This window comes from Brevibacillus sp. HD3.3A, from assembly GCF_013284375.2.
Classification (GTDB): Bacteria; Bacillota; Bacilli; order Brevibacillales; family Brevibacillaceae; genus Brevibacillus; species Brevibacillus parabrevis.
The window spans coordinates 2999417-3114759 of sequence record NZ_CP085874.1 but is presented as its reverse complement, the minus strand read 5'-3'; the positions used below and the strand labels follow the sequence as shown (position 1 = coordinate 3114759).

The 115343-nt window shown below is 51.3% G+C and carries 89 protein-coding genes, 3 pseudogenes and 1 riboswitch (1 of these 93 cut by a window edge); of the genes and pseudogenes, 19 read left to right on the top strand and 73 right to left on the bottom strand.

Annotated elements, in window-relative coordinates; genetic code table 11:
* Positions 1-158: 158 nt before the first annotated feature.
* From HP435_RS14920 to HP435_RS14900, 5 genes are all read right to left on the bottom strand, one after another.
* The gene (locus tag HP435_RS14920) at positions 159-1382 is read right to left on the bottom strand and encodes a D-alanyl-D-alanine carboxypeptidase family protein (RefSeq protein ID WP_122966510.1); all 1224 of its coding nucleotides are present in this window, start codon (positions 1380-1382) and stop codon (positions 159-161) included.
* Between the two features lie 83 nt (positions 1383-1465).
* The gene (locus HP435_RS14915; protein ID WP_122966511.1) at positions 1466-2281 is read right to left on the bottom strand and encodes a GTP pyrophosphokinase; all 816 of its coding nucleotides are present in this window, start codon (positions 2279-2281) and stop codon (positions 1466-1468) included.
* Positions 2282-2296: 15 nt separating this feature from the next.
* On the bottom strand, positions 2297-3172 hold the full coding sequence (locus HP435_RS14910; protein ID WP_122966512.1) for a M23 family metallopeptidase: 876 nt from the start codon (positions 3170-3172) through the stop codon (positions 2297-2299).
* A gap of 101 nt (positions 3173-3273) precedes the next feature.
* Positions 3274-3531 (bottom strand): hypothetical protein, encoded by a 258-nt coding sequence (locus HP435_RS14905; protein WP_063231451.1) that lies wholly within the window; start codon positions 3529-3531, stop codon positions 3274-3276.
* A 190-nt stretch (positions 3532-3721) separates the two neighbouring features.
* On the bottom strand, positions 3722-3922 hold the full coding sequence (locus HP435_RS14900) for an alpha/beta-type small acid-soluble spore protein (RefSeq protein WP_005836264.1): 201 nt from the start codon (positions 3920-3922) through the stop codon (positions 3722-3724).
* 248 nt (positions 3923-4170) lie between these two features.
* Here HP435_RS14900 and HP435_RS14895 point away from each other — a divergent pair, with 248 nt between their 5' ends.
* Positions 4171-5049 (top strand): 5'-3' exonuclease, encoded by an 879-nt coding sequence (locus tag HP435_RS14895; RefSeq protein ID WP_122966513.1) that lies wholly within the window; start codon positions 4171-4173, stop codon positions 5047-5049.
* A gap of 106 nt (positions 5050-5155) precedes the next feature.
* Here HP435_RS14895 and HP435_RS14890 read toward each other — a convergent pair whose 3' ends face one another.
* On the bottom strand, positions 5156-6919 hold the full coding sequence (locus HP435_RS14890; protein ID WP_173599355.1) for a VWA domain-containing protein: 1764 nt from the start codon (positions 6917-6919) through the stop codon (positions 5156-5158).
* A 12-nt stretch (positions 6920-6931) separates the two neighbouring features.
* Positions 6932-8233, bottom strand: coding sequence for an AAA family ATPase (locus tag HP435_RS14885; protein ID WP_122966527.1), 1302 nt, complete (start codon positions 8231-8233; stop codon positions 6932-6934).
* A gap of 263 nt (positions 8234-8496) precedes the next feature.
* On the opposite strand from HP435_RS14885, the gene HP435_RS14880 reads away from it, so the two are divergent.
* On the top strand, positions 8497-9894 hold the full coding sequence (locus tag HP435_RS14880; RefSeq protein ID WP_173599354.1) for a hypothetical protein: 1398 nt from the start codon (positions 8497-8499) through the stop codon (positions 9892-9894).
* 132 nt (positions 9895-10026) lie between these two features.
* Positions 10027-11061 carry a YkvI family membrane protein gene (locus HP435_RS14875; RefSeq protein ID WP_173599353.1) on the top strand — a complete coding sequence of 345 codons (1035 nt, stop codon included), beginning with the start codon at positions 10027-10029 and terminating at the stop codon, positions 11059-11061.
* A gap of 70 nt (positions 11062-11131) precedes the next feature.
* On the opposite strand, the gene HP435_RS14870 is transcribed toward HP435_RS14875, so the two are convergent.
* From HP435_RS14870 to HP435_RS14860, 3 genes are all read right to left on the bottom strand, one after another.
* Positions 11132-11629 carry a hypothetical protein gene (locus HP435_RS14870; protein WP_122966517.1) on the bottom strand — a complete coding sequence of 166 codons (498 nt, stop codon included), beginning with the start codon at positions 11627-11629 and terminating at the stop codon, positions 11132-11134.
* 13 nt (positions 11630-11642) lie between these two features.
* A complete protein-coding gene (locus HP435_RS14865; protein WP_229049678.1) occupies positions 11643-13190 on the bottom strand; it encodes an SMI1/KNR4 family protein in 1548 nt (515 codons plus the stop codon).
* A 244-nt stretch (positions 13191-13434) separates the two neighbouring features.
* Positions 13435-14904, bottom strand: coding sequence for a protein adenylyltransferase SelO (locus HP435_RS14860; protein WP_122966819.1), 1470 nt, complete (start codon positions 14902-14904; stop codon positions 13435-13437).
* 206 nt (positions 14905-15110) lie between these two features.
* Here HP435_RS14860 and HP435_RS14855 point away from each other — a divergent pair, with 206 nt between their 5' ends.
* Complete coding sequence (locus HP435_RS14855; protein ID WP_173599352.1) at positions 15111-18956, top strand: reverse transcriptase domain-containing protein; 3846 nt, start codon at positions 15111-15113, stop codon at positions 18954-18956.
* A 74-nt stretch (positions 18957-19030) separates the two neighbouring features.
* On the opposite strand, the gene HP435_RS14850 is transcribed toward HP435_RS14855, so the two are convergent.
* The 11 genes from HP435_RS14850 to HP435_RS14800 all read right to left on the bottom strand — a co-directional run bounded on the left by HP435_RS14850 (position 19031) and on the right by HP435_RS14800 (position 35433).
* Entirely contained in the window at positions 19031-21007 is a 1977-nt protein-coding gene (locus tag HP435_RS14850) for an AraC family transcriptional regulator (RefSeq protein ID WP_173599351.1), read from the bottom strand.
* Between the two features lie 279 nt (positions 21008-21286).
* Complete coding sequence (locus HP435_RS14845) at positions 21287-22657, bottom strand: catalase (RefSeq protein ID WP_173599350.1); 1371 nt, start codon at positions 22655-22657, stop codon at positions 21287-21289.
* 403 nt (positions 22658-23060) lie between these two features.
* On the bottom strand, positions 23061-24764 hold the full coding sequence (locus HP435_RS14840) for a DUF6138 family protein (RefSeq protein WP_370641074.1): 1704 nt from the start codon (positions 24762-24764) through the stop codon (positions 23061-23063).
* A 299-nt stretch (positions 24765-25063) separates the two neighbouring features.
* Entirely contained in the window at positions 25064-26071 is a 1008-nt protein-coding gene (locus HP435_RS14835; protein ID WP_229049677.1) for a helix-turn-helix transcriptional regulator, read from the bottom strand.
* A gap of 80 nt (positions 26072-26151) precedes the next feature.
* Entirely contained in the window at positions 26152-27891 is a 1740-nt protein-coding gene (locus HP435_RS14830) for an ABC transporter ATP-binding protein (RefSeq protein WP_173599349.1), read from the bottom strand.
* Positions 27872-29722, bottom strand: coding sequence for an ABC transporter ATP-binding protein (locus HP435_RS14825; protein ID WP_217365742.1), 1851 nt, complete (start codon positions 29720-29722; stop codon positions 27872-27874). The genes HP435_RS14830 and HP435_RS14825 overlap by 20 nt, the downstream gene beginning before the upstream one ends.
* A gap of 125 nt (positions 29723-29847) precedes the next feature.
* A complete protein-coding gene (locus HP435_RS14820; protein WP_122966825.1) occupies positions 29848-31056 on the bottom strand; it encodes an MFS transporter in 1209 nt (402 codons plus the stop codon).
* A gap of 198 nt (positions 31057-31254) precedes the next feature.
* On the bottom strand, positions 31255-32208 hold the full coding sequence (locus tag HP435_RS14815) for an ABC transporter substrate-binding protein (RefSeq protein ID WP_122966826.1): 954 nt from the start codon (positions 32206-32208) through the stop codon (positions 31255-31257).
* Between the two features lie 205 nt (positions 32209-32413).
* On the bottom strand, positions 32414-33346 hold the full coding sequence (locus tag HP435_RS14810) for a CsxC family protein (RefSeq protein WP_229049676.1): 933 nt from the start codon (positions 33344-33346) through the stop codon (positions 32414-32416).
* A gap of 294 nt (positions 33347-33640) precedes the next feature.
* Positions 33641-34627: a hypothetical protein gene (locus tag HP435_RS14805; protein ID WP_173599348.1), complete on the bottom strand. Its 987-nt coding sequence runs from the start codon at positions 34625-34627 to the stop codon at positions 33641-33643.
* Positions 34628-34791: 164 nt separating this feature from the next.
* Entirely contained in the window at positions 34792-35433 is a 642-nt protein-coding gene (locus HP435_RS14800; RefSeq protein ID WP_173597399.1) for a helix-turn-helix transcriptional regulator, read from the bottom strand.
* A 351-nt stretch (positions 35434-35784) separates the two neighbouring features.
* On the opposite strand from HP435_RS14800, the gene HP435_RS14795 reads away from it, so the two are divergent.
* Positions 35785-36528, top strand: coding sequence for an EAL domain-containing protein (locus HP435_RS14795; protein ID WP_173599347.1), 744 nt, complete (start codon positions 35785-35787; stop codon positions 36526-36528).
* A 68-nt stretch (positions 36529-36596) separates the two neighbouring features.
* On the opposite strand, the gene HP435_RS14790 is transcribed toward HP435_RS14795, so the two are convergent.
* From HP435_RS14790 to HP435_RS14765, 6 genes and pseudogenes are all read right to left on the bottom strand, one after another.
* The gene (locus tag HP435_RS14790; RefSeq protein WP_173597359.1) at positions 36597-37169 is read right to left on the bottom strand and encodes a hypothetical protein; all 573 of its coding nucleotides are present in this window, start codon (positions 37167-37169) and stop codon (positions 36597-36599) included.
* A gap of 129 nt (positions 37170-37298) precedes the next feature.
* Entirely contained in the window at positions 37299-37706 is a 408-nt protein-coding gene (locus HP435_RS14785; RefSeq protein WP_173599346.1) for a hypothetical protein, read from the bottom strand.
* 117 nt (positions 37707-37823) lie between these two features.
* A complete protein-coding gene (locus HP435_RS14780; protein ID WP_173599345.1) occupies positions 37824-38807 on the bottom strand; it encodes an ABC transporter substrate-binding protein in 984 nt (327 codons plus the stop codon).
* A gap of 113 nt (positions 38808-38920) precedes the next feature.
* Entirely contained in the window at positions 38921-40555 is a 1635-nt protein-coding gene (locus HP435_RS14775) for a helix-turn-helix domain-containing protein (RefSeq protein ID WP_173599344.1), read from the bottom strand.
* A 126-nt stretch (positions 40556-40681) separates the two neighbouring features.
* Positions 40682-42634: an AraC family transcriptional regulator gene (locus HP435_RS14770; protein WP_173599343.1), complete on the bottom strand. Its 1953-nt coding sequence runs from the start codon at positions 42632-42634 to the stop codon at positions 40682-40684.
* A gap of 210 nt (positions 42635-42844) precedes the next feature.
* Positions 42845-42964 (bottom strand): annotated as a pseudogene (locus HP435_RS14765) (small, acid-soluble spore protein, alpha/beta type); the annotation flags it as partial.
* A gap of 160 nt (positions 42965-43124) precedes the next feature.
* Here HP435_RS14765 and HP435_RS14760 point away from each other — a divergent pair.
* Positions 43125-43550 carry a VOC family protein gene (locus HP435_RS14760; protein WP_173599342.1) on the top strand — a complete coding sequence of 142 codons (426 nt, stop codon included), beginning with the start codon at positions 43125-43127 and terminating at the stop codon, positions 43548-43550.
* A gap of 8 nt (positions 43551-43558) precedes the next feature.
* On the opposite strand, the gene HP435_RS14755 is transcribed toward HP435_RS14760, so the two are convergent.
* The 4 genes from HP435_RS14755 to HP435_RS14740 form a co-directional block, all read right to left on the bottom strand.
* The gene (locus HP435_RS14755) at positions 43559-43846 is read right to left on the bottom strand and encodes a hypothetical protein (RefSeq protein WP_122966836.1); all 288 of its coding nucleotides are present in this window, start codon (positions 43844-43846) and stop codon (positions 43559-43561) included.
* Between the two features lie 13 nt (positions 43847-43859).
* Positions 43860-44393, bottom strand: coding sequence for a hypothetical protein (locus HP435_RS14750; protein ID WP_173599341.1), 534 nt, complete (start codon positions 44391-44393; stop codon positions 43860-43862).
* A gap of 115 nt (positions 44394-44508) precedes the next feature.
* The gene (locus HP435_RS14745; protein WP_173599340.1) at positions 44509-44967 is read right to left on the bottom strand and encodes a GreA/GreB family elongation factor; all 459 of its coding nucleotides are present in this window, start codon (positions 44965-44967) and stop codon (positions 44509-44511) included.
* Between the two features lie 166 nt (positions 44968-45133).
* Complete coding sequence (locus HP435_RS14740) at positions 45134-46909, bottom strand: putative bifunctional diguanylate cyclase/phosphodiesterase (RefSeq protein ID WP_229049951.1); 1776 nt, start codon at positions 46907-46909, stop codon at positions 45134-45136.
* 493 nt (positions 46910-47402) lie between these two features.
* Here HP435_RS14740 and HP435_RS14735 point away from each other — a divergent pair, with 493 nt between their 5' ends.
* Together HP435_RS14735 and HP435_RS14730 are read left to right on the top strand one after the other, a co-directional pair.
* Complete coding sequence (locus HP435_RS14735) at positions 47403-48317, top strand: tetratricopeptide repeat protein (protein WP_173599339.1); 915 nt, start codon at positions 47403-47405, stop codon at positions 48315-48317.
* A gap of 196 nt (positions 48318-48513) precedes the next feature.
* On the top strand, positions 48514-49071 hold the full coding sequence (locus HP435_RS14730) for a GNAT family N-acetyltransferase (RefSeq protein WP_173599338.1): 558 nt from the start codon (positions 48514-48516) through the stop codon (positions 49069-49071).
* Positions 49072-49185: 114 nt separating this feature from the next.
* On the opposite strand, the gene HP435_RS14725 is transcribed toward HP435_RS14730, so the two are convergent.
* On the bottom strand, positions 49186-49584 hold the full coding sequence (locus HP435_RS14725; protein WP_173599337.1) for a BlaI/MecI/CopY family transcriptional regulator: 399 nt from the start codon (positions 49582-49584) through the stop codon (positions 49186-49188).
* Positions 49585-49852: 268 nt separating this feature from the next.
* Between HP435_RS14725 and HP435_RS14720 the strand changes: the two genes are divergently transcribed.
* Positions 49853-50263: a YjdF family protein gene (locus HP435_RS14720; protein WP_173597367.1), complete on the top strand. Its 411-nt coding sequence runs from the start codon at positions 49853-49855 to the stop codon at positions 50261-50263.
* Positions 50264-50312: 49 nt separating this feature from the next.
* On the opposite strand, the gene HP435_RS14715 is transcribed toward HP435_RS14720, so the two are convergent.
* From HP435_RS14715 to HP435_RS14705, 3 genes are all read right to left on the bottom strand, one after another.
* Positions 50313-52439: an RCC1 domain-containing protein gene (locus tag HP435_RS14715; RefSeq protein ID WP_173599336.1), complete on the bottom strand. Its 2127-nt coding sequence runs from the start codon at positions 52437-52439 to the stop codon at positions 50313-50315.
* A gap of 160 nt (positions 52440-52599) precedes the next feature.
* A complete protein-coding gene (locus tag HP435_RS14710) occupies positions 52600-54195 on the bottom strand; it encodes a catalase (RefSeq protein WP_173599335.1) in 1596 nt (531 codons plus the stop codon).
* A 62-nt stretch (positions 54196-54257) separates the two neighbouring features.
* Positions 54258-54743, bottom strand: a complete 486-nt coding sequence (locus HP435_RS14705) for a 2-phosphosulfolactate phosphatase (protein ID WP_229049923.1) — start codon at positions 54741-54743, stop codon at positions 54258-54260.
* Between the two features lie 121 nt (positions 54744-54864).
* On the opposite strand from HP435_RS14705, the gene HP435_RS14700 reads away from it, so the two are divergent.
* On the top strand, positions 54865-55308 hold the full coding sequence (locus tag HP435_RS14700) for a hypothetical protein (RefSeq protein ID WP_122966843.1): 444 nt from the start codon (positions 54865-54867) through the stop codon (positions 55306-55308).
* A gap of 49 nt (positions 55309-55357) precedes the next feature.
* On the opposite strand, the gene HP435_RS14695 is transcribed toward HP435_RS14700, so the two are convergent.
* From HP435_RS14695 to HP435_RS14685, 3 genes and pseudogenes are all read right to left on the bottom strand, one after another.
* The gene (locus HP435_RS14695; protein WP_173599334.1) at positions 55358-56287 is read right to left on the bottom strand and encodes a phosphotransferase family protein; all 930 of its coding nucleotides are present in this window, start codon (positions 56285-56287) and stop codon (positions 55358-55360) included.
* Between the two features lie 123 nt (positions 56288-56410).
* Positions 56411-56940, bottom strand: a pseudogene (locus tag HP435_RS14690) (SDR family oxidoreductase).
* A 168-nt stretch (positions 56941-57108) separates the two neighbouring features.
* Positions 57109-57312: a cold-shock protein gene (locus HP435_RS14685; RefSeq protein ID WP_063231283.1), complete on the bottom strand. Its 204-nt coding sequence runs from the start codon at positions 57310-57312 to the stop codon at positions 57109-57111.
* A gap of 428 nt (positions 57313-57740) precedes the next feature.
* Between HP435_RS14685 and HP435_RS14680 the strand changes: the two genes are divergently transcribed.
* A complete protein-coding gene (locus tag HP435_RS14680) occupies positions 57741-58088 on the top strand; it encodes a rhodanese-like domain-containing protein (protein ID WP_173597371.1) in 348 nt (115 codons plus the stop codon).
* 84 nt (positions 58089-58172) lie between these two features.
* Positions 58173-58331: riboswitch (cyclic di-AMP (ydaO/yuaA leader) on the top strand.
* A 7-nt stretch (positions 58332-58338) separates the two neighbouring features.
* Positions 58339-59058 carry a CAP domain-containing protein gene (locus tag HP435_RS14675; RefSeq protein WP_173597372.1) on the top strand — a complete coding sequence of 240 codons (720 nt, stop codon included), beginning with the start codon at positions 58339-58341 and terminating at the stop codon, positions 59056-59058.
* A gap of 67 nt (positions 59059-59125) precedes the next feature.
* Here HP435_RS14675 and HP435_RS14670 read toward each other — a convergent pair whose 3' ends face one another.
* The 3 genes from HP435_RS14670 to def form a co-directional block, all read right to left on the bottom strand.
* Positions 59126-59284 (bottom strand): hypothetical protein, encoded by a 159-nt coding sequence (locus HP435_RS14670; protein ID WP_167470398.1) that lies wholly within the window; start codon positions 59282-59284, stop codon positions 59126-59128.
* Positions 59285-59423: 139 nt separating this feature from the next.
* Positions 59424-60434: a homoserine dehydrogenase gene (locus HP435_RS14665; RefSeq protein ID WP_173599333.1), complete on the bottom strand. Its 1011-nt coding sequence runs from the start codon at positions 60432-60434 to the stop codon at positions 59424-59426.
* Positions 60435-60473: 39 nt separating this feature from the next.
* Positions 60474-61004: a peptide deformylase gene (def, locus tag HP435_RS14660; RefSeq protein WP_173599332.1), complete on the bottom strand. Its 531-nt coding sequence runs from the start codon at positions 61002-61004 to the stop codon at positions 60474-60476.
* Positions 61005-61183: 179 nt separating this feature from the next.
* Between def and HP435_RS14655 the strand changes: the two genes are divergently transcribed.
* Positions 61184-62491 carry an aminotransferase class I/II-fold pyridoxal phosphate-dependent enzyme gene (locus HP435_RS14655; RefSeq protein WP_122966849.1) on the top strand — a complete coding sequence of 436 codons (1308 nt, stop codon included), beginning with the start codon at positions 61184-61186 and terminating at the stop codon, positions 62489-62491.
* 221 nt (positions 62492-62712) lie between these two features.
* On the opposite strand, the gene HP435_RS14650 is transcribed toward HP435_RS14655, so the two are convergent.
* The 11 genes and pseudogenes from HP435_RS14650 to brnQ all read right to left on the bottom strand — a co-directional run bounded on the left by HP435_RS14650 (position 62713) and on the right by brnQ (position 75235).
* Positions 62713-63612, bottom strand: a complete 900-nt coding sequence (locus HP435_RS14650; protein ID WP_122966850.1) for a DMT family transporter — start codon at positions 63610-63612, stop codon at positions 62713-62715.
* A 67-nt stretch (positions 63613-63679) separates the two neighbouring features.
* Positions 63680-64852 carry an acyltransferase gene (locus tag HP435_RS14645; protein WP_173599331.1) on the bottom strand — a complete coding sequence of 391 codons (1173 nt, stop codon included), beginning with the start codon at positions 64850-64852 and terminating at the stop codon, positions 63680-63682.
* Positions 64853-65047: 195 nt separating this feature from the next.
* Positions 65048-66217 carry a Ger(x)C family spore germination protein gene (locus HP435_RS14640; protein WP_173599330.1) on the bottom strand — a complete coding sequence of 390 codons (1170 nt, stop codon included), beginning with the start codon at positions 66215-66217 and terminating at the stop codon, positions 65048-65050.
* Positions 66214-66981 (bottom strand): YqjF family protein, encoded by a 768-nt coding sequence (locus HP435_RS14635; protein WP_173599329.1) that lies wholly within the window; start codon positions 66979-66981, stop codon positions 66214-66216. The genes HP435_RS14640 and HP435_RS14635 overlap by 4 nt, the downstream gene beginning before the upstream one ends.
* Before the next feature lie 32 nt (positions 66982-67013).
* Positions 67014-68441: an FMN-binding glutamate synthase family protein gene (locus HP435_RS14630; protein WP_173599328.1), complete on the bottom strand. Its 1428-nt coding sequence runs from the start codon at positions 68439-68441 to the stop codon at positions 67014-67016.
* 51 nt (positions 68442-68492) lie between these two features.
* Positions 68493-69677: a Ger(x)C family spore germination protein gene (locus HP435_RS14625; protein WP_173599327.1), complete on the bottom strand. Its 1185-nt coding sequence runs from the start codon at positions 69675-69677 to the stop codon at positions 68493-68495.
* Complete coding sequence (locus tag HP435_RS14620) at positions 69674-70564, bottom strand: GerAB/ArcD/ProY family transporter (RefSeq protein WP_173599326.1); 891 nt, start codon at positions 70562-70564, stop codon at positions 69674-69676. The genes HP435_RS14625 and HP435_RS14620 overlap by 4 nt, the downstream gene beginning before the upstream one ends.
* Positions 70565-70570: 6 nt before the next feature.
* Positions 70571-71731 carry a GerAB/ArcD/ProY family transporter gene (locus HP435_RS14615; protein ID WP_122966856.1) on the bottom strand — a complete coding sequence of 387 codons (1161 nt, stop codon included), beginning with the start codon at positions 71729-71731 and terminating at the stop codon, positions 70571-70573.
* Between the two features lie 6 nt (positions 71732-71737).
* On the bottom strand, positions 71738-71956 hold the full coding sequence (locus HP435_RS14610; RefSeq protein ID WP_122966857.1) for a hypothetical protein: 219 nt from the start codon (positions 71954-71956) through the stop codon (positions 71738-71740).
* A pseudogene (locus tag HP435_RS14605) lies at positions 71953-73504 on the bottom strand (spore germination protein). Before HP435_RS14605 ends, HP435_RS14610 begins: the two are co-directional and overlap by 4 nt.
* Positions 73505-73894: 390 nt before the next feature.
* Complete coding sequence (gene brnQ / locus HP435_RS14600) at positions 73895-75235, bottom strand: branched-chain amino acid transport system II carrier protein (protein ID WP_173597381.1); 1341 nt, start codon at positions 75233-75235, stop codon at positions 73895-73897.
* 281 nt (positions 75236-75516) lie between these two features.
* Here brnQ and HP435_RS14595 point away from each other — a divergent pair, with 281 nt between their 5' ends.
* Positions 75517-76362 carry an SDR family NAD(P)-dependent oxidoreductase gene (locus HP435_RS14595; RefSeq protein ID WP_229049922.1) on the top strand — a complete coding sequence of 282 codons (846 nt, stop codon included), beginning with the start codon at positions 75517-75519 and terminating at the stop codon, positions 76360-76362.
* Between the two features lie 156 nt (positions 76363-76518).
* Here the strand turns inward: HP435_RS14595 and HP435_RS14590 are convergent, their stop codons facing one another.
* The 4 genes from HP435_RS14590 to dacB form a co-directional block, all read right to left on the bottom strand.
* Positions 76519-77253 carry a YheC/YheD family protein gene (locus HP435_RS14590; RefSeq protein ID WP_255679260.1) on the bottom strand — a complete coding sequence of 245 codons (735 nt, stop codon included), beginning with the start codon at positions 77251-77253 and terminating at the stop codon, positions 76519-76521.
* Positions 77250-77642 (bottom strand): aspartate 1-decarboxylase, encoded by a 393-nt coding sequence (gene panD, locus HP435_RS14585; RefSeq protein ID WP_122966861.1) that lies wholly within the window; start codon positions 77640-77642, stop codon positions 77250-77252. The genes HP435_RS14590 and panD overlap by 4 nt, the downstream gene beginning before the upstream one ends.
* An 85-nt stretch (positions 77643-77727) precedes the next feature.
* Positions 77728-78792: an Ldh family oxidoreductase gene (locus tag HP435_RS14580; RefSeq protein WP_173599325.1), complete on the bottom strand. Its 1065-nt coding sequence runs from the start codon at positions 78790-78792 to the stop codon at positions 77728-77730.
* Between the two features lie 185 nt (positions 78793-78977).
* On the bottom strand, positions 78978-81875 hold the full coding sequence (gene dacB / locus HP435_RS14575; RefSeq protein ID WP_173599324.1) for a D-alanyl-D-alanine carboxypeptidase/D-alanyl-D-alanine endopeptidase: 2898 nt from the start codon (positions 81873-81875) through the stop codon (positions 78978-78980).
* Positions 81876-82050: 175 nt separating this feature from the next.
* On the opposite strand from dacB, the gene HP435_RS14570 reads away from it, so the two are divergent.
* The 3 genes from HP435_RS14570 (at position 82051) to HP435_RS14560 (ending at position 84043) form a co-directional block, all read left to right on the top strand.
* Positions 82051-82596, top strand: coding sequence for a hypothetical protein (locus HP435_RS14570; protein ID WP_122966864.1), 546 nt, complete (start codon positions 82051-82053; stop codon positions 82594-82596).
* 365 nt (positions 82597-82961) lie between these two features.
* Positions 82962-83504, top strand: coding sequence for a hypothetical protein (locus tag HP435_RS14565; protein ID WP_122966865.1), 543 nt, complete (start codon positions 82962-82964; stop codon positions 83502-83504).
* A gap of 302 nt (positions 83505-83806) precedes the next feature.
* Positions 83807-84043, top strand: a complete 237-nt coding sequence (locus HP435_RS14560) for a hypothetical protein (RefSeq protein WP_063231262.1) — start codon at positions 83807-83809, stop codon at positions 84041-84043.
* A 317-nt stretch (positions 84044-84360) separates the two neighbouring features.
* On the opposite strand, the gene HP435_RS14555 is transcribed toward HP435_RS14560, so the two are convergent.
* From HP435_RS14555 to HP435_RS29075, 3 genes are all read right to left on the bottom strand, one after another.
* A complete protein-coding gene (locus HP435_RS14555; RefSeq protein ID WP_173597387.1) occupies positions 84361-86283 on the bottom strand; it encodes a copper amine oxidase N-terminal domain-containing protein in 1923 nt (640 codons plus the stop codon).
* A 21-nt stretch (positions 86284-86304) separates the two neighbouring features.
* The gene (locus tag HP435_RS14550; protein WP_229049921.1) at positions 86305-87369 is read right to left on the bottom strand and encodes a S1C family serine protease; all 1065 of its coding nucleotides are present in this window, start codon (positions 87367-87369) and stop codon (positions 86305-86307) included.
* Positions 87370-87981: 612 nt separating this feature from the next.
* Positions 87982-88113 (bottom strand): hypothetical protein, encoded by a 132-nt coding sequence (locus HP435_RS29075; protein WP_255679252.1) that lies wholly within the window; start codon positions 88111-88113, stop codon positions 87982-87984.
* Positions 88114-88962: 849 nt separating this feature from the next.
* Here HP435_RS29075 and HP435_RS14545 point away from each other — a divergent pair.
* Both HP435_RS14545 and HP435_RS14540 read left to right on the top strand, forming a co-directional pair.
* Entirely contained in the window at positions 88963-89169 is a 207-nt protein-coding gene (locus HP435_RS14545) for a helix-turn-helix domain-containing protein (protein WP_047071214.1), read from the top strand.
* A 108-nt stretch (positions 89170-89277) separates the two neighbouring features.
* Positions 89278-90495 carry an IS256 family transposase gene (locus HP435_RS14540; protein ID WP_173600261.1) on the top strand — a complete coding sequence of 406 codons (1218 nt, stop codon included), beginning with the start codon at positions 89278-89280 and terminating at the stop codon, positions 90493-90495.
* A gap of 422 nt (positions 90496-90917) precedes the next feature.
* Here HP435_RS14540 and HP435_RS14535 read toward each other — a convergent pair whose 3' ends face one another.
* The 14 genes from HP435_RS14535 to HP435_RS14470 form a co-directional block, all read right to left on the bottom strand.
* Positions 90918-91832, bottom strand: a complete 915-nt coding sequence (locus tag HP435_RS14535; RefSeq protein ID WP_173600231.1) for a phage/plasmid replication domain-containing protein — start codon at positions 91830-91832, stop codon at positions 90918-90920.
* Between the two features lie 163 nt (positions 91833-91995).
* Positions 91996-92952: a phage lytic cycle repressor MrpR family protein gene (locus tag HP435_RS14530; RefSeq protein ID WP_173600230.1), complete on the bottom strand. Its 957-nt coding sequence runs from the start codon at positions 92950-92952 to the stop codon at positions 91996-91998.
* Between the two features lie 170 nt (positions 92953-93122).
* Positions 93123-93428, bottom strand: coding sequence for a barstar family protein (locus tag HP435_RS14525; RefSeq protein WP_063228452.1), 306 nt, complete (start codon positions 93426-93428; stop codon positions 93123-93125).
* A gap of 14 nt (positions 93429-93442) precedes the next feature.
* On the bottom strand, positions 93443-94156 hold the full coding sequence (locus HP435_RS14520) for a ribonuclease domain-containing protein (protein WP_229049920.1): 714 nt from the start codon (positions 94154-94156) through the stop codon (positions 93443-93445).
* Positions 94135-96108, bottom strand: coding sequence for an RHS repeat domain-containing protein (locus HP435_RS14515; RefSeq protein ID WP_229049919.1), 1974 nt, complete (start codon positions 96106-96108; stop codon positions 94135-94137). Before HP435_RS14515 ends, HP435_RS14520 begins: the two co-directional genes overlap by 22 nt.
* 323 nt (positions 96109-96431) lie before the next feature.
* Entirely contained in the window at positions 96432-96818 is a 387-nt protein-coding gene (locus HP435_RS14510) for a hypothetical protein (protein WP_141254296.1), read from the bottom strand.
* 505 nt (positions 96819-97323) lie between these two features.
* Complete coding sequence (locus HP435_RS14505) at positions 97324-97644, bottom strand: immunity protein TriTu family protein (protein ID WP_122966888.1); 321 nt, start codon at positions 97642-97644, stop codon at positions 97324-97326.
* A gap of 140 nt (positions 97645-97784) precedes the next feature.
* A protein-coding gene (locus HP435_RS14500; RefSeq protein WP_229049918.1) for an IS3 family transposase occupies positions 97785-98908 on the bottom strand; the annotation gives its coding sequence in 2 pieces (ribosomal slippage) (positions 97785-98659 and positions 98659-98908; 1125 coding nt in all).
* 236 nt (positions 98909-99144) lie between these two features.
* Positions 99145-99477, bottom strand: coding sequence for an epimerase (locus tag HP435_RS14495; protein ID WP_229049917.1), 333 nt, complete (start codon positions 99475-99477; stop codon positions 99145-99147).
* Positions 99478-99540: 63 nt separating this feature from the next.
* The gene (locus HP435_RS14490) at positions 99541-103755 is read right to left on the bottom strand and encodes an RHS repeat domain-containing protein (protein WP_229049916.1); all 4215 of its coding nucleotides are present in this window, start codon (positions 103753-103755) and stop codon (positions 99541-99543) included.
* A gap of 58 nt (positions 103756-103813) precedes the next feature.
* Positions 103814-104122, bottom strand: a complete 309-nt coding sequence (locus tag HP435_RS14485; protein WP_229049915.1) for a barstar family protein — start codon at positions 104120-104122, stop codon at positions 103814-103816.
* A 19-nt stretch (positions 104123-104141) separates the two neighbouring features.
* Complete coding sequence (locus HP435_RS14480) at positions 104142-109577, bottom strand: RHS repeat-associated core domain-containing protein (RefSeq protein WP_229049914.1); 5436 nt, start codon at positions 109575-109577, stop codon at positions 104142-104144.
* A gap of 57 nt (positions 109578-109634) precedes the next feature.
* Positions 109635-110615: an RCC1 domain-containing protein gene (locus tag HP435_RS14475; protein WP_122966898.1), complete on the bottom strand. Its 981-nt coding sequence runs from the start codon at positions 110613-110615 to the stop codon at positions 109635-109637.
* Positions 110616-110631: 16 nt separating this feature from the next.
* Positions 110632-115343, bottom strand: the final stretch of a protein-coding gene (locus HP435_RS14470; RefSeq protein WP_229049913.1) for an Ig-like domain-containing protein. It continues 7159 nt past the right edge of the window; only the last 4712 of its 11871 coding nucleotides appear in the window; the start codon falls outside the window, past its right edge; it ends in the stop codon at positions 110632-110634.

Genomic DNA, 115343 nt, shown 5'->3' with positions numbered 1-115343 from the left:
GAAATGTAAGGCTTTACCCATATTGTACGTTTCCCGGCAACAATAGGACACGGCTGCTATCCCCGCGCGTTCTATCCAAATCCGCATGCAAAAAAGCAGGACGATGGAAGCGTTGTCCGTCGCCCTGCTTTTGATTGCTTGCTTTGCGTTCCCTTTTGTCAATTTACGCGGCGCTGCCAATCGCGCTGCCGGACTCGACGCGCTTTGCGCGAGCGGGCGATGGCACAGCCGATCAAGAACAAATTCATCCCCAACCAGGCGATCAGCACGCTGTACCGCGCCACGGGAGGGCTGTCGTCCAATGCTAACGCCGAAGCGATTACTGTCGGTTTCGGTTGCACAGGTGGATCGTGGCGCTCTAGCGGGTAGGAAACCGCAAGTGCCCCGGCCGTGACGGAGAGCTGTCCGTCTGAAGCGAGCTGGACGAGCGGCTCCGTGCCTTTTGGAACAGTCGCGTACAAATCATCCTTTGCCGAGTAAGTCACTTGGCTGTCACTGCCCGGTGACGACACCTCTGTGTAACGCTCTCCTTTGGCGGCAATTTGCTTCGTCTCATAGCCGTTCAACCCGAAATCAAGCAGCTTGACTACGTCTTTGTACGCATAGTTGCTTGAAGCCGCTTTCATCGTGACAGCGATCATCTCCGTATCGCCGCGTTTGGCAGAGCCAACCAATGTATGCATCGCCTGATCGGTAAAACCATTCTTGATCCCGGTTGCCCCGGGATAATCGCGCAGCAGCTTGTTGTGATTGATCAGCTCCGATTTCCATTCCTTCCCGTCCCATGGCAGGCGGTTTGTGCCGACGATTTGCCGGAAAATCGGATTTTTCATCGCGTACTGGGCGATTTTGGCCATGTCGGCGGCTGTCGTGTAATGATTCGGATCGTGCAAGCCGTGTGCGTTGGCAAAATGAGTTTCTGTTACGCCCACTTTTTCAGCCAAGTAAGCGTTCAGTTCCTGGGCGAACTGCTCGGTAGTGCCGCTCATATGCTCCGCGATCGCAGTCGCAGCGTCATTTCCCGAGTGCATCAGCAAGCCGTATTCCAGTTTGCGCAGCGAAACTTGCTCGCCTTCTCCCAGGTAAACCCGCGTTCCTTCTTCAAATCTGGCTTTTTTGGAAACCGTGACGGTATCATCCGGATTTCCTTTTTCGATGGCGTAAATGCCGGTAGCGATTTTCGTTATGCTGGCAGGGTATAGCCTGACATGAGGGTTCTTTTCAAACAGGACTTGTCCCGTTGTCGCATCGATGAGGATGGCCGATTCGCCAAACAGTTGGTCTGGTGCAATCGCAGGCGCTCCCTCAGCAAAAGCCACAGGCACGTCGAGATTGACCATCACCGTGACCACAACGAGAAGGTACGTGAGTAGAAAGCGCATGTTAGTCTAAATCCTTTCCTTGCTTGTCGGGTGTTAACGTATGGCTTTTGACTATTTGATTGGATGACGCTCGGCTTTGGCCGTTATTTCAACCGCTTGCCGAGCAAATCGTGAATCATTTTGAACTTCGGATTGTCTGCAAAAGCTTCCTCGAAGCCGCTGACGTGCTCGCGGTACAAAGCTGCGGCAGACTCCAAATCTTGTTTGACGTAGAGCGAAAAAATTTCTTCCAGCTTTTCTTCAAGCGTCGAATCCACTTCCGCCGGAGTCAAAATCTCTTGGCGCAGGTTGTTCATCAACACATCGAGCTGATGGGTGATGACAGACGCTTCATGCAGCTGTTGCAGCACATCCTTCGGAATATTTCCGTCGTATTTGTAGCGCAGCTCGTGCTCGTTTGTCGCCCAGAAGTTCATGCCGAGTGTACGAATTTGGATTTCACAAAAAAGGGTACGCTTTTCGCTCCCGTGATATACGGTATAAGAAACAATCATATGGATACTGCGGTAACCGGAATCTTTCGGGTTAGCGATGTAGTCCTTGATGTCGTGAATGACGATATCTTCCCGCTCGTACAACAACTGCTGTACTTCTCTCACGTCATCGACATAGCGGCAAACTACGCGCAAGCCGGCGATATCCTGAACTTCCTTGCCGACTTCCTCTTGCCAGTTAGCTTGCTGAAAATCGATTCCCTTCTCGTTCGCCTTTTTGATGAGACTGTCCACTTTCTTGACTCGCCCCACCACAAATTCAATCGGAGAATAGCGGCCGCTTTTCAAAAAGCCGTACTTGATTCCTTTCAGTTTGAGCTTCAATTCCTCTACTGCCTGTTCATACGGTGCCAAGAAATGGACCATATTGTTCAAGACTTTGCTTGGCACATGGGTACCTCTCATAAAAAACACCTCCAATTACTTCCAGAGGAAAGGTGATGCATCAAAAAACGGCTGCGGATTTACGTACGTATTGCCAATCAACATGCCGTAATGAAGGTGAGGGCCTGTAGAAAAACCCGTCGTGCCCATTTGCCCAATCACCTGACCCTGTTTCACTTCCTGCCCGGCCTTGACGGACAGCTTCGACATATGTGCGTAGATGGAAAACACGTTTAGACCGTGATCAATAATGATCGTGTTGCCTGTCAAATAAAGCGAGTCTGCCAAAACGACCTTGCCGTTGTTGCTCGCCCAGATCGGCGTTCCTGTTTTGTTGGCCAAGTCAATCGCTGCATGGCGATTGGCAGGCACTCCGTTGACCACGCGCTGGTAGCCAAACGGGGTAGTCAACGTTCCTTTCGTCGGTACGATAAATGGTTCGGTAAAGTACGGAGTCGCCCGTGAGCTTGCGCGAGCGGCGTTGATTTTTTTCTGATCGGCATCGATGCGGGCCGTATCCTGACGCATGGCATTCATTTGCTTGCTTACCGTCAGTTTGTCCACTTCGAACTTTTTCGGTTGAACCGTCACGGCAACAGACAGCTTTTTGTCTGCCGATTGCAGCTTGTAGTCTCCCGGCTTCACGTCAAATGGAATCGGGATAAATCGGGCATACTCGTTAGAAGAGGACTGCAAACGGTATGTTCGCGAAAAGAGCGTGACCGTTTGAGGCTGTTTGCTGCGCACCAAAATAACATCGCCGGGATACGTCTTGGCTGGCGTCACGCTAAGCGATGGTTGTTGTTTCTCTGCACTCGCGTAAGCGCCTTCCAGTACCTGGCTGTAAACGGTCGTTCCGGACGTGAGCGTCAACGCAACGACCATCATTAAACTGACCATCGATTGGAACATAAGCACGCTCCCTCCCATTTTCTAGTATAACAAAACCAAACTTGAAAGGAAAAAGAAAAAGAAGGCTATCCGACTAGCCTTCTCCAGTCACAGCAGCTTTTTTACAGTTTCTTCGTGTAGTCTGCCATCATGTCCATGATCGATTGCACTCCGGTCAGCATTTCGCTGGCCCGTTTCGTTTTTTGCGAGATGTTGTCAAAATCAAGCCGCCCTCTTTTGCGATCATTCCAGCGTTTGAACAATTCTTCCGCCATGCCGGGATTGCTCCTGACTGCCCGGACGCGCATGGAGTCTTCCACGACCCACGCTTCGAATTCAGGATTTTCCTTCAGAAGCTTTTTCACTTCTTTTTTCTTCATCGTCGAAACGTCACTCCTTTCGCATGTACAAACAAGAATAGAGAGCTGTTCGTTACACCATATGACTAGTCCGCGAATGTGCTTGTGTGTTTGCACCCTGTCTAAAAGAAAGGGCTGCAACGCAAAACAAGAGAGGCCCCGTAGAAGGGACCTCTCTTCATCCAGCTATTTACTTGTCCGAGCGATGAGCTTAGCGGCCAGCCATTTGTTGCTCAGCGAAACTTACCAGACGCTTCGTAATTTCGCCACCAACCGAACCGTTTTGGCGAGAAGTAGTGTCTGGGCCGAGATTTACACCAAATTCAGATGCAATCTCATACTTCAGTTGATCCAGAGCTTGGTTCGCTTGAGGAACTACCAGGTTGTTGCTGCTTCCGTTGTTGTTAGCCATGATTGATTCCTCCCGACGCGTTTTTTTCTCCCGGGACGGATTTGAACCGCCTGCTGCTCGCCTCTCACCGACTGAGACCGGAAGATGATTTTGAGGGCCAAGAGGTGGTTGTCAACCTCTTGTGATACTATCATCCCACGAGATCGCATCTCCATACGCTCCAGCGAAATGTAAAATCTGACAAAGTTGTCCCGGCCCTTTATGCTATAATGAGGCGTATAGTTTGGAGCTGAGAGGGGTTAGCTTTTGTGAGTGAATCAGGAAAAGTATTGCTCATCGACGGCATGAGCTTTTTATTTCGCGCGTTTTACGGGTCTGCCTGGGGCGGTGCCTATCGGCAAACATCTACAGGTATTTACACGAATGCGGTGTACGGTTTTACGAAAATGATGCTGGATTACGCCGAACTGGTGCGCCCGACCCACCTGATCGTCGGCTGGGATGTGGCGTCGCGCGAATCGCTCGTGCGCAGCCAATGGTTTGACGGCTACAAGTCCAATCGCACGGCGCCGCCGGACGAGCTGATCCCGCAATTCGACCTGGTCAAGGAACTGACCGCTGCCTTTTCCGTCCCGAACATTGGCTGTCCGGGATACGAGGGTGACGATGTGCTCGGCACGCTGTCCACGCGTCTGTCTGACGAAGGACATGAAATCGTCATTGCGACGGGCGACTATGACAGCTTGCAGCTCGTCGATGAAAAAGTCAGCGTGAAAATCCTGAAAAACGGCGGCAAGCATGAGCATTACAACCCGGCGAGCCTGCTTGCTTTGCGCGGGATTTCTCCGGAGCAGGTGGTGGACGTCAAAGCATTGATGGGCGATACGTCCGACTGCATTCCGGGCTGCCCGGGAATCGGGGAAAAAACGGCGACGAAGCTGATTACGGAGCACGGCAACCTGGACAACCTGTACGAAAACTTGAAAAACTGCACGCCAAAAATGCGCAGCAAGCTGGAAGAACATCGCGATCAGGTGTACTTGAGCCAGAAGCTGGCGACGATTATTCGCGATGTGCCTGTGGAGTTTTCCATGGAGGAAGCGGCCTGGACGTACGATTCCTCGACTGTGCTTGGCAAATTTGAAGAACTCGAATTTGGCCGCAGTCTGGCGACAAGAGTAGGTTAATCATAAAGCCGATAACCGCTGCGCTCCGACTTTTCCCGTAGAAGTCGGAGCGTTTTTTCGTGTTTACCTGTCTCGGCGACACAGTGAAAAAACACCTCGCTGGCTATCAACGAGGTGTTTGCTTGTATTGGCTTGCTTTTTGTGCTTGCTCCTGGCGGGAAGACTCAAACACGTCGAGCAATAGCCCGGTATTTTCTTCCCCTTCTGCCTCCCAGCTCGTAGCGAAGCGAACCCGATGGGAGACGCCCAACAAATCGTACGTCTGGACAAGATGCTGTCTGGCGGAACCGACAATCAGGCTGTGCAGGCGCACTTGTTTCTTTTGCCCGAGGGCAACCAGCTTTTCCTGCACGTAGGGCGAGATTCCGCCAATGCCGTCCGTGACCATCACAAAATCGGCTCCTTGCCACGCTTTTTCCGTCTCGACAAGCTCCATCGCCCGCTTCATCGGCGCATCAAAATGCGTCCCTCCGCCAAAGACCATTTGCGCCAGACTGTAAAAAGCCGCCCAATCCGGCTTGCGATGATACAGCGGCTGCTCCTTCAACTCTCCTTTTGCGCCGAACAAAAGCAGGACGAAATCCCGCTTTTCCAGCATGGACAGGGCGGCAAACGTCATGAGAAAAATTTGCGCCAGCCGCAGCTTCGCGCCGCGCATCGAATGAGAGGTGTCCAGCATGCAGATGACAGGCCCTTTCGGCGGTTCCTCTACCCAACCGGACGTATCGTACGTCATCAGTTTTTGCTCCACCCATTTGAGCAGGAAGTAGTTCTCGAAGTCCGGATCGGCGAGCAGTACCGCTTCGCCTGGCAGCATGTGGGCAATATCGCCCGATTGCCGCAAATCGTAGTATTCCTCCGGCAAATGACGGGAACGAATTTCTTTTCGCCGTACCCGAAAGCGATGCACCTGACGACCGACCTCGTTTAAAAAGGCAACCAGATCGGGATGGCGCTTCAATTTTTCGATCCACTTCAAATACTGCTCAAAGCTTTGCCTGCGCAGCTTGCCCAAGTCGTGACCCCAACTGCGGTTGGCAAAACGCTGGCTTGCGGCGAACACTTCATCGACAAACAGCGTATCCAGCTCTTCTGTGGAAAGCGTTCCTTTCAAAGACTGCTCCAGCCACTGGCCGAGTTCTTTTTCCAGCGCGTCCATGGCGTCTTTTTCCTGCTTTTGCAGACGATCAAGCTGCTTTTCCCGCTGCGCCAACTCTTCCTCCAGCTTTTTCACTTTTTGCAGCAGTTTGGCTCGCTTCGTGAACTGCACGCTCATTTCCTCGCGAAGCTGTGCGATTTTCGTTTGCAGAGCGAGAATTTCCGCACGCACGAGTGGCTTGTTGTCCAGCGCCTCCTGCTTGTCTTCCACCACACGCTTGCCTTGTTGCAGCGTATAGCCGACAAGCTCCAGCTTCGCCTTTTGCTTTTCCGTCAGCAAATCAGCCACCTGCGCCTCTTTTGTCCCTTCCTGTCCCTCCTGCTCTTTCAGGCCAGCGAGCAGCGGAGTGAGCTTGCGGTCTTTCTGGCGCTGCTTCACTTCGTCCGCGAAAGTCTCCGTGAGCCACAAAAGCGACTTGATCGCCGTCTTGAAGGCGGCACTTTCGTTGCCCATCGTCCGGGGATGGATCATTCGCGTAAAATACTGCTTCATCAGCGTGCGAATCAGCCAATGGTGAAAAGGGGTCGATTCCTGGCTTGCATCAATCTCGGGCTTTTCCAAGTAAAACACGAGAAAAAAGTCTGCGAGCAGCTCGCGATCAAACCACTCGGCACGGGTTTGCGCTTCTAGTACCCATTCCTGGGCTGTGCGCGAAGCAGCGAGATACGTCTCAAACAGATAGCGATCGACCCCGCTGGCACGAATCATCATCGTCGCTACCCCCTATAACGTAAAATCGTACTCCGCTCCGGCAATGTCTTTATCGAAAATCGTCCGGTACGTCTTCTGCAACTGCTGCAAAATGCGCTCGCCTTCGATACGCAAGTACGAGTATTTGACCGTGTATTTTTCCACGTTGTGAATCAAGCGGTTTTTTTCCAGCACATACGCCCCGAGATCGTGCTCGCGCTTTTCCCACTGGATCAGGCGGTTGCGCAAATCTTTGGCCGTCTCTTCCAACTCGGCCCGACATGCTTCCAGCAGCTGTCCGTTGCGCTCCACGGCTTCTTTGCCCAGCTTGGCGCCGACTTCCTTTTTGAACTGGAAAGCGTGCAGTTCCGATTCCTTTTCCTTCCATTTATCTGCGGTTTGCTGCAAGCGCTGCAAAGGCAGTTCGTTTTCCAGCTCAGTCTTGAGCATTTGCGTGAATTGCTGCTCGAACAGCTCGCGCATGACCGGCAAGTCTTCCGGCAAGTCCCACAGCATGTGCGGCGTAAACACCGTATCCCAGATCGTCACCTGCTCCCGGCCGTGCAGGGCGGCAGACGTGCGCCACACCCCGGCGATTTTGCTCCAGCGGCGGTCGGACAGCACGTAATCTTTTGCTTCCATGTCCTGTTTGATCCGGTACAGGAAGTAAATCAGCGCCTCCGGTATGGTCACTTGCTTCGCCGCTGCCTGAATGTCTTTCATATCGTACAGCGAGAAAACGACGGGAAGCGGGCCGCTCGGCAAGGAAAACATCCGCTCGTAGCTCGACGCCTGCTGCAAGTAATGAACTTCGTAACGGAACAGAAAACGGTCGTACAGGGCACTCAACTGCTCGTCATCTTCCGGCAGCTCGTTGGAAGCCGCCATTAAAAATTGCAGCGGGACTTCTTCCCGCTCCCGGCCGTTGAAGTACAGCCGCTCATTCAAAATGGACAGCAAGGCGTTCAAAATCGCACTGTTCGCCTTGAAAATTTCGTCGAGAAAGGCAAACTGCGCATTCGGCAAATAGCCTTCCGTTTTTCGCACGTAATGGTCGAGCTTCAACTGTTGAAGCGACACGGGGCCAAAAATCTCGTCTGGCGTGGTAAAGCGGGTCAACAAGTATTCAAACCAATGCTCAGAGCCGAACAACTGTGCCACGGAGCGAGCCAGCTGCGACTTCGCCGTTCCCGGCGGGCCGATCAGCAGCGCGTTTTCCCCGCTCATCATGCCGAGCATCAAAAGGCGTATCAATTCACTTCGCTCCAAAAAACGGCGCTCCAACAGCTCGATCGCCTGATCCATTTTTCGCTGGATTGGTGTTGTCGTATTCATCGTCGTTTGGCGCACTTTCGCATCATTTCGCATCATCACGAACGGCGCCGTTCCCCCTCTCTTGCCTCGTGCCCTCATCATCGATAAGTAGATCGTGCTTGGCTTGCCTCTTGCTCATTTAATAGTGGCATATTGTGGACGAAAATGCCAGTTTTCGAAGCGTCAGCCTTCTTAGGCGCACGGGCTTTCACCCATGAATTTGCTTGTGCATATGGTGTGGCAAAAGGGTGTAAGCGACTCGAAAAAACGAGAGGAGGTACAGCATGGGGATTGAACTTGCGTGGTTGCACGGTGTGTATGTGTTGTTCGTACTCGGCATCATTTTCATGATGGTTATGCGCAGGGACACCAGCTTGATCAGTATCGTCGGAATCGCGCTGCTGGGTCTGGTTGCCACCGGATCAGTGACGTCAGCCATCGGCGGGATTTTCGGCAGCTTCATTTACGCCATAACCGAGCTTTTGCCGACGATTTTGGTCATCTGTATTATCGTGGCGATGAGCCATGTGCTGACAGATACAGGGGTCAACGAAACGATGATCCGCCCGATGACCCATTTGATTCGCAATGCTACATTGGCGTACTGGGTGATCGGGATTGTGATGATGGTCATTTCTTGGTTTTTCTGGCCATCGCCTGCCGTCGCCCTGATCGGTGCGGTCATGCTGCCCGTTGCCTTGCGCGCAGGGCTGCCTGCGATGGGCGTGGCGATTGCGATGAACCTGTTCGGGCACGGAATTGCGCTCTCCGGCGACTTTGTGATCCAGGGAGCGCCGACGTTGACAGCGAAGGCGGCGGGCTTGCCTGTTCAGGACGTCATTTCCGCCAGTGTTCCGCTCGTGATCGTGATGGGCTTGGTCACGACGATCATTGCCTTCTGGTATTTGAAAAAAGACATGCGGCTGGGGAATATTCCGGCGTCCACAAACGACACGCCAGCAACCGATCACGTCTTTAGCGCGGCGCGTGTTCCGCTGCCAACAGGCACCCGGCGTTTGCTTGCAGCGCTCGTTCCGCTTTTGTTTGCGCTCGATGTGGCCGCGATGTTCGCCTTCGATTTGCGCGGCGGCGATGCGACAGCGCTGGTCGGGGGAACCGCTCTCCTGATCTTGCTGATCGCGACGATGCTTACCCACAAACAAAAAGGGCTGGAACAAGTGACCAGCCACCTGATTTCCGGTTTTCAGTTCGGATTTAAAGTGTTTGGGCCAGTCATTCCGATTGCCGCCTTCTTTTACATGGGCGACAGCGGGTTTGTCAAAGTGTTCGGTGAGGTGCTTCCGGCAGGCTCGCAAGGTATCGTCAACGATTTGGGCGTGGCACTCGCGCACACGATTCCGATCAGCAAAGAAGTAGCGGCGCTGACGGTAGCGGCTGTCGGCGTCATCACAGGGTTGGACGGTTCGGGCTTCTCCGGCATTACGCTGGCAGGCTCTCTCGCCCAGCTGTTCGCGACCGCGCTCGGGGCAGGCGCTGCTACCTTGACCGCTCTCGGACAGATTGCCGCCATCTGGGTAGGCGGCGGAACGATTATCCCCTGGGCCTTGATCCCCGCTGCCGCGATCTGCGGCGTCGACCCGTTCGAGCTGGCGCGGCGCAACTTGTATCCGGTCGCAATCGGCCTTTTGGTGACGACAATCGTGGCGATGTTCCTTTTGTAGCTATCAAACAGATTTTGATCCATAAAAAAAGACGAATGGCCTAGTCGCCGTTCGCCTTTTTTTCTTCTGTTTTGGCCCAAGCTTCATACACTTGTACTAGCATCCCATTTGGAATGGAAAGGAAAAAACGCTATGAAGCTGTGGGGAAAAAGTATCCAGGTCGCGGCGACTTACATCGGCACCGTCGTGGGAGCCGGATTTGCGAGCGGCCAGGAAATTCTCGCGTTTTTCACTTCATACGGCCATGCTGGCACCGTCGGCATTTTGCTCGCCACGTCGCTGTTCGTCTGGCTTGGCTACAAAATGATGCTTCTCGCCCATCAGCTGCGGACCCCTTCGTATGAATCGTTCAACCAAAAGCTGTTTGGCCCGATGATCGGCCGCACGATGAATGTGCTGGTCTTTTTGACCTTGTTCGGCGTCACGACCGTCATGCTTGCCGGGGCTGGCTCTGTATTGGAGGAGCAGTTCGCGATTCCGTATTTGGCTGGAACAGCCGGGACGGTTTTGCTCGCGCTGTTGATCTTGAGAAAAGGGCTGGATCAGCTTCTCTTGGTCAATGCGATCGTCGTCCCGTCCATGCTCGTCTTCGCCCTGCTGATTTTGCTCGACAACAGCGTCGAATCTCCCTTGCCGCTCGCCAAGCCCTCCAACTACGCCTTCCTCTGGAAAACGATTCTTTACGTGTCCTTCAATCTGGCGATGGCCCAATCTGTCCTGATCCCGATCGGTTATGCGATCCGCGAAAAGGTTGTCCTGTTCCGGGCCGCCGTCATCGGTGGAGTCGTGCTCGGTTTCATGCTGCTCGTCGTGCACACGGCCATGTTGGCAAACTGGGATGACGTGCGCTTCATGGACATTCCGATCTTGTTCATCACGGATCGCTGGAACGAATGGCTTCAGCTGTTTTTCGTGTTTGTCCTCTACTCCGAGATTTTTACCACGCTCATCTCCAACGTGTTCGGGATCGGTCAGCAATTGCGCGAGCTGGTGAATTTGCCGGAGTCGAGACTTTATCTGTTTCTGTTCGTGGCGGCTTTTGTCTTGTGCCTCATCGGCTACAGCCAGCTGCTCATGTTTTTGTACCCGTTGTTTGGCTATTTGGGGCTGTCTACGCTGTGCCGCATATCGGTTCCTGCGATACGGTTGCCGCGCGGGAAGTGGTGAGTGGCGCGTTCATGGATGGATGGCACGGATGGAGCACAATGCCTCGGAACGGTCAGTGTCGTCTGTCTGTCTAAGCCCCCGACTTTTTGCCGATGATCGTGCAATCCGCGAGCACGAGCCAAAAGTTGTCTTCTGCATAGCCTTGGATTGTTCCCTGCACGATATAGCCCGGGTACATTTCTTCCCGTTTGGACTTTGCTCGAAGCGGCGCATCGTCTGCTACTGCATACACCTCATCGCTCACCTTGATGATGACGCCTTGCGGATAGAACATGGCAATCGTTCCCGTCACCGGATCACCGGGCAAAAAGCGCTGCTTCGCTTGCTCAAAAGCCGCCTTGCAAGGCGCTGTTGCCTTTTGCCAAATCGCCTGAAACGCTTCACGGGAAATATCCTCATCGCCTTCATAGCGCTCCACGACTTTTTCGCTCAGCATGAAATCGGGTGCCGCAGACACAAGCGACTGCCCGTCAGTAACCGTCACTTGCCGATAGGCGATCCCATTTTCATCCAGTTCAAAATAGTACAGCTCATTCTCTTCGACGCCATGCGCTTGGAGGTACAGCATCTGCCTCCCCCTTTTATGACCGGACATACGCGTGCCAAATTTCGTCTTCCTCGTCTGTCATATTGCCTGTGATCGTCGAGAAATCGATTTTTCGTTCAAAGCAGTCTTTTAACCGGGCGAATTGCTGGTACGAGCCTGTTATTTTGCGCAAAGAAGCCGATTTGCCCAGCTGCTCCAGCTGCCCAAGCTCGTCGCAGCCGCTAAATTCCAGCGATTGGAGGTTTTCCAGCTCGGCCAGATGTGAAATATCAGCGATGGCCGTTTTTCTCAGCTTGACGGTTTTCAATTGGCGGCAACCGCGCAAGAACGCCAAATCGGCGAGCGACATGTCTTCCAGGCTGATCGTTTGCAGATGGACGAGTTTGCCCAGCACCTTAATCGCGTCTGCGGCATTTTCGCCAAGTCCGGAAATTTTCAGCTCGGTGAGCGCCGCAAGCTCAGCCACACTGTTCAACATGGCCGCGTCCGGACGACTGATGGCGAGGCTTTGCAAGCTGTTGACACGAGCAAGCGCGGAGAGATCGGAAATTCGCGTCTCGGTCAGGTCCAGCTCCGCCAGCCTGGGCAAACACGCAAGCGGCGACAAATCCGTTACGTCTGTCTGAGCCAGATTGAGCATTTGCAAGTACGGCAACCCTTCCAGCGGAGTAAGATCCGCGATCGGGTTTTTCCCCACGTACAATCGTTTCAGTTGCTGGCAGCCGCTGATCGCTTCAATAGAAGTAAGCTTGTTTGCACTCAGCACCAGCTCCCGGACTTCGCGGCAATGCTTGAGCGGAGTGAGATCAGTCAAGCCTTCGTTAATGAAGTAAAGCTGTTTGGCGCGCAAAAATGGCTCTGGCGAATCCCCATTTGCCCGGATGCGCTCTCGCCAGCTTTCCGAAAGACTGTCTAGCCATGCTTGCGGGTCTGCGATACCTGGATCGATGCGCACTGGATGGTAGACCGGAAGCTCCAGTTTGCGGATGGCATCGAGAAAATGAACGGGACCTTGTTGACCGAACGCCCAGAAAAGCTGGTCTTCTTCCTCGTGGATGGAGTAGTTTTTCGCTTTTGCCGTATCATGGATAAATTGCAGCATTTCGGTCAGATTATGGGCAATTACGTATTTGACATGTTCGTCGCGGCCAAAATTGATCACTTGCCCGCTTTTGCCCTGCTCGTCCGGATCGAGGTCGAGTCCAAGGTGGTTTCCGCCCCAATCTTTGCTGATCGGCAGCCAGCAGCGGTTAATATAGCGTTCTTTGATCCAGCCAGGCGGAACCGAGTAATGATCGCCCTCGATTGCGTAGTCGCTCTCCAGGTCCGCCCATATTTTCCATTCCGCCACCAAATCCGTTAACGAGAGAAAGGGCAGCCCGAAAAACAGGCCTGGCCCGTTCTCCTTTTCTCCGTTGCAGACCTGGTATAGTTCTTTCAATTCGCCAGGCAGTTTCATGCCAAGCTCGGCTTCTGCTCGCTGAATCTCCTCTAGCGAAGCTGGTGGATGGAACGCTTCCGCTATGCCCGGCACCTCTGTGCGCAGCAGCCCAAATATATCCTGAATCAATCCTCGCATCATGGAATCTCCTCCCCAAGCAAATCCAATCGGCGCCTGCACCAAACTTGGCTGCGCCGCTGGAATATTTTCTCTTTTCAACCAACCCATTTTAGCATACCGCCTATTAAAAAGAATGTTGCTATTGGCATAGATCACGCACGAAAAGCAAAGGCACAAAAGAAAAAACCTCTGCTTATAAACAGCAAAGGTTTCTTTACCAAGCTTAGCTTGGAATGGATCGCGCAATTGTCAAGTCGATCACGTATTACGTGCCGCAGTACGTCCGATAAGGCCCGCACGCTTCCGGCGGCAGCGACGCGTACTCCGCCTGCTCCGCGGAGTGCGCATAAGGATTGGCAAGCGCGGCAAGCAGCTGCCGAAGCACGCTGTAGTCGCCGTCTTGCACAGCCGCTTCCAGCGCCGCCTCCACACGGTGGTTGCGCGGAATCACGGCAGGATTGCTCTGTTTCATCAACTGCAAAACGTCATCCGCAGATTGAGACTGACGCGCCAGTCTCGCTTGCCACTTCTCCTGCCACGCGGCAAACTCGGGGGTGGCAAACAGCTCGGAACCGTTCAAGCGATCAAAAGTCAGGGCGAGAAACGTGTTGGTATAGTCCGCCCGATGCTTTTGCATCAAGCTAAGCAGTTCTTCCATCAGCGAAACATCGTCGGCTTCTTCGCCAAACATCCCCAGCTTGCCCCTCATCCCGGCCAGCCATGTGCCGTAATATTGCTCGGCAAACTGGGAAAGGGCTTTCTCCGCCATTTGAATCGCCTGGGCCTGATTGTCATGCAAGAGCGGCAACAACGTTTCCGCAAATCGCGCCAAATTCCACACGCCGATTTGCGGCTGGTTTCCGTAAGCGTAGCGCCCCTGCTGATCAATCGAGGAAAACACCGTCGCCGGATCGAACGTATCCATGAAAGCGCACGGCCCGTAATCGATCGTTTCTCCGCAAATCGACATGTTGTCCGTGTTCATGACTCCGTGAATAAACCCGACGAGCTGCCATTTGGCGATCAGCTCGGCTTGACGGCGGATCACTTCGGCCAGAAAGGCGAGATAACGGTTTTCCGCTTGGGCGGCTTCGCGATAATGTCTATGTATCGTATAGTCGGCAAGCGCCTGCAACTCCTCGGCGCTGCCCCACTTGGCGGCGTACTGGAACGTCCCGACGCGAATATGGCTGGAAGCGACCCGCGTGAGTACCGCGCCGGGCAGATCGTCTTCGCGAATGACAACTTCACCCGTCGTCACCACCGCCAAACTGCGGGTCGTCGGGATGCCAAGGCCGTACATGGCCTCGCTGATGATATATTCGCGAAGCATCGGCCCGAGTGCGGCCCGTCCGTCGCCGCGCCGGGAATACGGTGTGCGTCCGGGACCTTTCCATTGCAGATCAAACCGCTCGCCCTCAGGGGTCACTTGCTCCCCGATCAAGATAGCGCGCCCGTCTCCGAGCATCGTAAAGTGGCCGAATTGGTGCCCCGCGTACGCCTGCGCGAGCGGCTTTGCCCCTGCGGGAATCCGGTTTCCGGCAAACACTTCCGCCCCCGCTTGCCCATCCAGTGCATCGGCTTGCAAGCCAAGTGCGGCTGCCAGCGGGCGATTGAAAATAACGAGCTGCGGCGAGCGCACAGGGGTAGGATTTTGCTTGGTGAAAAAGGTGTCAGGCAAGGAAGCATAGCTGTTGTCGAAATTCCATCCTGCCTCAGTATGGGCTTGGGTCATCGTTTCCCTCGGCTCCTTTTGTCTTGTCGTGTTTTGTTCATTTTACCAAAGTGACGGGGAAAAGCATGCATGGGATTTAGTCCAGTGTGCCATGTGTGCTACTATTATGGCTATCAGTCACTATTTTTCGGAAACAACAAAACTGGCACCGATGTGCGACCAGCATCTGGGAACTGTCCCGATCGGGCATAGCAGTAGGAGGAAACATGTCTATTATCGACAAAAAATACGGGGTTTTGTCCCCTCAGAAACAATACGTAACGGATACAGTCATCTTGGCTCAGGCATGGAAAAAGTCACACAATTACATCCGCAGGCATAATTGGTATGCAAATGTATTGGAACTCGATCTTTCCACGCTCGACCTGGAAAATCGCTTGAATGAGTGGTCTCAATCTTTGGAAAGCGAAGAATACTGTCCCGCAAAACTCAGACTGGTTCCCGCTCCCAAAACCTGCACCTGGGAGTTTACTTCTAACGGCTGGCACCCTATTAAAGAGAAGCTTGAAAGCGACAAAACCTATTTGAGACCGCTCGCCCACATCAAAATCCAGGACCAAACCATCGCAACGGCGATCATGCTGTGCTTGGCCAATGCCATCGAAACACTGCAAGGCCCGACAGACATTCCGGATTATCATGAAGCTCAGCGAAAACAAGTTTTTAACTACGGAAACCGTCTGTATTGCCACTGGGACAAAAATGAAGACGGAGAATCCATCGCTACATTCCCGTGGGGCAACTCGAAATGCTATCGAATGTACTACGATGACTACCAAAAGTTCCTGGAACGTCCGAAGCACTTTTGCCAACTGTACACGCATCTGAATCGTCGGGGCACAAAGCATTACGTCTTTTCACTCGACCTGAAGAGCTTCTACGACAGTATTGACAGAGCCGCATTAATTGACGAAGCAGAAGAGCTTTACAACGAATACGTGGAAAGGTTCACGCTAGACGATTCGCTTCAAGCTGATCCTGATTTTTGGGAAATGGCCCGAACTGTTTTCGATTGGGAATGGAACGACTCCGACCAAGCCATGGCAAAACAAGTGCTCAACAAAGACACGCTCCCTGATGGTATTCCACAAGGTCTTGTTGCGGGCGGTTTTTTTTCGAATATCTACCTGCTGCGATTTGATCAAGAAGTAGGAAAAAGCATTCATCAAAAAGTTGCCTCATCAGACTTTTCCGAACCGTTTATCATTCGCGATTACTGCCGCTATGTCGACGATATCCGTTTGGTAGTAGAAGCTGCTGACACCGTTGAAATCGAGCAACTGAAACAAATGGTGACAGAGCATATTCAAGCCAAGCTCAATTCGCATTTGAGCCAAATGGGGGCTGAACCAGATTCCTTGGAGATTCACCCCGATAAAGTCAGCATACAAAGCTATGAAGAAATTTCCAATCAGAGTGACCTCTCTGGCCGCATGCAAATCCTGCAAGGAACGTTAAGCGGCACCCCGGATATCGAAGCTTTGCGACAAATTGTCGGGGGTTTAGACGGTCTCATCCAATTGTCTGAGCAACTTGGCGATTCGGCTGTCGAACATGTAAACAATCTTGCCCTGTCAAAAATCGCCGTCAAGAATGCGGACGTAAAATCCGACACATTGAAGCGGTTTGCAGCGAAACGACTTGTAGACGCGTTAAGGCTGCAAAAAAGCATGATCGGTTCCAGCGATCAGAACCCTACCGTAAACAGTCATATCGACCACGATTTTGAACTGTACGCCAGGAAATTAATTGCCGTTTGGTCGAAAAATCCATCGTTAAGCTCCCTGCTGAAGTTTGGGCTCGATCTCTTTCCTAGCGCAAAACTGTTGAAAGTCGTAACGGAAGCTCTTGAGCAAAAGCTTTATATGAACGTTAACAATGATACAGAGCTCAGCCACCAAAAGCTCGTGATGGAATACGTTTCGGCGGATATTTTGTGCGCGTGTTCTGTCTGGATTGGTCACCACTCGAAAAAGCATGATCCTGAATATGCGGATTTGCTTGCTTTTCGCGAACATCTCGCCGTTTTTGCAAGGAAGATACTAGACGCTCAGGACAAAATGTCCTGGTATGTGAAACAACAAGCTGCTCTCTATCTTGCTTCGGTTGGCCAAGCTTACGTTTTAAATGATGAAAGCAGCGAGTTGCAGCCTTACACACTTTTACATCGTGCGCTTCTTTATAGTGCGATCACCAGTAAAAATCGTAAGGATATGCTAACGATGGCCTTGATCGTCCAACAGCTTCATCCAAATCCTGACAGGTTCAGTTCGTGGTTTGCGGAAGCCTATCAGAAATGGAAGAGGCAGCCTATGCAAAAAATTCGGTCGTTAAAATTCCTTTGCGCGAATCGCCCTGATCTGCTTCAGAGGATTCTCTCAAGCCTGACCATCGAAACAGAGATCGTCCAGCAGGTGCCTGAGCTATCCTCCATCATCTATCGCAATTCGCTCAAGAAACAAGCAGACTGGTCTTCTGCAACTGCAACGAATACGCCTGTCAGTCTCGCCAGTCTCATTACGAGCGCAGATAATCCTTTTCAGCAAGAAAATGCTTTGCTGCATTTGATGTTGGAGTTGCTGAAGCCTGGCTCGGGCAAAGAAGATGCATTTACCCGCTTGAACAGCGAAAACGGCCTGTCCATCGAAGATTTGCAAATAACGATGACGGACAAAGAAGCTTGGCAAAATCCTTATAAAAAGCCGTTTGCCATCACGGTAACCAGTACAAAAAGCTCATACTCTTTGCCAACCCCGCACTGGGTAAAAGCAGAATGTCGGTGGATGTACAATCTCGGTTGTATTTTACGGGCTTGCCTGACTGGCGAATACGACTACACGACGAACTCGTTTCTGATGCGACAAGACCATTCCGTTTCGGCTGGGTACAGAGGATTGCGCTCCACCTGGTTTTCACGCCGCTTTGGCATGTCCAGCCTGGCGAGCAGCCTCTTCCCGGAGCCGTTGCCCTTGTCCCCTTGGATGAGCGAGCTGTTGTTCCTGCTTTTGCAATGGCCGGGTATCGATTATCGCGAAAGGTTTGTTCACGGGATTTCTGCTGCACAGTCCGACCGCAAAAAATGGCTGAAAATCATTCAGAACCGTATGCAAGAGCAGCAGAAAGTATTTGGCAAATGGTCCAACACGCCAGGATACGTATTGCCTGTCAAACTGCAAAAGCGTCAGGACGACCGCCTGTTCCGTGTCGCCATCGTCCAATCCTTGCTGCCATACATGGACGATTTTAACGCCAAAGATCCGATGCACTGGTCTTCGGACTTCCGCGAGAAACACCGTGCTCATATTGCGGACCTTTGCCACATGGTTGAGAAGCATCTGGCAACTTGGCACGCTGCTATAAAAAGATCGGGCAAGGAGTCCGCTTATGTTGCTGATCTGATCGTCTTTCCTGAGCTGTCTGTCCATCCCGACGACATCGACTACTTGCTGAGACTCTCCCACAAAACGAAAGCAAGCATTTTTGCGGGATTAGGTTTTCAAAAAAGAGCATCCGATCAAGCCACGGTGAATCAAGCGATTTGGATTCTCAATTCAGACGAAAATCCACTTGTTGCCGTGTGGCAAGGCAAGCAGCATATGACGAAGCTGGAACGCAAAATGAATATCCAAAGCCACAGACCTTACCAAGCCTATGTCGAGTTTCAAAAAGGCAATCAATCTATACGCGTAGCGGGAGCTATTTGTTACGATGCAACCGACATAGCACTGACGGCCGATCTTCGTGATATTTCCGACATGTTTGTCATCTCGGCCCTGAACAAAGACATCGGGACGTTTGACAACATGGTTTCCGCCTTGAATTATCATATGTTCCAGCCTGTCATTCTTGCCAATACAGGTGAATACGGCGGCTCATCTGCCCAGGCGCCTTTTAGTGGACACGAAAAAATCATTGCTCAAGTACACGGGAAAGATCAGCTTGCCATCAGCATGTTCGATATCGACCCTACCTTATTTAAAACCAAGTCACGTTCCTCCAAGCCAGAGCCACAGGTAAAGTCACCTCCTGCAGGCTTTGCAGGAAGAAAATAAAGCAAAAAAGGCCCATGCAGAGTTGACAAGGAACTTTGCGCGGGCTTTCGCTTTTTCCAAAATGGTCAAACGGATTACTGCTTCGTCAACCAATCCGCAATCTCTTCCGTCTGCGACAACACCGCGATCGGGTCGTAGTACCAGGAGCGTTCTTCCTTCCAGACGTACACATGGTTGTTTTTCACAGCGTCGAGCGACGACCAGAGCGGATCTTTTTTCAAGTCTTCCAGCGTGTGACTGTTCGAAGTCAAGATGATATAGTCTCCGGCGTATTGGGACAAAAGCTCGCTGGACAGCTCCAGCCACTGCTTCTCCTGCAGCGTTTTGGCGATCGCAGCTGGCGGCTTCAAGCCCAGCGCCTGATAGACAGCCTGTCCGCCCCGGCCAAAGTTGTCGCCATAGACGAACATCTGCTTGTCGGTCAGCTCAATAATCGAGAACGACTTGCCTTCGGGAATGACTTTGTGCACGCGTTCTTTCGCGGCGGCGATGCGCTTCTCGTAATCCGCCAGCCAGTCTTTTGCTTCCTGTTCCTTGCCGAGCAGCTTGCCGAAGAAAGTCAATTCCTCTTGAATATTTTTCAACTGTCCATACGGAATGGAGATCGTCGGGGCGATTTTGGACAACTGATCATAGCGGCCCTGGTCGTCGGATGATTCCGTGACGATCAAGTCAGGCTGCAAGTCGATCACTTTTTCCAAGGAGCCGTTGACATCCCCGATGTCCTCGACATTTTTCAGCGCCTCGGTAATATACGGGTTTTGGCGATGCAAGCCGGGCGCTCCGATCGGTGTGACACCGAGTGTAATCAGTGTGCCCAAATATTGATCGGCGACGATGCGCCTTGGTGCGGCTGGAACGACGACATCCCCTTTGACGGTGGAAATGACTTGGGTTTGCGAACTCGCATCCGCTGGCGCAGAGCTCGTTTGCGTCGAGCGATTGGCGTCTGATGCAGCGCTTGTTTCCGTCTGGTTCCCGTTCGCCGCCTGACTTGGCGCTCCCGCATTGCCGGAGCACGCGGCAAGCATCAGGGTCAGGCAGAGCATGACGGTTGCCGCAGCAGATGGTTTGGTAGGTCTGTACATGGTTTTGCGTCCCTCTTTCTTGTATGGATAATGATTCTCGCTATCAATATAACGGCGAAAATCGAGAGCGGCAATGGACGATCCGATGATGGTTGCCGGACGATCTGCTGTTTGCGGCGTCTGTGCTTTTGTCGCCCGAAAACGCGCGGGCGATATTCCGTATACTTTTTTAAACAAGCGCCCGAAATAATACGGGTCGCGGTAACCGACACTCTCGGCGATCTCGCGCAACTGCCGATCTGTTTCCACCAGCAGGCTTGCCGCCTTTTCCATCCGTACGCGAATCAGGTAGTCGATCAGGCTGTAGCCTGTCTTTTTCTTGAACAAGGCCGATAAATGTGGGACGCTGTAGCGCAGCATTTCCGCGAGCGCCTCCAGCGTGATCGGTTCGGCGTAATGGTTCTGAATGTACTGCTTCGCCTGGGCGGCGGGATCGGTGTCCAGCCGTGCCCCTTTCGAATCGAGCAGTTGACGGTGCACGGCGCTTACAAATTGATAAAAGAGTGCCTTCGTCTGGAAGCGCTCCAGCTCGCCCGTGCATTGCCACTGTTCGTCCATTTGCTTGACGAGTGCAAGCAGCTCAATCGGCTGGCACGGCTGAAAGCTGTACGGCAGCTGAAACGGGTCGCTTTTTCGCAGCAAGTTGACGATTTGCTGCCGACTGGTCAACGGGATCGCGGCCCGATAAAAAATCAAGTAGTATTCAAATGCGTCCTCTGTCAAAAAAATGTCCATAAGCGTCCCTTTTCCACTATGGGCGATATCGTATGGCTTGATCGCGTACTCGCTGCCATCCAGACAAATCTGAGCCTTTCCTTGCGCAGCAAACAAAAACGTACTGGCCGGCAGCTTGTACGAGCGCGAGCCGACTTCTCTTCCCACCAGCTGGTGACGCACATCCAACACTTTGATGGACGCATGATTCCAGAGCATGATATGTTCGATGACGCCCTTCACGTCCATGCAATCCCTCCATCTTTTTGTTTCCGTTCCAACTCTCGTCATTATAAATGAAAACGATTATCATTCACATAAAAAAATAACAGCCACAGGCATACTGCGCCTGCGGCTAGTTCGTCTTAGCATGATTAAGGTGCTTGAAGTAACCGTCTACTTACGGTTATGGCGTGATTTCCATCAAAAGCTCGCTGACGGGTGTTCGTTTCTTCGCTCTTGGCATTTTTTCGGAATGTCGAGAAACTCAGCGTCTTATTCCGGAACGTTTCGGATTCTCTGTCGTTGCTATCTCTTCCCGTTGCTCCCGATCTGCCTGGCAACGCGTTCCCCCAGTTCCGGGCTCGCCTGGGTTAGATAGCCTAGCACAATCCGCTGCAACTCCGGCACGGCAGCTCCAAGATCGGAGGCAATGTTGTGGACTAAGTGCTCCTGAAGCACAGGCGACAACGAGTTGTAAAATTGCCCCGGCTGCGTGAAGTCATCCCCTTTTGGAGGTGCAGTGCGCTCAAGCCGCCCTGCCACATAGTTGCCGGTGCCGCTTGTTACCTCGTCAGATGGCTTCCAGTCCGCCTGATGGTTGATCGGGATGCTGCGGAAATTCGGTCCCAACCGATAACGCTGTGAATCCGTATAAATATTGGCGCGGCCTTGAAGCACTCTATCCAATGAAAACTCGGCGCCGTCCAGCATATTGGACGGAGAAAAGGCCAGCTTCTCCACCTGTTCTTTATAATTGTCGGGATTGGTGTCCAGCACCATCTTGCCGACTGGCAGCAGTGGGTACTGCCGCACATCCCACACCTTCGTATCGTCCAGTGGATCGAACGGCAGCGTAGCTTCGTCCTGCGGATTCATGAGCTGTACATACAGCCCGTATTCCACTGTTTTTCCTTGAGCAATCGTGTCATAGAGATCCTTGCCCGCATAATCCGGGTTCTCGCAGGCGAGCCGCGCCGCCTCCTGACTATCGATATACTGCACGCCAGCCAGCGGAACCCAGTTGTATTTCACATAATTGCGGACATCCTGCTCATTCTTCCAAACATAAGTACTCACGCTGTAACCCGGAATGTGACGGAAGCTCTTGACTGTTCCCAGGTCGGAGTACAGTTGCAGCACGAAATGCGTCGCCTCCGGATTTTCTGCGTAGAAGCTCCAGAACCGATTAGGGTCCATCAAGTTGTTGACGGGCGACGGATTGAAGGCGCTGACCGTCTCCACAAACCGCATGGGGTCCCGCACCGTAAACACGGGAAGATGGTTGCATATTAAGTCGAAGATACCTTGCTCGGTATAAAATTTAGTCGAGAAGCCGCGCACATTGCGCGAAGTGTCCGGCGTCCCCCTGTTGCTGGCCGCCAGCGAGAATCGGACAGCAACGGGTACTTGCTGGCCCGGATGCTGCAGGAAACAAAGCTTCGTGTAAGCCCCCATCGAGTGAAACGTCTCGAAATAGCCAAAGGCTCCGAAACCCTTCACATGCAAAGGGCGCTCTAATATGGTCTCATGGATAAACGTTTCATTTTTTTCGTGCAGCATGGTGTCTTGTTCTAGAATCGGTCCACGCTTCCCAACCGTCTGCGAGTAGCGCGACGGTTGCGGACCGCCTTGCCACCTTTGATTGTGCGTCTGATCGCGAGCGTTCTTGTCGTCCATTCCTCTACCTCCCATGCCTACATTCTCACCAATATGTATGCATGGCTATAGGTTGGTTATGACTACGCGTCCAATGCCGATCCGCACGCCGAGAGCAGCAGCCGTCACAGCAAAAGCTCGCTCCTAGGGTGCAACATGACGAACGCTTCCGCCTCGTTGCCATATCGTGCGGAACGAATGAGGATCTCCACAGCCACTGCGCCCAGTGTACGAATTGCTTCCACCGTCGACGTATCACATTTCCTGTACAAAAAAACTGGTGCCTAAATCACACCAGTTCGAAATGAATTGGAACATGAATCAAGCGCGTGCCCTATGAATTTACGTGCGAATCAAATCAACCACCCGCTCCCAAAAACCATACAGCGACCGCTCAGACAGAGTGTCCCCTCTTATACAACCATCATTTTCCAGACTGGTCTTTCGCCAAATCCAGCAAGGCCGACAGCCGTTCTGCTTTCTCCCCTTTTGCTTTGGCAGCGATCTTTGCAAGCTTGTCCAAACCACCCCAGACGATGTAAATGACATGCTCGACTTCAAGCGGCTCTTGTGTTTGCAGCAAATCGAGCAACAAGCTCAAATTAGGCTCTTCTTCCAGCTCTGACTTGATCTTCACTTTCGTTGCGTCGGTACCGTGCACCAAGCACGCGACCAATGTCGGGAGCGACTCTGGATGGACGCCGTGCTTCTCGACGAAGGCAGCCGTAAAATAATCTTGCACGGACTGATGCTCCAGATCGATCGTGTCCAAATACTCCTCCACCAAAGCAAAATACTCAGCGTCCGCCAATCCCAGCCCGAAGACGGCATATGTGCCAGGCAGTGCATTTCTCTCATCATCGGCATCCGTATACCACTCATAAGTGACCATGGCAACGCGGGCGTAATCGGCAAGCAACGGGTGCAAGTTCGGATAAGCCAGCGCGTTGGCAAAAAAGCGATGGGTTCCCGACTTCGCCAATCCTTTGATCGGCAAAAACTGCTTGACGCCGGATTTGAGCTTGATTTGATAGCTTTTCGGAAAACCGCTCTGCAACAACGCGCAAAGAAATGCAAGGGCCTGCGCATAGCTCTCTTCGCGCTCCTGCTTGATCGAGATCGTCACGGTGGCAAAGACGTCATTTGCCAGGCACTCGACCTGTTCGTCACGCAGAACGGTCAGCTCGCGGGAGAGCGTGCCGCTGCCTTCCTTCATGAACTGCGAAGCGCGCTTGCTGCCGAGTTCAACAGCCCGCTCCAGCCAGGCAATTCCTTTTTGTCTGCTATAGGACGGTTCATACTTGATCACAGCGACGGCGGCATACAGGAACAACTCCATAGCCCCTTCGTCGATGTGCCCAGAATCGAAGCCGCTCTTTCGTTGATAAGTCTTTTCCTGCCACGTTTTGGTCACGACATCAAAATAAAGCGGCAAAAACGAGCCTTCCACCCAGTCCGTCAAGGCATTGACGATCTTGTGCTGATGTTCGCCAAGCTGTTCTTTTTTGCTTTTGTTTACTTCCAAAATGCGATCAAACACCCGGATGGCTTCGTGGCAATCCGTCTCGGGAAACAGTGAGCGGTTCAGCAGATGACGCGAAAGGAAAAACGTCTCCAGCGGTTTGGTCGGGCCAGTTGAAGCCGAAAACAGTTGCGTGCGATAAGCGGAAATCTCCGCCAGCAGGCGTTGCTGTTTTTCCGCGTTGAACAGCTCGACAATCGGCAGCTTTACTTCCCCCGTGTCTGTCTGAAACTTGCCCCAAAACGAAAACTGGTAGTTAATCAGCGCTTGGGACGAGAGAGTTTCCAGCTTTTCTTTTATATAGGCGGCAAGATGCGGGACGACCTGTTCCCGCACGTCTGTCTCTGACAAATCCGCCTGCTTCGATCCTAAGCGCCGAAAGTCTCCTGGCGTGTCGTCAAAATCAAGCTCCCAATCATCCAGCTCCATCAGGACAACGCTGGCCCGATCATTTTTGTATTCGAGCATGGCAGAGTCATGAATGCCCACTTGCAAAGTCGTGCGGCGGACAATCTCATCGGCGTCTTTTTCCTCGATGTAGGCGAACCATTTGTCAATGGCTTGCTCCATCTTATTCACTGTTGGTTCCAATGTAGAATGGATCACAATCGTTTCAGCCTCCCATATCTTCCAAGGGGGAGCGTACAGCCTATCAGAACATACATTCTCTTCCCCGGTTTTCTCTCATTATAGTAGATTTCAGCCATTTTTCCAGAGAATGACATGAAAATCCGCCCAAATGCCTAGTCGGGAAAAGAATGCCTTGGCTATTTTCTTAATGTTCGCCTTTAACCTCATGATCATGGACAGCGAAAAGTATTACCCCCGTGATTTTTTTCACTTCGAGCCGATCATAAAGAAAACAGGCGAATATTATTACCCACATAACAAATTATAGTTCGTAATTAAACACTCCGAAATCCCCTGCTCTTCAAGTAAGCAGACGGATTCACCCCGTACTTTTTCCGGAACTTCTCAGCAAATTGTCCCAGGTTGTTGAACCCTGCCATGCTGGCGGCATACGTGACATTGACGCTGCCCTCCTCCAGCAAGCGTCTCGACTGCTCCAGCCGCTGATCGATCACATAAGCATGCACAGGCAAGCCGAACAACTGTTTAAAGCCTTTTTTCAACTTGTATTCATTGAGGCAAATTTGCCGGGACAGCTCGGCAAGACTGGGAGGCGACAGCAGATTGGCATCGACGATTTGTTTGGCTTGCCACAAACTGGTCAAGTCCGTCTTGGACAAGGTGACTTCACGAGGCAGCGTGTCTTTTTCCCGCAAAATCTCATCGATGTACACGGCCAACAGCTCCAGCACCTTTCCTTCCAAATACATGCGTCTGACTGCGGCTTGATAGGGACAATTCAACATTTCGTGGAGGATGCGCCTCACCAAAGGCGTCATTTTTTTGTTGTCGTACAGACTGTCATGTTCCGTCAAGCGTGCCCATTGCTGTTCAAGCGAAGCGACGGGCCACGCCTGCATCAGTCTGTTTACATCCAGCTTTAGCGTCAGGCTGTGAAACCTGCGCGCGGGATCGAATTGGCACGTGCTGCTCGTCATCGCTCTCCCGAAGGCGGTCACTTCACCCGAAGCGATTCCGTAGTCCCGATGTGTGTCTGTTGACAGCCATTGCATCCCTTCTCCCAGGCAAAAGCATATTTTCATCCAGTCGTCCTGTTCCGTGCTGCTCATGCTCAATTCCTCGTGTAAAACGATGTCGCAAACCATTATTTCCAGCATCGTGTTCAGGCTGGTTTTCTGCCAGTACCCTTTGCCGATCTGATCGGGCAACGATAACGTTTGCTGAAACGAACCGTTTTGATAGAGCGCATTCAAATCGGTTGCGAGCGCACAATGCTTGTCCTTGCGATTCTCGATTGCGTACCAGTGTGCCGCTTGACTCATGGGGTCGTTCACCTCTGTGTTGTTTCTCTCATCTGTGATCCAACGACAATAACCCCGCCGCTCGGACGGGATGATCCTTCTTACTTCACGCGCCAACCGTCGACCTCTTGCTGCAACCCCCACAAACGGGCGTACAGCCCGGATTTTTCCACCAATTCGCTGTGGGTCCCTTCCTCGGCAAGACGTCCTTGATCCAGCACGATGATTTTGTCCGCATGTTGAATGGTTTTCAGGCGATGGGCAATCAAAATGACCGTTTTGCTTTTGACCAGCTCGTTGATCGCTTGCTGGACAGCCGTTTCGTTCTCGGGATCAAGCGAGGCTGTCGCTTCGTCAAGCAGGACGATCGGAGCGTCTTTCAGCAACGCGCGGGCAATCGATATGCGCTGCTTTTCGCCGCCAGACAGAGTAGAACCACCTTCGCCAACAGGTGTAGCGTATCCTTGCGGCAATTGGGAAATAAATTCATGGCAGCAGGCGCGCCTGGCCGCCTCTTCAATCTCTGCCTGGGTCGCATCCATTTTGCCGATGCGAATGTTGTTGCCAATCGTGTCCTGGAACAAGTATACGTCCTGGAAAACCATTGACATCTGCTTGAGCAAAAATTCGGGGTCAGCCTTATGCACAGGCATGCCGCCGATGGTGATCGTTCCTTGCTGGACGTCCCAAAAGCGGGCGATCAGCCGGGTCACCGTACTTTTTCCGCTTCCGGACGGACCGACCAGCGCGGTAATCGTATTCGGCTGGATCGTAAAGGACAGCTCCTGCAAAACAGGATTGTTCTCGTCGTAGCCGAACGTCACCCGCTCAAAGACGATGGGCCCGTGCGGCTGAATGAGCGCCGTTCCCGGCTGTCGCTGTTCCGTCTGCACATCCATGATCCGCTGTGCGCTGTAAGCCGAGTAACGCATTTCTCCGTAGCTCATCAACACGACGGTCAACGGCTCGAACACGCGTGTCCCGATCAACAGAAACAGCAGAAAGACCGATAGCGACAAAGTTCCGCCCACAAGCAAATAACTGCCGACCAAAATCATGATCGTCATCCCGGAGCGCGTCAGCAAAAGCGCGCCCATGATCAGCGGCCCGACCAGCCCTTCCAGCCGGATAGAAGCCCGCATGAGCCGATCAAAGGCAAGCCGCAGGCGCTCAAAGCGCTTTCCGCCAGCATTGTGCGCTTTAATTTCGCGGATACCCGTCAAATATTCCTGGAGCCTGCTGGCCGCTTCATTTTTCGCCCGGACGTGACTCTCGCTGAGCCGGGCCTGCAACGAATCGGTCAGCCACAACAGCAGCGCACCGAACGGAAGCGCGACAAACATGGCAAGCGCCATTTTCCAGTCCAAAAAGGCAAGTCCGAGCAAAGCGAGCACAGGCAGCATGACTGCGCTGATCAGCTGCGGAACGTTGTGGGAAATCGTATGTTCGACCTGCGCGTAATCACTGAGCAGCAGGTTCGTCACGTCGCCGGGATCGCGTTTGCCAAAAAAGCCTAACGACAAATGACGCAAATGTTCGGCGAGCTTCATCCGCCCGGTGGCCGCCAAACGATAGGCTGCCGTGTACGATTTTTCGTACAGATGGGCATAGGTGACGTACGACACGATCAGCCAGACAAACAAAATGAGGCAGACGGTCCACAAGCGGGCAGTATCAAGCCCTGACTCCGGTTGGGCAAAGGAAAGGTAAATCGTCTGGAAAATGTCCACGAGCAAAGCGGCAGGAATGACTTTGGCAATCCCGTCCAGCAAGGCAGCAAAAGCAGCGGGCCACAAGCTCCGCACGTTGCCGCCGGAAATGTTAGTAAAGTACGGAAGCATTCGCTGGGGCCTCCCCTCTCATCTCGGGTTTGTGTGCGTCCGTATGGTTCGCGCCGAGCTTCCACGTAGCGGCGCTGACATGCGCTTGCCACATTTTCTCGTACAGGCCGTTTTGCTGGCGCAGCTCGTCGTGTGTCCCGCGCTCGACAATCTCGCCTTTGTTCACGACCAAAATTTGCTCCGCTGCGCGAATCGTCGACAGCCGATGGACAATCATGATCACGGTTTTGCCTTTCACCAACTCAATCAAGCCTTGCTGGATCTTTTTCTCGTTTTCCGCATCGGCGTAGGCGGTTGCCTCATCGAGAACCAAAATCGGGGCGTTTTTCAACAGCGCGCGGGCAATCGCGAGACGCTGGGCTTCGCCGCCGGACAAATACGTTCCCCCTTCGCCGATCTTTGTTTCGTAGCCGAGCGGCAGCTTTTCGATAAACTCATGGCAGCAAGCTGTTTTCGCCGCAGCAATAACCGCCTCCCTGGATGCGGACGTGTTCCCCATCCGGATGTTCGCTTCGATCGTATCGTAAAACAGGTGCACATCCTGAAACACAAACGACACGGTGTCCATCAGTTTTTCCGTGCCCATCTCCTGGATCGGGACACCGCCAATGCTAATCGTGCCCTCCTGGACGTCCCAAAAGCGCAAGAGCAAGTTGGCGATCGTCGATTTCCCCCCGCCGGAAGGCCCGACCAGCGCCGTCATTTCGCCCGCTTTGGCGAAGAAGTCGACGTTTTGCAAAATGGGCTTGTAGTCTTTGCTCTCCTTGTTTTCATAGGCGAAGGAGACGCGGTCGAAGGCGATGTCGTAAGCAACAGGGACGCGAGGAGCAGTTGGCTCCGCTACGATCGGCTCGGCAAACACCGCTGCAATCCGCTTGTTGCCTTCGATAATTTCCCGCAGCCCGCCCCCGACGTAAATCAGCCGCAGCAAAGGCACGGACAAGCTCGGCGTGATAATCAAAAACAGCGTAAACGTAATGGCAAACGCCTGATTCCCCGGCTGACCGCTCGCAAGCAAAATGCCGATCGGGACAATAAACGTAAACAAGGAGCTGACCAGCACGTAAAACAGGCTGTACGGCTTCTTGCACAGCGCCGTGATCCGCAGCGCAATGTCGCGATAGCTGCTCACCGCACGCTGGAAAGTCAAAAATTCATCCGCCTTGATCCCGAAAATTTTGACAGCGGGCATGCCGCGCACGTATTCCACGCCTGTCGCGTTCATTTCTTCCACGGCAAACTGATAATCGCGAAAAGCGTTTCGGCCGAGTTCACTTGTAAAAATGCGCGCCTGAACCCATAGACCGAAGACAACCGGGACGAGCAGCACGAGAGCAAGCAACCCATTGAGCCAAAACAAATACCCGATCATCAAAAGCGGGATCAAAATGGCTGTCACCATGTCAGGCAGCTGGTGGGCAATGAATTTCTCGATTTTTTCGACACTGACCTCGATCACTTTTTTCAACTCGCCTGTGGCCGTTTTCGTATGGTAGCCCATCGGGACTTTCGCCACGTGCTCGGCCAGCCGTACCCGCAACTGGTACAAAATTTGGAAGGCAGCCACATGGGAGCACATCAGCCCGACGTACAAGGTGAGCAAGGCGGCAACCAGCGCTACCAAAGCGGCGACGCCCCAATACGTGATCAGCTCCCTGTCGATCCCCGCAGGACTTTGCGCGTGCAAGAGCAGTTCTTCCACGATTTTGTACACGGCTACAAAGGGAGCAATTTGCAGGAGACTGGAAACCGTCGAAAGCAAGCTGGCCGCGGTCAGCAGCCCTTTTTTCTCTTTGGCGATTTGCAAGAGCCCGGACATTTCTGCTTTCATTTTTATACCCGACTCTCCTTTCCTGTCGCAGATGGTTGACGAGAATCATTATCATTGCATGGTAAAAAAGAAGGACCCGCCCCCCCACAGATGGTCAGAAGACAGGTCCTTCGGTGGTCCACTGCTTATTCCGAATGCTTCGTCGCCAGCACATTGGCTGACACAGGTGCGCCTTTGGAAGCGAACAGCGTGATCGCCATCAAAAGCACGACAATGGCAACGACACCAAAAGGCAAATGCCGCTCTACCTGGTACAGACTTGTGCTCAAGATCGGCGCAATTACAGCCGATATGCCTTGCACGGCTCCCACCAATCCGGCTACTCCGCCCTGCTGCTCGCGCAAAACGCTAAGCGAAGCGCCTGCCATAAAGCCTGGCATCATCAAGCCCGTACCTACACCAAATAAGAAGAACGCGATGTAAAAGCCGACAGCATGAATGAACAGCAGGAACAGCGCTACACCGCCAAGCACCAGCAAGGAACCGACGAGAATCAGCGAGCGCGGCTGCCATTTCGGATTTTTCATCTGCACCCCTTGGGTAATGATCATCGCGACTCCGCTCAGCATCATGCCCATGGAAAGCATCCGCGCCGTATCTGTTGTGGTCAAAAGCAGCTGATCCTGGAAATAAAACCCGCCGACGACTTGCAAGGTGACAATGCTCAGCATGGTGGCCATCCCTGCGAACAAGTACAGACGCAGTCCTTTTTGCAAAGGATTCAGCTTGGGCGGCTTGGTTGTCGCAACAACCGGCTTGTGCGGCGGAATCAAGAGAAGCACCACGATAAACGCGATCATCGGCAGCAGCGCCCCGATGTACAGCGGCCAAATCAGACCGATCAGGGCAAAAACTCCCGCGATCGCTGGCCCGAGGACAAGCCCCATTCCATTGGCAGCACCGATCAGCGCCATCCCGGACGACCTGTCCTTTTCCTCCGTCACATCAGCCATGTACGCTTGCGCCGAAGACGGAACGGCAGGAATGAACATGCCGACCATCGCCCGGGCCAAGATCAGCAGGAACACGAGCAGACCTCCGCTAATCAGCTTCGCAAGCCCTGCGTACATCGTGAGCGTAAACAGCACATAGGCGACGAACATTCCCAGAAAGCCTATTAAAATCACGGGCTTTCTGCCTTTTGTGTCGCTCCATTTCCCCCAAACGGGCGCCATGATCGCCATGGCTACGGAACCAAGTGAAATAATCAAACCGGAATGGGTTTCGCTCAATCCCAATTCACGAATCAATGGAGGCATGACAGGGGCGATGATCATCAAGCCAACCATTGCGACGAAGACGCTGAAAAAGACACTAATTCGTACTCGTCCCATGTTTTTACTCTACTCCTTTCGTCACTCCCTGCCCCTAATCTTATGGAAAAAGGCACGGTAGCCACTACCTAATGACGGAGAGATAATGCTGTAAAACGGATTTTTTCGCGAAATGATTTCATGCCGGAGCAAAAAACGGTACGGATTGGAACATGGTACACGCCATGGCTGTTAGTCCCGCCTGCTTTGCGGCTACTGCTACTGCTTCTGTCCGTGCACCTGCACGATCTGGTTGCCCAGCTTGTCCAACAATTGCATCCGGCCGATGGCTGTGTAGGAATAGTTGTAATTGTCTACGTTGCTGATTTTGTACACATTGCCTTTTTGCACCGCTTCTAAACTTTTCCACACCTTGCTGTCGCTCAGTTTGTTTTCGCTGTTTTCCATCAGTAACAAATGCTGTGGATGGAGGGCAGACAGCGCTTCCAGACTGATTTCGATTCCGCCCCAATGCTCCGGCGCAGGGATGCCCTCCGCTCGCTTGAGTCCCAAGTCGCTGTAGATCAGCTCGGCTGCCCCCGTTGACGAATAAATGACCAGATTTTGCGGATACGTTTCGACCACGACAAATGTTTCGTCTTTGAGAATCGGGCCGAGCTTTTGCTTCCATTCCGCTGTTTTTTTCGCATATTCGCTCAGCCACTGTTCCTTTTTCGGCTGCTGTTCAAACGTGTCTGCCAAAAAGTCCAACCGCTTGCGCCACTCGTAGTACGGGTGGGGAATTTTGATCGTCGGAGCCATTTTGGATAGCTGCTCGTACAAATTTTCGTTGAACAGCGGCCCCAATAAAATCAAGTCTGGCTCAACGGCCATGACGGCTTCCAGGCTGATCGGTTCGGCGTACCAACCGAGGTTGACTGTCTCTTTGGCCAGCCGCTCTTTGATCGTCGGAGAAAATTCGGCGCGGTTGCCATAGTCGATATTGCCCGTCGCGACAGGCTCCATCCCCAGCAAAAGCAGCTCCTCCGTCGACCCCGACAAATCGGCAATGCGTTTCGGCTGCAACGGGATGCTAACCTTCTCGCCCCCGGGATTCACGATTTCTTTTCGGGCGGCATTCCCCGCAGCCCCTTGGCCGCCTGCCTCCGGACTGGCGCAACCAGCCAGCAAGAACAGGCACGTGAGCGTTGCCATAACATGTACGAGCTTCATCTGTCTCTCCACTCCCTGGACGAACTGTTTTTACTCGCGACAAGCAGCGAAGTGCCGCCTCCGCGAGCCAAACATACTTTCTCATACCCGGAGCGTGGCGCGACAGTCAAATCGGGAGCCGGAGAAGACAAAAGCGGATTTTTGTTCTGTACAAACCAAAGACACCAACGGATGCGTCAGTGTCTTTACGTTTCTTGGCTGGCGGTTATTTGCAAGGGTAGTGCGGCGGTTTTGGCGGATTGATCACAGGCAAGGGAACTTGCTGATCTTGCAAAACTTTCAGCCCAAGATTGAGAACAATTTTTTCGCGTACGTGTGAAAAAGCATGCTCGTTGCATTTGACTTTACGCAAATCTTGCCCGATGTCCAGCTCGGTGAACTCGGAAAAGACCAGCTCACAGTACGGTTTTTCGTTGTAAAATTGGCGGTTGCCAAATAGCCCCATGTTCAACTGTGCTGCTGTGCCTGTCTTGTTGCCCAGCTCGCCGGAAGAGGTGAAATCGGGGATGAGCTGCAAGGATGGGCCAGATGTAGGGAACGTAATTCCTACGCAAAAGTCGAACGGAATCAGCGCGCTGATGTGGCGAATATCCCCGCATACGGCACTGCCCGAAACGTGGTCTGCTGTGGCATACTCAAGGTTTTTGCGGATGAAGCCGCTTCCGAACAGTTTGGCCGCGTACGGATTGAATGTCGGAACCAGCTCGCATTGCTCAAGAATGACGCTTTTCCACGCCCGGATGATTTCCAGCGCAGGTTTTTCCAATTGAATATCTGCTTCGACACAAACTACGACCGAGAGTTCTGCCAGGGTGACAGGCACTTTGATCGTTTTCGGAAAAGTAGTCGCTTCTGTGCTGGAGCCAAATACGCGTACATTGTCCACGCCGCAGGAATGGCCAGGCTTGCTGTGGCAATGATCCTTGTCATGCTTGTCTTTGTCCTTGTGGTCGTGGTCGCATTTGTACTCGTGCTTGTGCTCGTGTTTGTGCTTATGTTCGTGTTTATGCTCATGCTTGTGCTTGTCTTTGCATTCATGTTTGTCTTTGTGATCGTGTTTGTCATGCTTGTCGTGTTTGTCGTCGCAATGGTATTCAACCCGGAACTTGCAGTCTTTTGAATCGTCGTGTTTTCCCATTTGATTGATCGCCTCCTTTATCAGAGCATTGTCTTTCTCTTCATCATATGGCCTGGCCTTGGCAAACGACTTGGCTGTTGCCGAGCGTGATATACCCATTTTTTGCCTTTTGGAGCCGGCTTGTGATCGGATTGCTTGGGAGTTTTGGTTAACTAGGCAACTATTTGCTCAGCGATACTCCCTATGTACGAAAGACAAGCCGTGCACTTGCTGCTGCCAGCAAAGGGAAAAGCGGACTGGCTCCCTGCGCTTGCCGATCTGGCCTGCTGACCATGGCGAAGACAAGCCGTCACGTCAGTCTTGGCCTACGTGCCTGAGCGGAATCAGTTGTTTGCGGAACCACCAAATTCGCCCGCTGACGATCGCCACCCCGTTGTACTCGCTTGTGCCGGCTCCTTTTTTCATGAATGGCTCGGACATGAGGCTCGCCTTCCAATCGCCTGTTTCGATCCAGCTTTCCGTGCTGGCAAGCGGGCTGTTGTCGGGAAATGCTCCCGCTCCCTGCTTTTCCGAGGCAACCGGCGGGCGCAAAACCGTTGATGTAAAAGGCAGGCGCAGCGTCTCATGGGCGACTTTTCCCGCTTCGCTTGTCGTGCCAACGACGGTCAGCTCAAAATCTCCGCGCACCCAGACCACCCGCCCATTGCTCTCATGGCGCGTCTCCTGCACATCCAGCGAGATTTTCGGATGGATTTCCAGCCATTCCTGCTGCCAGTGGGCATGGATCGGGTGCACCCAGTTCACTTCCCACGCTTCTTCCAGAATCGAAACTTGCACATACGCATTTTCTCCCTGCTCGGTGTACGCTACATCCGCGAAAACAACCTGGCTGCTGCTGCCTGCGTTTGCCGCAGTCCCGGTTTCCTGTTGACCCCGTACTGGCGCTGTGACTGCGCTGCTGTCCGCCATGCGCAAAGGCTCGCTCGCAAGCAAGCTCGATGAATCGAGGTGCGGCAACTCTTCGAGAGGATCGGGAGCTGCCAGCGGCGTCCGTATTTTCGGCGGCTTGATGGGCGCTGTTTTTTTCCCGAAAGCTTTTCCAACCTTTCGCGCTTGGCGGGAAACGTCACTTGCAACGGGGCTTTGACTTTTGCTTTTCGCTGGAAGCTGGCGCTTGGGCCGCGGTGCTTCGTATTTGTCGACAGCCATGTCCTGCTTTGGCATGGATTGTTTGACACGCAAAAAGTTTTGCTGGTGGCTTTTTGGAGCGCGCCGCAGCTCTAGATGGTTTAAAAAGGGCGTTTTTCGCGCAGGTGTCCGCCTGGGTTGGGGCATAGCCATGTTTTCACCTCCTCTCCTTCTTGGTTGGCTCGCAAGTATGCTTCGCGTTTTTCGCTTTTTCGCCTTGCTATATCCATACGCCCGAGCTTTCGCTTGGGGAATAGTCGTCTGTCCTTTTCTGCCGCTGCCAACGCAAAAACTCATGCCTAATTTGGCATGAGCTTTCAAGTCTGTTGCTTTTTCGTCAAAAGGTAGCGGCAGCACGTCCCTCCTTCTGCGATGCATTCTGTCCGGTCGACTTGCGCGTCGTTGAACAGCGAAGCGAACAAGCTCCATTCGCACTGGCACGCTTGGGGAAACTCGCTGGCTACTCTCGCGATCGGGCAATTCGTTTCGATAAACGAGTAGACCCCGTCCGCCTTTTGTTCCAGCTTGACCATATAGCCGTCTGCATCCTGTAGCTTCGCTAACGTGTCAAGCCGCTCCTCGAACGATTGGCCTGCCATCTGCTCGCGATATTTTTGCTGGATGCGCTTCATCCTGCGTTCGAACAGCATCGCCACATGCGATTCGCCAAACAGCTCCTCCACATTTTCCATCAGCTCTGTCACCCATTCGTCGTAGTGCGTGGGAAACAATCGCTCGGACGCTGGCGTCAATTTGTACACAAAGACTGGACGCCCAATCCGTCTGCGCATGATGCTTGCCTCTACGTAATGCTCTCTATGTAAAAGATCCAAATGCTTGCGTACCGCGACCTTGGTCATTTGCAAGTGCTCCGCCAATTGCTGGACATCGACGGTCCCTTGCTTTTTCATGTACACCAACAGCTTTTGCCGGGTTGTCTGTTCGCGTGCCATCGCCATCCTGTTGCTCACGCTGTAACGCTTTCCGTTGTTTTTACGCCCAGGCACCGCCGTTCCCGTAGTTCGCAAACATACGACCGTTTTGGCAAAAGGAAAGCTCTCATTGGAAAATCCCTCCTGTTCGGATTGATGACAAGGACAGTTTACAAGAAGCAACGCGTTTTGTACATATACAAATATGTTTCCTTTGGTAAAAATAATTGCCGAACCGCCATTTGTATTGTAGAATGAGCTAAATTCCATTTTTTCCAAGTGAAAAAATCTTTCTCGGAGGAAAAACTCGGCTCCTCCATCGCTCCGCACGTTTGCACGGAGCCATGTCGATTCGCGATCAGGAGGGGAAAACGATTCATGGCTGAGTCAATGAAGCCGTCCACCTATTACGCTGCTTATCAGCCGCTCGTGGAGCTTGCGAACGGACAATGCTTCGGATACGAAGCGCTGCTGCGGTGCGCATCGAAGCAATCGCCTGAGCAGCTTTTTCAGACGGCGCGTCAAGCTGGTCAGTTGTACGAATTGGATACCGCCGCCATGCGCGGTGCTGTTTCATCTTATTTTGCGGAAATGCCTGCGGGGCGAAATGCGCCGTACTTGTTTGTCAATCTCTTTCCGTCTACCTTGCTGAATCCGCTCTTTCCACCTTTTTTGGACGAGCTTCTCGCTGCGTTTCCGGGCATCGCTCGCCGAATTGTACTGGAGATCAATGAAGCGGCCGAGGAGGACAAGATGTGGGATGTCCGACTGCTCGGCCAGAAAATCCGCGAGTTGCGCGCGTACGGCTTTTTGATCGCACTGGATGACGTAGGCTCGGGTGCAGCATCTTTGCGCAAAATCGTCGAATACGAGCCGGACGTGGTCAAGCTCGACCGCTATTTCGGCAGCCAGCTTGCCCACCATCCGAACAAGCAAAAGCTTGTCTCGCTGTTTGTTGATTTTTGTTTGGGACAATCGCAGTTGGTGCTGGAAGGGCTGGAGGAGTTTGATGATCTGGCGGCGGCAAAAGCTCTGGGGGTTCCTGTCGGGCAAGGCTTTTTGCTCGGGCGGCCCCGCTCGCTTGACCAGGCGGAGATGATAGGGAGCAATGCTGCGGTGTGAATGAATGGAAAAGGGAAAGGGAAAGCCCGCTGCCTGATGATCGGCGGCGGGCTTGACGGCGGAAGATGTCATGTGTCACGATTATTTTCCTCCAGTTTTCGCAGCATGGACTCGATATTTCGCAATTCCATCTGCTCGCTTTCGTGGCGAAGATCAGCGTATTCGTGCAGTCCTGTCATTTTGATTTTCCCTGCCGCAAAGAACGATTGAATCCGTCTTGCTTCTTCCTGGAGCAGTGCGCGCTGACGGTAACTGATCGTCAACTGCCCCTCAGCTCCACTGAGTAGAGCGTACGCCAAAGCCAGAAAGCGGAGAAAGCTGTATCCGTCACAATAGTCGTCATAGATCGTGTCCAAAGCAGTCGCGATATCATCATTCGTGCTTGCAACTATTTGCAAATTTTCTTTCAACCTGCGATTTTCCAGTTCCGGATACGGGATGACAGGCTCCAGCAGCTGCTTCAGGTCCAGTTCGATGTACGTTCCCCGATAGTCCAGGCTGATGAGTTGCAAATAAAACGGAGAGCCAAAATGCTCTTCAATGTCTGGATGCCCATAAACCCATTGCTCAAACTGTTCGATGGCGACCTTTCGTTTTAGCACATCGTTGAACATGATTTGCATATCCAGCAGTTGAGTCATGTCCTCCCTCCTTCCTTCTTGTATCGCCTCGCCTATACCTGCGCTCCCCTTTTGCCCAAAGAGATCGGTGCTTCATTTCTTTCCAACGCTCTTTGGTTGCGAAAAAACCTTCTCACCTACAACTGCCCCTCATTCGGAGCCAGAAATCTCGAATGTTGCCCGAACAAACACACCCTCGCTCTTTTCCCATGCAATCTGTTCTTTTGGGTCAACGTCCTTGATGGCAAACAGCTTTGTCCCTTTTTCCAAGTAGTTGGAGGCAATCGCTGCTTGCGCTGTTTGCTCGTCTCCTTCAAAAGCGTACTTCGCTTCTACGCTACCGATTTGTTCTCCAAGCTTTTCTTTGTCGATCCATTGCTCTTCGTTTTCATCATCGGCGATGACATACAAGCGATCTTCGACTTTCACAAAAGGATAGGGCCAGCTTGCGATTGCGCTTGTTGTGTTTGCGGAATCCGTCGTTGGGGAGTGGTTCGCACAGGCTGAAAGCAGGAAAGCGGAAAGGATCAGCCCTACTACGATCGCAGCTTTGCTCATTTCATCCGCTCCTTCCCCAAGCAATAAAAAAAGTGGGCGAATCTATCATATCACCCACGCACTGTACTTGGAAAATATTTCATTTTGAACACAACAAGCTTCGCCGTATCGAATCTATCATTTCTGCGCTTTCTTCTCGCCAAGTCTCTCCTGCAACATGCTTGCCACTTCTTTCACCTGCGCCTGCACCGCGATTGGATCATACGGCCAGAAGCGATCCGGGTTCAGCTTGAAAATGCGATTGTTCTTCACCGCATCGAGCGAGGCCCAGACAGGCGAGCTTTCATCGAACTCGGCTCCGCCAGATATGTCGAGAAAAATATAATCCCCGGCATACGCAGCGATTTTCTCGGTCGAGACACTTTGCGCGTCCACTTTTTTCTGAATCAGATCGGTGCGCACGCTCTCCGGAGGTGTCAAGCCGAGCTGCTGGTAAATCGCCTGGCCGCCCCGGTTCACACCATCGCCGTATATGTAAAACTCCTTGTCGAACGGCCCCATGATCGAAAAGGTTGTCCCTGCCGGAACCAATCCCGCGATCGAAGCTTTTGCCTGCTTCACGTCCTCGTCAAATGCGGCCAGCCAGTTGTCTGCTTCCTGCTCCTTGCCGAGCATCTGGCCGAACGCTTTCATTTCTTCATGCACCTCATGGTAGGTGCCATAAGGGATGACGATTGTCGGCGCGATTTTGCGATATTGCTCGTTCAGCTTTTCATCCCCGCCAACCGTCACAATCAGGTCAGGATTCAGCGCCAAAATTTTCTCGACCGAACCGCCATCGATCTGTCCGATATCCGCAATCCCTGCGGCCAAATCCTTGACATGCGGACTTTCGATTTCCCAGTACGGCGCTCCTACTGGTTTGACGCCAAATGCGAGAAATTGCGCCAAGTACCCTTGTGTGACGATTCGCTGCGGATTCGCTGGTATTTCGACATCCCCATGGACGGTTTTCACAATCCTGGTCTCTGGCTTAACTACTGGCGTCTCCTCTTGTTTTCCTGCATTCGGGACCGAATCTGCCGTACCGCAACCATGCAACATCACGGTCAGCCAAAGCAGGACGATCCCCCAGCCGATATCGTTTCTGCGCTTTTGCATATGCTCGTTCCTTTCTGATGATGTTGAGAATGATTCTCACAAACATCTTCATCGTACCTCGCCCCCTCTCTGCTGTCTATTTCCATTCGTGACATTTTCGTCATGGACAATGGTTACCTGCTTGCCAGGACAAGCGCTGTTGCTGCCAGCAGCTTGTCGACCATGATCTCGCGTTGTTTTTCCAAGGCGCGCGCGTCATTGCACCAAAAGTCTTCCAATGGCAAAGGGTACAGGCGGTGGCGTCCCGTTTTCAGCAATTCGCGCCAGCATGCTCGCGACCGGAAATGGTCGGTCAAAGCAAGATCGTCGCCCCCTTGCTCGCGGGGAATGACCACAAACATATGATCCGCGGCATAATCGGCGAGCTGCTCTTCCCGGATCAGCTTGTGGGCTTGTGGCCGCAAGACTTCATCGGCAATTTTCGGCGGAGGGGTCAGCTTCAAGCTGCTGTACAAGTTGTACGTTCCCCTGGTCGTCTGATTCCAGATGCAGATCGTGTTGTCTTCCCACAGCTCGTACAGCCCCACCGTTTCCTCCGGCTGGATCACGCCAGCGAGCTTGGCAGCCAAAGCCTCCGCCCGCGCCGTATAATGTTGCAGCCACGCCTCTGCTTCCTGCTCTTTGCCTGTCAATTTTCCGCAAAGCCGCACCGTTTCCAAGCGATCCAGCCGATCCCACGGGAGGACGAGCACAGGCGCGATCTGTTCCAGCCTGCGCAATTGCTCCAATTGATCGGGCACGTAATACAAATAATCCGGTGCAAGCACCATATCCGGCGATAGTTGCTCCCATTCCGCCACGCTCTGTATTTCTTCGACATTCCGCACCCCGTCCAGCTCCGCTGCAATCAACGGCGAGCTTTCCCACGGCGCAAACCGGGCAGCGATCGGCTTGATTCCGAGCGCGAGCAAGTCACCTGCAAACTGCAGGGCAACGATGCGCTGCGGCTTTGGCATCCGCCGATACGCGCTGGGGGAAGTGCCGATCACTTGCTTGAATTTGCGGCTCAAGTAAAAACCGTCTGCGTAGCCGACTTTCTCCGCGATTTCCTGAAGCGTCGCCTCGCTTGTCAACAGATGAAGCTTTGCCCGATCGAGCCTGACCCGCGTCAAATGCTCGGAAAAGCTGTGCCCGACCAGCTTTTGAAACTGACGCGAGAAATAGCTGGCGTCATAGCCTGACAGTTCCGCCAGTTGGGTACGGGTCAAGTTTTGGTCGTAATAGCGGTTCGTGAAGTCGAGGACATCGTGCATCGGATTTGCCGGATTGGCTGTTTGTGTCGACACAGCCCTGGCAAACAGGTCAAGCAGCTCGGCAAGCAGCCCGTGCTGACTTGCCTGATCGCTTGGATTACCGGAAGCGTTCGCGTTGCTTTTCACTAACTGCTCGACGATTGTGAAAGCCCGGAGCGGCAACGAGCCAACGCCCGCAACAGAGCCATGTGCCGGGAAGGTGCTGTGATCGACGAGATACGTCAGCTTGTCGATCGTTTCTTCCTCCAGACGGTATCCTTGAAAAAAGAGGAGAAACAGCGAGTCGACAGCCTGTTTCGCCCGTTTCATTTCGATGCGCTCGTTCGGGTGAACGAAAGCAAGCTGGCCTTTTGCCACCTCCTGCCACTGTTCCCCCATTCGCAGCTGTACCGGAGTGTCCGCCCAAATAAACAGTGGATAAGTTGGTACGAATGCTTGTCCGTTTTCGTTCAAGGAACAGCTCTCTACTTTTTTCACGACATACAGCCGCTTCATCTTCTCTCCTCCTCTTGCGGTGCGGCAGCATACTAGCCTCTCTCTGACGAATGCGCGAAAAGCTGCCCCCAAGGTCTGGCAGAGCCTGGCGACAGCTTTTCACTAGCTTATGAATTTGCAAAACGATTATTTTTTCGCCGCTTTCAACAAACTGTCGACGATGAAATCAAGCTGCTTGTCCAGCGAGTAAATATCGTTGTAGTACGACAAACCGAAGTCGATCTCGATCAGCCTGCCTTCCTTGATGGCCGGGATGCTGTTCCACACTTTGTTATCGGACAAGTCGACCATTCCTTCATACGCCGAACGGAACACAAAGTCACCCGCATATTGGGGCAGCACCTCAAACGAAACGCTTTCTGCTGTCGCTTCCCCAGATGGCTTGTCCAGTTTTGCCTGCACAATAGACGGGGCTTTCATTCCCAAGTATTCGTAGACGATTTGCGAGCCGCGCCCGTAGTCTTTGCTGCTGACTACGGACATATTGCCTTTTCCGCCCTCCATGATGCTCACCGTCTTGTCCAAAATGCCTGCTTCCCCCAACTTTTTCTTGCTCTCCGCTACTTTTGCGTGGAAGTCGGACAGCAGTTTCTTCGATTCGCCCTCCTTGCCCAGCACTTCGCCGAGCTTTTGCAGACGTTCTTCCACTGTCATGCGGTCAAACGGGATATACACAGTCGGCGCGACCCTTTCCATCATTTGGTAAATTTTCTCGGAAGGAGCAATGATCAGATCGGGATCAAGCGCCAAAACCGCCTCCGGATTGGGCTCGAACCAAGTTCCGAGCGTCTGGACACCCTCCAGCTCTTTTTCAAAAGCGGCTCCTTTCTGGACGTCAGAGATGCCGACTGGCTTTACGTTCAACGCGAGCACGTCTCCAAGCAAGTAAAAGACGACCACGCGCTGGGGATTGACTGGGATCTCCACGTCACCTTTGGCCGTAGAGACGATTTTTGTTGCCGGCTTTGCGCTTGGCTGGTTCGAGGTCGAAGCTGACGCTGCTGAGTTCACCTGCGGCTGTTCCGCACCCGGATTGGCCGTGCTTGTAGTAGTCGGTGCAGAGCAAGCGCCGAGGATCAGAGTCAGGCACACAAACAGGATGGTTGCCAAAGAAGATTTGTTGCTGTAGCGCATAGGTATGAATGTTCCCCCTTTATCGTGACGATGATGATAACCATTATCACTATAAACGCGGCTTCTACCTGCCTCAATGTCATATCGCGCCATTTTCGATGTCTCATCGCGCCTTGCCTGTTCCGTGCGATACCGGATCGGCGATGCTCCCGTGTACCGTTTGAACATTTTCGCAAAATAGTACCGATCCGGATAGCCGATCTCTTCGGCAATGTCCTGCAAACTGGCTTCTGTGCGCCTGAGCAGCTCCTTCGCTTTTTCCATCCGCAGCGAAATCATGTACTCGATCGGACTGCTGCCCGTCCGCTGCTTGAACAGTCTCGACAAATGGCGCGGACTGCTGTCCAACAGCTCGGCGAGCACTTCGAGCGAGAGCGGTTGCGCATAGTTTTCCTGGATATATCCGAGCGCCTGAGCAGCCAAATCATTCGGCTTACGCGACAACGATGGGTTGTGCATCTGCCGCAAAAGCTCGTAGACCACTTGATAAAAAAGCGCCCGCACATGAAAATGCTCCAGTCCGTTCCGTTTCTCCCATTCTTCGTGCATCAGCTGAATGTTTTGCAACAGACACACCGCTTTTTCCGGGAGAAAGCCGTAAGCAGCATCAAACGGCCTCTGCCGCTCCAGCATGGCGATCAGCTCCTGGTTCATCGGCAAAGGGAGCAGCGCTTTGTAGTAGATCACATAATATTCAAAAGCGTCCTCCAGCGGACAAATCTGCAGCCTGGCGCCTTTTCCGCCGTGGAGCATGTAAAAGCGCTGGGCCGAATGCTTCTGTCCATCGAGCCAAATCTCGGCTCTCCCTTTGGTCGCAAATAAAAAGCTGCTGGCCGGAAGCTGCCAGGCACGGCTTGCCTCTTCCCGAAACAAAGCCAAGTAACGAACGTCCAATATTTTCAGAGAAGCATGGTTCCAAAGCACAAATGATTCACTGACCCGCATCGCAGCTGCTCACTCCTTCAACCTGTTTGCGATACGCCGCTAGCTGGCTGTATTTGGCTTCATTATATATGAAAATGGTTCTCATTATCAACGGTTGCCCGCTGCCTTCGCCTTCCCCTTCACCTGTTGCCCAAACAGAAAAAGCGATCCCCTCAGCCAGTGTGCCAGCTTGCGAGATCGCCTTTTTCCGTATGTGATGTTGGAAGGAAGCTACGGGCGGAACAGTTGCTGCTCGGCGAATTGCACGAGCCGCTTGGTCATTTCGCCACCGACCGAACCATTTTGACGCGATGTTGTCTCGGCACCCAAAACGACACCAAACTCGGCTGCACAAGCGGGTACAACCACCAAAACAGAAAAAACAGCAGGACAACGATAGGTATAACAATCATGATATCTGTTCCTCCTGTGCGTCCTCCACGTATATTTGCCAGCAAACGACCCCATCCTAAAAGATGGTTGGAAAAATTATGTAGAGAGGATATGAATTATGCCGATACACGCTTACCTTAACTTCAATGGAAACTGCCGGGAAGCTGTCCTGTTTTACGCGCAAGTTTTCGGCACGGAACCCCCGCAAATCATGACCTTTGGCGATACGCCGCCCGATCCGAACTTCCAGATGCCGGAAGAGGCGAAAAACCGCGTCATGCATACGCACCTCGTCCTCGCTGGCAGCCGGGTGATGTTTTCCGACGTCTTTCCAGGAATGCCGTATGTCGCTGGGACAAACATCAGCCTGGCGATCATCAGCGAAAATCTCGACGAGCTGAAAGACTACTTCGCCAAGCTGAAAGAAGGCGGCAACGTCCGCATGGAGCTGCAGGAAACGTTTTGGAGCAAATGCTACGGAAGTGTCGTCGACAAATTTGGGATCGAGTGGCAGTTCAATTACGAAGATTGCCCGACGGAGTAGACAGAGGATCAAGCTTTATCCTCTGTCTCTTTTTTTGCAATCGCGCCAAACGCCACGCGGGAAGATAGCTCCTTCACATTCAACTCACCATAGGCATTGATTACATCCGGCACATACTCCTTTGTCAACTGCATCGCCTTGAAAATCTGCTCTTTTTCTTCTGTGGAAAAGTGTATCACGCTTTCCCCGCACAGCTCGCAAAAAAGCTGCCAGCCAAGCTCTGTCTGCTTCAAGCTATGCAGCAAATCATACTCTCCAGCGCAGTTGCAAGCAGGGCACGCCGCTCGAAACGCCATCGCTTTACCCTCCTTATTTCAGTTGAGAGATCATCTCGATCAGCCGGGAAACAGCATCAGCGATTTCCTCGTTTTCTTGCGCGACTCTCTCGAAGGTCGGTACTGCTTCTTGCAAAAGCAGATAACTGTAGTAATAGTAGCTGGAAAACGGCAACTCGGCATATCCCGCCGGCTCTTCTTCCCAGGCTTCCTCGTCCTCCTCTTCATCCTCCGGCCATAAATACGCCTCGTCCAAAAGCATCGTCATATCCGGAACATGGACAGCATCCGCGAGTGGATGCCCTTCCAGCGCCTCCACCACCGCTTTGTACAGCACGATTTCGTTCAAGCTTACCTCGCTTGGCTGCTTTGTTTTCAACTGCTGCAACAAAACAGACAAAACCCATGGCGTAACTTGCCATAGCGTACCCTGATGCTCAATGAGCTGGCCGATTTCGCCGTAAGCGCCCTGCTCGATCAAGGCAGGCAGCTCTGTTCCTCTCCCGTAAGGCGTGGTCAAGCGTTGCCATGGAATTTGCACGCCCTCTTTGTTTGCTTCTGTTGTCATCTGATCCCTTTCCTCCCTCATCATCGAAAATGATCTTCCCTCATTGGAAAAGAAAAGACACTAACCGAGACGTTAGCGCCTTTCCTCTTCACTTTTCAAGCTGTTTTCACGCCGTCTACTGTGCTGAAAAATCACTCATATATGTAAAGCTTATCTCCCGCACATGCACCTGCTGCTTGCCGACCGGGCTCTCCAGAACAACGGAATCCCGCGGAGCAGCCATGAGCAGCTGCCTGCCAATGGGCGACAAGAATGAGATTCTGTTGTTATCCGGATCAATATCTGTGGGATAGACCACAGTGAATGATTCCTCAAAGTCATCCTCTTCAAATAAAACTTTCACACTGCTGCCGAGCAAAGTAACAGCTTTCAGCGACGTGAACAGCTCGCTGTCGTCTTTGGCGAGCAGTTGTTCCAGCGTCTGCTTGTAGCGCTGGATCATTTCGTCTACCGTTTGTTTTTCTTTTCCATACTCACGCACATAATGGTCAAAAAAGAGCGAATATTGCTCATCGAAAAAAACAAGCTGGTTGATCAAATGTTTTCTCGTACCTTGCAAAATACTAGGGTTCATAATAAATGTCACCCCCCAGTTGTTTTTCATAGACGAGTTTGATGAACGCTTGGTTCTCCCTCATGGAAAATACCTCCTTAGAAAAATAGCCCCCGAAGGGACTCAAGTTTATTGTATCAGGAATTGCAAGATGATTCCATTCCATGCATCCTGTGGAAAGTCGTCTTTACAAAAGCGTTTGTCTGTAAGGGACGAAGAAAGTCTCCTCGACTTCGGTTGCCGGCAATGGTCGGCTGAAGTAATAGCCTTGGATTTCCTTGCAAGCATTTTCCGTGAGAAAATCCAGTTGGCCCTTGGTTTCGATTCCTTCCGCGATGACGTCCATATTCAAATGCTTCGCCATCGAGATAATGGTGGCGACAATCGCTTGGTCGCTCGTATTTTGCGTGATGTCGGTAATGAACGAGCGATCGATCTTGAGTTTGTGAATCGGCAGCAATTTCAAATAGCTGAGGGAGCTGTATCCTGTTCCAAAGTCGTCCAGACTGATCTTGACGCCAAAGTCGTTCAGCTTGTTGAGAATTTCCGTGGACAAATCCGCGTCCATCATCATGCTCTCGGTAATTTCCAGCTCCAAATACTTCGCTTCCAGCCCGGTTTCCTGCAAAATATCGCGGATGTATTCCACCAGATTCGCTTGATGGAACTGGCGCGAGGACAAATTGACCGATACGGGAATCAGCGGGCCTCCTGCGGAATGCCACTTTTTCATTTGCTTGCACGCTTCTCTGAGCGTCCATGTCCCGATATCGTAAATCAGTCCGGTTTCTTCTGCCACTGGAATGAAGATGCCTGGCGACAGCATGCCCTTCGCCGGGTGATTCCAGCGAACCAACGCCTCTACCCCGATAATTTCATTGCTCGACGCACGTACTTGCGGCTGGTAGTACAAAATAAATTCATTTTGCTTGACGGCTTTGCGCAAATCGCTTTCCAGCTCAATCCGCAAGAGCAACTGGTTGTCCAGTTCATTCGAGAAAAACTGAAAGCCGTTTTTGCCGTTTTTCTTCACCTCGTACATGGCGGTGTCGGCATTTTTCAATAGCTGCTCCACGCCTGTTCCGTGATCGGGATAGACGGCGATCCCGATGCTGGCTGAGACGTAGTAATCATTGCTTTGCAGACGATACGGAATCTCGATCTCTTTGACGACTTGCGTAGCCAACTCGGCAAACGCCTGATCAGACTGCACATTTTTGCAAATCAGGGTGAACTCGTCTCCGCCCATCCGTGCGATGACAACGTCGAATCCTGCCGTGCTTTTGCGAATCCGGTTGCTCACCTCTTGCAAAAAGCGGTCTCCGTAGGTGTGTCCGAGAGAGTCATTGATCATTTTGAAGCGGTCGATATCCAGCACGAGAACAGCAAAACGGGAGTCGGCCTCCGCACTTTGGTCGATTGTTTCCTGGAGGGATTGGTGCAGCATTCTCCGGTTCGGCAATCCAGTCAAATCGTCATGGAGCGCCTGGTATTCAATAATGACTTTTGCCCGCTGTTCTTCCTCGCGCGTCTGTTTTTCGTACGCTTCCAGCACGAGTTGTTGTTCAAAGCTGAGCAGCTTCGTCACCGCTTGTGCGAGGGCGGGGCAGTCGGGATGCGTGTCTTTCAAGTCATCGACGATTCGCAGCAAGGCACTAAGCAGATTTTGAAAAGATCCCATATACCACTTCGGCGGCAGCCCGATTTTTTGGTGAACCATGGCAATCCGCATCCGTTTTTCGATAAACGCTTCATCAATGTAGCCGTCGAACATCTCGATCAGATGGTTGGACAGCGTTTGACGAAGGCGGTTCACTGTCGTATGGCTGGTGATGATTTCTTTGAGCGAATCGACATGAAGGATCGCTTCATAAAAAGAAGCCGTGATGTGCTCAATTTGTGCCACGACCAAAGGACGCAGCCCTGCGATCAGCTCCAGGTCCCTTTGCGTCAAATTGATCATGTTCATTTGCGCCAAAACTTCTGGATTCCCCTCTAAAGAGATGCGGGAAAAATCGTCGTGTGAGAAATGCTCCATTCCACAAAACTCCTTTGCTGCCTGAACCATATCATTTCTGGACTCATGCCGTATTGTCTTGCCTATCTTTTCGACACCATTCAACAAATTCCTCCCGATTTCTTCCCATGTTTATCCATTCGTGGAACTAGATTGTTACAAAATGACAAAAATAAAAAGAAATCAGCAAAATGGCGTGCAGACTTCTTTTTAACGGGTTCCGTATGGGAGTAGAAAATTGAAATGAACAAATAAAACAACATGCGATTTCGGAGTATGATTCGCATGCTGTTTTCGTTTCTAAATTCAAACAAATTCAGGGTATAATTGGAGCTGTAACGAACGCAATCATAAAATAAGCAATTTGGGTAACTGGTGGGCATGTAGTAATTACCTGCTTTACATTCAATTACTACTATATTAAAGGGGAAAATGTTCGTTGAGTACTAATCAAAAAGCGATCGAATGTCTAGAAAGACATGAATATGAAGAAGCCTTCAGACTTTTCCATGAAGCAGTAAGAGAATCACGTAATGTTCAGTCATTAAATAACCTTGCATGGATATATTTACATGAGGAGTGCGACAAGGAAACAGCCATGAAATTAATCAAAGAGGCTATTGCACTATCTCCCTCATCCCATTTCCCCTATAACATACTAGCGGAAATTTATATCGAAAAGGAAATGTGGAAACAAGCCTCAGATGTATTGTGCCAATCCATATTAATTCACCCCTCGAATGAAGCTTATAATAATTTGGCAGTTGCGAAATATCATCTTGGTCAGTTAGAAGAAGCTTCAGACTTTTTTCTTCAATGTTCAAGAAAATCCGATTACGCATTGTACAGCCATGTTAAATGCTTGAGTGAACTTGGGAGAAATGAAGAAGCGAAGAATAAATTAGACTCATTTTCTGAAGATGATGATGAATTTGTCGGAACTGTCGAAGTGGCCGAGTTATATCTTGAATTAAGTTGCTTTGAGGATTCTGTTCATTGGTTTGAAAAAGGTTGGAAAAACTATTGGAAAACACCAGACTGGGTTAGTCGGTATGTCTATGCATTGCTTAATACTAAAAATGCAACCCGCGCTCGTGACATCCTGAATGAAGTAATTCAACAAAAAGTTGAGGAAATAAAAGAAGCTTATGAAGATATATGTAACGAAGATTGGACCGAAAGTGATAAAGAAAAAAACATCAGGCAATTGATTGATGATAAAAAAGAATATGAGCAAATGTTTGAACAGATTTCATCTGGCTATATCCCCTCATTGAAATTTAATACTTCAATGAGCACGGGTTGTTACTTGTTCGGATGTAAACGACATAATCACCCAGAGTATCAAGAATAAATGAGCTACAATGTGGCAGCCCAATAACTGTTACTCATTTAAAAATAGTCTATATCCTCGACTGTGAATCGTTTATCTGTAATCTCTAGCGTTTGGGCGGGAGTAGCTTCGGTACGTTTTACTGGGTTTCTGTTTAAGAGGAGCTTCGTGAAAAAGGAAGAATACATGAATGATAACAGAGAAGGGAGATTACACCATGCCAGATGAGATCACCGTGCACCCCGTCGTTTGGCCACCTGCCCCGATCAAGACCGAGCGGCTCCTGCTCCGCCAGTCCGAGGCCCGGGACCGGGCGGCGCTGATCGACCTGTTCGCCTCACCAGAGGTGGGAACCTACGTCGGCGGCTCCCGACCGCGTGACGAGCTTGAGCGCGCGCTGCCTGAGGTGCCTGGGCAGCGCTTCGGCTTCTTCGTGGTCGAGCGCAACGGAACAACGATTGGCATGATCACGCTCGATCGGCGCGCCCCGGAGCGTAAGGGTCACATCCGTCCAGAGGGCGGAGAGCCCGAGCTTGGCTACATGTTCTTGCCGAAAGCGTGGGGCCGCGGGTACGCCACCGAGGCGTGCGCAGCGGCGCTCGACTGGTTCGCCCACACGCATCCCGGCGAGCCGGTGGTGCTCTCCACCCAGACAGCCAACGTGGCTGCGATGCGCGTCGCGGCGAAGCTGGGGTTCACCGAGGTGGAGCGGTTCGAGGACTACGGCGCCGAACAGTGGCTCGGCGTGTGGTACCCGGGCACGCCGTCCGCTTGAGCTTATGCCGCGCGCCCGTCTTTCCCTGATCGAATGACTCGCGTGTAGCTGCCACAAGGACAGCTCCTAGTTATTGTATGGAAGTAACGGGCACGATTCCCAGATCCACTCCTGTCACCGTTGGTCTTCCTTGTCCTTTTGCGCCCGTTTTTCCTTGAGAATGTTCTGCAACTGCTCAATTTCTTCATCCGACAGGCGAACATCGTTTAAAAAATTGGTCATCATCGTTCCGACAGCTCCATTGAACACCCTTTTCAGAAACGACTCGCTCTCCACGCGCCTGCAGTCGCTTTCTTGAACGAGCGGATAGTACAAATAGCTGCGTCCCGACTTTTCGTAGCCGATGGCCTGCTTTTTCAGCAGCCGATTCAAAAAAGTGCGCACAGTCGGTTCGGTCCATTCGATATCGGCAGGCAAGCGTTCAATGATTTGCTCAGCCGTTGCGGGATGCTCCTGCCATATCACCTTCATGACTTCCCACTCAGCTTCCGAAATTTTAGGAATTGGATTCATGCTCTCACCTGTCTTTTCTTGTACGATCATAAAAGTCGTTCACAAGTAAATATTACGTTTGTAAAAATTTGCTGTCAACCAATCTCTTCCTTTTTTTATGAAGATGATTGTCAACAGCGCCGTCATCTACGATAATAAACAGCAAGAGTGTAAAAACACAGTTCCCGGTTGGTAGTCCGGGCGCAGAACATGCGCGCGTGTCTCTGTCAGTAACCTTCCCCCCTCGGGATGTCCGACACTCTTGAATTTTTCAGAGGGGGCGGTTTGGGTGAAACTAACCGTTTATTTCGATGGACAGTTTTGGGTTGGCGTGGTCGAGCATGTGGAAAATGCGCGGCTGACAGCATGCAGATTTCTGTTTGGTTCCGAGCCAAAAGACGGCGAGGTGCTTGACTTCGTCTTGCATCGTCTGTTGCCCGGACTGGATGACACAAGACAGTCCGTACAAGTAAAAGCAGCCGTTGCGACCAAGATCAACCCGAAGCGGCTGGCTCGTCAAGTGGCAAAAGAGCTGCGGCAAAAAGGAGCTTCCACCTTTGCCCAGGAAGCGATCAAGCTGGACTGGGAAGCGCGCAAGGTTGAGAAGAAAGTATTAGGTCGCAAGCAAAAGCTCGAGCTGCAAGAACAAAAGTGGCAGCAAAAAGTCCAGAAAGCAAAAGAAAAGCACAGAGGCAAATAATTTTCCCCTGTGCGCAGACTCACGCTCCTTTGCACGGAGCGTGAGTTTTTTATTTCGTTTGGACGAGCTGCGGTTCAAGCGAGCTTCGGCCGTACGGATTGTAGCCGAGCACAACGATTTTGTCATCTTCGGTCACGAGCACGTGATAGTGGGACCCCGGCCCCTCGATCGCGTAATCGTACGAAGAAGCTACCAGTCGGACAGGGCGGGGAACGCGTTTTTTGGCAAGCTCATTCCAGTCGTGCTCGTACAGCTCGCCATCCTTCGTTATTCTCAGTCTCCCACTTGCCAAGGCGATGTTTTCTTCAAGCTTTGGCAACACTGCAACCTTCCCCACTTTCCACTCGTCGCCATCGCGATCGACTTGGAATTGCAGCTCCGCAACCGCTCCCGAATCCGTCATCGCATAGACAGAAACATCTTCCGTCGTGTAGCGGACAAAATATTGCGGAGCCAATTCACGCACTCCTTTTACACCGGGCACTTTGACAAATGCTGGCTGCTTGGCTGTTTGCTCTGCATAAAGCACTTCCCCGGTTTTTGTTGTCGCGAGGAACGTATACGCGTTGGCGTACAGCTTAGTGATTTGCGAAATGACAGCCGGATCGATCTGAACGGCTTCTGCCTTGCCGATTTTGATGTTCGCAGGCTCGTAAATGCCGTGCTTTTCGACAAACTCGTGCTGCAACTCGACTGTGTACAGCCGATCGTCCGCTAAACGCACCAGCAATCGTCTTTCTCCTCCCACCACGTCTTTCGCAGGGGCAGACAAGGACAATTCCTGGCAGGTGGCAAAATCATCTGTCCACATCTGGACTTTCCCCGCTGTATCCACAGTTACCGCTGTATTCAAAATGCTGGTGATTGCCTGAATATTTTTGGGGCCTTGCACCTGATAAGGCACAAGCTTGTCGTTCATGCCCCAAAGCGTGCCATCTTTGCGGACAAAAAACGGCTTGCCCATGTCCGTGCTCACTTGCCGGACGTCTTTCAGTTCCCCGATCTCCGTCCATTCCGTGAGCAGATGCGGCAATCTGCCCAGCTGTCCCGTCATGTTGCTGCCCCATGAATATACGTGTCCGGATTTTTGCAAAGCGATCACGTGATCCGTGCCTGCCTGAATGTCAACAATAGCGCGCAAGCCTGCGATTTGCACAGGTACGTTTACGAGATTCGGCTGCTTTTCGCCAAGCATGCCGAGTGTGTTGTTTCCCCAGCCCCAGACCGTGCCGTCTTTTTTGCTGAACAAGTACATCCCTTCGCCACCCACTGCCATGTTGACAGCACCGTCGGCTTCGCGCGGAGCACGCGTCAGCTTGTTTTCATCCGGGTCAAACACGTGCACCTCACCCGTTGTGGTTTGTATCAGCGCACGATCAGAGTAATCAAGCGCGATTTGCTTGACCGCCCCCGGGACATTCACCAACTGTGCAAGCTCGGCTTTCAGCTCCTGCCCCTGGCCGCTGACGTAGTACAGCTTGCCGTTTTGCTCCAACACAAACAAGGAAAAAGACGAACCGTATATATGCGTCACCTTGGCGAAAGCACCCAACTGGGCAGGCTTGCTCTCTCCTTGCATCCACGTCCACACGGTCCCATCGTCTTTGAGCAGTACGAGCACGCCTTCGTTTCCATTTAACTCACTGATCGACTGAATGTGATCCAACCCCGCCACTTTTTCCGGCTGTGCCATGTCGTTCAGCCGCCAGACCTGACCGTCTTTCGTCAGCGCATGGTCTCCGGAGATTTCTTTGACATTTTGCAATCCCGCGAGCTTTTGCGGAAAATCTGCGTCCTTTTCTCCCTGCACGCCCCAACCCCAGACGTTGCCCTGGTTGTCAAAAGCGTAGGAGATGCCAGGACGCCAGCCATACCCCGCTCCATCAAAAATGTTGTCCGTCGCAATTCTCTCCATGCCGGACAAGGCGGTCGCTTCTTGTAAAACCGCCGGAGAGCTTGCAGCCGGCTTTGCTTGCGCAGTCTTTTGCGCGATGTTGCCGCATGCCTTCATCGTTACTTCGCTGGCTTTGTCGGCTGCTGCACCACTGCCGCTGGCCTGTTTTTGCGCCGGAGTCGTTGGCGTGGCCGTTTGTTCTGCCTGCACGCTCCCAGAAGCAACGAGGACAAAAGTCAAACCGCTGCACGCCAGCACCTTGAGTTGATTCCGATTCCACACGTGCTCATGACACCACCATTATTTGGATTTATGGAGACAATACTTGATTAGACGTTTACTGGCAAAAAAAGTAACGGTATCTTCCCGAACATTTTCCCATAAAAAAACCCCCTTTGGCTCCGTGGCGAAGCAAAGGGGGTTGAATCGTCTTGCTTGCTAATTAATACGGCTCCGCAGCATGACCGTCTTCCTCGGCCTGGCGCACGCCAGCACCCGGATTCGTCGCTCCCATCGGCCCGCCGTGTCCGTTGTCGGCATTTTGACCACCCTGCTCGATGCCTCGCTTCAAGCGTGCGCCGTACTCCTCGTCACACTGGAAAAAGTAGCCGAGCATCTTTTCCTGAATGCGCCGATCACAGGACAACAAGGCATCGGTCAAATTGGCGATCAGATCGTCCTTTTCCCAGTCTTCCAGCAGCCGATAGCGCTCGCCAGCCTGTTTGAAATCGTTCGTGCGGTCAATTTTTTGCCGGACAATCTTTCCTGACACCGTCGGCTCATGGTCGGGAGCGCCCTGCTTTGCTTCATGCAGCCCGCCGAGCGTGGACGGCTCGTAATTGATATGCGGCTGTTGGCGGTCCACATGGTAGAGCATTTGGCCGCCTTCCTGATTGGTCGCAACGTGCTTTTTCGGAGCGTTGATCGGCAGCTGCAAGTAGTTTGCCCCTACCCGATAGCGCTGCGTGTCCGAGTAGGAAAACGTCCTGCCCTGAAGCAGCTTGTCATCCGAGAAGTCCAGACCGTCGACGAGCACGCCCGTCCCAAAAGATGCCTGTTCTACTTCCGCGAAATAGTTTTGCGGATTTTTGTTCAGCACCATTTTTCCCACAGGCAAAAATGGGAACTGATCCTCCGGCCACAGCTTCGTCGGATCGAGCGGGTCAAAATCCAGCTCGGGATGCTCGTCGTCGCTCATGATTTGCACGCACATTTCCCACTCCGGGTAGTTCCCTTGCTCAATCGCTTCATACAAGTCCTGTGTCGCGTGATTGAAGTTTTTCCCCTGTATTTCTTCTGCTTCCTTCTGCGTCAAGTTTTTGATTCCTTGCGAAAGCGGCTGCCAATGGTACTTGACCAAAACACCCTCGCCCGCCTGGTTGACCCATTTGTATGTATTGACGCCAGAGCCTTGCATTTGCCTGTAGTTCGCCGGGATGCCCCACGGTGAAAAGAGAAACGTAATCATGTGCATCGCTTCCGGCGTGTTGGAAATAAAGTCGAAAATCCGCTCCACATCCTGAATATTCGTCACCGGGTCCGGCTTGAAGGCGTGAACGAGGTCAGGGAATTTCATCGCATCGCGGATAAAAAATACTTTCAAATTGTTTCCGACCAAGTCCCAGTTGCCATCTTCCGTGTAAAACTTCACGGCAAACCCGCGCGGATCGCGCAATGTCTCTGGCGAGTGCGCACCGTGGATAACCGTGGAAAAGCGCACGAATACCGGAGTCTGCTTCCCGCGTTCCGCAAACAGCTTCGCTCTCGTGTACTTGGCGATCGGTTCACCCCCGACTGTTCCGTACGCTTCGAAGTATCCATGCGCTCCGGCACCGCGCCCGTGCACGACACGCTCCGGGATTCTCTCCCGATCAAAATGCGTGATTTTTTCCAGAAAATCGTAGTTTTCCAGAACAGTAGGGCCGCGGTTCCCGACGGTTCGCATGTTTTGATTGTCGGTAATCGGATGACCTTGGCGGTTCGTAAGCAGCTCCTCTTCCGTTGCTTTGCCTGACGTGGCCTGGTTGTCTTTTTCCATGTTCATCCTCCCTGTCCAAATTCTCGCTCGTTCATGAGAATGGTTTCCGAACCAGGGAGTCTTTATGCGGGAACAAGCAGAGAAAAGCGGGAATTAACGGGAGGCTTCGTAGGCGAGATCGCTGCGTAACACGGGCACGGTCTGGCTGTGGTTCCATTGAGCAGCAAGGGTGACATCCTCTGTAAATCCCCTCGCGGCAAGCTCTCAGCCCGAGCCGCAGTCGTACAGCATGGCGACGGCAAAACGATCTTGCTCCCTTCTGGAAGCGTCATCAGACAGGACGGAGATAAAGAAAGCGGCTCGCCGCGTTTGCCCGCGAGCAAGGCGCCTTGCTTTTGTGCATAAACGGCCGCTGTCTCGTCTCTCGTGCGATACGGATAGACGACTCCGCCTCGCCCGCACACGATGTCAACGCAGGTCGTAAACGAAAGCACATCAATGATTACTAGAATATCAGAGTGGCCCGCCAGCTCCTCCACCCCGTCATATCCCCATTCGAAACGCGCCGAATAGTCTAATTGCTTGAATATGGAAGCTTCTTTCAACATTTCCACCGCTTTCTATCAGAAATGGTTACTCGTCCCATTACGTTCGCCGTTACAAAAGGAGACAAGACGTAATATTGTATATTGTCCCATCAGTTAAGATTGAAGAATGGAGTGATCTGGGATGTCTGAAATGGAGTTTGCAAGCACACACGACAGAGATGGAGGCCATCATCGCAGAACGACGGTGAGAACAACAGGTATTTTGCAAAACAACCTGAACGTTGCTCTTACCGCTCACATCGACTTGGTCAACCTCAACGACGAACCTGTAGAGGTGCGTGTGCAAGTATTGAACTGGGGCGATGCTGTCACACAAACCAATCCAGTAGGTACACTTCTCGACGTAACACAAACCCTTGCAGCCAACACTCGTATTGCCTTGAACGCAACTGTTGTTGCGACCAACCACTACGAAGTGCGCCTGATTGTCGGCCGTAACGGCAACGCCGAGAATGTCCTTCTGACAACTTACGGACGTACGTCTGTCGGCGGCGGTCAAGTAGTTGGCTTGTCTGTGCTTCCTAGCCAGCTGCTTACTGTAGAAATCGACAGCCACTGTCTGTAATTGTCGCACCCTTTTCCCAAAGAACTATGGTAGTTGCCATAGTTCTTTTTTATTTTTCGATCCGTTTATACCAATGCGGAGTGCGCCGTTCGAAAGCATCGTACTCTTCGACGATAAGATTGACCCGCGCGATCATGTCCGGCAGCTGCTCGGGCACAACTCGCTTGGTCCAGATGATGGAGGAAAAAACGGTCATTGCCGTATAGACGTTGAACAAGGTCCAAAATTCGTCCGGAATTTCCTGATGATTCCAATACCCGGCCAACTGACCGTTGCAAAACGGAACGCTCACTTCTTTGCTGAAAAAAACCAGCTTCACAAACTCGTGAACCGGATCGCCCCAATCGTAGCGATTAAAGTCGATCACCCCGGCATAAGTGCCATCGCGGACAATCAGGTTGCCGACATGGAAGTCGTCATGCAAAAACTGGTTCGGCCGTCCTTCCAGACAGGCCAAGTGCCGCTCAATGTAAGCCAAGATTTTGTCTCCGTACGGAAGCGGTGGCGAGAACGTTTGATACGCCTCGACGTACCTGCGATGCTTTTGCACGCATCGGTCTATCCAAGGCGGGATCGCCGCTGGAGCCGCAAGCTGATGCATGGCTGCCAAATCCTGCCCCGCCAAAAATCCTGTCTGCTGCTGTTCGCTTTCCGTGTAAAAAGGCAAGCGATCTCTGGCATCCTCGCCCTCGATGTAACTCACGAGCATGTAGCAAATCCCCAGCTCTTTTCGCACGCCAAAAGCAAGCGGCTTGGAAGCCCGGATCGGATACGACGCAAGCGACTGCAAGACAGCAAATTCCTGCGCTTTTTGCTCAGCCTGCTGCTCGCTTGCGACTCGGAGCACCACAGTACGCCCTTCTGGCAAATCGACACGGTATTTTTTGTCTGCGGAATGTCCTTTTTTGATTTCGTTCACGCTCACAGCCTGTTGCAGCAGCGGAACGGCCTTTTGCAGCGATTCCAACCATTCTTCCATCTTGTTCCCTCCCCGTTCTTGCTTGAAAGACAGCATTCTCGATTATACGGGAGAACAAGCGTGTATGGGTAGAGAAAAAAGACGCCGGGATGCATCTCCCAACGCCTTGTCTTTTCGTTATCGTTATCGGGCTGTCCAACCGCCGTCAATGACCAATTCCGTGCCTGTTACGAAGCTGGATTCATCAGAAGCGAGATACAGGACACCATAAGCGATATCTTCCGGTTGCCCAATCGCGGCAACGGCGTTCCCCTTTCAAACATTTGTCCAGCCCCGTGATCGAGCGCTTCCTGAATCATCGGCGTCACGATAATTCCCGGGTGAACGGAATTGACGCGGATGTTGTCTGGGACAAGCTCGACAGCAGACGCTTTGGCAAGCGAGCGAAGCGCTCCTTTTGCCGCCGTATACGCATTCGTGTAGTTCAGGGCAACCAAGCCAGCGATGGACGAGATGTGAATGACCGAGCCGCCGCCCGCTTTCTTCATTTCTGGCACCGCGTATTTCATCCCGAGCATGCAGCCTGTCAAGTTGATGCTCATCACTTTGTTCCACTGCTCCACGTCGAACTGTTCCAGTTTTTGATCCGTACTGACGCCAGCGTTGTTGACCAGTACGTCTACTTTGCCAAAAGTGGCGACTGCTTTTTCCACGACCTGTGGCTCGAACACGACATGCCGTACACACCGAAATTCATGGCGACGAATTTGCTCGTCATGGCTACCAAAGGAGCTTATGTAAACAATCCGTTTCTGTAATTCGTTCCCGCAGACACAAAAAAGAAACTGCCCACTCAGGACAGTTTCTTTTATAAAGGAGGTTTACAGTTTTGTTACGTTCTCAGCTTGTGGGCCACGGTTGCCAGTTACGATGTTGAACTGAACGCGTTGACCTTCTTCCAAAGTTTTGAAGCCGTCACCTTGGATTGCGCTGTAGTGTACGAAAACGTCGTCTCCGCCTTCTACTTGAATAAAGCCATAACCTTTTTCTGCGTTAAACCATTTAACTGTTCCGTTCGATTGCATGTAAAAAAACCTCCAAAAGTCAATTTGAATATGCAGTCATATTTACCGAGGCAAATAAAGCTCACATATCATGAAGAAATACTCCAACATCTGATTGCAATACGCCTTCATGATATGTGAATTTATTCTACTTCGACAATATGAAAGTGTCATAGGACGGAACTGCCATGTTAAAACCAAAACTTTTTGAAAACCTAAAACGACGAAAGCCCTTCCTCTCTCCCATCCTTGCGGCTCCGATGACCGCGCCAGTGTGAATCGGGAATCCAAAAACGTTATCCATCAGCATCATTATGCACCTCGATGAATTAGGCTTAATTATTCAAGTAATACTATCATTCTATCATACAAATACGCTATAATCAACTATTTAGATGCTACACGGCCCGTTTCTCACCTGATACACTAAGGTTCTGGAGGGATGATTCATGTCAAAAGAAGTGTATACAAAGCAAGAAATCAAGCAACTTTTGGAAAAGGGTACTCCGATTTTGTTCCTTGATGTTCGCGACGAAGCCAAATTTCAGACAGGCAGTGTGGAAAGCAAATTCGCTGACACGCGAAATGTTCCTTACGTGCACATGCTTGCGCAAGACGCCAAACTATTAGATGAAGAAACAGAACGGGCCGTCAAAGAAAGACAGATCATCACTGTATGCACAACGGGAAATAAAGCCCAAAAAGCGGCAGCTTTGCTGCGCGAGCACGGATATGAGGCAAAAGCGCTGCTCGGCGGATTGACAGCGTGGAAGGACGACGAAGACGAAGCGAAATAAACGCACTAGCACCAACGTTTCCAGCAGATTGGCAGATATTACTCCTTTATTTCGGGCGGGATGGTCTGATATTCTGGGTCATGCCAAACCAATACGCCGAAACTTCCTCACGAATGGAAGTGCGGGGGATCTTTTACGCGGGTCAACAAAACCCGCTATGGGGTGAATCGCTCGAAGGAGCGTAGGGTTGTTTCCTCAACCCGAATCCGACAACTAACCTCGTAGGCCAAAAAAAGGAGACGATGTGAATATGAAACGTTTTGGAGCTACTGCCATCGCCATGACTCTGGGATTGGGCTTGGCCTTGACCGGATTTACTACTTCTGCTTCTGCTGCAACTTCCGCAAACTGCCCGTTGAAAAACGGTAACAGTACACCATATCAATTTTCCTATCAATGGATTCCATATGCGGGACAATTGCCTTTTGCATCCAATGCCCAGCAAAACCAGGTTGTTGTTCCACCAGTAAAGCAAGTACCTGTTCAGCAGCAGCCAGTGCAAAAGCCCGTACAAAAACCAGCGCAAACAGCACCGCAAGCACCTGCGCAACCAGTTGCAACTACACCTGCGGCTCCAACCGGACAAGCTGACCAGGCTAAAACAGGAGATTTCGCCAAGCAAGTCGCTGATCTCGTCAATCAGGAACGCGCCAAAGCAGGACTGGCTCCCGTGACGATGGACGCTTCTTTGTCCAAAGTGGCACTTGCAAAAGCAGCGGACATGTCGAACAACAACTACTTCGACCATACAAGCCCTACGTACGGTTCGCCATTTGACATGATGAAGCAGTTTGGCATCTCTTATATGACTGCGGGCGAGAACATCGCCATGGGTCAACGCAGCCCTGAAGAAGTCATGACGCAATGGATGAACAGTGATGGCCACCGCAAAAACATTATGAACCCGGCCTTTACCAAAATCGGTGTCGGATACACGAACGGCTACTGGGTTCAAGAATTTATCGGATAAAACAATCGTTTCACACGAAAGCCGGGTTTCTCTTCGCACAAAGAGACCCGGCTTTTCTCGTGTGGAGCTAGCCTTGCTCCGTATTTGCCGCGTTTTTCGCTTCGGGGGTGCAGCCGCAACCTTTCTGCTCGTCAAACAGAGCGACATCCTTTTGGTTCATCTTCTGTTTGGTCGGATAGGCAGAAACTTGTTGCAGTTCGGCATTGACATCAGATGATTGCTTCATCGTATGGCCCCCTCGCCGCTATTTGGATAGTTTGTGGTACATCGGTAGTATGCGCGTGAAAGCAGCAAATACATGCCTGCCGATCGCTGGAAAACAGACGAAGCTTGCTCAGAGCTGTTGCCGTTTAGGAACTGCGCTTTTACTTGCTGAGAATATGCTCCAGGTCTTTCAGCGCTGCGGCTGCCGCTGCTACAGGGTCTGACTTCCCGCCGACCACCATCAGCTCTCCCATCACATCGGTTTCTACCCGAATCGCCTTCGTAGTGCCTTTTACACGGGCAAAAGGGTGGCTTGCTTCAACCGCTTTCAATTCTACAGCCGCTTGAATCCCGTCCGCAGTCAGCCTGATCGTCCCGACCAGCTTGGGCACACGCCTGCTTTGTTTCCACTCCGCTATTTGTTCCACTGTCACCTCGCGCACGCTGGCCCGCGGGATGTCGGACAGCTTGATTGGAGCAGCGAACGCAGCATTGGCCAAAATCGTCAGCTTGGATGCGGTGTCAAAGCCTTCGATGTCATATGTCGGGTCAGGCTCTGCGATTCCCATCGCTTGCGCCCGCCGGATCGCCTCTTCGCTGCTGATCCCTTCTTCCATCATGCTCGTCAGCACAAAATTGGTCGTTCCGGTAAAAATGCCTTCTACGTGCCTGATTTCACAGCCAGCCAAATTGTAGGTGAACAGGTCGATGGTCGGCAAAGCCGCCGCAGTCGCCCCGCTGATTTTCAACTGGACGCCTTGCTCTTTTGCCAAAGCGGACAAGCCGCTGTAATCGACGACGAGCGCACCTTTTGACACGGCAATGGCGTGCATTCCTTTTGTAAGCGCCTGGCGGATAAAGCCAAGGCTCGCTCCTCCCGTTTGGACATCGGACGGCCCGGCTTCGATCAAGATGTCCGCTTCTGTTTGCGCCAACCATGCTTCGGCGTTCCATGCCGAATCAGCCGCTTTCTTTTCTTGCGCAAATGCGTTCAAGCCCTCTTCCGCAAGTCCATGCGGATCGTATAAGCCGCCAATTGAGCGGGCGACGCCGACAAGCCTGACGTCAGCCTGGTACAACTGGCGGTAACGGTCCTTACGTTCTTGCAGCAGTCGCGCGATTTGCTTGCCTACGGTTCCGAATCCTGTTAATACGATGTTCCAACGCTTCATTTGTCATTCTCCTTGTTGTCGCAAAACATCAAGCGCTTGTCATGCTTGTCGGTAGACGTCTCTTCTGTATGCCAGGATCGCGTTGGCGTCTTTTGGCCTGAGCTGTTTGCCCGTTTTCGCAGAGTACAGTGCTTCTACATGATCGATGAACAAAATTCCTTCCAGATGATCCAGCTCATGCTGAAGACAACGCGCGAAAAAATCCTCTGCCTCAAAGACGTGCTTCTCGCCGCTGCGCGTCTCTGTCCGCACTTTTACAGAGCGTGCCCGACTCACGATCCCGATCACCCCCGGAATCGACAGGCAAGCTTCTGGACCTATCTGAACGCCGCTCACGTCCACAATCTCCGGGTTGATCAGCTCGACCAGGCCGCTGCCGCAATCCAGCACAACCAGCCGCTGCAAAACGCCGATTTGCACAGCCGACAATCCGGCCCGTCCTTTTTTGGCGTACAGCGTATGCTTCATGTCTTGCAAAATCGTTTCTGTCTGGGGAGTCATGGATGTCACTTTTCTCGACCTGTCGCGCAAAATCGGATTCCCTAATAGAACGATACTCCGTTCTGCCATCGGTACAATCCCTCCTGCCCCTCTATGTGTTTACAACGTAGCAAACGTTTTTACCCATTGTCAAAAGAATCCGTTCAAAAATCTGAAAAATCCCTGCCTGCTAGATGACAAATGCATGTAGATGCGCTATCTTTATTGTTGATGATAAACAGATGTTCCAAAGGAAGAGGGAGGCTACCATGCATTCACTGGCATCACAGCTGAATGAGACGATTCAGCGGGAAAATCCACACGTTTTTGAGATGATGTCCAACATCGGCAAGCTGATTTACTTTCCAAAAGAAGGAATTCTGAGCCAATCGGCTGAAGCGAAAGCAAAAGCGAAAAAATACAATGCAACAATCGGGATCGCCCTGGAAAACGGCCAACCGATGCACCTGAAAGTGATTCAAGACAATCTGTCGGCCTATGCGCCAAAAGATTTGTACGAGTACGCTCCTCCCGCCGGAAAGCCTGAGCTGCGTGCAGCATGGCGGCAAAAAATGATGGAGGAACAGCCTTCGCTGGCGAACCTGACGTTCAGCAATCCGATTGTCACCAACGCTTTGACCCACGGCCTGAGCGTGGTTGCAGACCTGTTTGCGGACAACGGCGACAGCGTCATCATCCCGGACAAAAACTGGGAAAACTACGAGCTGACTTTCTCCATCCGTCGCGGTGCTGAAATGGTCTACTATCCATTGTATAACGATGAGATGAAGTTTAATGCCTCCGGATTGCGTGAAGCGATTTTGGCGCAAAAAGATAAAGGAAAAGCGATTGTCGTCCTGAACTTCCCGAACAACCCGACAGGGTACACGCCAGGGGCAGAAGAAGGCCGTCAAATCGTGGCAGCGCTCAAAGAAGGAGCAGAAGCGGGCATCAACATCGTAGCCGTAACAGACGATGCGTACTTTGGCCTGTTCTTCGAAGACTCCATGCACGAGTCGCTGTTCCCTAGCCTGGCAAACGTACATCCGCGCATCCTCCCTATTAAAGTAGATGGCGCGACCAAAGAAGAATACGTTTGGGGCTTCCGCGTCGGCTTTATCACATATGCAGCTCCTTCCAGCGACCTGCTCGCCGCGCTGGAGCAAAAAACATTGGGCATTATCCGCGCAACCATTTCCAGCGGATCTCACCCATCGCAAACATTCGTCCTGCAAGCTCTCACCTCTCCTGAGTTCAAGGCACAAAAACAGGAGAAGCTGGAAATCATGAGAGGCCGCGCCAACCGCGTGAAGCAACTGCTCGACAGCGGCAAATTCGACGACGCTTGGGGCTACTATCCGTTCAACTCCGGTTACTTCATGTGCCTCAAGCTGAAAACCGTCGAAGCGGAAGCATTGCGCCAGCACTTGCTGGAACAGTACGGCGTAGGTACGATCGCTCTCGGCCAAACCGATCTGCGCATCGCTTTCTCTTGCATCGAAGAGGACAACATCGACGATCTGTTCCAATTGATCTACAGCGGCGTCAAAGACTTGGAAAAAGCAGTGGCAAAATAAGCACAAAAAGCGTTTTGGCCCCCTAGCCAAAGCGCTTTTTTCTTGTCCGCCGCGATGTTTCTGCTGTTTTTCCACGAGCGTCACCAGCCCGATGAACGGAAAGCCTGACGCGTAAATCCAGTCTAGGATCGAAAAGCTCGCGCCGCCAATCACGGCTCGACGACTCCGCCCAGCTAGGTCAACCCCTGCCGCGGCTTATTCATATTTTTCAACAAACTGAATCATCCCTCTATTCTCGTCTCGGTACGCCGAATCCGCTGCGTTCCTACAAAAATCGAGGCAAGCACCAGAACCATCCCGACCCCATGCATCCACGTAAACGCTTCGTTCAAAAACAGCACGGCAACGAGCGCTGCGCTAATCGGCATCATTCCGGTAAACAAGCCAGCCTTGGATGCCTCCACCTTCGCCACTCCGTTGTACCAGAGGAAGAACGAGAGCACACTCGCCGTAACCGCGTAATAAAGCAACAGCCACCATATATGGGCCGGTACGGCTCCCCAATCGAAGCGAACCGCCTCCCAGATCGCAAACGGCAAAAACATGACAAAGCTGATGGCGTTGATCGCGGCGGTCATCTGAAACGGGGTAATTTTGCCTGACAAGCGCTTGGCAAAAATCGTGAACAGCGCTTCGCTGACGACAGCCAAAAACACAAGCAGGTTGCCCAGCATACTCGCCAGCGATTGCTCCTGTGCTCCTCCCGTAAACGTAATCAGGCTGATTCCGCCCACGGAAAGGGCAATCGCCAGCATGTTGTTCAGTTGAAGCTTTTCCTTGAGAATCCAGAAGGAAAACAGAGCGATGCAGGCTGGAACCGTGCTCGTAATAATCCCTGCGGCTGTAGCGGTCGTCCACTGCACGCCGTACAACATGCAAACACTGAACAGAAAGACGCCGAAAAACGACTGCCAGAACAGGACGCTCCCCTCTTCCTTGCTCCAGGACGACTTCCACTCGCCGCGCCAAAAGAGCAACGGCAGCAAAATCGCGATCGCAATCAGGAACCGCAACTCGGAAAACAGGAAAACGGGCACGTGCGAAACCATTTCTTTACCGATGGAAATGTTCATTCCTACCAATGCCATTGATAGGGCCAACTGAATGTAGGCGAACAGCATGGGGTAATTCTTTCCTCCTCTCGTGCTCCTACTACTGTTCCATCCACACGTGCCGAAATCCTCTCCATTATCCTGCGTGTGGCAGTTGTTTTTTCGCAGGTTCACTCACCCGTTTTTTCTCGGCAGCTCCTACGAGCAGAGCGCCAAACGGCAGTCTTCCCAGCCCGTACGACAGGAAAAACGAAACAGCGGCGCACAGGACAAAAACGACCAGACTGCCGATCACTCCCGTGTGAAACAAACCGATGCCGCGCACGGCTTTCATAAGGTAAGTCAAGACCAGCGCGTGCATCAAATAAGCGCCGTACGAATACTTGCCGACAAGACTGAGCCAATGCGTCACAGCCAATTGCTTTTTCCCGATCAAGAGCGCCAAGCCGTAAACGCCAAGAAGCGACGCCACCGTATACAAAAACATGGACGGCTTGAGCGATGTCGCCACATTTAGGCTGATGCTTCCGCTGGCAAACACCTGAAGCAGCTCGTAGCCAATCCAGCCGTACAACAGGCAAAACGCTGCCGCAATCCACATCCAGCGCTTGCCGATCCATGCGCGGAAAGCAGGCAAAGCCACAGCTGCCACGCCGCCCAACAAAAAGTAAAAGAAGTAGTAGAACGCGTTGCGGTCGCGATACTTGATCATATACAGCTCAAGCGGCCCACCGCCAAAGTCGGCCATATGCGCCGGAATGTAGCGAGCCGAAAACCACATCAGACCGCCGTATACGAAAGCAAGCAAGGCGCCGACCACGACAAACCGGGTGCGATTCACGACGAGACGATGCAAAAAGCGAAACAGCTTTTGCCACAGCGGATAAAGCAAATAAAACTGGAAGATCATGACGACAAACCATAAATGGTAGGAGGAGGTTCCCGTCACGAGGTTTTTGATCACCGTCCGGAAAAAGCTGCTCTCCCATCCTTGCGGCCATGTTTGCAGAGACATGTAAACCGCCGACCAGATCCCGTATGGCACCAAAATTTCCGTTACCCGCTTGCGCATAAAGCCGATGTAGTTCACCTTTTCACAATAGTTGTAAAATAACACCAACCCCGTGATGAAAATAAAGGCCGGAACGGCGAATTTTAGCAAGTGAAACAACATTCCGTATACGATAGCCGTCTGTTCGCTCAAGCCCTGCTCTCTGATAAAAATGCCGATGACGTGTTGATAGACGACAGCGAGAAAGGCAAAGCCGCGAATGAGATCCAGTTCGGCTATGCGTTCTTTGCGACTCATGAAACTACCAGATCCTTCCTGTATGATTAACAAGTGTCATCCTATCATCATAACCATCCCGCCTGCGCCAAGCAAGTCCGCATACGGGGTACTCGTCTGGTTAAAAAAGCCTATGTTTATCCCGCTTTTGGCCTTCGCGCACACAAAAAAACCGACGTCGTGGCGTGACATCGGTCTTTTAGCACATGTCCTATCTTAGTTTGTTTGTACTTCTGCCTCAGGCAAGCCGCCAGGGACGGAAATCAGACCGGGCCGCCGGATGAAAGCCTTGATCTTTGTTTCCACTTCCAGCTCGGAAAATACTTGGTCCCAGTTTTCGCGCACGGCTGCAAACTCCTTCGGGTATTTCCGGTGAAACTCCCGGCCGAAATTGACAATGTCTGCCTTGAACTCTTTTTGTACCTGGGAGAGGGCCAGCCTGATTCTCGTCTGGATGTCTTCGCGCATCCCTTCCTCTGCCCGGGCAATTTGCTCCGGAGTGTTCAAGGTCAGCTTTGTGCCATTTTGCACAATGTCTCCCTCTGTTTCAATATCGACGAGCATCTTCCATTTCCCGTTTTCAATCAGCGGTGTCAATTTGGTCTTTTCCCGAATCGGGTTTAGTGACACGAAGCCTCGCTCGTCTTTGATCTTGATCGTGACTGTCGTGCTCGATACCTCGTCTCTGAGCCATAGCACCCCTCGCGTCGTCCGGTCGGACAAAGCGCCGATCATTTTGCCGTTTTTGAACACGGCTGTGCCAAACAAATACGGATTGGTCGCTTGCGGACGCTCTTTTTTCGGCGGCTTCATCATGTCAATCATCGGCAAGGCGGCCGCATTCGTCGGACTTGCAAACATTTTCTGCAAATCGAGCAGCGTGACTTCAAGCCCGACCTCCAGTTCGGACAGCTTGCGCACGACTTCCGCCGAATAGCGTTCGAGCGGCGGCATAATCTTCAGCAGCTCGCTTGCTTTTCCTTTGCTTACATACATAAAAGCCCGGTTGCGCGGTTCCGGGTGGCGGGCGTAATAGTCGATATACTCTTCCAAGCCGTGCCTGGCCAGCTCTTGTCCGTAAATGTACACCTTGCAGTGGCCCCAGAACACCTTTCGCGGTATTTTTAGCTGCACTTTGGACATCGCGTCGGCAATATTGACGCCTTCCGCAGAACGGATCAGCGTCATCGCTTCGTTTGCTCCTCCATCCCCGCCGCTGAGTGAGCGCGGAACGAATACTTGCACAGACAGCTCCACAGCGCGATCCGATACGAAGTCCATTGCGACTGCTGTCACGAGCGCCACATCATTGATTTCGACGCGGTCCCAGCAGCCGCCAAGACAGGCACAGCATAGCCAAAGAACGAGGGCAAGCCGCTTCTTCATCGGCTGTTTTCTCCTTGCGTAGAAGAGATCAGCTTCTGCAGCGGCCAAACAAAGCTTTGAACCCCGCGGGCATACAGCATCAAATCGGGCTGCTCCTTTACGTCCAGCGAGAACGGCATCGGCATCGAGTTTTCGCGAAAGCGCGCTGCGGCTGTCTGTAACAGCCACGGCTCATGATACACGTCGGCGTAGTGCAGTTGGTTCGTGCGCTTGCACTGACAATAGAGCGTGTAGCGTTCCGTCAGCCAGTGCTCCAGCGTTCCCGACCGTGCTAGTATTGGCTCCGACACAGGCCAGTAGCTGCCGTGGAACACCGGCGAAGCGCCGCGAGCGGATAGGCGCCGGGACTGAAAATCGATCTGATTTTGCTCGGCGCGAAAGTCCATCCGCGCAGGATAATAAGGCAGCCGATACCAGTATTTGGCGATTTTTGTCACAAGCAGATGGGATGTGTCCAGAGACAAAAAGTAGACGCCCGCTTTCTCGCCTGCTTTCACATACGTTCGCACATTGATTTCGGGGAAGGAAGTGACGTACGGAACAGGGAACAGGCGACGGAGCCGCACTCCGGTCAGCAGAAAAGGAATGACGCTAATCCAGGCATGCCCACCGTATGTATCCAGTTCGAGGCCCGCCGGAATCAGGCTGCGCACCTGGTCGGGCGAGACAGCCCAGTGAGCGAACAGCAAATGCTCCCACGTCTGCGTCATCATCCAGCCTTTATGCTGTCGTTGTTCCTTGATCGGAATGATTCCCTGACTCATGCGAACCCCTCCCCAATTCCGTTTGCTCTTGCCTATATGCCGCTTTCCGCCGTTTCCGCAGACGTCTGGAAGGCAAGCGGTACTTTCGTCACTTTGCTCGTCAGCTCATCCAGGGCTACGAGATCGTCTGACGTCACTTCTTTTAAAGAGGTTTTCCCCATGGCAAGCAGCGCGATTTCCATTTCATCCACAAAAGCAAGCAAAAAATTCGTCAAATACTTGGCAGCCTGCTCCGGGTCGAATTTGTCCTTGAGCTTCCCCGGATAGTTCGTCAGCTCAGTCGGCGGCTCCCAGGGAATCGCCTTTGTCACCTGATCATGCGTCATCGCCCAGAGCATCGCCGTTCCCATGAAAATGCCGTCTGCCCCCAGCGCGATTGCCTTCAGACACTCGCCCGGAGTCGTATAGCCGCCGCCCGAGAGCAGTGTAATCTGGTCTTTGACCCCGCGCTCTTTCAAATAGTGAATCGCCCGGCTAAGCGCGTAAATCGTCGGCAAACCGAAGTCGTCCTCCAAAATCGGCGGGCCGCCCTTTGTCCCTGCCTGCCCACCATCAATACTGATAAAATCAACCCCAGCCTGGATGGAGATTTCCAAGTCTTGCTCCAGGACAGCGCTTGCGCATATTTTCACGCCAATCGGAATCCCGTCTGTCATCGTGCGCAGCTTGTCGACCAGCTTGCGCAAGTCTTCCGGGCTGTTGACTTCAGGCTGCCGGGACGGGATGACGACCATTTCTTCTCCCTCGACGCCCATCAATTGGCTGGCTTTGCCCGTGATGTACTCGCAAGGAATGAAGCTGGCTGCGGCTGCGGTCGCTCCTTGTCCGAAATGAATCTCAATCGCATCCGCCTGCCGCAATATTTCCGGTTCCTTGGACCATTTTCCCGAGTTGTACTGAATGATGAGGTGCTTGGCGTATTTGCGCTCCTCCGGCAAAAGCGGCCCTTCTCCCGTATTGCTCAACGATCCCGCTGCCGCCGCTCCTTTTGCCATGGCAATCTTTACACTTTCGCTGATCCCGATGCCAAATCCCATTGCTCCGGGCATCAAGGGGATATCCAATGTTAGCGGTCTTTTTGCCTTTGGGCCAATCGTCAGCTTCATGTCGACCTCGGCATCTTCATCAGCCGGCAGCACCGCCAGCTGGGCCGGAGAAAAAATCAAGCCATCAAAGTTGAGAAACTTGCGCGGACTGCCAAAAGGCCGCTCAATCGCTTGCCCTGTCGTCGCCCGCAGGCTGTTTTCCAGGACGTAGCGCGGGCTGACTTTGGTCAAGGCCGATACCATTTCAAAAATATTTTCCGGGTAGCGATCCGACATCAACCTTTTCATAAAGCGGCCGAGCAACCACTGTACCAGCGGGCGAAACGTGACAATTCCAAGAAGCGTAAACAAGATGCCTGCGACCAGCGTGCCAACAAAGGAGCCTATGAGAAAATCCAGCCACCTCCCACCCACTTCATCCACCTCCTGCGAGATTTGGTACGTTGCGTGGTACATGCTCGTTTGCTACTTTTCCGCTTTTCCATGCTCATCGGTTGAGCCAGCAGGTCGGGAAATCAGTCCGGGTCGGCGGACAGCGGCCTGAACCTGTATGTTCACATCAATTTGCGGGTAGAGCACGTCCCACATCGGTTTCGCTTGCTCCCACTCCTGCGGATACTTCCGGTGAAAAACAGCGGCAAAATTGCCCGCGTCCGCGTCAAACTCCTTTTGCAAATGAAAGAGAGCAAGCCTGATGCGCGACTTGATTTCGTCGTTGACCGATTTCTGCACGAGCGCGATGCTGCTCGGCTCCATCATGTTCAGCTTCGTCGCGTTTTCCACGATGTCGCCTTCCGTATCAATTTTGACCAAAATCGACCACTTTCCATTCGCAATGCGCGGAATCAGCTTGGTCGTCGCCCGAATCGGTACGACAGAGACAAGCCCTTGTCCCTCTGGCAGGTCTACGCTGATGGATGCCCGGGTGATTTCATTGCGCAGCCAGAGCAGCCCCCTCGTAGCTTTCGATGTCAAGACTCCTGCCAGCTTGTCCTGTTTAAAAATGGCGGTTCCGAGCAGCGGCGTGTTTTTCTGGATTTGCTCCTTGTCTTTCAATTTGTTCCCTTCCTGTATATAGGGAATGGCTACTGCTTGCGCCTCGCTTTTGAGCATGTTGCGAAAGTCGATCAAGGTTACAGGCATGCCGATATGCAGGCTCGCGTATTCGCGCAACGCTTCTGCTGTAGAGCGCTCCAGGACGCTTTCGATTCCGAGTGTCTCGACTGCTTTTCCTTTTGATATGTACAAATAGGCACGATTGCGTGGTTCAGGATGACGCACGAGAAAATCAATATGATCGGCTATCCCTTCCCGGGCGATCTCTTCGCCGAACAAATAAATTTTGCAGTGCCCCCAGAACACTTTGCGAGAGAGCTTCGCCTGCACTTTGGACATCGCGTCGGCAATATTGATTCCTTTTCCGCTCAGAACCGTGGTCAGCTCCCTGGTCGAGCTGCCCGTCGGCACTCCCAGCCCGCCTCCTCCCACTTCTTTTGGAATAAACACTTGGATGCTCAGGTCGATTTCGTCTTTTCCCGCCTTGTCCACAGCAGCAGCGGTAATGATTGCGAGGTCGTTGACTTCCGTCCGATCCCAGCATCCGCCAAGCAGCGCACAGGAAACCAGCAAAACCAGAACGACTCCTCTCATCCTGACGGAACCTCCTTCGCTTTGCTGCGCTTTCCACGCACGATTGCATAAAGCAGCAGGCAGCCCGGCCAGAAGCAGAAAGACCACGCGAGGATGGCGGGAATCGCAATCAGGGTGATCGCCCCCAGCTCCGCGAAGCTGGGGATTCCCCAAAAGCTGAACAGCACGATCAAAAAACCGATCGGCCAAATAAGCGGCTGGTAACAGGTGAGATTCAGGCATTGGGCTGTTCCCAGTACCGTCGCGTAGTAAAACATCGACACTTTGATAAAGGCGCCGATCACCCAGATCGCCATGACAGCCGATTCCATGTTCTCAAAAAAATCGGCAATACTCACATATCTGGCGGTATCCATGATCGGAAACAAAATATTCGGCAAAGCATCCCCCATCAAAAACAGCGTGACCAAATTGACGATAGTCATGGTAATCATCGCTCCTGCCACAGTCCACACCGCAGCTTTTGTTCCCTGCGGGCGATTGGCGAGCACCGGCAACAAGTACGAAATCAAAAACACTTCGCTGTACCAGCCGAGCGGCGTTTCCTTCAAAAAAATCGCGATGAAATCCGCATACTCGCGCACGATGACGCCGCTTACCTGCAACAAGACGAGCAGGTACAAAAGGCCCATGATCGCAGATGGCACCGTTCCAGCGATTGCTTTTCCTTGCTCGATAATCGTCATGCCGGGAAACCGCTTATGCAGCTGGATCGCGATAAACACGCTGAGAAAGCCGATGAGCGATGACCAAAACGGCGTGAGCCACAAATCGTTCCGGGCCGCTTGAGCCATGACGTTAGGTCCTCCAAGCATCGCGGTAGACACGAGCACGGGATAGATAATCATCCCCATCTGCAAGGCTGAAATTTTTCCCGTTTCAAGCATAGTTTCTCATCCTTCTTGCTTTTCGGTATGGGTATGGGCTTGTTCAGGTGCCATGGTCATTTGCGCTTGGCTTTGCTGTTTGCCTTTTTTGCGCAGCAGGGCCAAACCGAGCAAAAGCAGCGGACAGATCGTCTGCATGAGCGGCCCGTAAAACGGAAACGAGATTACATCGAAGCGACTTGCCTGATTGAGGTTGGGGATGGACCAGAAGCTGAGGGCAGCGATGAGGATACCGATCGGGAGCACAATCGGGCGATAATCGGCAAGCCCGAGCCATTGACTCGTTCCCAGCACAGTAGCGTAGTAAAATATTGATATTTTGACGAACATCCCGAGAATCCAGACGGTCATGACCACAGAGTCGAGATTTTCAAAGAAGTCCGCAATGCTGATGTAGCGAAAGGCAACCATGACCGGATACAAGTAATCCGCAGCCTGCGTCCCGAACACCAGCAAAATAAACAGATTGATACAGGTCAGCATCAGCGCAATTCCCAAAATCGTCAGCATCCCCGAGCGCATGCCTTTGCCCCGATCGGTCACGAAGGGCAGAAAAAAGCTCATCAGAAACGCCTCGCTGAAGTAGCCTTGCGGGATCAGTGCGCCTTTCAGCGAAGGGAGCAAGCCATGTTCCAGCATGGGAAACAGAAAATCGGGCTTCATGTCCCGGAGCAAAAAAGGCATGAGAATGAGCGGAAACATAAAGAAAAAGAAAAAGAGCTGCGCCGTCCTGCCGATCGATTCTACTCCTGCTTTCACAGCGTAGGCGCAGACGGCGATCATCGTGATAATGACGATGCTGATCGGTGTCTGCGGCAAAAAATTGCCGATGATAAACTCGGCGTACCCTCTGGCGATCAATCCTGTCATGTGGATGTAAAAAAACAGGATGAGCAGCCCGAACAGCTTTCCAGGAATCGTACCGATAATGTCGGTACTGTATTCGACGACGGATTTTTGCGGGTACAGTTTGTTCAAGGCTATGGCGGCATACACCGTTAAAAAGCCGGTCAAGGACGCCCAGGCAGGCGACAGCCACAAATCATTTTGCGCGTATTTTCCGCTATAACTCGGCACAGCTGTAACAGCCGAAGCAATGACAGCCAGGAAAATCATTTTTCCCATCTGCGCGGAAGAGATTTTTCCCTGTTCTAGCAAGCACCCCACCCTTTTTTATTCCAAGTAGTGACCCAGCGGCTCGAAAATTTCATTGATCATCGTGGTGGGTCCCGGCAAATTCGGCAAATCGAACATGGACAGCACCCAGCCGATGAAAACCAAGGCGATGAAGGTCATTTTGTCTCGCCTCGGCAAGCGCGACAGACGCGGCCACTCGATGGCAAACAGGATGCAGACGAGAGCGCTCATTCCGGCGACCAGCCCCCATTTCAAGCTGGATCTCCCCCTTTTTTCGGCCCTGGCTTCTGATTCGCTCCTTGCCTGATTTTTTGATAATCTCCCGTCAAGTGAGGGCGCGTGTTCATCATCCACCACGGCGCGCGGACGAGCGTGTCCTTCCATTCCGCGACCTTGATCGGTCCGACTGGTGTCAAGTACGGCACGCCCAGCGAGCGAATCGTGCTCAGGTGGATGACGGTCACAATAATGCCGAGCATGATTCCCAACAAGCCGAGCGATCCGGCGAGAAACATCATCGGAAAGCGCAGCAGGCGAATGGCGATGCCCGCGATATAGTGCGGAATCATAAAGGAAGCAATCCCTGTGATGGCGACCACGATGACAAACCAGCCCCGCTTGTACGGCTGCCTGACCGATGACGAGCGCCCCGACGATGCTGACAGCGGCCCCGACCTGCTTGGGCAGTCTGACCCCTGCTTCGCGCAGCGCTTCGAACGTAATTTCCATCAACAGCGCCTCGACCAAAGCCGGAAAAGGCACTGCTTCCCGGGAAGCTGCCATGCTGATCAACAGCGAGGTCGGCACCATCTCGTGATGAAACGTAATCAGGGCGACATAAAGGGACGGCAGCAAGAAGGAAATCGCGGTGAACAAATAGCGCAGCCAGCGGATCGTCGTACTCGCGAGCGAGCGCTGGTAATAATCCTCGCTGGATTGCAGCAAGGAAAACAGCGTAGTCGGTGCGATCAGCACAAACGGCGTGCCGTCTACCAAAATGGCGATGCGCCCTTCCAGCAAATTCCCGCAAGTGACATCCGGACGCTCGGTGGTCAAAATTTGCGGGAACGGCGATGCAGGATGATCTTCAATCAGTTCCTCGATGTAGCCGCTCTCCAGCACACCGTCGATTTCGATCCGGCCTAGTCTCGCCCTGACCTCTGCCACCAAGTCCTCGTCCACGATGCCTTCCATATAAGCGAGGACAACCTGGGTTTGTGTGTAGCCGCCGATTTGCATTTGCTCCATTTTCAAAGCGGGCGTCTTGATCTGCCGTCTGAGCAGCGCCGTATTGACGTGGAGCGATTCCGTAAACCCTTCGCGCGGCCCCCGGACGACCCCTTCGGCGACCGGCTCTTCGATCTGCCTTTTTTCCCATCTGGCCAAGCCAAAGGCAATCGCTCTCTCCTGCTGGTCGATCAACAGAACCGGGTTGCCGTTTGCAATCGCTTCCAGGCATTGTTCTACGGTGCTCATTTCCCGCGATTTGGTTACGGGCACCAGATTGTCCAACAGCTTTGTCAGCGGGGAATCCTTCGGCAGCTTCGTCTGCATCAGGACAGACAACACGCTGCGCTCCAGCTCCTCCTGATTCGTCAAGCCGTCGATGTAGATCGCAAGCGCCCGGATCGTGCCGCCGATGCGAAACGAGCGAAACACCACATCGGAGCAGTTGGCATACAAGTCTCTCAGCCGCTGCTCGTTGTCAGCCAGCTGCTTTTGCAAAGGCGTATGGGAAGGCGCTGTCTGCTGCTGCGTCTTCTGTTTGTGCGATCTCCACCACTTTCGCGCGTTTTCGCTCAGGCTCCCCACCCCCTTTTCAACGAAGCCGCCTCACTTTTTCCTGAGTCTCGCCTACTGTAAAATGAGTTAGAGAAATTTTGCCCCATTCGTACCACTTTTATCCTGTTTCCTTGCCCGGTGAGCCAGTTGCCTGTGCCAAAAGAAAAAACGCCCGGATCAACCGGACGTTTTGGACCGTAGCCATTTCCACAAATAGCAATAACAGGACGTCAGCACAAGCACGACAGTGATCGTCATGATAGTGTCAAAGCGCATAATAGCCTCCTTCTTTCTCCTACTCTTTTACTACGAAAAAACAGGCGATAAAGTCACGAAATCGCATCATCTTTCACGCATGTGTCTTCAAAAAGGAAAGAGCCTCGCAAGCGCGAAGCCCTTTTTTCGTTGTAGTTATTCCGTTTGGGAAGAGTGTTTTTGCCGCAATAGCAAAGCTCTTTTCCACATGTCGAGCAGCATGCCGACTGCAACCGCGATCAAGGCAGGCATGACCCAGCCAGCGCCGACGTTGTAAAAAGGCAAGGCCGCGAGCACCTGGTCCCATTGGTGGGCGACAAGCAGGGCATTCGCCAAATCTGCCAGCCCAAACACGGCAACGACGCCAACCGTTGTCATATAAACGAAAGAGGTAGCCGGGATGAACCGCTCGACCAGAGCAAGCAAAATGAGCATGATCGCAATCGGGTAAATCGCACCTAAGACAGGCACGGATACTTGCAAAATTTGTGTCAGGCCCAAGTTCGCAACCAGCATGCTCAAGACGCATAAAACCGTCACCCATCCCTTGTACGGCAAACCGCCGAACAGGCCGTGGAAATACTGACTGCAAGAAGTGACGAGCCCAATCGATACGCACAGACAGGCGACCGTAAAAATCACCCCGAGGATCAGCGTTCCGCTTGCCCCAAACAGGTGGTCCATCATGTTCGCGAGCAGTTGGGCGCCATTTTCCGCTTTTCCTAAAGAAGCGGCAGACGCGCCCATGATGCCCAGAACGACGTAAATCACTGTCAGCAAAAATCCAGCTCCAAGCCCTGCCTGAATCATGCTTGCAGACAATTTTTTCTCGTCTGTCATCCCTTTCGCCCGCAGCGTATTGGCAATGACAATCCCGAAAATGAGGGCGGCAAGCGCATCCATCGTCAAGTAGCCGTCGAGAAAGCCTTGGGCAATCGGATTTGCTCCGTATTTGCCAGTCGGCGCACCTGTCTGTCCGAGCGGAGTAACCAAGCTTTTGATGTAAATCAGCGCGATGAGCGCCAGCAAGGCAGGCGTCAGCAGCTTCCCGAACCGATCGACCAGCTTGGAAGGCGACAGACTAAACCAGAACACGATCAGAAAAAACACGACCGTGTACACGAGCAAGCTGATTTTAGAGGCAACCAGCGATTCTGGCAAAAAAGGCGCCATCCCCATCTCGAAAGCGAGACTTCCCGCGCGCGGAATGGCGAGAGCCGGCCCGATCGAGACGTAAATCAGAAACGGAAAAATAAGAGCAAAAATCGGATGGACCCGGCTCGCCAATTGGTAGAAGCTGCCTGCTTTGGCAACGGCAACTACCCCGAGAATCGGCAGACCGACAGCCGACAGGACAAAGCCCAGCAAGGAAGACCAGACGAGCGAGCCAGCCTCCTGCCCAAGGTATGGCGGGAAAATCAAATTGCCTGCTCCAAAAAACATGGAAAATAACATGAAGCTGATGAGCATCCATTCTTTTTTAGACAGTGATGTCATTGTCGAACATACTACCTCCCTTCATAATGAGAGGCATTCTATCAACTTTTTGTGCTCTGCGCCAGCCTTTCCCCATTTTTCGCAATAGCAAATGGATTGCGAGTTTTCTTTTATGGAAGGCTCTGACACTCGACTATCGGCATTTTCTGGCTGCTCAAGATATCGAACTTTTAAACGTGTCTGTTCCATCAATTTCAAAAATGATAATCGCTCATTCTCAACATGACACTAGATGTCATATTACTACGTGTATGATGAAATAAATAACTGCAAAGGAGTAGATGAACTTGAAGAGACTCGCTGGGAAAATCGCTCTCGTAACCGGAGGAAGTCGAGGGGCAGGACGAGGGATCGCCATTGAACTCGGGAAAGCCGGAGCAGTCGTTTATGTGTCCGGAAGAAGTTTGCGAGGGACTACTACAAACGGTTTTCCAGGCAGTATTGATGAAACGGTCGAGGAGATTCTGAAAAATGGTGGCGAGGCATACGCATGTCGTTGCGATCATACCCGTGATGAGGATACGCAAGCTTTGATCGAGAGAATCCGCCAGGAACAAGGACGTCTCGATATACTTGTGAATAACGTCTGGGGACTGCATGACTTGGACGTGAATTTACAACCGAAACCGTTCTGGGAATATCCGCTGAACATGTGGGATGCTATGTTTCAAAGCGGAGTACGTGCACAAATAGCGACAAACCATTATGCGATCCCGCTTATGCTGGAAGCTGATTCTGGGTTGATCGTACATACCACTTTCCGGGATCAGGATAAGTATTTAGGAACTTTCTATTACGACCTTGCCAAGAATACGATTAACCGCTCCGTGTTCGGACTCGCTCATGATCTCAAAAACACGAAAATAACGGCGGTAGCGGTCTCCCCTGGTTGGATGAGAACAGAACTGGTATTAAGAAATTTCAATACAGACGAAAATCATTGGAAGGAAGTGGAAGCTCTTAAACATACGGAGTCGCCGCATTATATTGGGCGCGCTGTGTCTGCCCTGGCAGGGGATGGCGAAGTGAAGCTTAAAAACGGACTGCTCCTGCAAGTTGGTGATCTTGCCCGGGAATACGGATTCACCGATGTTGATGGACGATTTATCCCCCCTTTTCTCATCTGATCCGTTATACAGCAGAAATCTTTCTCATCGAACGACAAATACTTGTTACCCAGAATCCACATGAAAGCCTTTTTGAAAAAAAGAACCACTTGCCCTCAGGCTTTTTCGGCCGTCGCAGCAAGCGGTTCTCTTTGCTTTTCAACGCGCTCCACGCACTCAACGCTTCCGCATCGCCAAAATACGCCTGTAAAAAGTCTGATCCTGAAGCTGCTGGAACAAAGATAGCGACGGGCGAAAATTCGCTTCGATGATCCACGGCTTGCCGTGAATGTCGATCCCCATGTCCAGGCCGATCTCCCGCAACGTCGGGTACGCCGTTCCCAACCGTTTGGCTACCGCCATGGACACTTGCCGAATTTCTCCAAGCAGATTCGGATTCGCTGCAATGTTCGACTGCTTGATCGCCGTGCGAAGCGGCAGCACTTTTCCGCGGCTGCGGGCGACGTTCGTCACGACGAAGCCCGGCCCGGCGAGTTTGGCTACCCATCCGGTAATCACCCAGGGAGAGTGTTTCCCTTTGCGCTGGATCATCACGCGGACATCAAACGGCTTTCCGTTGATGCGCCCAAGCGGAATGCGCGGTTGAAGCAGATACGTTTTCGGGCGAAACAATGATTTCGCATATTGGACAGCCTTTTCCTTGCCTTCGACTGTCCGGCGGTGCTTGCCGCTATGAATCAAATAACGGTCGTCTCCCAAATCGGTCAGCTGGATAATCCCGGCCCCGCCGCCTCCCCCGGACGGCTTCAGCATGACACGCTTGTAGTCCGCTGCGTACTCCCATAACGCTTCGGGAGAAAACAGCCGGGTTCTGGGCAAATGCTCACGCAGGAACTCATCCTGAACCATGTGCTGGTGCTTGCCCCATTTTCCTACGTTTGGCGCTTTTATGGCAATGTCTCTCCATTCGTAATGAGATGGTGCTCTTCGACTTTCGTAATGCGATTTTGTTCATCCACAAACACGACCTTCGGCACCAGCTGGTCGCATTCGCTCTCCTCGAACATGCCCATGCTTAAAATGATGACGATGTCGCCGGGGGAAAACAGATGGGCAGGCGGGCCGTTCAAACAGATTTTGCCGCTTCCTTCCGCTGCTGGCAGGGCGTATGTTTTCCAGCGCGTCGCGTTCCGCAAGCTGGTGATTTGCACAATTTCGTAAGGCTTGATGTCAGCCGCTTTCATCAGGGTTAAATCAATCGTAATGCTGCCGACGTAGTCAAGCTCGGCTTGCGTCACTGTCGCCCTGTGGATTTTGCCTTTGCACATGTGGCGTTGCATCGGATGTTCACTCCTTTTCAAACCGCTGACATCAGTCTATGTGCGAGAGAATGTCCCGGAAACCACTGGACAGCGAAAGCTTTGCTCACACCCGATAGACTGCTTGCGCCAGATCGATTCCGTAGCCGGAACACAACTTGTTGAGATCCTCCACCACCGTCTGCGTCAAGGGAATGCCATCCTGCTTATGCGCTGCCATCTTTCTCTGCTCGATTTCTCCCGGAATCAAGATTTCCGCCACGTGGGCTGCACGCGGAACTTTTTTGATCTCCCGGATATATTCGTCCATCTTTTGCAAAAATGCGTCCACAGGCAAAAAGCGCTGCACATCGATGCACAAAAAGACGTGTCCGATGTTTTGCGGATCATGCCAGTTGTCGTACAAGCTTTTGACACTGGCTCCAGCCGCAGCTCCGGTCAGCAGCCCGCATAAAATATCGATGAACATCGAAAGCCCGTAGCCTTTTGCCCCGCCGATCGGCAAAAGAGAGCCGAGCAACGCTTTATGTGGGTCATGCGTTGGCAAGCCGTCCGCGTCTATGGCCCAGTCTTGCGGGATCGTCGTCCCTGTTTTGGCTGCCAGAGCAATCTTGCCGCGCGCCGCAACACTTGTCGCCATGTCCAGCAAGTAGGCAGGTTCCTCGCCCGCAGGAATGCCGATCGCGATCGGATTCGTTCCGAAAAACGGCTGAATCCCTCCCGTTGGCGCCATCGCGGAAGGGGCATTCGAGAGGACGAGCAAAATCATGCCTGCGGCAATAGCCTTCTCGGCGTAGTACGAACAGGAACCAAAGTGATTGGAGTGCCGTACGCCGACAAATCCGATCCCGTTTTGCCGTGCCAGTTCCATCGCTTCTTCCAGAGCAGCCATCCCGACGACCGCTCCAAGCTGATTTTTGCCATCGATAAGAGAGGTCGCTCCCTGCCTGGTGACCAGCTCAGGTGGCAGCGAAAACTCGATCAGCCCCGCCTCGATCCTCTGCACGTAAATCGGCAGCCGCGACAGCCCATGGGACTCGATCCCGCGCAAATCCGCATGGACAAGCGATTCGGCTACCATTCGTGCATCCTTTTCCCTGACCCCCGCGCGAGAAAGGATGTGTGCAGCGACTTGCTCCAACCCCTGCCAATGAAAGCGTGTAGGGTTCAACTTCGCTTCCCCTCCCCGATCTCTTCGTTTTTGTCGCGTTCTGCATCTGGATATAGATATGAAACCAGCCGAGCGACCGTCACTGGCATTGACCCAAACCTGGACGAAAAGCCACCTGCACGCGGCCACCCATAAAAAAGAGAAGCCCGCTTTTGTCCAAAGGGCTTCTCCATCTGCCTGCCAGCTTATTCGTACGCTGCGACAATCGACATGATCCGGTCTTGCAGTTCCGTAAAGAAATCTTCATCCTCCACATAGCCGTTCATGATAATGGAAACGACGAGCCTCTCCCCGCTTTGCGTGGTCAAATAGCCCGACAAGCTGTTCGCACCCGTCATTGATCCGGTTTTGGCATGAATCGTTTTGGCAGCAGCCAGATCGGTCAGCCTGTTTTTCAGCGTGCCGTCCACGCCCGCGATCGGCAGCGACGCGTCAAAAGCGGCAAAAGACGTTTGCTTCGCCATCCCTTCCAGCACGGAAGCAAGGTGACGCGCCGAAATCAGGTTGTAGCGGGTTAAGCCTGAACCGTCGACCATGTCAAAATTCGTTTTGCCCCCAAACGACGCGACTGTTTCTTGCACGACTTCCGCTCCTGCCGCGGCACTTCCGGTTCCTTTTTTCACAGCGCCGATCGTCTTCAGCAGCATTTCCGCGTAAAAGTTGTCGCTCTTTTTATTCAAATAGGCGACGATATCTTTCAGCGGCAGCGAAGTAAATTCATGCCATTTGACAGCGGATGGCGGGACAGTTTGCACGATCAGCTGGCTGCCCGGAGCGAACTGAATGCCTTGGCTTGCCATCGCTTCCTGCAAAACGGTTCCCGCGTACTTGGCCGGTTCCTCTACAGGTACGCGCTCGTAGTCGCCAGGATGATCGAGCGGAAGATTTCCGGTCAGCCGAATCGTATTCGTTCCGCGGTCGCGCAGGATGGCAAACGTATTTTCCTGCCCGGCCTCTACTGTTTTCGATTCGTTGACAATCGTGACGTAGTTCGTTTTCGGCAACAGATTGAACGCGACAGCCTCGCCCGCTTGTTTCGCAGGCTTATATTCGACCATGACCGTCCCGCGATTCAGCGCCAATGCCCCGAGGGTCGGGTTGTAGTAGTAGCTTTCGTCATCCCATGCCCAGCCAAGGCCGAGCCGTTCCTTGTCAAAAAAGCTTTCGTCCAGCACGAGATTTCCGGTGACTTGCCTGATTCCTTGCTGCTTGATCCACGCTGCGATTTTCTCTATCGCGACGCCTTCCTGCACTTGCAAAGCGTTTTCGGTAGAAATGGTCGGATCGCCGTAGCCTTTGAGGTACAGATTGCCTTGCTGGACTCCGTTTTTTGTTACAGGCGCATCCCCGTACAGCTCGGTTTTGTAGACGTAATTCTCCCCGAGCTGGGACAGCGCTGCGGCCGTCGTCAGCAGCTTGAGATTGGAGGCGGGTGTGAGCAGCGCGTCCGCATCCTTTTCGTACAAAATGGCTGCGTCTCCCGTTTTGTCCAGCGACTTGACGATGACACCTGCCGTTACCCCGACTGCTTGCGGCTGTGCAAACAACGGATCGAGCAGCACGGAAAGCGGATAGACCTTTTCGCGGGCAGGTACATAGCCTTCCGGAGCAGTAATCTGCGGGTAGGAGGCCAACAGTGTGCCTACGAAGTCTTGCAGATCGCGCCCGTATTTCGACTTGTAAATCCCGTTGATCAGGATGGAAAAGGCCAGCTTGTGCCCGTTTTTCGCCGTGACGTAGCCAGACAAGCTGTTGACTCCACCCATGGAGCCTGTTTTCGCCATCAAGTTTTTTTCCGCGTCTGACGTAAGCATGCGGTTTTTCAACGTACCGTCTACGCCTGCAACTGGCAACGATTTTTCCAGCTCGACGCCATACGTCTGCTGCTGGGCGAAATCAAGCAGCTTGACGATTTGCTCTGCGGTGACCAAGTCAAAGCGCGACAATCCCGAGCCATCTACCTGCCGAAAGCCCGTGTCAATGCCAGCCCGCTTCATGACGTCCGCAACGGCTTCGCTGCCCGCTTCTGCGCTGCCTGTTCCTTTTTCCGTCGCCCCCAATGTTTTCAGCAGCATCTCGGCGTAAAAGTTGTCGCTTTGCTTGTTCAATTCCACGACGACCTCGCCGAGCGGCATGGAAAGATGCGTGCGGAGCGGCACGCCGGATGTCACGCTCGTCTTTTTGATTTGCGCGGAAGGACTGAAACGGATGCCTTGGGCGAGCAATTGCTGCTTCCAGATGTCTCCCACAAACAATGCCGGGTCTTCCAGCGACACATCTTCCTCATACGGCTTGGCGCTCATCCCGATTGTTCCGGTCAGCAAAATCTCGTTTTTTCCGCGCGGGCGCTCGACGGCGATGTCTGTCTCCGCTCCTGCAACGGTCTGCACCTGGTTGTTGATCTTCACGTATGTAGTAGCCGGTTCCATCGCCATTGTCGGCGGTGTATTGGCAGCCTTCCCCGGCGAAATCGCGATCGTCACAAAATTTTTATGCACCGAAAGCGCGCTCAGCTGGGCACTGTAGCCATACGGCTCGTCATCCCACATCCAGCTGACGCCAAGCCGGGTATCGTCAAAATAGCTTTCGTCCAGCAGCAGGTTGCCGTCGATGCGTTTGACACCTGCTTCTTTGACCGCAGCAGCCAGCTGTTGCAAATCCGCTGGCATCAAGGTCGGATCGCCGTTGCCTTTTAGCACCAGATCGCCCGCTAAAACCCCGTCGGCATTTACTTTTCCTTGCAAAAAGACGTCTGTCCGCCACTGATAGTCCGGCCCCAGCTTATCCAGCGCAGCGACTGTGGTAAACAGCTTCATGTTCGAGGCGGGAATATAGTTTCGCTCGGCGTTGTGCCGATACAAATACGTTTTGTCCGTCAAATCGTAGACGGCAATCCCCGCATACATCCCCATGCTGTTCTCATCGTTTTTCAAATCGGTCAAGTATTTCTCGATGCGATCCGTGAGTGCGTCCCTCGTGCCGATGTCCTCTCTGGCAAAAGCAGGTGACACGGCAAACTGCAACACAAGCAGAAGCAAAAGAAAACAGGTACAGACGCGTCGAAAGACAACCAACTGATTCATGTGACCCTCCTCGTCCTAGTCTTGACCTTTTGCGAGAAATCCAAAGGATGAGCCAATCATAGCATTTATTTAGATTTTTCTAAATATTACTATCCTACTATTACGCTCGCGGATGAAGCGTGATTCCCTCGACCATACTATCGACATGACTACAACGAGCGAGGAGAACTTGTCCATGCGATATCGCCTGCTAATCCTCATCATTTTGCTGTGCGCCGTCATTCTGCCTGTTTCCGCCGAGACGAGCATCGGTCAGCTTCACGTCCCGACGACTGCTCTGTCCAGTGCCAAAGAGCTCGTCAGCCAAAGCGACCTCATCCTCATCGGCTGGATCGACAGCGCCCACAAAGCATACCCGACAGGCCGGACCATCAGCCAGGGCAAAATCGTCAACTACACGCAAACTTTGCAAGTGAAAAAAGTGTTCAAAGGCTCCTCGTCGCGCTTGGTGACGGTACTCAGCACAGGAGTGGAGCCGTTGCCCGACGCTTCCAGCCAGCTGAACCTCACCTACACGGGACCGCTTGGCGAAGGCAACTACCTGGTCTTTTTGCGCAAAGTAAAAGGTTCCTCCTCCCTTTACTCTCTCTCAGGACTGTGGCAAGGTGTCTATCCCTTGTACCAGGGCAAAACAATCGCCTTGCAAGGCGTCGGCTTTTCCGAGTTCAACCAGCTTTCGTGGGAAGAAATCGAGCAAAAGCTGAAAGCCATCCAGCCGTAAGTGCTCCTCAAACGCCAAAAAACCGCTCTCATTACAATGAGCGGTTTTTGGCATGCACTCCAAGTCAGCTTCTCATGACGTAAATGAAGATCACCATCGACACGGCACAGGCAAGAACACAGCCGACAAAGCCCAAGATGACCCATTTGTTGTTCGTTTTCGGTTCGTGTTTGTCGCTCATAAAAACTTCTCCTCGTACAAGCATTCTTCTCTATTATAGGATTGTTTCGGCTGAAAAGGAAACGGGAAATCCAATTCAGGCAGTTGTCACACATATAAGCTATGGATTATATGTTGATTTATTGGTAAAATAAGACGGGAACAATGCTGTCTGTCATGGAAAAATCCTTACAGGAGAGTGAACTATGACACGAATTGCCCTCTTTTTCTGTTTGCTCGCCCTTTTTGCCACGAGTTATTTTTTGACCGACGATTCTTCCCCCACTCCGTTGCAAGCCATTGAACAGATGAGAGAAGAAGTCGGCACCGTGTTGCACGAAGCAAGCACGGATAAAGGTACTTTGTTCTTCCTCGTTCATGAGGATGGCCAGATCCACGCCGAATTTGCCAAGAAAACGATTCTTGGCTGGAAATGGGGCAATGGCGGCAGTCACGCCATTCCCGCCGATTCCGAAATGTCGCTGTACGATCCTGCCTTTTCCACCCAATACGTCGCCAACGGAAAAGAAAACCCGTTCGACTCCCCGTTCCCAATGCTGTTCGGCGTCATTCTCGATCCCGCCATCGACAGCCTCGTCGTCGTGAGCGACAAGACTGGAAAAGAGATTCAGGCGGAGATTATCGACAGTGAGCTGATCCCGTTTCGATTGTGGTATGCGCAGATTCCCGTGAAGCAAGGGGAGGCGTTTACGGTGACGGCTTTGGGGGAGGATGGTGGGGTGATTTAGTTAATGTTGTGATAGGTATAGCTTCGCTCCACCCTCGGGACAACCGAGGGTGTTTTTTTCTCCAACCCCCAGTCCATCTGGTATATCGTCATCTTTTACAGCGGATGTTCATGAATAAAAAAGAAGAAACCATGCATTCAAGATTTGATGCATGTCCGGTTACTGGGGTAATTGAAATGGGTGCACCTGAGGATGAATTTTTCAGAAGTTGCTAGATTGGTCTAACAGCACGTAACTAGCCTATTAAAATCTCTTTTCCAAATGGTATAATTTAGGGAGTAAAACTCCCAAGGAGGACTTATATGGCCAAGTATGGATGCAAATGTGGAAAAACCCTTTCCAACTCTCTATGCCCCAATGACATACAATTGAAAGTATTCACTGATAAACAGTGGGAGCAATTATATGAAAAGAGTTTTATCACGGGTGATGACTTTCCTGATCCTGAATATGATGTATGGCGTTGTCCGGACTGCAAAAGAATCTACGTTTTTGATGGAACCAGATTGATCATGCAATATGTACTTGAGACCGATTAAAGATAGGTCCGCTAATCGATTGCGCTTTTGTGAATTTTTGAACACTCCTCGTCTTATTATCGGAGGATTTATTGTGAAGAAGCTAATGATTATTTTCTTGCTGAGTTTTGGACTGCTGCTCTTTCTTGGGATAGGTCTTTTAACCATACAATACTTCAAGGTTGAGCGAGTGTTGATTATCAATTAAATTGAAGCTTTCATTTTGCATTCATTGCTCTACAAGAAAAGTCCCTGGCACAAAAACCAGGGACTTTTGGGATTCCTCCATCCGTCATCAAACGCAAGTGCCTCTGCTGGATGACGGATCAAAGCTGTCTTTATTCGATTACTTTAAACGAATTTAATACCTTCTCCATCCGCTCCTTGGTAGCAGCCGTACTGTAAGCATCGCGAATCGACCAGGAAATATAGTAGGAATACTTGCCTTTCGGGAAAAGGTACGCTGTACGTTCATATCTGATGCCCTCTTCTTCTCCCTTGATCACAAATTTCCTGCCCGACTCGCCATGTACGGTCACTGGCTTGTTTTCCACCAGCGAGGTTTTCTCACTGCCGCTCGTTTGCATTTTGAAGATTGACGTGAAGCTTTTTTCTACCTCGGAGTAGCTGTCCTTGAATACAAACAGAGTAAACGCGCCGCCTTCAAACAAGTACGACTTGCCGATCAAGCTGCGGCTATCGACCACGTCCTCTTGCCAATACTCGGGGATGTCGATCGCGTACTTGTACTTGCTGTCCTTGATCGTCGCCATCTTGTTTTTGTCGAGCAAAATGTCATCCTGAATGAAGCCAAGCGACTGGTTCATTTTTTGTTCATCGATCGACAGCGAACGGCTGATGGTGTTGATCATCTCCAGCGTTTTAGCCGGATCGGCCGTTTTGTTGAACGCGAGCTGCAAGTGGAACTTGTATTTTCCTTTGATGAAAAAGATGTGGCGCTCCTGGTATTTGTTTTCGCCATCAAAGGTGCCGTAGTTCCGCTCCCGCGCCGTCACGCCAGCGATTGTGGTAGTCGTTGCGTTTTTATCGACGTCAAGTGCACTCTCGGCATACATCTCGCGATACATCCGTTCATGCTTGGCTACCCAGTCGTCGAGCTTGTCGTTTTCAGTCGCCGAGGTCACGCTGAGCTGCATCCACTGATCGCCGTCGTCATTGCTGAAAGCTGCCCCGCTATCGCCGCCTACTTTTTCCCAAACAGCGGGCACTTTGATTTTCAAGCCAAAATCTTTGTAGTCGAACCAGCGGTAGCCATTCTCGACATTGGACAAATCTTTGATGGACTTATCCTGTTTGTCAAAATGGGCCGTGAAGCTGTCCAGCATGTCTTTGTAACCTTTGTATTTCGCTGGATTGTTGAAGTCCGCTTCGTTGGAAACACTCAGTGTGATCTCGTACACTTTGTCGCCTTTTCGGTAAGCGCGGCTTTCTGCCATATAATCTTCTTCATCCCGCGAAACTACTCGGGCATAGGAAAGGCCATCTTTCTCGACATACTCTTTGGACAAAATCATACCGTACTGATTCTCGGCCAAAAACTTGACCAGCCCATCGTTGGACAAGTTTTCCGGCTGATCTTCGTACACCTGCACGTTCAGCCAAAACGTCTCCTTGCTGTCATGGAAGCTCGCGTAATTGCCCTTGTAGCTCTGGTAGCCCAAGATCAGCTCTGTCGGATACTTCATCGACCAGCCATAGTAGCTGTCGCCGACCTTGGTCTTTCCGTGGTCGGAATCAAGCGAACTGTTGGACGCAGCAGTACCTTGTGTGGACGCGCCCGTAATCGTGACCTCTCCCGTCTGCTTGTTCTCGCTCACATTCGCACCTAAAAACTGCGTAACGAGCGTCACCGGCACCATCGTCTTCCCGTTTTTCAGTTCGGGTGCCACCGAAAGTACGATCGGTTGGCCGTTCAGCTTGGCGTTTTTGTCGCCTGCCTTCAGTGAAATCGTCTTCTCTCCCGCCGTCAGTTCAATTGTCTGCGTCTGGTTGTCCCATTGCAAAGTCGCGCCAAACGCATTTGTAATGATGCTGAGCGGGATCATCGTCGTACCGCCTACTACATACGGCTTCTCGATTGTCGATGCAGCTCCATTGATCGTTACGCTCTCCTGCCCTACTTTCAGCCGGACATTCACGCTGCCCCCTGCCGTGTCAGCAGCATGCACCAGACCGTTATTCAGCAAAAGAGGCACGAGAACGAACGATACCGCCGTCATTTTTTTCCATCCACGCAACATAATTGGCCCCCACTTTATTTGTTATTTTTTCGTTTCTGCAAACGTGACGTTCTTTTTGATCAAATCCCCGTTCGATTGGGTCATGATCTCGACCTTTTGTCCGGGCAAATATTTTTTCAGCAACTCATTGAAATCAACGATGGTTGTAATCGACTGATTGTTGATCGAGTAAATGACATCCCCCGGTCCGATGCCCGCTGTCGCAGCTGGCGAGCCTGGCTCCACCCGCACGACGCGCAGCGGCTCCTTCGTCGGCAAACCGACGACAGCAGCCCAACTCTCCTCCAGCTCCGCTCCGAAATACGGTCGCTTTACTTTTCCGTATGTAAAAAAGTGATGCAGCACGTATTGCACCGTATCCGCCGGAATTGCGAAGCTCAAGTTGTCCACCCCGATAGAAGCAAATTTGAGCGAATTGATGCCCACGACCTCGCCCTTCATGTTCACGAGCGGACCGCCGCTGTTGCCGGGATTGACCGCAGCATCTGTCTGAATCAGTCGGTAGGTAGAGTTGACGGAGCGATTCACCCCGCTGATAATCCCGGACGTCGCCGAGTTGCGCAGCGAAAAGGAAATCGGCGTCCCGATCGCCACCACCGTCTCGCCCATCTTCATCGCATAGTTCGTTGCGAATTTCGCCGGGGCAAGCCCCGTCGCTGCAATCTTGACCAACGCCAGGTCGCTCTCCTCGTCCATATTGGTCACTTTGCCACTGTATTGCTTGCCGTCGAGCGTTACGACCGTCAAATTGGACATATTTTTGACCACATGCGCATTGGTCACGATCCAGCCGTCCGCCTTCACGATCACGCCTGTTCCGTGCGCAAGGTTGAAGCGGTTAGTTGAATTTGCTTGCTCCGTCGGCTTCCCGATGATCGCCACCACACTCGGTGATGTTCGCTGAATCACATCCGGGATGTCGTACGTTGCTGCTGTTTTGTCTGACGTTTTGGCCGGAGCCGCTTTCGCTTGGGTATTTCCGGCTGCGTAGGCAACAGACCCAAACGTTACTACTGGAGAATGAAAATGAAAGAAAATAGCCGCTAAAGCTCCGCTCATGATGAGCGTTTTGTACCTCGAACGCATTTTGTCTCACCCTTTCTGCAAAATCTCGCTTTTCCCGTTCTCGGGAGCACCGCCTCCTCATCCGGCATAGTGGGAAAAAAGTTGGCAAAAGAAAAAGGCCATTCACGAACCGAATGAGCCTTTTACCTGATAAACATTCCGTTTGGTACGTTCGATAGGGCAGCCCAGCCATTGATGTTCGAGGAATGCATCCCCACGGCATGTCGCTTGAAACGCACAATCTCCGGGTCCAGATGCCTAGTGTTCCTTATGCCTCGATACCTAATGTTGGTAATATTGTAAGTTATCTGCTTAGGATTTTCAAAAGATGTTTTTCTACAGGAATCGACATTTTGTTCTCTACTTGGCTTGCGCTCTAAACTTTTCCAGTTCAACAACCCATGCCTCTATTAATTGCTTCAATTCTGTTGTTTCAATGGTGTACTCTACGTCCGCTTCGTCTTCCAGATGCTCGAATAAATAATTGACGACTCTCGTTTTCGCTGGCCCGACTTCTATTCTGCAAGCATTTCCTCGCGTTTCTTCGTATGGAGAAGTTCCTTTTAGGACTGAATCAATTAGCTGTGGTTCCCGTTTTTTAGCCTGAGACAATCCCCACCAACCAATGGTGTCCTAATTTTTCAACATATAGTGAATATATGGTTGGACAATTTTATTAAAGTCAACCTCTTCGTCCAAACCATCTTTATAATCATGGATGACTGTTTCTACCGTATTCGCATCAACGATTAGTGCCTCCATCATCCCTGATCTCCAAACACATATCGTACTTGCATAATAATCATTCTCCAAATATATTCTTTGAGCATGATCTATGAACTGTTCTTGCTCACCACGTGATTTATCAATTTCAACTTCAAAACCTAGTCGTTGAAAGTCACCCTTCTTTTCTGCAATCCATAGTAAAAATTTGTTATCAAGAATTTCTTCTCACCGCTTGCTTTCATTTTCTTTTTTTCTGCAATTAGTCAAATCTTTGCTCGGCAGGCGGCTCTTGAGTATAGAAGTGGCTTTATTGTTCACCTTGTTTTTCTTACCATAAGTCGTTTCTTGAGAAGATCGTCTTCGTCCCACATTATGGAAATTCATGATATATTCTCAGCATCTATTTATACGCCCGATTTCTTATTCTCCACATACTTTACTCTTCATCGTCAAGATAAGGTGATTTAAGAAGCTCAGCAAACAGCCCTTTTCCAATAATCTCTTTTATGGTGTCGCTACAGTTAACGGAGCATCCAATGTACATGTAATACTCAAAGCCAAAATGAACAAACCTTTTCTTATCAGATGTAAGCTTGCACCAAAGCTTCTCCCTTAATATAAGCTTGCATAGGTTTCTTAGATTTTCCCCGCTTACTATCTCACCTTCCAAAAGATTATGAAATAATGCAACCATCTCGGCCGTATAAATGGAACGATGCTTATCAAAATGAAAGTTTAGATCGTGTCTCTCTAAATTGAATCATTGTAACGCCTAGTAGATACAAAATAATTATATATCGCTTAGCAGATACAATCAACGACCTTTTCCTCGTGCTAAAATTGCACGTATAATGGATAAAGAATGTTCACGGGAAAGAAGGACTCAAAATGCCTATAATTGTAAAGTTAAAAGAAATTCTTGATCAGAGAAATATGTCTCAACGAGAATTGGCAAGACTCACTGGTCTTAGACCGAATACAATCAGCCATCTCTGTTCCAGCCAAGTAGATAGGGTTCACCTTAGTACATTTGAAACGATCTGTAAGACATTAGATATTGAGTTGCATGAATTGCTGGTGTTGGAGGGGGAGTAATTTTCCACCTCAAAACTTAATCGCCTAAAATCCAACCTACCTACGGGACTGAGAGCGTAAAAAGTTTTGTGTAAATGGTTAAACTTCCCATTAAGGAGATGATCATTTATGCAAGACAAGAGAGACATGACCATCAAGGAGTTAGCGAAGGATTGCCGAACCATCGAGGACGTGCACATCATGCTAAAAGATTTGTTCCGTGACACCATCCAGCAGTTGTTTGAAGCAGAAATGGATGACCATTTGGGCTATGCCAAACATAGTGCCGATGGTGATCATTCAGGAAATAGTCGGAATGGGTATAGCAAAAAGACGCTGAAAACAAAGTTCGGCAATACAGAAATTCGTGTCCCCCGTGATCGCAACGGCGAATTTGAACCTCACATTGTGAAGAAGCATGAAACAACCACAAATGGCTTGGAGGAGCAAATCATCGCACTCTACGCCAAAGGTATGTCTACTCGCGATATTGAAGAACACATGAAGGATCTGTATGGGATCGACGTGTCTCCTACGATGGTCAGTAAAGTAACCGACAAGATTATGCCGATGGTGGCAGAATGGCAATGTAGACCACTTGATCGAGTCTATCCGATCGTGTTTCTTGATGCCATTCACTTCAAAGTTCGGCAAGAGAATCGTATCGTTAACAAAGCAGCATACAGCGTTCTTGGCATTACTATGTCTGGTCATAAGGACATTTTGGGCATTTGGATCGGCGAGCACGAAAGTGCAAGCTTCTGGCTCAATGTGTGTACAGAGCTGAAAAGCCGTGGTGTAGAAGACATTCTCATCGCCTGCAAGGACGGTCTTTCAGGGTTTTCTGAGGCGATCCATGCTGCTTTTCCGAAAACCCAAATTCAACTGTGCGTCATCCACCAGATTCGTAACTCTATGAAATATGTTCCGTTCAAAGAAGAAAAGTTAGTCTTGGCAGATTTAAAGAAAGTCTATCAAGCCCTTACGTTAGAAGAAGCTGAGACTGCTTTTTCTACGTTCAAAGACAAGTGGGGAAAGAAGTACCCCATCATTATTCGCTCCTGGGAAAACAACTGGCTCGAACTGACCGCCTATTTCAGCTATCCCCCAGAGATACGCAAGATGATTTATACGACGAATATCATCGAGGGCTATCATCGGCAACTCCGTAAGGTCACAAAGACAAAAACGGCTTATCCATCCGACGATGCTCTACGGAAAATCATCTATCTGGCTACCGTTGAGGCATCGAAGAAATGGACTATGCCGCTTCGGAGTTGGAAAGAATGTATATCGCAACTTGCCATCCATTTTGGAGATCGATTGCAAGGGGAACTGTCCGCATAATCAACTGTTGAGTCGGCTTGACATGGAGCCTCTGCGGGCATGATTTCTTGCGATTGGGCGATGCCAGTAAAATATGCATCGCATGGCAAGCGAGCCTATCATGCCCGCCACTCCATGTAAAGCCGTTGACGTAACTGTCCACCCGTTAAAAACCCATTTACACAAAAAAATTTACATTCCCACGGGACTAGATGTGTAATGCCCCTATTCCATGTCCATTCACTATATAGAGATGTAAAATACCCCCGAATGGCAGCAGGTTGTATCGATACGGTATCGTAGGGAGACACATATTCTTTGTAAGGACTGCTCTATTTGCTTATTTTTCTTTATTAGTAGGCTCTGTCCATTTAAAATTTATCCAAAGTTCTATAATTTTTATCGTTATCGTGTTAACAACAATACGGTATGAGTGGATGTCTTCATCCCTGAACTGAATCAATAATCTCTAACCTTTTTAACCCTTCCTTTTTCGGGATGGTTATTTGCTTTGCCAAACTCCTACGATTAGGAAGAGTGGATGTTGTATAAATTGCTCTTATTCCACTTTCTTGGAACAAGTTTTTGATCATAGTGAAACCTAGATAGGTCTCAATCTTTGATATTTCCTCCTTGTTTTCCAAAAGCCATTCATAGTCAATCGTTTCCACATTTTCTGTGTATGGCAATCCCTCCAGTGTCTTTTGGGTTATGTAGGTAAAAAAGGAATGAGTGACGAGATGAATGGCTCTCTTCTCTTTGGTATATCTCTTCATGTCATTGTCGCTCGGTCTAATTTCTAATCGTAAAATTCCCTTGGACTGTTCAACGATCTCCTTCGGTTCCTTAGCTCGCTTACATTGCTTGTATTTATCATACAGAATGACTCTGCTACTCTTGTTATAAAATTCTACTGTTTCGTCATGATTAAAATTTCGCGTATCTTTATAGGGCATTTTCCCTTTGCTCAACTGACGAACATACTCCCCTGTTCGATTCCCAACATGGAAATTGCAGCATACATCTAAACGGGTAATTCTCCAATCTTCATAGGCAATATGGATACCGAATAATTGCTGTAATCGTTCTTGTACTCGTTGAAAGAAGATAGGAATATCTGATTCGTTGATTGCTTTGACATTATTTCCATAAAGCAGCTTAGGAATGGAAACTTGAATCGTTAGGGTTCTGCTCCCATCCTGATATTTAATATATGGAATGATCTCGTCTTGCATTTTATATGTGGTTATGACACCTGTTTTCTGATTACGGTATGAAAAAGATGCAAGGTTATATTCTCGTAATATTTCAGGTTGAATAAATACGGAACTTACTTTCATTTTGATGGAATCAAACAATTATATTCTCTCCTTTTTACTATAAATTTTAATATATTGAATATAATTTGGCATGTTATAACAAAAGATAGCAACTCATACGTTTGATCACCTCCCTTATCGATTTACAATAAATTTTTAGTTTTATCTTGTTTCCCCAGAGGAATTACATCCTCTAGGTGCGTTACTCGTACAATGCAGCAATCATATCTGGATTTACGAAGTCTTTTAATCCCCACCACAAATACTCTAGCTTGTTGCCATTCATTACCTTGCTTACGCCGAACCGTTCACATATCTCAAAATACTGCTCTTTTCCGAGTTCGCCATCACGTTCTAACAGTTGTTTTCCCATCCAGATCATCCCGCTGCGTTGAATCGTTTTCACGCGTAGATTGTCCAAACCAAAGTATTCTTCTAATGCATGTAATCTCCCATAAATCAGATGAGGACTGACTTGTTCCATATGAACATTTCTTGTCTTGGCTGGCCTGATTACAAAGCCTGTTTCAATTAATTCACTTGTTTCTTTGAGATGATCTCGTCTCATCTCCCCATTACCTTTGAGATAATCCTTTTGCTTGATTGCACCATTTATTAATTTCAGACACTGTTCCGATATTGAAATTTCTCTTGTTTCTTCTATATCGTTGATCAATATCACGGTTCGTTTCTCAACATTGACTTGTTCACGTTTTAGATTGCGTAGTTCACTTACCTCTTTTCCACCCGCACCTTCAAATAACAGGGAGAGAATCACAGAATCCTGATCGTTATTACATTGGTCAATAATTGCATCGATTTCTTGCTTCGTAGTAAATTGTTGATGGGTGTTTCCTACCATGTTCTTAAACCATTCTTTTGAAACGGACTCCAGTGGATTGGTGTCCTCTCTAAGCCCCTCTGCCCTTGCCCAATTCAAGTAAGCAGATATCGTTCTCCCAGCCGTATTAAGAGAGTCTCCTGTAGAAGCATGGAAGCTGTGCAGGGCAGTTTCAATCTCATCCAATGTAAAGTGGAGCAAATCCTTATCCTTTTCCACTTCGAACTTCATTGTTAGGTTGAAGACTCTTGAATACGCTTTTTGGGTATTTTCTTTATATCCTTGAAGAAAGGCTGTTTTTGTTTCGGGGTTAAACATGGTTACACACCTTTCTTATGAAGCAGGAATACTATAAATTTACAGTTCGCCTTCTTAGAATTGATATTACTATAAATTTTAATCTTAAAACAAGAGTTTTTTACTTTTTTATGAAAAAAGAAACCCCAGACGAGTAGATGGCTCGTTTGGGGGTGACATTATCATTATCATTACCTATACTCTACTTCAACTAATGTAGAAGGATACATTTTATTTTTATCTTCTAGTCTTTTTTTTAGAAATTCAGCATCCATGGGCAGGTTCTTCGAGAAATTATCCCATCCTACAAATATTATCTTTTTTGGCAATTGCACTAACCCAGTAATCGCATCCCAAAAAGCAGGCCAATTATGACCATAAAAAGATGGAAATTCTAGCTCCTTCTTAAGCAATTGATGCAACTCTTTTGATGTCATTACTAACGAGACATCAATAACAACTATTTCCTTCCGTTCTTCTTCCTCATAGTTTTTCATGGTTCATCCTCCAATTAAGTCATGTTAGCCTTATCCCAATAGCTGCCGATATAATAAAAATTATCATAATGGTCAGTAGTAATCCACATCTCACCATCATTGGAGTATAACAATCTTGTACCAGGCTGATTATTCCTCCCCATTGTGTTTACAAGCCCTACATCAGCTTCGTACCAAACCCTGCCATTTACCATAGGTAATATAAATTTACCACCGTCGACGTTATCAAATATATCTCCGCCTATTTGAGCATTTGGAATATCTTTTACCCAACTTCCTACCGCCTTCCCTGCCTTCCATCCATAGGCCTCCGCTTGGGCTTTCGTAATATAGTTCGATGGTAGTTTTCCCGTATCTCTGAGACTTTCAATCAAGGGAGTTGCGTCCTGCCAAGTTTTTAGTATTTCCCTATATTTTGCAATCTGGTTAATATTTTTTGCATTTTTTAACCATGCTGCACCTCCATCAGGACCAATTGCTGACATAAATACTGTTCCTAATGCAACCATAACAGTTCCTTCGGAGAACTGTTTATTAGATGTAACAATCGTAAGTGCCTGATCAAGAGTCATATTTTTGGTGCTTTGGTATAAATAATGTAAACGAGATTCGCCATCTCTCCCGCAGTTATGTGCCCCTTGACATTGAGCATGTCCACTCGGATCAATGTACTTTATTGGATTATTACTCACATACGTATACCGATTCAAACTAAGCGGATTATCCACTTGCCCCTTAACCGTATCCTCCGAAATAAACCTCCCCATCTTCGGATCATAGCCCGCAAGTAGTAAAACCCGCTCTCCTTGTCGTACATCTCCCCCGCATACGTAAACGGGTTGGGCATCGCTTCCTTGACCTTGTCCGCGAGCAGGTTGCCCCAGATGTCGTACTCATACGTATTCAGGACGTTGCCGCTTGGCCCCTTGATCTTCACGACATCGCCGTGGCTGTTGTAGTAGTAAGTGCCTTCCTGGTTCGTCGTGTAGTCTTTGCGCCAGATTAGTTGGTTACCGAAGACATTGCGGGCTTTGACCCGGCCATCTTGGGTCAATTCCTCAATCACTTGGCCGTTCAGGTACACGTAGTGGGTGGTGTCGGTTACGGTTCCAGTCTGTTGCTTCGTGGCACGCAGGCCGCCCGGGTAGTACGTGTAGGTCGTGGTTCCTTTGTCGTCCTTGTATTCGGTCAGGCGGTTGAGCAGGTCGTGTTTCAGTTCGTACGAGCGCGTCGAGTCTGCTGGTGCGTTGGCGTACGCTTGGCGGTTGCCGCGGCGGTCGTAGGCGTACTGGCGGGTGTTGCCCTGGATGGTTTCTTCCTTGATCCGGGACAGCTTGTCGTAGGCGAATGTGCCGTAGGTGGCTCCTCCGCGCTTTTGACTCGTGATGTTGCCAAACAGGTCGTAGCCGTTCGTCTCGCTCCAGCCATCGGCGTGATTGATCCCGGTAATCTCCGCAAACGAGCTCATCGTTTTCTGCATCGCGTTCGGTTGGCCGGGATACGAAACGGTGTTGGTCTCGCCGCTGTTCTTGATGTCGTACGTGTAGGTCGTGGTGCCGACGCTTGGGATGGTCACGCTGCTCAGGCGGTCGGCGCTGTCGTAGCTGTAATCGACCCGCATGGAAGGGGCCGAGCCGGATACCGCGCTGCGAGACGGGTAAATCAGCGCGTCGATGGCATCGTCCTGATCGGTGTGTACGAGCTGGTAGTCTTTTCCCATCATCGTTTGGTTGTTCAGGCGGCGGAACTCGTCGTAGCTGTAGCGGACGGTTTGGCCGTAGTTGTTGGTTTCCGTCAAAAGCGAGCCAGCGAGCGGATCGTAGGTGCGTTCTTCGTAGAAGCCATTGCCAGCAGATACTTTCGTCATTTCGTAAAACGGCGAGTATTGGTAATTGAACAGGACGCCGTTTTTGTCCTGGAAGGTTTTGACCGAGCCGTTTTTGTCGTAGGTGTACTGCTCGGCTTTGGTTTCCGGGTTCTTTTCCGATAGTTTCCAAGACAGCGTGTTATACGTGTACACGGCGGAGGTCGTGCCATTTTCGACGACGGTGACAAGGTTGCCGAGTCCGTCGTAGCCGTATTCGTTGACGTTGTTCTCCGGGTCGCGCAGGTAAACGAGCTGGCCGTTGGCATCGTAGCGCAAGGTCCAGCGTTGGGAGGTGCTGCCGTCGGTTACTTCTTTGTCTGTCACTTTTCCGAAACGGTCTGTCTGGATATTCGTGACACGGCGCTTTCCGTCTTGTTGCGCGGTTTCCTCGGTGCTCTCTACCCGGCCGTACAGGTCGCGGTAGGTGGTGACGATGTAGCCGTTTGGTGCCACGGTTTGTTCGGTCAGGCGCGGCAAGTAGCTGCTGCCGTCGCGGTAGGCGTTGTTGCGATGGGAGCGGGTCGTTCCGAGAGCGTTCGTCGTTTGGTAAACAAAGCCGTCCCAATCGTAAGCATAAGAGGTGCTCTTGGCCTGGTTTCCGTAGGGAATCGTGCGGCTGACCTGCAAACCGTCTGGCGTAAACTCGTTTTCTACGAGCGGACGTGTGCCGCCGTTTTTCCCCTTTTGCTCCTGGTAGGCGATATCGCCATACGGGGTGTACGACGAGTCTGGCAAGGTGCGTTCGACGATCCCTGGCCCCGCCGTCTTCGTGCCAGTGGCATCGCCATTATAATGAGTTCTTTTATGTGCCAATCTATCGCCTTGGAACTTCACCCAACATTACGAGTGAAAGGTCGTATACTAGTAGTTGATCAGTACGTCGCATTGAACTGTTTTTTTGAAACTACTTTTCGCATAGAGATACTGTTGTGATGATATCTATCATTGAGGGCTGACTTCCATATCGTAACAGCCCTTTATTATTCGGAATGGTTTACACGGATTTATGTGACATAGCAGCTTATTACTTTATATAACCCGCTATTTTAAGTAACGTAATATTTGCAGGAATAAGTAGTTCATGTCTCTGGGATTCTCCATCAACCGTGTCAGTAAAAAAACATGTTTCACAATGTCTATACAATCTCCCTCTCGTTATTGATATCAGCAAGGATTCTTAGATGATCACTATTACATTGTGGACATACTTCTGATGAAGTAAAAGTCATGATATCTTTTACTAAACTTGATAGTCTCCATAAAATTTCAAATTCCGACTTTGGTTTTCGAACCACGTAGTCTTCAACAATCGTTTTAAAGTCATCACCTGTAGAACCAATAACATACATTTCAGGAGAAATTGTAGTGACAAATTGAAAAAATGTTTTTTCATTCTCTGGAAATTTGCAACTACTATACCTTCCTTTCGAATCCAATAATTGGACAATTGCTTCTTGATTACTTTTTATTATTTCAACTAACCGACTTAAAAAACTCGCCAATTCTATATGCTCAATCTCCAAAAACAACTTCACCGCTTCTAACCATACAACGTGAATCGCCTTTTTTTATTCATAATCTACAGCCTTTCTTAGATAAATATATTAAAAGGGAGCAAATTAACGCCCCCATTTATAAATATGCTACTCGAATTCTATGCAACTCAAGCTATGTAAAACCTTGTTCCTTAGCCATTTGAACAATGTGATTTTTCCACTGGATTATTTCCCTTGCTCCAACAACATTAGCTACGTTTGATCCATCTGTGTAAATACTAAGAAACTAAAGCTTCCTCCATTTACTTGGCCCTCTGCCAAAGCACGCTCGATTGGGAACAGTAAAAGATGACTTCTGGTACAGATTATAGAAGTCATCTTTTTAACATTATTACTTAAGCACAATCTATACAGAATTTTTGACAGCCCCTGGTCCACCTAGATTAGCTACTCCTTCTTTAAATTTCAATTTAATCACTTAAAAAATTAAATTGTCTCTGATTATACAAAATTCTTGACAGACCTGATAATTTTATTCGCTTGTCCCTGTAACCATAATTTTAAAGTACTCCTCTAGAATATTATAAAAATTTACTCCTTCGTCCAATTCCACATTTTTCATCAATATTGGTTCGATTGATTCTGATTCTAGTAAGAAAACCTCAAAATGCATTTGTTTAGTACTCCATACAATTACTCGTCCAACACATAATGATGTCTCTTGATCAATTACAGTACTTGGATTAAGAGCGTGTGCTGGTGTATCCCATTGATAATTATACTCCGTCTTAATCCCCATTTTGTTCAACAGGCTCTCATTTTCTTGAACCCAACTTAAAAATAATTTATTCACGCTTATCCTTCCTTTTTTCTAATTTTATATTTTTTGCAGGAGGTAATTCAGTGCGTGGCATTTCTCTTTTTTCACGAAGCCTTGCCATTGTAGATGTTGGACCAACCATATAAAGCCATTTGTGGACTGTCAACACCAAACTAGACAGATTTCTTAAGTGCTTTCTGTTTGTAAACGAGTGAACTCAAATACCCCAATGTCGAGTGAATTCTTGTTTCGTTAAACCATTTCACGTATGCCCCTAGTTCCTGCTTCAACTGTGCGAGTGACCCAAATCTTCGATTCTTGACAAACTCCGTTTTAATCAGCTTAAAAGTTGCTTCTGCGACTGCATTGTCATAGGGGCAGCCTTTCATGCTTAATGAGCGCTTGATGTTGAATGTACGGATGACGTCACCAATCGTACGATTGGTAAACTCACTGCCTCGATCCGTGTGAAAGAGCTGAATTTGACGTAGGTCTCCTTTTACGCTTGCAAAAGCTTGGTAGACGAGCGCAGCATCTTTACTGGTTCCACAACTATACCCAATAATCTCCCGATTGAATAAGTCCACGAGCAGACAGATGTAGTGCCATTTGTTTGCGACTCGGACATACGTCAAATCACTCACAACCGCCTCGAGTGGTTCATCTTTTGTAAACTTGCGGTTCAGTTCATTCTGGATTGGTGAATCGTTACACGGTGACTTATGCGGTTTATACTGGGAAACCGTATACACCGATACAAGACCATTCTTTTTCATCAAGCGTCCAATCCGCCGTCTGGAAACGATCCATCCTTCTTTTTGTAGGGTTGCCTTGATCTTTCTGGTTCCATACACGCGCTGATTCTCATCAAAAATATGGATGATTGCTTGCTCCACCTCATCATCGATAGATGGCTGCTGGCTACTTTCATAATAGTAGGTACTCCGATTCACCTTGAGGATGGTGCACATGGCAGACACGGGGTATTTATGTGCATTGTGCCGGATCACTGTTATTTTCGTCCGAAGATCAGCGCTGCTTGCTTTAAAATATCGTTCTCCATCTTCAACCGTTGATTTTCCTTACGCAACGCCATGAGTTCATTTTGTTCCTCTGTTCGGTTGTCCTTTTCTTTGAAGCAACCTGTGGTTCTACTCTGTTTGACCCAACGGTCAAACGCAGATGCACTCAGATCATATTCTCTCAAAATATCTGCACGTGGTTTGCCATTTTCATAAAGCTGAATCATCTGCTGTTTGAATTGATCTGTAAATGACCGACGCTCACGTTTCCCCATGACATTCTCTCCGTTCCATGTCGATTTGATTTCAATCTACTAGACCCTAAGAGAATTGTCCAATTCACTGTAGCCGATCCAAGTCGGTTCATTCGGCACTGGGGGGTTACTTCAAATGTCCTCCTTTTTCTATAGAACTATAAAGCATCGTTCAGGACTGAGTAGACACTAAGATATGAAGACCCTAGATGATGTTTGTAATCACCTAGGGTCTACTATTTCTTAAATGTTAACTTCTATTCCTCGTATCGTTGCTTACTGAATCGAGTTATCCAACCGTCTTCTGTATACAATTCGCCTGCCAAACCATCACTTACATCTCTAATACTTTCAACCTGTTCATCATCGCTAATTACTTTGATAACTATTCCTTCTTCTTGTTCAAGCGTGCAAAGTAGATGGTGTAATGTTGTATCTACAATTTTAGGAATTATCCATTTAAGCAACTCAACTGAAGCTGGGTTTTCTTCAATGATTTTATTGTAAACCATTTGTGCTCTGGGGCTTTTCATCCCTCCTGTAATAATTCTATCCCAGTCATCAATTGCTTCATCACGTACCTTTTGCATCAATACTTCTCCAAAGTAATCCAAGGGTCGCTTACTCATATCAACTTTCCTTTCTGTATTTTGTCAGTCATACCAAGGGATTCTTGTTGGGTTTCGAACAAGCTGTTCTCGTAAATTGAGCAAGGACTGCGTAACAAGATATCTTGCTTCATCTCTGGATGCTCCCCCTGCTTTTAACGCTTCTACTGCAATTCTTGTGTGCTCAAACAATGTGTTCGGTCTACCACTTTCTTTAAGTTCCTTGAAGAGACGACGTTGTGCTGTAGTCATATCTTGATGACTCCACCCTCGTTCTTTCATAAATGATTGGCTTATAGCAAATCCCTCTTCTGGACTATACGTTGCATGTCCTTTAAATCCAGCCTTCGCATGAACATGATGCCCACCAACATCTTTATATTTTCCGAGTTGCTTTGCGATATCCTTACGCAATTGATTACTTAGTGCTTTTCCAGCATTAGTCATCAGACTGTCAAGTGATGACATTAACTGGATATTATATACCACTTTATCAATTTCATTGGCAACACTATACATGTACTGGTCTCTGAGATAATCAGCAGACATTTCAGCAATTACTTTTGTATGAGCGTCCCCATTCTCCCACATCTTAGTAAAAACTCTAATTTGGTCTTGAATGTTGGAAGGTAATAACTCGTCTCCTTGTTTCCAGTGCCCCGTTGGGTCAACATACCTCAACGGATTATTCTCCACATACGTATACCGATTCAAACTAAGCGGATTATCCACTTGCCCCTTATACGTATCCTCCGATATAAACCTCCCCATCTTCGGATCATAATACCGCGCCCGCAAGTAGTAAAAACCGCTCTCCTTGTCGTACATCTCCCCCGCATACGTAAACGGGTTGGGCATCGCTTCCTTGACCTTGTCCGCGAGCAGGTTGCCCCAGATGTCGTACTCATACGTATTCAGGACGTTGCCGCTTGGCCCCTTGATCTTCACGACATCGCCGTGGCTATTGTAGTAGTAAGTGCCTTCCTGGTTCGTCGTGAAGTCCTTGCGCCAGATCAGTTGGTTACCGAAGACGTTGCGGGCTTTGACCCGGCCATCTTGGGTCAATTCCTCAATCACTTGTCCGTTCAGGTACACGTAGTGGGTGGTGTCGGTTACGGTTCCGGTTTGCTGTTTGGTGGCACGCAGGCCGCCCGGGTAGTACGTGTAGGTCGTGGTTCCTTTGTCGTCCTTGTATTCGGTCAGGCGGTTGAACAGGTCGTGTTTCAGTTCGTACGAGCGCGTCGAGTCTGCTGGTGCGTTGGCGTAGGCTTGGCGGTTGCCGCGGCGGTCGTAGGCGTACTGGCGGGTGTTGCCCTGGATGGTCTCTTCCTTGATCCGGGACAGCTTGTCGTAAGCGAATGTGCCGTAGGTGGCTCCTCCGCGCTTTTGACTCGTGATGTTGCCAAACAGATCGTAGCCGTTCGTCTCGCTCCAGCCATCGGCGTGATTGATCCCGGTAATCTCCGCAAACGAGCTCATCGTTTTCTGCATCGCGTTCGGTTGGCCGGGGTACGAAACGGTGTTGGTTTCGCCGCTGCTCTTGATGTCGTACGTGTAGGTCGTGGTGCCGACGCTTGGGATGGTCACGCTGCTCAGGCGGTCGGCGCTGTCGTAGCTGTAATCGACCCGCATGGAAGGGGCCGAGCCGGATACCGCGCTGCGAGACGGGTAAATCAGCGCGTCGATGGCATCGTCCTGATCGGTGTGTACGAGCTGGTAGTCTTTTCCCATCATCGTTTGGTTGTTCAGGCGGCGGAACTCGTCGTAGCTGTAGCGGACGGTTTGGCCGTAGTTGTTGGTTTCCGTCAAAAGCGAGCCAGCGAGCGGATCGTAGGTGCGTTCTTCGTAGAAGCCATTGCCAGCAGATACTTTCGTCATTTCGTAAAACGGCGAGTATTGGTAGCTGAACAGGACGCCGTTTTTGTCCTGGAAGGTTTTCACCGAGCCGTTTTTGTCGTAGGTGTACTGCTCGGCTTTAGTTTCCGGGTTCTTTTCGGATAGTTTCCAGGACAGCGCGTTATACGTGTACAAGGCGGAGGTCGTGCCATTTTCGACGACGGTGACGAGGTTGCCGAGTCCGTCGTAGCCGTATTCGTTGACGTTGTTCTCCGGGTCGCGCAGGTAAACGAGTTGGCCGTTGGCATCGTAGCGCAAGGTCCAGCGTTGGGAGGTGCTGCCGTCGGTCACTTCTTTGTCCGTGACTTTTCCGAAACGGTCTGTCTGGATATACGTAATGCGGCGCTTTCCGTCTTGTTGTGTCGTTTCCTCGGTGCTCTCTACCCGGCCGTACAGGTCGCGGTAGGTGGTGACGATGTAGCCGTTTGGTGCCACGGTTTGTTCGGTCAGGCGCGGCAAGTAGCTGCTGCCGTCGCGGTAGGCGTTGTTGCGATGGGAGCGGGTCGTTCCGAGAGCGTTCGTCGTTTGGTAGACAAAGCCGTCCCAATCGTAAGCATAAGAGGTGCTCTTGGCCTGGTTTCCGTAGGGAATCGTGCGGCTGACCTGCAAACCGTCTGGCGTAAACTCGTTTTCCACGAGCGGGCGCGTGCCGCCGTTTTTCCCCTTTTGCTCCTGATAGGCGATATCGCCATACGGAGTGTAGTACGTAATAACCCGCGACGAGTCTGGCAAGGTTCGTTCGACCACCCCTGGCCCTGCTGTCTTGGTGCCCGTGGCATCGCCATCGCGGTACGTGTACGAAATCGTGCGCGTCGATCCCTGGTTCCGATAGCTCTCGGAAAGGAGGCGGCCCAGCGTGTCGTAGTCGTAGGTGACTTTGCCCCCGTCCGGGTACGTTTGGCTTTTGACCTGGCTTTGTTCATCGATGTCCAACGAGAAGGTCAGGACGTCGGTTTTGCCGCTTTCCAGCTCCACTCCAGCCACCGTGATTTGCGTTGGCTGCAAGCCGTAGGCGTCGTAGGCGGGAAACGTTTGCGTTCTCGTCTTGCCGCCGAAGTTTTCCGTGACCGAGTACAGCTGTTTGTTCGTGTATTCGTAGGTGCGCTCTGTCGTCTGGCTTTTGTACCCCGCCAGATTCGCTGGATACGAGTGGATCTCGGTTTCTTTTCGCAGCAAATACTGATCGTTGTACTCGTAGGACAGATTGGAGTAATACGGATCGCCGGAAGCGGCGGTGGCTTGCGTCCGCGTCGCCTTCAGCAAGGAAAAGGTGCGGAATCTCCCTTGGCTTTCCAGATCGTACGTCCATGTCGTCAAGATGCCGTCTGGCGCGAGTTGTTTGACCAGATGCCCGTACTCGTTGTATTCGTAGTACGTCTCTTGCGCGTAGTTGTTGAGTTTGGCGGCGTACGCGGCACGCTTGGACAGAACGGGCTCTTTTAAATAGGACGAAAACACATCCGGGTCGGACACGGAGACGGGTTCCAGAAATACGTACTGGTAGGTCGGCTTCGTTTGGCGGCCGGAATAGGCATAGGTGGTATACGTTGTCGGGTTGTACGATACGGCATATTTCGCCCCGGCAATCGACGTTCCTCCCTGGCTGATTCCGGTCGTCTTCGCGCTTCGCAGCAGCGGCGTTCCGTCTGCGTTGATGCGGTAAAACAGCGAACGGGTGTAGCGGGACGGCTCCGTTTCCGTGACCTGGAACGTATCGCCATGCCGATCGGCCATGTTTTTCAGCCGGGGCAGCTGCTCTTTCGGCATTTTCCATATTTCGTAAAAGGTGTCGTTGTCGGCATAGCTTTTTTCCAAACGGTACGTGTTCGTGCCTTTTGGCGTTTGCAGGGCGTAGCTGTACGTGACCTTGTTCACCGGGTGATAGGAGACGTAGCTGAGGGCGTAACGGTCTTGGAACATGCGCACCAGTCCGTCTTTGATCGACGTCTGGTCTAACTGGTACGGTCGGTACTCATACTGGATCGACAGCCCTTGTAGCGGGTAGCTGGCCTCCTGCATGAGCAAATAGTCGAGTTCCTTCCGCGTCTTTTTGTCTTCGGCCCAATATTTGGGCGACTCTTGGAGCGCTTGATCCGTCGCGACCTTGTCTAACGTGTACTTTTTGTTCAAGTTGAAATAGGCCATTCCTTTGGTGCGCGGGTTATGGTACGAGTAGCGGGCGGTGGTGTAGGCGCCGTTTCCTTTGCCGCCTGGCGGGAGCACCTCCACACGAGTGAGCTGGGTGTAGATGGCCAAGCCCGATTTTTGTTCCAAATGGTAGCGGATGTGCTTGAGCACCGTCGTCTCCGATTTGTCCTTGTAGACGATCAGGTCTTGGGTAGTTTTTGTTAAAAAATTACTCACTCTTACATATATTCAAACCTTCTTTTCTTTCTTGTTACACGGTAGAAAGTGCAAAAAATTATCTGTTCCGATACTCCACATCAACAAATGTAGATGGATACCTGTTATTTTTATCTTCAAGGCACTCTTTCAAAATTCTTGCATCTCTTGGAAGGCTAACTAGCAAGTCTTCCCATCCTATGAAAACAAGTCTTTTCGGTAATTCAACTAGCCCAGTAATTGCATCCCAAAAGGCATCCCAATTATTACCATAAAAATCCGGGAATGAGAGTTGTCTTTTTAATAACTGATGTAGTTCCAACGATGTTTTGACTGTTGATACATCTATAATAACAATTTCAGCACGTGCACCCTCAGCAGTATTCACAAAAGTCACTCCTTTTTAATTAAGTCATATTTCCAGTGTCAAGATAGTTCCCAATATAGTAGAAATTAACATAATGGTCGATCGTTATCCACATCTCCCCATCATTTGAATAGAGTAGTCTCGTTCCTGCCTGTTTATTCCTTCCCATCGTATTTACAAGTCCTACATCAGCCTCGTACCAAACCCTTCCGTTAGCTATTGGTAATACCTTGTCTCTATTTTCAAATACATCTCCACCTATCTGAGCATTCACGATATCCTTAACCCAACTTCCCACCGCTTTACCTTCTGACCATCCATATGCCTTTGCTTGATCTTTGGTAATGTAGTTAGAAGGCAGCTTCCCAGTTTCTTTTAAACTTTGAATTATTGGATTGGCATCCTGCCAAGTTTTTAATACCTCTTTATACCTCGCCAGTTGAGCCGCGCTCTTAGCATTTTTAAACCATTTTGATCCCCCATCAGGCCCTGCAACGGACCAAATTACAGCCCTCTGTGCAGCTTGCACTACATTCTCAGAAAATTTTCCGCTGGAGGAAAGGATGGTTAGAGCTTGTGTCAAATCCATATCTTGGGTACTCACGTAGATATAATGCAGTCGAGATTCGCCATCTCTCCCGCAGTTATGCGCCCCTTGACATTGAGCATGTCCACTCGGATCAATGTACTTTATTGGATTGTTACTCACATACGTATATCGATTCAAACTCAGTGGATTATCCACTTGCCCCTTAACCGTATCCTCCGATACAAACCTCCCCATCTTCGGATCATAATACCGCGCCCGCAAGTAGTAAAAACCGCTCTCCTTGTCGTACATCTCCCCCGCATACGCAAACGGATTCGGCATCGTTTCCTTGACTTTGTCCGCGAGCAGGTTGCCCCAGATGTCGTACTCATACGTATTCAGGACGTTGCCGCTTGGCCCCTTGATCTTCACGACATCGCCGTGGCTATTGTAGTAGTAAGTGCCTTCCTGGTTCGTCGTGAAGTCCTTGCGCCAGATCAGTTGGTTACCGAAGACGTTGCGGGCTTTGACCCGGCCATCTTGGGTCAATTCCTCAATCACTTGTCCGTTCAGGTACACGTAGTGGGTGGTGTCGGTTACGGTTCCGGTTTGCTGTTTGGTGGCACGCAGGCCGCCCGGGTAGTACGTGTAGGTCGTGGTTCCTTTGTCGTCCTTGTATTCGGTCAGGCGGTTGAACAGGTCGTGTTTCAGTTCGTACGAGCGCGTCGAGTCTGCTGGTGCGTTGGCGTAGGCTTGGCGGTTGCCGCGGCGGTCGTAGGCGTACTGGCGGGTGTTGCCCTGGATGGTCTCTTCCTTGATCCGGGACAGCTTGTCGTAAGCGAATGTGCCGTAGGTGGCTCCTCCGCGCTTTTGACTCGTGATGTTGCCAAACAGATCGTAGCCGTTCGTCTCGCTCCAGCCATCGGCGTGATTGATCCCGGTAATCTCCGCAAACGAGCTCATCGTTTTCTGCATCGCGTTCGGTTGGCCGGGGTACGAAACGGTGTTGGTTTCGCCGCTGCTCTTGATGTCGTACGTGTAGGTCGTGGTGCCGACGCTTGGGATGGTCACGCTGCTCAGGCGGTCGGCGCTGTCGTAGCTGTAATCGACCCGCATGGAAGGGGCCGAGCCGGATACCGCGCTGCGAGACGGGTAAATCAGCGCGTCGATGGCATCGTCCTGATCGGTGTGTACGAGCTGGTAGTCTTTTCCCATCATCGTTTGGTTGTTCAGGCGGCGGAACTCGTCGTAGCTGTAGCGGACGGTTTGGCCGTAGTTGTTGGTTTCCGTCAAAAGCGAGCCAGCGAGCGGATCGTAGGTGCGTTCTTCGTAGAAGCCATTGCCAGCAGATACTTTCGTCATTTCGTAAAACGGCGAGTATTGGTAATTGAACAGGACGCCGTTTTTGTCCTGGAAGGTTTTGACCGAGCCGTTTTTGTCGTAGGTGTACTGCTCGGCTTTGGTTTCCGGGTTCTTTTCCGATAGTTTCCAAGACAGCGTGTTATACGTGTACACGGCGGAGGTCGTGCCATTTTCGACGACGGTGACAAGGTTGCCGAGTCCGTCGTAGCCGTATTCGTTGACGTTGTTCTCCGGGTCGCGCAGGTAAACGAGCTGGCCGTTGGCATCGTAGCGCAAGGTCCAGCGTTGGGAGGTGCTGCCGTCGGTTACTTCTTTGTCCGTGACTTTTCCGAAACGGTCTGTCTGGACATTTGTGACACGGCGCTTTCCGTCTTGTTGCGCGGTTTCCTCGGTGCTCTCTACCCGGCCGTACAGGTCGCGGTAGGTGGTGACGATGTAGCCGTTTGGTGCCACCGTTTGTTCGGTCAGGCGCGGCAAGTAGCTGCTGCCGTCGCGGTAGGCGTTGTTGCGATGGGAGCGGGTCGTTCCGAGAGCGTTCGTCGTTTGGTAGACAAAGCCGTCCCAATCGTAAGCATAAGAGGTGCTCTTGGCCTGGTTTCCGTAGGGAATCGTGCGGCTGACCTGCAAACCGTCTGGCGTAAACTCGTTTTCCACGAGCGGGCGCGTGCCGCCGTTTTTCCCCTTTTGCTCCTGATAGGCGATATCGCCATACGGAGTGTAGTACGTAATAACCCGCGACGAGTCTGGCAAGGTTCGTTCGACCACCCCTGGCCCTGCTGTCTTGGTGCCCGTGGCATCGCCATCGCGGTACGTGTACGAAATCGTGCGCGTCGATCCCTGGTTCCGATAGCTCTCGGAAAGGAGGCGGCCCAGCGTGTCGTAGTCGTAGGTGACTTTGCCCCCGTCCGGGTACGTTTGGCTTTTGACCTGGCTTTGTTCATCGATGTCCAACGAGAAGGTCAGGACGTCGGTTTTGCCGCTTTCCAGCTCCACTCCAGCCACCGTGATTTGCGTTGGCTGCAAGCCGTAGGCGTCGTAGGCGGGAAACGTTTGCGTTCTCGTCTTGCCGCCGAAGTTTTCCGTGACCGAGTACAGCTGTTTGTTCGTGTATTCGTAGGTGCGCTCTGTCGTCTGGCTTTTGTACCCCGCCAGATTCGCTGGATACGAGTGGATCTCGGTTTCTTTTCGCAGCAAATACTGATCGTTGTACTCGTAGGACAGATTGGAGTAATACGGATCGCCGGAAGCGGCGGTGGCTTGCGTCCGCGTCGCCTTCAGCAAGGAAAAGGTGCGGAATCTCCCTTGGCTTTCCAGATCGTACGTCCATGTCGTCAAGATGCCGTCTGGCGCGAGTTGTTTGACCAGATGCCCGTACTCGTTGTATTCGTAGTACGTCTCTTGCGCGTAGTTGTTGAGTTTGGCGGCGTACGCGGCACGCTTGGACAGAACGGGCTCTTTTAAATAGGACGAAAACACATCCGGGTCGGACACGGAGACGGGTTCCAGAAATACGTACTGGTAGGTCGGCTTCGTTTGGCGGCCGGAATAGGCATAGGTGGTATACGTTGTCGGGTTGTACGATACGGCATATTTCGCCCCGGCAATCGACGTTCCTCCCTGGCTGATTCCGGTCGTCTTCGCGCTTCGCAGCAGCGGCGTTCCGTCTGCGTTGATGCGGTAAAACAGCGAACGGGTGTAGCGGGACGGCTCCGTTTCCGTGACCTGGAACGTATCGCCATGCCGATCGGCCATGTTTTTCAGCCGGGGCAGCTGCTCTTTCGGCATTTTCCATATTTCGTAAAAGGTGTCGTTGTCGGCATAGCTTTTTTCCAAACGGTACGTGTTCGTGCCTTTTGGCGTTTGCAGGGCGTAGCTGTACGTGACCTTGTTCACCGGGTGATAGGAGACGTAGCTGAGGGCGTAACGGTCTTGGAACATGCGCACCAGTCCGTCTTTGATCGACGTCTGGTCTAACTGGTACGGTCGGTACTCATACTGGATCGACAGCCCTTGTAGCGGGTAGCTGGCCTCCTGCATGAGCAAATAGTCGAGTTCCTTCCGCGTCTTTTTGTCTTCGGCCCAATATTTGGGCGACTCTTGGAGCGCTTGATCCGTCGCGACCTTGTCTAACGTGTACTTTTTGTTCAAGTTGAAATAGGCCATTCCTTTGGTGCGCGGGTTATGGTACGAGTAGCGGGCGGTGGTGTAGGCGCCGTTTCCTTTGCCGCCTGGCGGGAGCACCTCCACACGAGTGAGCTGGGTGTAGATGGCCAAGCCCGATTTTTGTTCCAAATGGTAGCGGATGTGCTTGAGCACCGTCGTCTCCGATTTGTCCTTGTAGACGATCAGGTCTTGGGTCCGGTCGTTGACGCCCCTTCTTTTCAGGACCACATATCGCCCGACGCTGTCCTCGATGGAGATGAGTTCGCCGTCACTACTGACCGTGTACGTGATTTTATCGCCGTAGATGTTCGATTTGACGATCGTCCCTCTCAGCAAATCAAACTCGTAAATCCAGTTGCGGAAGGACAAGGTGTAGTTGCTGTTCAGTCGCTCCACGGAGAAGCTGGCATCTTTGTACGGGTAATTGACAAACTGGTTGTAGTGGTATTCGAGCGACGTTCCGTCTTCGAGCGTAATAAAATAACGGTTGCCCGCCGGCAGATCATAGACCCGGGTCGTGTAGATTTCTTGCCCCGGGTTGCGGGAATCGTCGCTCACGGAGGCGGAGTGCTCGCGGGAGACGATCTCCAATTTCGGCACGTTGAAGTCCCAGCCGGTCGCAAATCGTTCCGGAGAGGAATGGGCTTCGTTGCCTGTCTCGGTTTCGTTCCAGCCGGGCACGCTGATTTTGCTGCCCAGAGAATGGTAGCGGCGTTGCAGGACCACGTCCAGGCCATGTTTGCCTTGCAGGTACACATCTTGCTCGACCAGATTGGCCGCCCGGTACACGTCGTCTACCGACGATTCGGTCTTGGAGCGGGCGAAGTGAAACTCCTGCTCTTTTTCCGTGTACTGCGTAGGCGGAAGCGGCGTCGCTGCCTGGATGTCCATCATTTCCGCGAGCTTGCGGATTTCCGCCATTTTCGCCGGGATAAGCGGTGTGAGCTTCTGGAGCAACTGCTGTTGGTCCGGCGTCACCGATTGATAACGGGAAAGAAGGTCCGTGTCGGTGAAGGCTTTGGCTTGCGCGCGCTCTTCTTCGGTGAGGAGCTGTTCCAGATCCGAGTAAAAATAGGCCGCGAATGTCAATAGCTCCCGGTCAAACGTGCGGTGGATTTCGCTGGCGGTGGAAGCATCCAGTTGTGTCCAGGGCAGCTTGGCGATATCCGCTTCGGTAAAGGTGGTCGGATCGCTTTTCGCGGGTTGTTGTTCGATCGGAACAAGCTGCTCGTCCGCGATGGACTGCTGGAGTTCGTTGGCCACAGCTTCCGGTGTGGATGCGGTGTTGGTAGTGTCCTGCGATTCCTGTGGGAGCGGCTCTTGGGACGGTTCGTTGGCCAGGGCTGCTCCTGGTGGCAGCAGGGTGATGCATAGGGCCAGGCAGAGAAGGTAGATGAGTGCTTTTATGGAAAGGTGTTTCATAGGGCCTCCATCATGGGTAGTAGTCCCCCCTTGGTGAGAAGGGGGGATTGGTGTTGGTTAGGGGAGTGTGATTTGGATGGGTTTGTTGCTATGAGTAGTTGTGCCGTTGCCGAGTGAGCCATAGTCACCAGATCCCCAAGCATAAATGGTTCCATCTTTTTTTCTGGCTAAGCCACGATCCGCATTAGCCCCGCTAGCAATTTCTTCAACGTCAGTTAAATCGATTACTTGCACTGGTGCGTATCTGTTTTTATTCGTACCATCACCTAATTGGCCAAAATAATTGTCTCCCCAAGCGTAAACATTTCCATCTATATCAAGGGCATAGCCGCATACACTTCCTGCCGCCACCGACACAATATTGGAAAGAGAGACTATTTTTGTTGGAGATGGTACGTTATTGGTGTGGTTTAAACCTAGTTGACCAAATTTATTTGCCCCCCATGCCCAGACAGTTCCGTCTTTTTTGACAGCAAGATTAACTCCTTGCCCCGCAGCAATATCCTTTACATCGTCGATATCTGCTACTTTAATAGGCTGCTGATAGTTGCTGTCTAAAAATGATCCCCACATCCAAACTGTCCCATCTTTTTTCAGGGCTAATCCATGAGAAGATCCGGCAGCTATCTCGACTATGTCGGTGAGACCAACTGCTTGAACTGGAGTAATACTGCTGTTTGTTGTCCCGTCCCCCAGCTGGCCTGAGCTATTATTCCCCCAGCTCCAGACTGTTCCATCAGATTTTAAAGCCATGCTATACTCACTTCCTGCTGAAATGCGCGTAACGTTTATCAATCCTTTTACCAGAACCGGCACATTCTTTCGAACCGTAGTGCCATCTCCTAGCTGACCACTAGTATTGTCCCCCCACGCCCAAACTGTTCCATCTTCCTTCAAAGCAAGAGAGTGCTTATTCCCCGCAGCACTGCTCACCATACTATCTGCTGCATGTGCAGGATTTTGTGCGAGGGCAAGAATGGTCATCGATGCTAAAAACAGATTGGTTACTCTTTTGACAATCGTGCTTCTTTTTTTCATTTTGTTTACCTCCATGCTATTGTCCATTCGTTTGAACAGGAACTAACCTGTTTATAGTTGTGCTGTCTCCCAGCTGTCCTTTGTCATTTCGGCCCCATGCCCAGGCTGTTCCATCTTCCTTGATCATCAGGGCATGATAGCTACCTGTTGACAGGCGTTTGGCTTGAGGGGCTATTTCTTTGACCTGTACAGGAATTGTGAGCATTTGGTTGTAATAACGAACCGTAATCGTCGCTGTCCCTGCTGTTCCTCCGGCTGTAATTACACCTGTCGCATTTACGGCAGCGATTTCGGGATGGCTACTTTCATACGTTGCTTGCGTCGTTACATCTTGCGAGTCGCCGCTTGCATAGGTTGCCGTTACTTTCAACGGCTTGTTTTGTTCTGGAAGCAACTGGATAGAGCTTGGGACTGCTATCAACTGGTTGGGCGTAATCACTCGTACACTTGCTACTGGCGTTGTCCGGTTTTGTGTCGTGCCGTCTCCCAGTTGTCCTTTGTCGTTTCGACCCCATGCCCAGGCTGTTCCATCTTCCTTGATCATCAGGGCGTGATAGCTACCTGTTGACAGGCGTTTGGCTTGAGGAGCTATTTCTTTGACCTGTACTGAAACCGTGAGTGTCTTGTTGTAATAACGAACTGTAATCGTTGCTGTCCCTGCTGTTCCTCCGGCTGTAATTACACCTGTCGCATTTACGGCAGCGATTTCGGGATGGCTACTTTCATACGTTGCTTGCGTCGTTACATCTTGCGAGTCGCCGCTTGCATAGGTTGCCGTTACTTTCAACGGCTTGCTTTGTGCTGGAAGCAACTGGATGGAGCTTGGGACTGCTATCAACTGGTTGGGCGTGATCACTCGTACACTTGCTACTGGCGTTGTCCGGTTTTGTGTCGTGCCGTCTCCCAGTTGTCCTTTGTCGTTTCGCCCCCATGCCCAGGCTGTTCCATCTTCCTTGATCATCAGGGCGTGATAGCTACCTGTTGACAGGCGTTTGGCTTGAGGGGCTATTTCTTTGACCTGTACTGGGACGCTTATTGTCTGGTTGTAATAGCGAACCATAATCGTTGCTGTCCCTACTGTGCCTCCGGCTGTAACTACACCTGTCGCATCTACGGCAGCGATTTCGGGATAGCTGCTTTCATACGTTGCTTGCGTTGTTACATCTTGTGAATCGCCGCTTGCATAGGTTGCCGTTACTTTCAACGGCTTGTTTTGTTCTGGAAGCAACTGGATAGAGCTTGGGACTGCTATCAACTGGTTGGGCGTAATCACTCGTACACTTGCTACTGGCGTTGTCCGGTTTTGTGTCGTGCCGTCTCCCAGTTGTCCTTTGTCGTTTCGACCCCATGCCCAGGCTGTTCCATCTTCCTTGATCATCAGGGCATGATAGCTACCTGTTGACAAGCGTTTGGCTTGAGGAGCTATTTCTTTGACCTGTACCGGGACGCTTATTGTCTGATTGTAATAGCGAACCATAATCGTTGCTGTCCCTACTGTGCCTCCGGCTGTAACTACACCTGTCGCATCTACGGCAGCGATTTCGGGATAGCTGCTTTCATACGTTGCTTGCGTTGTTACATCTTGTGAATCGCCGCTTGCATAGGTTGCCGTTACTTTCAACGGCTTGTTTTGTTCTGGAAGCAACTGGATAGAGCTTGGGACTGCTATCAACTGGTTGGGCGTAATCACTCGTACACTTGCTACTGGCGTTGTCCGGTTTTGTGTCGTGCCGTCTCCCAGTTGTCCTTTGTCGTTTCGACCCCATGCCCAGGCTGTTCCATCTTCCTTGATCATCAGGGCATGATAGCTACCTGTTGACAAGCGTTTGGCTTGAGGAGCTATTTCTTTGACCTGTACCGGGACGCTTATTGTCTGATTGTAATAGCGAACCATAATCGTTGCTGTCCCTACTGTGCCTCCGGCTGTAACTACACCTGTCGCATCTACGGCAGCGATTTCGGGATAGCTGCTTTCATACGTTGCTTGCGTTGTTACATCTTGTGAATCGCCGCTTGCATAGGTTGCCGTTACTTTCAACGGCTTGCTTTGCGCTGGAAGCAATTGGATGGAACTTGGGACTGCTACCAACTGGTTGGGCGTGATCACTCGTACACTTGCTACTGGTGTCGTCTGATTTTGTGTCGTGCCGTCTCCCAGTTGTCCTTTGTCGTTTCGACCCCATGCCCACACGATTCCGTCTTCCTTGACTATCAGGACGTGATCACTACCCGTTGACAACCTCCGTACCTTGCTACCTGGTTCCGTTCCTTCGATTACTTTCACCGCCACGCTCCGCTGCTTGCCGGAAAATGCTGCGGTAAGTGTCGCCGTTCCTGCTTTTTTAGCTGTCAGCAAACCGCCCGTACTTACGGATGCGATGGACGGGTCATCGACAGTGTACTGAGCCTTGTCGGTAATGTCGGACTCTGTTCCATCTGCGTGTACAGCCTTGACTGCGAGCTGCTTCGTCGCATGTTCCAGCAAGGTAATGGCTTCCGAAACGATCTTGATGTCCACTACCCCGTTCTCCGCCGTGACGACAACGGGTACGTTGACGCTCACGCCTTCATAGGTCACAGTGAGGCTCGTACTTCCGGCCTGGACAGCGGTGACGAGTCCGTCAGGCTGGACGGTTGCGATGGATGAATCTTGCGCCAAGTACGTAACTTGCTTGGATACGTCTTCCGTTTTGCCGTCTTGGTAGGTGGCCGTTACTTGCAAGGTTTGCGTTTTGCCTACCAAAAGATCCAGTTGGGCAGGGGTTACGGTCAGGCTCTGGACGGGCTCCCGGGCTTCGGTGATTTGAACGGGCACAGAGACGGTTTTGCCGCCAAATGTAACGGTAACTGTCGTGGAACCTACTGCTGTTCCTGTAATCAATCCAGTCGCTGAAACCGTGGCAATCGCGGGTTGGGCGATTTGGTAGGTGGCTTGGCTGGTCACATCGGTCACCTTGTTATCGCTATACGTTGCTTTGACTTCCAGTTGCTGGGTTGTACCCTTTTTCATGCTGACGGACTCTGGACGAACGGCGAGCGTCTGCAAGCTGACGACACTTCCCGTGACCGGAACCGAGATGCTCTTTCCGCCATATTGGACCGTAATTTGCGCCGTGCCTTCCGCCAGTGCTGTAACTACACCGCTGCTACTTACGGAAGCAATCGTGGCGTTGCTGCTGGTGTACGTGGCCTTTTGGGAAACATTTTCTTCCGTGCCGTCTTGGTAGGTTGCCGTTACTTGCAGGGTCTGTGCTTTTCCTATCAAAAGCTCCAGTTTGACAGGCGTTACGGTCAGACTCTGCACAGGCTCCTGAGCTTCTGTGACCTGTACAGGCACAGAGACGGTTTTACCGCCAAAAGATACGGTCATCGTCGTAGAGCCAACTGCTGTTCCTGTGATCAACCCAGTCGCTGAAACTGTGGCAATCGCGGGCTGAGCGATTTGGTACGAAGCTTGGCTGGTCACATCGGTCACCTTGTTATCGCTATACGTTGCTTTGACTTCCAGTTGCTGGGTTGCACCCTTTTTCATGCTGACGGACTCTGGACGAACCGAGATGGTCTGCAAGGTGACGACCGTTCCTGTCACCGTGACGGGAACGGACAAGCTTTTCGCTCCGTAGGTGACCTGGATGGTTGTCGTTCCGGTCGTAGTTGCCAGCACGCCTCCCATGCCATCGACCGAGGCAATCGCAGGGTTGCCGCTGGTGTATTGGGCTTTGGCCGAAACGTTTTCCTCGACTCCGTTGGAATACTGCGCGTAGATGCTCAGTTGTCCCTTGTTTCCGGCTGCCAGCGAAAGCTGCGCGGGACTGGATTTCAGCCCCAGCAAGTAAGCTCCCTGCACCGTTACTTGAGCAGAAGCGCTTTTGCCGTTATAGGAAGCCGTAATCGTCGCGGTTCCTGGGGCGATCCCGGTCACGACGCCCTGGCTGCTCACCTGCGCCACGGATGGGCTGGAGGAAGAAAAGCTGGCGACGCTGTTGATGTCTTTGCTGCTGCCATCGGTGTAGTAGGCGGTGGCGTACACGCGCTGGATTTGTCCTTCTGCCAGGGTCGTTTGCGCCGGGCTCAGGCTGATGGACGACAAAGAGATCGCCGGAGCGCTTACGGTAATCGTGAGTGTCTTCGTTTGTCCGCCATAGTACAGCCGTGCCTGGGTGGTTCCGCCGTTGACGGCGTAGACACGCCCGTTACTGATGTAGGCTACGGATGGATTTTCCACGATAACCGTCACTTGCGAGGTGACATCCACCTGACTGCCATTTTCCAGCGTCGCGGTTACCTGGATGGACGCCGAGCCGCCGGAGGACACATCCACTTTGTCCGAATCGAGCTTTAATGCGGTTGCCTTTGGCTGAGGCGAGACGGCTTGCTTGACGCTTTTGAGCAAGTTTCCGTTCTCATCGTGGGTGAAGGTGACGCTGTTGGCGCCGTTTTCCTTGATCGCCGTGATCCGGTTGTTGGCATCGTAGACGTATTCATACAGCGTGCCTCCTGCCAGTGGGGCAAAGACGGTAAACGACAGGCTAAGCGCAGTGGTGTCGTTGTTGGTCAGCCGGACGGTGTAGCTGCCGGATGCCAACTCGTACACGGCCTCGGCCTCGCTTGGCTTTTGCTTCGGACTGACGAGCGTGCCGTTGGACAGCATAGCGACCGTCGGGTATTTGCTGCTTGGATTTTTCAGTTGGACCACGGTGCGGTAGGTTCCAGGGATCAGCGCATTCA

Bases quoted from the DNA above. Each gene is read 5' to 3' on its own strand.
- HP435_RS14920 (WP_122966510.1), bottom strand. From the start codon at position 1,382: ATGCGCTTTCTACTCACGTACCTTCTCGTTGTGGTCACGGTGATGGTC.
- HP435_RS14915 (WP_122966511.1), bottom strand. From the start codon at position 2,281: ATGAGAGGTACCCATGTGCCAAGCAAAGTCTTGAACAATATGGTCCAT.
- HP435_RS14910 (WP_122966512.1), bottom strand. From the start codon at position 3,172: ATGTTCCAATCGATGGTCAGTTTAATGATGGTCGTTGCGTTGACGCTC.
- HP435_RS14905 (WP_063231451.1), bottom strand. From the start codon at position 3,531: ATGAAGAAAAAAGAAGTGAAAAAGCTTCTGAAGGAAAATCCTGAATTC.
- HP435_RS14900 (WP_005836264.1), bottom strand. From the start codon at position 3,922: ATGGCTAACAACAACGGAAGCAGCAACAACCTGGTAGTTCCTCAAGCG.
- HP435_RS14890 (WP_173599355.1), bottom strand. From the start codon at position 6,919: ATGATGATTCGTGCCAGCGGGGTCGATCGCTATCTGTTTGAGACGTAT.
- HP435_RS14885 (WP_122966527.1), bottom strand. From the start codon at position 8,233: ATGAATACGACAACACCAATCCAGCGAAAAATGGATCAGGCGATCGAG.
- HP435_RS14880 (WP_173599354.1), top strand. From the start codon at position 8,497: ATGGGGATTGAACTTGCGTGGTTGCACGGTGTGTATGTGTTGTTCGTA.
- HP435_RS14875 (WP_173599353.1), top strand. From the start codon at position 10,027: ATGAAGCTGTGGGGAAAAAGTATCCAGGTCGCGGCGACTTACATCGGC.
- HP435_RS14870 (WP_122966517.1), bottom strand. From the start codon at position 11,629: ATGCTGTACCTCCAAGCGCATGGCGTCGAAGAGAATGAGCTGTACTAT.
- HP435_RS14865 (WP_229049678.1), bottom strand. From the start codon at position 13,190: ATGATGCGAGGATTGATTCAGGATATATTTGGGCTGCTGCGCACAGAG.
- HP435_RS14860 (WP_122966819.1), bottom strand. From the start codon at position 14,904: ATGACCCAAGCCCATACTGAGGCAGGATGGAATTTCGACAACAGCTAT.
- HP435_RS14855 (WP_173599352.1), top strand. From the start codon at position 15,111: ATGTCTATTATCGACAAAAAATACGGGGTTTTGTCCCCTCAGAAACAA.
- HP435_RS14850 (WP_173599351.1), bottom strand. From the start codon at position 21,007: ATGGACGTGAAGGGCGTCATCGAACATATCATGCTCTGGAATCATGCG.
- HP435_RS14845 (WP_173599350.1), bottom strand. From the start codon at position 22,657: ATGGACGACAAGAACGCTCGCGATCAGACGCACAATCAAAGGTGGCAA.
- HP435_RS14835 (WP_229049677.1), bottom strand. From the start codon at position 26,071: ATGAGTCAAGCGGCACACTGGTACGCAATCGAGAATCGCAAGGACAAG.
- HP435_RS14830 (WP_173599349.1), bottom strand. From the start codon at position 27,891: ATGCTTCCGTACTTTACTAACATTTCCGGCGGCAACGTGCGGAGCTTG.
- HP435_RS14825 (WP_217365742.1), bottom strand. From the start codon at position 29,722: ATGAAAGCAGAAATGTCCGGGCTCTTGCAAATCGCCAAAGAGAAAAAA.
- HP435_RS14820 (WP_122966825.1), bottom strand. From the start codon at position 31,056: ATGGGACGAGTACGAATTAGTGTCTTTTTCAGCGTCTTCGTCGCAATG.
- HP435_RS14815 (WP_122966826.1), bottom strand. From the start codon at position 32,208: ATGAAGCTCGTACATGTTATGGCAACGCTCACGTGCCTGTTCTTGCTG.
- HP435_RS14810 (WP_229049676.1), bottom strand. From the start codon at position 33,346: ATGGGAAAACACGACGATTCAAAAGACTGCAAGTTCCGGGTTGAATAC.
- HP435_RS14805 (WP_173599348.1), bottom strand. From the start codon at position 34,627: ATGGCTATGCCCCAACCCAGGCGGACACCTGCGCGAAAAACGCCCTTT.
- HP435_RS14800 (WP_173597399.1), bottom strand. From the start codon at position 35,433: ATGGCGATGGCACGCGAACAGACAACCCGGCAAAAGCTGTTGGTGTAC.
- HP435_RS14795 (WP_173599347.1), top strand. From the start codon at position 35,785: ATGGCTGAGTCAATGAAGCCGTCCACCTATTACGCTGCTTATCAGCCG.
- HP435_RS14790 (WP_173597359.1), bottom strand. From the start codon at position 37,169: ATGACTCAACTGCTGGATATGCAAATCATGTTCAACGATGTGCTAAAA.
- HP435_RS14785 (WP_173599346.1), bottom strand. From the start codon at position 37,706: ATGAGCAAAGCTGCGATCGTAGTAGGGCTGATCCTTTCCGCTTTCCTG.
- HP435_RS14780 (WP_173599345.1), bottom strand. From the start codon at position 38,807: ATGCAAAAGCGCAGAAACGATATCGGCTGGGGGATCGTCCTGCTTTGG.
- HP435_RS14775 (WP_173599344.1), bottom strand. From the start codon at position 40,555: ATGAAGCGGCTGTATGTCGTGAAAAAAGTAGAGAGCTGTTCCTTGAAC.
- HP435_RS14770 (WP_173599343.1), bottom strand. From the start codon at position 42,634: ATGCGGGTCAGTGAATCATTTGTGCTTTGGAACCATGCTTCTCTGAAA.
- HP435_RS14760 (WP_173599342.1), top strand. From the start codon at position 43,125: ATGCCGATACACGCTTACCTTAACTTCAATGGAAACTGCCGGGAAGCT.
- HP435_RS14755 (WP_122966836.1), bottom strand. From the start codon at position 43,846: ATGGCGTTTCGAGCGGCGTGCCCTGCTTGCAACTGCGCTGGAGAGTAT.
- HP435_RS14750 (WP_173599341.1), bottom strand. From the start codon at position 44,393: ATGACAACAGAAGCAAACAAAGAGGGCGTGCAAATTCCATGGCAACGC.
- HP435_RS14745 (WP_173599340.1), bottom strand. From the start codon at position 44,967: ATGAACCCTAGTATTTTGCAAGGTACGAGAAAACATTTGATCAACCAG.
- HP435_RS14740 (WP_229049951.1), bottom strand. From the start codon at position 46,909: ATGATCAATTTGACGCAAAGGGACCTGGAGCTGATCGCAGGGCTGCGT.
- HP435_RS14730 (WP_173599338.1), top strand. From the start codon at position 48,514: ATGCCAGATGAGATCACCGTGCACCCCGTCGTTTGGCCACCTGCCCCG.
- HP435_RS14725 (WP_173599337.1), bottom strand. From the start codon at position 49,584: ATGAATCCAATTCCTAAAATTTCGGAAGCTGAGTGGGAAGTCATGAAG.
- HP435_RS14710 (WP_173599335.1), bottom strand. From the start codon at position 54,195: ATGGAAAAAGACAACCAGGCCACGTCAGGCAAAGCAACGGAAGAGGAG.
- HP435_RS14705 (WP_229049923.1), bottom strand. From the start codon at position 54,743: ATGTTGAAAGAAGCTTCCATATTCAAGCAATTAGACTATTCGGCGCGT.
- HP435_RS14700 (WP_122966843.1), top strand. From the start codon at position 54,865: ATGTCTGAAATGGAGTTTGCAAGCACACACGACAGAGATGGAGGCCAT.
- HP435_RS14695 (WP_173599334.1), bottom strand. From the start codon at position 56,287: ATGGAAGAATGGTTGGAATCGCTGCAAAAGGCCGTTCCGCTGCTGCAA.
- HP435_RS14685 (WP_063231283.1), bottom strand. From the start codon at position 57,312: ATGCAATCGAACGGAACAGTTAAATGGTTTAACGCAGAAAAAGGTTAT.
- HP435_RS14680 (WP_173597371.1), top strand. From the start codon at position 57,741: ATGTCAAAAGAAGTGTATACAAAGCAAGAAATCAAGCAACTTTTGGAA.
- HP435_RS14675 (WP_173597372.1), top strand. From the start codon at position 58,339: ATGAAACGTTTTGGAGCTACTGCCATCGCCATGACTCTGGGATTGGGC.
- HP435_RS14670 (WP_167470398.1), bottom strand. From the start codon at position 59,284: ATGAAGCAATCATCTGATGTCAATGCCGAACTGCAACAAGTTTCTGCC.
- HP435_RS14665 (WP_173599333.1), bottom strand. From the start codon at position 60,434: ATGAAGCGTTGGAACATCGTATTAACAGGATTCGGAACCGTAGGCAAG.
- def (WP_173599332.1), bottom strand. From the start codon at position 61,004: ATGGCAGAACGGAGTATCGTTCTATTAGGGAATCCGATTTTGCGCGAC.
- HP435_RS14655 (WP_122966849.1), top strand. From the start codon at position 61,184: ATGCATTCACTGGCATCACAGCTGAATGAGACGATTCAGCGGGAAAAT.
- HP435_RS14650 (WP_122966850.1), bottom strand. From the start codon at position 63,612: ATGCTGTTCGCCTACATTCAGTTGGCCCTATCAATGGCATTGGTAGGA.
- HP435_RS14645 (WP_173599331.1), bottom strand. From the start codon at position 64,852: ATGAGTCGCAAAGAACGCATAGCCGAACTGGATCTCATTCGCGGCTTT.
- HP435_RS14640 (WP_173599330.1), bottom strand. From the start codon at position 66,217: ATGAAGAAGCGGCTTGCCCTCGTTCTTTGGCTATGCTGTGCCTGTCTT.
- HP435_RS14635 (WP_173599329.1), bottom strand. From the start codon at position 66,981: ATGAGTCAGGGAATCATTCCGATCAAGGAACAACGACAGCATAAAGGC.
- HP435_RS14625 (WP_173599327.1), bottom strand. From the start codon at position 69,677: ATGAGAGGAGTCGTTCTGGTTTTGCTGGTTTCCTGTGCGCTGCTTGGC.
- HP435_RS14620 (WP_173599326.1), bottom strand. From the start codon at position 70,564: ATGCTTGAAACGGGAAAAATTTCAGCCTTGCAGATGGGGATGATTATC.
- brnQ (WP_173597381.1), bottom strand. From the start codon at position 75,235: ATGACATCACTGTCTAAAAAAGAATGGATGCTCATCAGCTTCATGTTA.
- HP435_RS14595 (WP_229049922.1), top strand. From the start codon at position 75,517: ATGAACTTGAAGAGACTCGCTGGGAAAATCGCTCTCGTAACCGGAGGA.
- panD (WP_122966861.1), bottom strand. From the start codon at position 77,642: ATGCAACGCCACATGTGCAAAGGCAAAATCCACAGGGCGACAGTGACG.
- dacB (WP_173599324.1), bottom strand. From the start codon at position 81,875: ATGAATCAGTTGGTTGTCTTTCGACGCGTCTGTACCTGTTTTCTTTTG.
- HP435_RS14570 (WP_122966864.1), top strand. From the start codon at position 82,051: ATGCGATATCGCCTGCTAATCCTCATCATTTTGCTGTGCGCCGTCATT.
- HP435_RS14565 (WP_122966865.1), top strand. From the start codon at position 82,962: ATGACACGAATTGCCCTCTTTTTCTGTTTGCTCGCCCTTTTTGCCACG.
- HP435_RS14560 (WP_063231262.1), top strand. From the start codon at position 83,807: ATGGCCAAGTATGGATGCAAATGTGGAAAAACCCTTTCCAACTCTCTA.
- HP435_RS14555 (WP_173597387.1), bottom strand. From the start codon at position 86,283: ATGTTGCGTGGATGGAAAAAAATGACGGCGGTATCGTTCGTTCTCGTG.
- HP435_RS14550 (WP_229049921.1), bottom strand. From the start codon at position 87,369: ATGCGTTCGAGGTACAAAACGCTCATCATGAGCGGAGCTTTAGCGGCT.
- HP435_RS29075 (WP_255679252.1), bottom strand. From the start codon at position 88,113: ATGATGGAGGCACTAATCGTTGATGCGAATACGGTAGAAACAGTCATC.
- HP435_RS14545 (WP_047071214.1), top strand. From the start codon at position 88,963: ATGCCTATAATTGTAAAGTTAAAAGAAATTCTTGATCAGAGAAATATG.
- HP435_RS14540 (WP_173600261.1), top strand. From the start codon at position 89,278: ATGCAAGACAAGAGAGACATGACCATCAAGGAGTTAGCGAAGGATTGC.
- HP435_RS14530 (WP_173600230.1), bottom strand. From the start codon at position 92,952: ATGTTTAACCCCGAAACAAAAACAGCCTTTCTTCAAGGATATAAAGAA.
- HP435_RS14525 (WP_063228452.1), bottom strand. From the start codon at position 93,428: ATGAAAAACTATGAGGAAGAAGAACGGAAGGAAATAGTTGTTATTGAT.
- HP435_RS14495 (WP_229049917.1), bottom strand. From the start codon at position 99,477: ATGCAAAAGGTACGTGATGAAGCAATTGATGACTGGGATAGAATTATT.
- HP435_RS14480 (WP_229049914.1), bottom strand. From the start codon at position 109,577: ATGAAACACCTTTCCATAAAAGCACTCATCTACCTTCTCTGCCTGGCC.
- HP435_RS14475 (WP_122966898.1), bottom strand. From the start codon at position 110,615: ATGAAAAAAAGAAGCACGATTGTCAAAAGAGTAACCAATCTGTTTTTA.